This window comes from Streptomyces sp. yr375 (assembly GCF_900110755.1).
Lineage (GTDB): Bacteria > Actinomycetota > Actinomycetes > Streptomycetales > Streptomycetaceae > Streptomyces.
Genome location: NZ_FOFF01000009.1, coordinates 1 through 115,343, shown reverse-complemented (window position 1 = coordinate 115,343; position 115,343 = coordinate 1). Strand labels below are relative to the sequence as shown.

At 70.5% G+C, this 115,343-nt stretch carries 74 protein-coding genes and 4 pseudogenes (1 of these 78 running past the window's edge); 40 read left to right on the top strand and 38 right to left on the bottom strand.

Features of this window, described 5'->3' with window-relative positions:
* The 4 genes and pseudogenes from BMZ82_RS12500 to asnB form a co-directional block, all read left to right on the top strand.
* A protein-coding gene (locus tag BMZ82_RS12500; protein ID WP_256251875.1) for a type I polyketide synthase crosses the window boundary here: on the top strand, nt 1–2,355 show its end. It extends 3,420 nt beyond the left edge of the window; 2,355 of the gene's 5,775 nt are visible here — the last part of the coding sequence; its start codon lies off the left edge, out of view; its stop codon occupies nt 2,353–2,355.
* 114 nt (nt 2,356–2,469) lie between these two features.
* Nucleotides 2,470–9,456 (top strand): annotated as a pseudogene (locus BMZ82_RS41200) (type I polyketide synthase); the annotation flags it as partial.
* Nucleotides 9,457–9,551: 95 nt separating this feature from the next.
* Nucleotides 9,552–10,052, top strand: coding sequence for an SRPBCC family protein (locus BMZ82_RS12490; protein WP_093774852.1), 501 nt, complete (start codon nt 9,552–9,554; stop codon nt 10,050–10,052).
* A 96-nt stretch (nt 10,053–10,148) separates the two neighbouring features.
* Complete coding sequence (gene asnB / locus BMZ82_RS12485; protein ID WP_093774850.1) at nt 10,149–11,972, top strand: asparagine synthase (glutamine-hydrolyzing); 1,824 nt, start codon at nt 10,149–10,151, stop codon at nt 11,970–11,972.
* Nucleotides 11,973–12,041: 69 nt separating this feature from the next.
* On the opposite strand, the gene BMZ82_RS12480 is transcribed toward asnB, so the two are convergent.
* From BMZ82_RS12480 to BMZ82_RS12465, 4 genes are all read right to left on the bottom strand, one after another.
* Nucleotides 12,042–13,364, bottom strand: coding sequence for a phthiocerol/phthiodiolone dimycocerosyl transferase family protein (locus tag BMZ82_RS12480; RefSeq protein ID WP_093774848.1), 1,323 nt, complete (start codon nt 13,362–13,364; stop codon nt 12,042–12,044).
* A 54-nt stretch (nt 13,365–13,418) separates the two neighbouring features.
* The gene (locus BMZ82_RS12475) at nt 13,419–16,457 is read right to left on the bottom strand and encodes an amino acid adenylation domain-containing protein (RefSeq protein WP_093774846.1); all 3,039 of its coding nucleotides are present in this window, start codon (nt 16,455–16,457) and stop codon (nt 13,419–13,421) included.
* Nucleotides 16,458–17,357: 900 nt separating this feature from the next.
* A complete protein-coding gene (locus tag BMZ82_RS12470) occupies nt 17,358–18,182 on the bottom strand; it encodes an SDR family oxidoreductase (RefSeq protein WP_093775049.1) in 825 nt (274 codons plus the stop codon).
* A 32-nt stretch (nt 18,183–18,214) separates the two neighbouring features.
* Nucleotides 18,215–18,922 carry a thioesterase II family protein gene (locus tag BMZ82_RS12465; protein WP_093774844.1) on the bottom strand — a complete coding sequence of 236 codons (708 nt, stop codon included), beginning with the start codon at nt 18,920–18,922 and terminating at the stop codon, nt 18,215–18,217.
* A gap of 432 nt (nt 18,923–19,354) precedes the next feature.
* Between BMZ82_RS12465 and BMZ82_RS42520 the strand changes: the two genes are divergently transcribed.
* From BMZ82_RS42520 to BMZ82_RS12445, 4 genes are read left to right on the top strand one after another with little or no spacing between them, the layout of a single operon-like run.
* The gene (locus BMZ82_RS42520) at nt 19,355–28,261 is read left to right on the top strand and encodes an SDR family NAD(P)-dependent oxidoreductase (RefSeq protein WP_371271200.1); all 8,907 of its coding nucleotides are present in this window, start codon (nt 19,355–19,357) and stop codon (nt 28,259–28,261) included.
* Complete coding sequence (locus BMZ82_RS12455) at nt 28,254–32,144, top strand: type I polyketide synthase (RefSeq protein WP_093774840.1); 3,891 nt, start codon at nt 28,254–28,256, stop codon at nt 32,142–32,144. The genes BMZ82_RS42520 and BMZ82_RS12455 overlap by 8 nt, the downstream gene beginning before the upstream one ends.
* A gap of 11 nt (nt 32,145–32,155) precedes the next feature.
* On the top strand, nt 32,156–32,947 hold the full coding sequence (locus BMZ82_RS12450) for an SDR family oxidoreductase (protein ID WP_093774838.1): 792 nt from the start codon (nt 32,156–32,158) through the stop codon (nt 32,945–32,947).
* Nucleotides 32,948–32,982: 35 nt separating this feature from the next.
* Nucleotides 32,983–33,840, top strand: a complete 858-nt coding sequence (locus BMZ82_RS12445; protein ID WP_093774836.1) for an alpha/beta hydrolase family protein — start codon at nt 32,983–32,985, stop codon at nt 33,838–33,840.
* 107 nt (nt 33,841–33,947) lie between these two features.
* Here BMZ82_RS12445 and BMZ82_RS12440 read toward each other — a convergent pair whose 3' ends face one another.
* Both BMZ82_RS12440 and BMZ82_RS12435 read right to left on the bottom strand, forming a co-directional pair.
* Nucleotides 33,948–34,559 carry a response regulator transcription factor gene (locus BMZ82_RS12440; RefSeq protein ID WP_093774834.1) on the bottom strand — a complete coding sequence of 204 codons (612 nt, stop codon included), beginning with the start codon at nt 34,557–34,559 and terminating at the stop codon, nt 33,948–33,950.
* Nucleotides 34,505–35,839 (bottom strand): sensor histidine kinase, encoded by a 1,335-nt coding sequence (locus BMZ82_RS12435; RefSeq protein WP_143098849.1) that lies wholly within the window; start codon nt 35,837–35,839, stop codon nt 34,505–34,507. The genes BMZ82_RS12440 and BMZ82_RS12435 overlap by 55 nt, the downstream gene beginning before the upstream one ends.
* A gap of 655 nt (nt 35,840–36,494) precedes the next feature.
* Between BMZ82_RS12435 and BMZ82_RS12430 the strand changes: the two genes are divergently transcribed.
* A complete protein-coding gene (locus tag BMZ82_RS12430; RefSeq protein WP_093774830.1) occupies nt 36,495–37,319 on the top strand; it encodes an AfsR/SARP family transcriptional regulator in 825 nt (274 codons plus the stop codon).
* 78 nt (nt 37,320–37,397) lie between these two features.
* Here BMZ82_RS12430 and BMZ82_RS12425 read toward each other — a convergent pair whose 3' ends face one another.
* The 4 genes from BMZ82_RS12425 to ccrA form a co-directional block, all read right to left on the bottom strand.
* Complete coding sequence (locus tag BMZ82_RS12425; protein ID WP_093774828.1) at nt 37,398–38,183, bottom strand: thioesterase II family protein; 786 nt, start codon at nt 38,181–38,183, stop codon at nt 37,398–37,400.
* A 94-nt stretch (nt 38,184–38,277) separates the two neighbouring features.
* Nucleotides 38,278–39,171, bottom strand: coding sequence for a 3-hydroxybutyryl-CoA dehydrogenase (locus tag BMZ82_RS12420; RefSeq protein WP_256251874.1), 894 nt, complete (start codon nt 39,169–39,171; stop codon nt 38,278–38,280).
* Nucleotides 39,168–40,166 (bottom strand): 3-oxoacyl-ACP synthase III family protein, encoded by a 999-nt coding sequence (locus BMZ82_RS12415; RefSeq protein ID WP_093774826.1) that lies wholly within the window; start codon nt 40,164–40,166, stop codon nt 39,168–39,170. The genes BMZ82_RS12420 and BMZ82_RS12415 overlap by 4 nt, the downstream gene beginning before the upstream one ends.
* A 49-nt stretch (nt 40,167–40,215) precedes the next feature.
* Nucleotides 40,216–41,595, bottom strand: coding sequence for a crotonyl-CoA carboxylase/reductase (gene ccrA / locus BMZ82_RS12410; RefSeq protein ID WP_093774824.1), 1,380 nt, complete (start codon nt 41,593–41,595; stop codon nt 40,216–40,218).
* A 268-nt stretch (nt 41,596–41,863) separates the two neighbouring features.
* On the opposite strand from ccrA, the gene BMZ82_RS12405 reads away from it, so the two are divergent.
* Together BMZ82_RS12405 and BMZ82_RS12400 are read left to right on the top strand one after the other, a co-directional pair.
* Nucleotides 41,864–43,420: an NAD(P)/FAD-dependent oxidoreductase gene (locus BMZ82_RS12405; protein WP_093774822.1), complete on the top strand. Its 1,557-nt coding sequence runs from the start codon at nt 41,864–41,866 to the stop codon at nt 43,418–43,420.
* Nucleotides 43,421–43,521: 101 nt separating this feature from the next.
* The gene (locus BMZ82_RS12400) at nt 43,522–44,124 is read left to right on the top strand and encodes an RNA polymerase sigma factor (RefSeq protein ID WP_256251873.1); all 603 of its coding nucleotides are present in this window, start codon (nt 43,522–43,524) and stop codon (nt 44,122–44,124) included.
* 25 nt (nt 44,125–44,149) lie between these two features.
* On the opposite strand, the gene kynU is transcribed toward BMZ82_RS12400, so the two are convergent.
* The 7 genes from kynU to paaA form a co-directional block, all read right to left on the bottom strand.
* Nucleotides 44,150–45,424, bottom strand: a complete 1,275-nt coding sequence (gene kynU, locus BMZ82_RS12395) for a kynureninase (RefSeq protein ID WP_256251872.1) — start codon at nt 45,422–45,424, stop codon at nt 44,150–44,152.
* Entirely contained in the window at nt 45,417–46,262 is an 846-nt protein-coding gene (locus tag BMZ82_RS12390) for a tryptophan 2,3-dioxygenase (protein WP_093774820.1), read from the bottom strand. The genes kynU and BMZ82_RS12390 overlap by 8 nt, the downstream gene beginning before the upstream one ends.
* 85 nt (nt 46,263–46,347) lie before the next feature.
* Nucleotides 46,348–47,415: a 2Fe-2S iron-sulfur cluster-binding protein gene (locus tag BMZ82_RS12385; protein WP_093775041.1), complete on the bottom strand. Its 1,068-nt coding sequence runs from the start codon at nt 47,413–47,415 to the stop codon at nt 46,348–46,350.
* A gap of 8 nt (nt 47,416–47,423) precedes the next feature.
* A complete protein-coding gene (gene paaD / locus BMZ82_RS12380; RefSeq protein ID WP_371271199.1) occupies nt 47,424–47,957 on the bottom strand; it encodes a 1,2-phenylacetyl-CoA epoxidase subunit PaaD in 534 nt (177 codons plus the stop codon).
* On the bottom strand, nt 47,954–48,748 hold the full coding sequence (gene paaC, locus BMZ82_RS12375) for a 1,2-phenylacetyl-CoA epoxidase subunit PaaC (protein ID WP_093774818.1): 795 nt from the start codon (nt 48,746–48,748) through the stop codon (nt 47,954–47,956). The genes paaD and paaC overlap by 4 nt, the downstream gene beginning before the upstream one ends.
* Nucleotides 48,738–49,064, bottom strand: a complete 327-nt coding sequence (gene paaB, locus BMZ82_RS12370; RefSeq protein WP_093774816.1) for a 1,2-phenylacetyl-CoA epoxidase subunit PaaB — start codon at nt 49,062–49,064, stop codon at nt 48,738–48,740. The genes paaC and paaB overlap by 11 nt, the downstream gene beginning before the upstream one ends.
* Nucleotides 49,061–50,032 (bottom strand): 1,2-phenylacetyl-CoA epoxidase subunit PaaA, encoded by a 972-nt coding sequence (gene paaA / locus BMZ82_RS12365; RefSeq protein ID WP_256251881.1) that lies wholly within the window; start codon nt 50,030–50,032, stop codon nt 49,061–49,063. Before paaA ends, paaB begins: the two co-directional genes overlap by 4 nt.
* Nucleotides 50,033–50,403: 371 nt before the next feature.
* Here paaA and BMZ82_RS12360 point away from each other — a divergent pair, with 371 nt between their 5' ends.
* On the top strand, nt 50,404–50,655 hold the full coding sequence (locus BMZ82_RS12360; protein ID WP_093774812.1) for an acyl carrier protein: 252 nt from the start codon (nt 50,404–50,406) through the stop codon (nt 50,653–50,655).
* The gene (locus BMZ82_RS12355) at nt 50,655–52,133 is read left to right on the top strand and encodes a class I adenylate-forming enzyme family protein (protein ID WP_093774810.1); all 1,479 of its coding nucleotides are present in this window, start codon (nt 50,655–50,657) and stop codon (nt 52,131–52,133) included. Before BMZ82_RS12360 ends, BMZ82_RS12355 begins: the two co-directional genes overlap by 1 nt.
* 139 nt (nt 52,134–52,272) lie before the next feature.
* On the opposite strand, the gene BMZ82_RS12350 is transcribed toward BMZ82_RS12355, so the two are convergent.
* A complete protein-coding gene (locus tag BMZ82_RS12350; protein ID WP_256251871.1) occupies nt 52,273–53,661 on the bottom strand; it encodes an aminotransferase family protein in 1,389 nt (462 codons plus the stop codon).
* A gap of 283 nt (nt 53,662–53,944) precedes the next feature.
* Between BMZ82_RS12350 and BMZ82_RS12345 the strand changes: the two genes are divergently transcribed.
* The 4 genes from BMZ82_RS12345 to BMZ82_RS12330 all read left to right on the top strand — a co-directional run bounded on the left by BMZ82_RS12345 (nt 53,945) and on the right by BMZ82_RS12330 (nt 59,010).
* Nucleotides 53,945–55,669: a thiamine pyrophosphate-binding protein gene (locus tag BMZ82_RS12345; RefSeq protein WP_093774808.1), complete on the top strand. Its 1,725-nt coding sequence runs from the start codon at nt 53,945–53,947 to the stop codon at nt 55,667–55,669.
* Nucleotides 55,669–57,222 carry an asparagine synthase-related protein gene (locus BMZ82_RS12340; RefSeq protein WP_093774806.1) on the top strand — a complete coding sequence of 518 codons (1,554 nt, stop codon included), beginning with the start codon at nt 55,669–55,671 and terminating at the stop codon, nt 57,220–57,222. The genes BMZ82_RS12345 and BMZ82_RS12340 overlap by 1 nt, the downstream gene beginning before the upstream one ends.
* A gap of 69 nt (nt 57,223–57,291) precedes the next feature.
* Entirely contained in the window at nt 57,292–58,266 is a 975-nt protein-coding gene (gene cs1 / locus BMZ82_RS12335) for a clavaminate synthase Cs1 (RefSeq protein ID WP_093774804.1), read from the top strand.
* Between the two features lie 204 nt (nt 58,267–58,470).
* On the top strand, nt 58,471–59,010 hold the full coding sequence (locus BMZ82_RS12330; RefSeq protein ID WP_177244468.1) for a hypothetical protein: 540 nt from the start codon (nt 58,471–58,473) through the stop codon (nt 59,008–59,010).
* A 578-nt stretch (nt 59,011–59,588) separates the two neighbouring features.
* Here the strand turns inward: BMZ82_RS12330 and BMZ82_RS12325 are convergent.
* A complete protein-coding gene (locus tag BMZ82_RS12325; RefSeq protein WP_093774802.1) occupies nt 59,589–61,790 on the bottom strand; it encodes a DEAD/DEAH box helicase in 2,202 nt (733 codons plus the stop codon).
* Entirely contained in the window at nt 61,790–63,139 is a 1,350-nt protein-coding gene (gene brxD / locus BMZ82_RS12320; protein WP_093774800.1) for a BREX system ATP-binding protein BrxD, read from the bottom strand. Before brxD ends, BMZ82_RS12325 begins: the two co-directional genes overlap by 1 nt.
* A gap of 182 nt (nt 63,140–63,321) precedes the next feature.
* On the opposite strand from brxD, the gene BMZ82_RS12315 reads away from it, so the two are divergent.
* Nucleotides 63,322–65,139, top strand: coding sequence for a DUF262 domain-containing protein (locus tag BMZ82_RS12315; protein WP_093774798.1), 1,818 nt, complete (start codon nt 63,322–63,324; stop codon nt 65,137–65,139).
* Nucleotides 65,136–66,182 (top strand): CBS domain-containing protein, encoded by a 1,047-nt coding sequence (locus BMZ82_RS12310; protein WP_093774796.1) that lies wholly within the window; start codon nt 65,136–65,138, stop codon nt 66,180–66,182. The genes BMZ82_RS12315 and BMZ82_RS12310 overlap by 4 nt, the downstream gene beginning before the upstream one ends.
* Nucleotides 66,183–66,577: 395 nt before the next feature.
* Here the strand turns inward: BMZ82_RS12310 and BMZ82_RS12305 are convergent, their stop codons facing one another.
* The 3 genes from BMZ82_RS12305 to BMZ82_RS12295 form a co-directional block, all read right to left on the bottom strand.
* Complete coding sequence (locus BMZ82_RS12305; RefSeq protein WP_093774794.1) at nt 66,578–67,888, bottom strand: hypothetical protein; 1,311 nt, start codon at nt 67,886–67,888, stop codon at nt 66,578–66,580.
* A 330-nt stretch (nt 67,889–68,218) separates the two neighbouring features.
* The gene (gene pglZ / locus BMZ82_RS12300; RefSeq protein ID WP_093774792.1) at nt 68,219–71,119 is read right to left on the bottom strand and encodes a BREX-2 system phosphatase PglZ; all 2,901 of its coding nucleotides are present in this window, start codon (nt 71,117–71,119) and stop codon (nt 68,219–68,221) included.
* Entirely contained in the window at nt 71,116–75,006 is a 3,891-nt protein-coding gene (locus BMZ82_RS12295; RefSeq protein ID WP_093774790.1) for a BREX-2 system ATPase PglY, read from the bottom strand. Before BMZ82_RS12295 ends, pglZ begins: the two co-directional genes overlap by 4 nt.
* Nucleotides 75,007–75,352: 346 nt before the next feature.
* Between BMZ82_RS12295 and BMZ82_RS12290 the strand changes: the two genes are divergently transcribed.
* Nucleotides 75,353–75,625, top strand: coding sequence for a type II toxin-antitoxin system Phd/YefM family antitoxin (locus BMZ82_RS12290; RefSeq protein WP_093774788.1), 273 nt, complete (start codon nt 75,353–75,355; stop codon nt 75,623–75,625).
* Nucleotides 75,622–75,879 (top strand): Txe/YoeB family addiction module toxin, encoded by a 258-nt coding sequence (locus BMZ82_RS12285; RefSeq protein WP_093774786.1) that lies wholly within the window; start codon nt 75,622–75,624, stop codon nt 75,877–75,879. Before BMZ82_RS12290 ends, BMZ82_RS12285 begins: the two co-directional genes overlap by 4 nt.
* Nucleotides 75,880–75,914: 35 nt before the next feature.
* Here BMZ82_RS12285 and BMZ82_RS12280 read toward each other — a convergent pair whose 3' ends face one another.
* Nucleotides 75,915–78,044: a tetratricopeptide repeat protein gene (locus tag BMZ82_RS12280; RefSeq protein WP_093774784.1), complete on the bottom strand. Its 2,130-nt coding sequence runs from the start codon at nt 78,042–78,044 to the stop codon at nt 75,915–75,917.
* Nucleotides 78,041–78,451, bottom strand: coding sequence for a hypothetical protein (locus BMZ82_RS12275; RefSeq protein WP_093774782.1), 411 nt, complete (start codon nt 78,449–78,451; stop codon nt 78,041–78,043). Before BMZ82_RS12275 ends, BMZ82_RS12280 begins: the two co-directional genes overlap by 4 nt.
* Nucleotides 78,452–78,679: 228 nt before the next feature.
* Between BMZ82_RS12275 and BMZ82_RS12270 the strand changes: the two genes are divergently transcribed.
* Together BMZ82_RS12270 and BMZ82_RS12265 are read left to right on the top strand one after the other, a co-directional pair.
* The gene (locus tag BMZ82_RS12270) at nt 78,680–78,949 is read left to right on the top strand and encodes a hypothetical protein (RefSeq protein WP_093775035.1); all 270 of its coding nucleotides are present in this window, start codon (nt 78,680–78,682) and stop codon (nt 78,947–78,949) included.
* Entirely contained in the window at nt 78,942–79,580 is a 639-nt protein-coding gene (locus BMZ82_RS12265) for a DUF6879 family protein (RefSeq protein WP_093774780.1), read from the top strand. The genes BMZ82_RS12270 and BMZ82_RS12265 overlap by 8 nt, the downstream gene beginning before the upstream one ends.
* 114 nt (nt 79,581–79,694) lie before the next feature.
* Here the strand turns inward: BMZ82_RS12265 and BMZ82_RS12260 are convergent, their stop codons facing one another.
* From BMZ82_RS12260 to BMZ82_RS12250, 3 genes are all read right to left on the bottom strand, one after another.
* Nucleotides 79,695–80,570 carry a hypothetical protein gene (locus BMZ82_RS12260; protein WP_093774778.1) on the bottom strand — a complete coding sequence of 292 codons (876 nt, stop codon included), beginning with the start codon at nt 80,568–80,570 and terminating at the stop codon, nt 79,695–79,697.
* A gap of 279 nt (nt 80,571–80,849) precedes the next feature.
* Nucleotides 80,850–81,506: a class I SAM-dependent DNA methyltransferase gene (locus BMZ82_RS12255; RefSeq protein ID WP_093774776.1), complete on the bottom strand. Its 657-nt coding sequence runs from the start codon at nt 81,504–81,506 to the stop codon at nt 80,850–80,852.
* Nucleotides 81,507–81,575: 69 nt separating this feature from the next.
* Nucleotides 81,576–82,079: a hypothetical protein gene (locus BMZ82_RS12250; RefSeq protein ID WP_093774774.1), complete on the bottom strand. Its 504-nt coding sequence runs from the start codon at nt 82,077–82,079 to the stop codon at nt 81,576–81,578.
* Here BMZ82_RS12250 and BMZ82_RS12245 point away from each other — a divergent pair.
* From BMZ82_RS12245 to BMZ82_RS12235, 3 pseudogenes are all read left to right on the top strand, one after another.
* Nucleotides 82,080–82,454, top strand: a pseudogene (locus BMZ82_RS12245) (DUF6879 family protein); the annotation flags it as partial.
* A gap of 19 nt (nt 82,455–82,473) precedes the next feature.
* Nucleotides 82,474–83,335, top strand: a pseudogene (locus BMZ82_RS12240) (helix-turn-helix domain-containing protein).
* A gap of 106 nt (nt 83,336–83,441) precedes the next feature.
* Nucleotides 83,442–83,988 (top strand): annotated as a pseudogene (locus tag BMZ82_RS12235) (class IV adenylate cyclase).
* 169 nt (nt 83,989–84,157) lie between these two features.
* Here BMZ82_RS12235 and BMZ82_RS12230 read toward each other — a convergent pair.
* A complete protein-coding gene (locus BMZ82_RS12230) occupies nt 84,158–84,361 on the bottom strand; it encodes a DUF397 domain-containing protein (RefSeq protein ID WP_093774772.1) in 204 nt (67 codons plus the stop codon).
* Nucleotides 84,358–85,188, bottom strand: coding sequence for a helix-turn-helix domain-containing protein (locus BMZ82_RS12225; RefSeq protein ID WP_093774770.1), 831 nt, complete (start codon nt 85,186–85,188; stop codon nt 84,358–84,360). Before BMZ82_RS12225 ends, BMZ82_RS12230 begins: the two co-directional genes overlap by 4 nt.
* A 273-nt stretch (nt 85,189–85,461) precedes the next feature.
* Here BMZ82_RS12225 and istA point away from each other — a divergent pair, with 273 nt between their 5' ends.
* The 3 genes from istA to BMZ82_RS12210 all read left to right on the top strand — a co-directional run bounded on the left by istA (nt 85,462) and on the right by BMZ82_RS12210 (nt 88,601).
* Nucleotides 85,462–86,937 carry an IS21 family transposase gene (gene istA, locus BMZ82_RS12220; protein WP_093774768.1) on the top strand — a complete coding sequence of 492 codons (1,476 nt, stop codon included), beginning with the start codon at nt 85,462–85,464 and terminating at the stop codon, nt 86,935–86,937.
* Between the two features lie 60 nt (nt 86,938–86,997).
* Nucleotides 86,998–87,771, top strand: a complete 774-nt coding sequence (gene istB, locus BMZ82_RS12215; protein WP_093774766.1) for an IS21-like element helper ATPase IstB — start codon at nt 86,998–87,000, stop codon at nt 87,769–87,771.
* 245 nt (nt 87,772–88,016) lie between these two features.
* The gene (locus BMZ82_RS12210; protein ID WP_371271202.1) at nt 88,017–88,601 is read left to right on the top strand and encodes an ATP-binding protein; all 585 of its coding nucleotides are present in this window, start codon (nt 88,017–88,019) and stop codon (nt 88,599–88,601) included.
* On the opposite strand, the gene pglX is transcribed toward BMZ82_RS12210, so the two are convergent.
* Both pglX and pglW read right to left on the bottom strand, forming a co-directional pair.
* Entirely contained in the window at nt 88,528–92,133 is a 3,606-nt protein-coding gene (pglX, locus tag BMZ82_RS12205) for a BREX-2 system adenine-specific DNA-methyltransferase PglX (RefSeq protein WP_093774762.1), read from the bottom strand. The two genes, BMZ82_RS12210 and pglX, sit on opposite strands and share 74 nt — an antisense overlap.
* Complete coding sequence (gene pglW, locus BMZ82_RS12200; protein WP_093774760.1) at nt 92,130–96,845, bottom strand: BREX system serine/threonine kinase PglW; 4,716 nt, start codon at nt 96,843–96,845, stop codon at nt 92,130–92,132. Before pglW ends, pglX begins: the two co-directional genes overlap by 4 nt.
* Nucleotides 96,846–97,238: 393 nt before the next feature.
* On the opposite strand from pglW, the gene BMZ82_RS40655 reads away from it, so the two are divergent.
* The 3 genes from BMZ82_RS40655 (at nt 97,239) to BMZ82_RS41730 (ending at nt 99,487) form a co-directional block, all read left to right on the top strand.
* Complete coding sequence (locus BMZ82_RS40655) at nt 97,239–98,099, top strand: ScoMcrA-related endonuclease (protein ID WP_177244467.1); 861 nt, start codon at nt 97,239–97,241, stop codon at nt 98,097–98,099.
* Nucleotides 98,100–98,360: 261 nt separating this feature from the next.
* Nucleotides 98,361–99,041, top strand: a complete 681-nt coding sequence (locus BMZ82_RS41735) for an HNH endonuclease (protein WP_256251869.1) — start codon at nt 98,361–98,363, stop codon at nt 99,039–99,041.
* A 317-nt stretch (nt 99,042–99,358) separates the two neighbouring features.
* Nucleotides 99,359–99,487: a DUF6408 family protein gene (locus BMZ82_RS41730; protein WP_093774758.1), complete on the top strand. Its 129-nt coding sequence runs from the start codon at nt 99,359–99,361 to the stop codon at nt 99,485–99,487.
* Between the two features lie 53 nt (nt 99,488–99,540).
* Here the strand turns inward: BMZ82_RS41730 and BMZ82_RS12180 are convergent, their stop codons facing one another.
* Both BMZ82_RS12180 and BMZ82_RS12175 read right to left on the bottom strand, forming a co-directional pair.
* On the bottom strand, nt 99,541–101,655 hold the full coding sequence (locus BMZ82_RS12180; protein WP_093775031.1) for a DUF2075 domain-containing protein: 2,115 nt from the start codon (nt 101,653–101,655) through the stop codon (nt 99,541–99,543).
* A gap of 178 nt (nt 101,656–101,833) precedes the next feature.
* The gene (locus tag BMZ82_RS12175; RefSeq protein WP_093774756.1) at nt 101,834–103,744 is read right to left on the bottom strand and encodes a DUF2075 domain-containing protein; all 1,911 of its coding nucleotides are present in this window, start codon (nt 103,742–103,744) and stop codon (nt 101,834–101,836) included.
* A 1,151-nt stretch (nt 103,745–104,895) separates the two neighbouring features.
* Between BMZ82_RS12175 and BMZ82_RS12170 the strand changes: the two genes are divergently transcribed.
* The 5 genes from BMZ82_RS12170 to BMZ82_RS12150 all read left to right on the top strand — a co-directional run bounded on the left by BMZ82_RS12170 (nt 104,896) and on the right by BMZ82_RS12150 (nt 109,086).
* Nucleotides 104,896–106,401, top strand: a complete 1,506-nt coding sequence (locus BMZ82_RS12170; RefSeq protein ID WP_256251868.1) for a transcriptional regulator — start codon at nt 104,896–104,898, stop codon at nt 106,399–106,401.
* Nucleotides 106,383–106,970, top strand: a complete 588-nt coding sequence (locus tag BMZ82_RS12165) for a helix-turn-helix domain-containing protein (RefSeq protein WP_371271197.1) — start codon at nt 106,383–106,385, stop codon at nt 106,968–106,970. Before BMZ82_RS12170 ends, BMZ82_RS12165 begins: the two co-directional genes overlap by 19 nt.
* 180 nt (nt 106,971–107,150) lie before the next feature.
* A complete protein-coding gene (locus tag BMZ82_RS12160; RefSeq protein ID WP_046495955.1) occupies nt 107,151–107,867 on the top strand; it encodes a ParA family protein in 717 nt (238 codons plus the stop codon).
* On the top strand, nt 107,864–108,637 hold the full coding sequence (locus tag BMZ82_RS12155) for a hypothetical protein (RefSeq protein ID WP_093774754.1): 774 nt from the start codon (nt 107,864–107,866) through the stop codon (nt 108,635–108,637). The genes BMZ82_RS12160 and BMZ82_RS12155 overlap by 4 nt, the downstream gene beginning before the upstream one ends.
* Before the next feature lie 122 nt (nt 108,638–108,759).
* Nucleotides 108,760–109,086 (top strand): hypothetical protein, encoded by a 327-nt coding sequence (locus BMZ82_RS12150; protein WP_093774752.1) that lies wholly within the window; start codon nt 108,760–108,762, stop codon nt 109,084–109,086.
* A 65-nt stretch (nt 109,087–109,151) separates the two neighbouring features.
* On the opposite strand, the gene BMZ82_RS12145 is transcribed toward BMZ82_RS12150, so the two are convergent.
* From BMZ82_RS12145 to BMZ82_RS12135, 3 genes are all read right to left on the bottom strand, one after another.
* Nucleotides 109,152–110,273 carry a helix-turn-helix domain-containing protein gene (locus tag BMZ82_RS12145; protein ID WP_177244472.1) on the bottom strand — a complete coding sequence of 374 codons (1,122 nt, stop codon included), beginning with the start codon at nt 110,271–110,273 and terminating at the stop codon, nt 109,152–109,154.
* Nucleotides 110,274–110,341: 68 nt separating this feature from the next.
* On the bottom strand, nt 110,342–111,142 hold the full coding sequence (locus BMZ82_RS12140; RefSeq protein ID WP_093774748.1) for a hypothetical protein: 801 nt from the start codon (nt 111,140–111,142) through the stop codon (nt 110,342–110,344).
* 10 nt (nt 111,143–111,152) lie between these two features.
* Entirely contained in the window at nt 111,153–111,407 is a 255-nt protein-coding gene (locus tag BMZ82_RS12135; RefSeq protein ID WP_143098847.1) for a hypothetical protein, read from the bottom strand.
* Here BMZ82_RS12135 and BMZ82_RS12130 point away from each other — a divergent pair.
* The gene (locus BMZ82_RS12130) at nt 111,391–111,945 is read left to right on the top strand and encodes a hypothetical protein (protein ID WP_143098846.1); all 555 of its coding nucleotides are present in this window, start codon (nt 111,391–111,393) and stop codon (nt 111,943–111,945) included. The genes BMZ82_RS12135 and BMZ82_RS12130 overlap by 17 nt on opposite strands.
* Before the next feature lie 211 nt (nt 111,946–112,156).
* On the opposite strand, the gene BMZ82_RS12125 is transcribed toward BMZ82_RS12130, so the two are convergent.
* A complete protein-coding gene (locus tag BMZ82_RS12125) occupies nt 112,157–112,405 on the bottom strand; it encodes a hypothetical protein (protein ID WP_093774742.1) in 249 nt (82 codons plus the stop codon).
* Between the two features lie 207 nt (nt 112,406–112,612).
* Between BMZ82_RS12125 and BMZ82_RS12120 the strand changes: the two genes are divergently transcribed.
* Nucleotides 112,613–112,951: a CU044_2847 family protein gene (locus tag BMZ82_RS12120; RefSeq protein ID WP_177244465.1), complete on the top strand. Its 339-nt coding sequence runs from the start codon at nt 112,613–112,615 to the stop codon at nt 112,949–112,951.
* On the top strand, nt 112,948–115,343 hold a 2,396-nt coding region (locus tag BMZ82_RS12115), incomplete at its 3' end, for a serine protease (RefSeq protein WP_177244464.1). The genes BMZ82_RS12120 and BMZ82_RS12115, both read left to right, overlap by 4 nt.

The window sequence follows — 115,343 nt, the reverse complement described above, 5'->3', positions numbered from 1 at the left end:
GTCGCCCGCGACGGCTTCGCCTACGGTTCGTCCTTCCAGGGGCTGCGCGCGCTGTGGCGGCTGGGCGACGAGGTGTTCGGCGAGGTGGAGCTGCCGGAACCCTTCCGCGCGGAGGCCGCCGGCTACGGCGTGCACCCCGCGCTGCTGGACGCCGCGCTGCACGCGGGCCTGGTCGGACACACCGGCGAGCAGGTGCGCCTGCCGTTCGCCTGGCAGGGCGTACGACTGCACCGCACCGGCGCGACCACACTGCGGGTGCGCATGTCACCCATCGGCGACGACGCGACACCGGTGCTGGTGACGGACCCGGACGGGACGCCGGTGGTGTCGGTGACGGCGCTGCGGACCCGACCGGTGTCCACGGCACAGTTGCGCGCCGCCGCCCGACACGGACACCCGGACAGCCTCTTCCACGTCACATGGCAGCCGTCGGCCGCCCCCGACACCGAGCCGGTCCGGGACGTCGTCGCCGTGGGCGACGGCACCCTGCCGGACGGCCTGGCGGACGAAACGTTCGCCACCCCGGCGGCGCTGTCGGCAGCCGTGGCGGCGGGCCGGCCGATGCCCGGCGCAGTGCTGTTCGACTGCGCGGCGGTGGTACCCCCCGACGCGGACGTCCCGACGGCGGCCCGTGCCGTCGAGCGGGCGGTACGTTCCCTGCTCGTGTCCTGGGCTGCGGACGAACGACTCACCGGGACAAGGCTGTTCGTGGTGACCCGAGACGCGGTGGCCACGAACGCCGACGACGCCGTAAGGGGCCTGCGCCAGGCCCTGGTATGGGGACTCGTACGCGCCGCCCAGGCCGAACACCCCGACCTATTCACCCTGCTGGACGTGGACGTGGACGAGGACGAAGCGACCGCACAGGACGGGGAGTTGTGGCGTGCAGCACTCGGCTGCACCGAACCACACCTCGCACTACGCGCCGGCACCCTGCTGACGCCCCGCCTCGTACGGACCCGGCTGGCGTCCCCGGACGATCCGGCTCCGGTCGCTGGGCTCGGTCCCGACGGCACAGTCCTCGTCACTGGCGGAACGGGGGCGCTTGGTGGGCTTGTTGCGCGGCGGCTTGTGGTGGAGCACGGGGTGCGGCGGCTGGTGTTGGCGAGTCGGAGCGGGGCGCGGGCCGTCGGGGCCGGGGAACTGGCCGGTGAACTCAGCGAGTTGGGTGCGGAGGTGATCCTGGAGGCGTGTGACGTGGGCGATCGCGACGCGCTGGCGGGCGTACTGGAGCGGATTCCCTCCGCGCACCCGTTGACGGCGGTGATCCACGCGGCGGGTGTCGTCGACGACGGCGTGCTGGCCGCGCCGACCCCCGAGGCCGTGGACGCCGTGGTGCGTCCCAAGCTCGACGCGGCCTGGCATCTGCACGAGCTGACGCGGGAGGCGAACCCGGCGCTCTTCGTCCTGTTCTCGTCCGCGACGGCCACGCTCGGCGCGCCGGGCCAGAGCTCCTACGCCGCCGCCAACGCCTTCCTCGACGCCCTCGCGCAGCACCGCGCGGCCCTCGGTCTGCCGGCCGTCTCGCTGGCCTGGGGCGCCTGGGACGCGGGCATGGCGGCCCGCCTGGACGACACCGCCCTGCGGCGCTGGCGGCGCTCCGGCGTCCTCTCGCTGTCCCCCGAGGACGGACTCGCCCTGTTCGACACGGTTCTGACGGCCCCGGCGGCGGAAGAGCTGTTGCCGCGCACGCTGTTGCCGGTGCGGCTCGATCCGGGCGCGCTGCGCGGCGCGGGCGACTCCGTTCCCGCGCTGCTGCGCGGGCTGGTGCGCCCGTCGGCCCCGACGGCGGTGGCCGGCGCGGCCGGTCGCGAGGACGCCGCCGGTGAACTGCGGCGGCGGCTCGGCGGGGTCGACGCACAGGAGCGGGAGCGGATCGTGCTCGCCCTGGTGCGGCGCACGGTCGCCGAGGTCCTCGGGTACCCCGACGGCTCGGCCGTCGCACCGGGGCGCGCCTTCACCGACCTGGGCTTCGACTCGCTGACGTCCGTGGAACTGCGCAACCGGCTGGGCGCGGTCACCGGGCTGCGGCTGCCCGCGACCCTCGTCTTCGACCATCCGACGACGCAGGCGCTCACCCGCTACGTGGACGGCGCGCTGCCCCGGGACGACGTCCCGTCGGCCGAGCCGGTGCTCGCCGAACTCGACCGGCTGGGGCGGACGTTGGCCGGTGTCGCGGCCGACCACCCGGACCGCGCCCGGATCGCCGCCCGGCTGCGCGCGGTCGTCGCCGACTGGGGTCTGCGACCGGCGGCCGACCCCGAGACCCCGCCGGACGCGGCGACGTCGCACCTCGACTCGGCCGACGACGACGCGGTCTTCGACTACATCACCAACGAACTCGGGATCTCCTGACCCGTGCGGAACCGAGAGGACGGCGCCACCGTGGCGAACAGCGAGACCACCCCGACCACCCCGACCACACAGACCCCTAAAGCCCCTCAGACCCCTCAGACCACTGAGGACAAGCTCCGGTACTTCCTCAAGAAGGTGACGGCCGATCTCCAGCAGACCCGGGAGCGGGTGAGCGAGCTGGAGTCCGCCGGGGGCGAGCCGATCGCCGTCGTCGGCATGTCGTGCCGGTACCCGGGCGGCGTCGAATCGGCCGACGGGCTCTGGCAGTTGGTGCTGGAGGGCCGGGACACGACGGCCCCGTTCCCGACCGACCGGGGCTGGGACGTCGAGGCGCTGTACGACCCGGACCCGGACACGCCGGGGACGACGAACACCCGCGAGGGCGGCTTCCTCGACGGGGCCGACCGCTTCGACGCCGGTTTCTTCGACATCGGCCCGCGCGAGGCCCTCGCCATGGACCCGCAGCAGCGGCTGCTCCTGGAGACCACCTGGGAGGCGTTCGAGCACGCCGGCATCGACCCGGCGTCGCTGCGCGGCAGCCGCACGGGCGTGTTCGTCGGCACCGGCCAGCAGGACTACCGGACCCTCGTGAGCAGCGCCCCGCAGCACGTGGAGGGCTATCAGATCAGCGGCCTCGCCGCGAGCGTCCTCTCGGGCCGGCTGGCCTACTTCTACGGGCTGGAGGGCCCGGCGCTGACCGTCGACACGGCGTGCTCGGCGTCGCTGGCCGCCCTGCACGTGGCCGTCCAGTCGCTGCGGCGCGGCGAGAGCGAACTCGCCCTGGCGGGCGGGGCGACGGTGATGGCCACGCCGTTCATGTTCACCGAGACGGCCCGGCAGCGCGGCGTGTCGTCCGACGGCCGCTGCAAGGCGTTCGCCGCCGACGCGGACGGCACGGGCTTCAGCGAGGGCGCCGGTGTCCTCGTACTGGAGCGGCTGTCGGACGCGCGGCGCAACGGGCACCGGGTGCTGGCCGTCGTGCGCGGCAGCGCCGTCAACCAGGACGGCGCGTCCAACGGCCTGACCGCGCCCAGCGGCCCCGCCCAGCAGCGCGTCATCCGCGACGCGCTCGCCGACGCGCGGCTCGCCCCGGCCGACGTGGACGTGGTGGAAGCGCACGGCACCGGGACCACGCTCGGCGACCCGATCGAGGCGCAGGCGCTGCTCGCGACGTACGGGCAGGACCGTGAAGTGCCGCTGTGGCTGGGCTCGTTGAAGTCCAACATCGGGCATACGCAGGCCGCCGCCGGGGTCGGCGGCATCATCAAGATGATCATGGCGATGCGGCACGGCGTCCTGCCCAGGACCCTGCACGCCGAGACGCCCACCCCGCACGTCGACTGGTCGGCAGGGCGGGTGGAACTGCTCACCGAGCAGCGCGCCTGGCCCACCGTGGACCGCCCCCGCCGCGCCGCCGTCTCCTCCTTCGGCGTCAGCGGCACCAACGCGCACGTGGTGCTGGAACAGGCGCCCGCCGAGGTCTCGGAGACGCCTGAGACGCCTGAAACGCCTGCGACCGACGCGACGGACGCGCCCCTCGCTCCGGTCGTGCCGCTCGCCCTCTCCGCCCGTGACGCCGTCGCGCTCCGCGCCCGGGCCGAGCGGCTGGCGGGCCGCCTCGACGACTTCCCGGACGTCCGCGAGGTGGCGCACGCCCTGCTCTCGCAGCGGGCCGACCTCGACCACCGCGCGGTGGTCCTGGGGGCCGACCGCGACGAACTCCTCGCCGGACTCGACGCCCTGGCCACCGGCGCCGCCGCTCCCGGCGTCGTCACCGGGCAGGGCGCGTACGAGCGTCCGGTGTTCGTGTTCCCCGGCCAGGGCTCGCAGTGGGTCGGCATGGCCACCGAACTCCTCAAGACCTCCGACGTGTTCGCCCGGTCGATCGCCGACTGCGAGGCCGCCCTCGCCCCGTACGTCGACTGGTCCCTCACCGAGGTGCTGTGCAGCGGGGAGACGATCTCCCGCTCCGTCGTCATCCAGCCCGCCCTGTTCTCGGTGATGGTGTCCCTCGCCGCCCTGTGGCGCTCCCTCGGCGTCGAGCCCGCCGCCGTGATCGGCCACTCGCAGGGCGAGATCGCCGCCGCCGTCGTCGCCGGGGCGATCACCCTGGACGACGGGGCCCGGATCGTCGCGCTGCGCAGTCAGGCCCTGCTGGCCGTGACCGGGCAGGGCGGACTGGTCTCCCTGGCGGTGTCCGCGCAGCGGGCGGGCGAGCTGATCGAGCCCTGGCAGGGGCGGATGCACGTGGCCGTCGTCAACGGCCCCGGAGCCACCGTCATCGCCGGTGAGCCGAAGGACCTGGAGGAACTCGTCGCGCTGTGCGAGGAGCGGGAGATCCGCGCCCGCCGCATCGACGCCGACTACGCCTCCCACTCCCCGTACGTCGAACCCGTCAAGGACGAGGTCATCCGGGTCCTGTCGGCCATCACGCCCCGTTCGAGCACGGTGCCGTTCTACTCGACGGTCACCGGCGAGCCCGTCGACACCGCCGGGCTCGACGCCGACTACTGGTACTCGAACCTGCGCAGTCCCGTCCGCCTCACCGACGCGGTCCGCACCGCGTTCGCCGAGGACCACACGGCGTTCATCGAGTGCAGCCCGCACCCCGTGCTCGCCCTCGCCCTGGAGGCCATCGCCGAGGAGGCGGAGCGCGACATCTTCGTCACCGGCACGCTGCGCCGCGACGAGGGCGGCTGGCCGCGGGTCCTCACCTCGGCCGCGCACGCCCACGCGCACGGTCTGGCCGTCGACTGGAGCGGGTTCACGACCCCGCCCGGCCGGGTCCTGGACCTGCCGGCCTACCCCTTCCAGCGCAAGCGCTACTGGGTGGACGTCCAGCAAGGGAGCGTTGCCCCCGCGCAGTCGGGGGCCGTCCCCGCGTTCGCGCCGGCGGGCGACAGCGAGGGTACGGAGCTGGCCCGGCGGCTGGCCGGACTGTCCGAGGACGAACGGCGGCAGGTGGTCCTGGACCTGGTGGTGGACGAGGCCACGGCCGTGCTGGGCCTCGCGGCGCCCGTCGCGCCCGGCCGGACCTTCAACGACCTCGGCTACGCCTCGATGACCGCGGTCGAGCTGCGCAACCGGCTGCGCGCCGCGACCGGCAGCCGGCTGTCGGCGTCCGTCGTCTTCGACTACCCGACGCCGCAGGCCCTCGCCGGTCATCTGCTCGACCGACTCACCGGCACCACGGACCACGCGACGACGGCCCGCGCCGACACGGCCGCTGCCGGGGCCGGGGACGACGACCCGATCGCGATCGTCGCGATGGCCTGCCGCTTCCCCGGCGACGTACGGGGACCGGAGGACCTGTGGCGGCTGGTCGCCGACGGCACGGACGCGATCACGTACTTCCCCGAGGACCGCGGCTGGGACGTCGAGGGCGTCTACGACCCCGACCCGAAGCGGGTCGGCCACACGTACACCCGTGAGGGCGGCTTCCTCGACACCGCCGACCGCTTCGACGCGGCGTTCTTCGGGATCAGCCCGCGCGAGGCGCTCGCCATGGACCCGCAGCAGCGGCTGCTCCTGGAAACCTCCTGGGAGCTGTTCGAGCACGCCGGCATCGACCCGACGACTCTGCGCGGCAGCCGTACCGGCGTCTTCGCGGGCCTGGCCGGGCAGGACTATCCCCAACTCGTCGCGGGGACCTCCGCGCGGGAGGGCGTCGAGGCGTTCCTGCTGACGGGCGGCGCGGCGAGCGTGCTGTCCGGCAGGCTCTCGTACACCTTCGGCCTGGAGGGCCCGGCGGTGACCGTGGACACCGCGTGCTCGTCGTCGCTGGTGACGCTGCATCTGGCGGCGCAGTCGCTGCGGTCGGGCGAGTGCGAGATGGCGCTGGCCGGCGGGGTCACCGTGCTGTCGACGCCGGAGGCGTTCATCGGTTTCAGCCGGACGGGCGGACTGGCCCCGGACGGCCGCTGCAAGCCGTTCTCGGCCGACGCCGACGGGACGAGCTGGGGTGAGGGCGTCGGTCTGGTGCTGCTGGAGCGGCTGTCGGACGCCCGGCGCAAGGGGCACCGGGTGCTGGCCGTCGTCCGCTCCACCGCCACCAACCAGGACGGCGCGAGCAACGGGCTGGCCGCGCCCAACGGCCCCTCCCAGCAGCGCGTCATCCGCCAGGCCCTGGCCAACGCCGGGCTGACCTCCGGGGACGTCGACGCCGTGGAGGCGCACGGCACCGGCACCACGCTCGGCGACCCGATCGAGGCGCAGGCGCTGCTGGAGACCTACGGGCGAGGCCGGCCGGCCGACCGGCCGCTGCTGGTGGGCTCGGTGAAGTCCAACATCGGACACACGGCCGCCGCGGCGGGCGTGGCCGGTGTGATCAAGATGGTGAAGGCGATGGAACACGGCATCCTGCCGCGCATCCTCCACCTGACCGAGCCGACCCCCCACGTGGACTGGTCCGCGGGCGCGGTGGAGCTGCTGTCCGAGACGATCCCGTGGCCGAAGACCGAACACCCGCGCCGCGCCGCGATATCAGGCTTCGGCATCAGCGGCACTAACGCCCACGTGATCCTGGAGCAGCCACCCCAGGAGGACCAGACCGAGGCTCAGCAGCCCGAAGCACCCCCGACGACACCCACGACGGCACCCGAGACCGTACCGGGGAACGTGGCCGAGACCGCGCCGGGGACTGTGCCGGGGACCACGCCCGGGACTGTGCCGTGGCTGCTGTCGGCGCACAGCTCGGCGGCCCTGCGGGCGCAGGCGGAGCGCCTGCACGAGCACCTGCGCGAGCGCCTGTCCACGCGCCCCGGGACTGACCCGGCTCTGTGCCCGGACCAGGAACGGGGCCAGGGCCGAGACCGGGGCGAGGGCCAGGACCAGGACCAGGACCAGGACCCGGGCCAGAGCCCGGCGCCGGGCCTCGATCTTGCGGCCGTCGCCGGGGCGCTTGTTCATGGTCGGGCCGCGCTGCCGTATCGCGCGGTGGTTGTCGGGGCTGATCGGGCGGCTTTCGAGGCGGGGCTCGCGGCGCTGGCGTCGGGTGGGGCGGCTCCCGGGCTGGTGCGGGGTGCGCCTGTCGCCGGTCGGCTCGGGTTTCTGTTTCCCGGTGCGGGGAGTCAATTCCCGGGTATGGGACGGGAGTTGTACGAGCGGTACCCGGTCTTCGCGCGGGCGTTGGACGAGCTGTGCGGGACGCTGGACCGCGAGTTGAACCCTGAGGGCGACGCGGGCCGGCCCGCTCTGCGCGAGGTGCTGTTCGCCGCGGCGGGCACCCCGGAGGCGGCGCTGCTGGACGACACCGGGTACGCCGAGGCCGGTCTGTTCGCCGTCGGCGCCGCGTCCTTCTGGCTGCTCCAGTCCTGGGACGTCGTCCCCGACGTGCTGGCCGGTCACGCGGTCGGCGAGCTGACCGCCGTATACGCGGCGGGCGTGCTGTCGGCCGAGGACGCCTGCCGACTGGTGGCGGCGCGCGGCCGGCTGAGCTCCCCTGAGGAGTTCGGCCGGGTCGCGGGTGCCTTGAACTTCCAGCCGTCGCGCATCGCGCTGCTGCCCGACCGCACCGCCGACGAGATGTGCACGCCCGCGTACTGGGTGCGCCATCTGCGCGAGGCCGCCGACGCCCACGGCACCGTGAGCGCGCTGCTGGACGCCGGGGTCGCGACCGTGGTCGAGCCCGGTGCGGGCGGTGTGCTGACGGCGCTCGTGCGGGACGCGGCGGCCGAGCGGCCGGGCCCCGCCGTCGAGGCGGTGCCGCTGCTGCGGCGCGACCGGCCCGAGCAGCAGAGCGCGCTGGAGGCGCTGGCCCGACTGCACGTGCGCGGGACGCGGGTCGACTGGTCCGCCGTCCAGGACCTCCCGGCCGGTGCCCATGTCGACCTGCCCACGTACGCGTTCCAGAGCCGCCGTTTCTGGCCGGACGGCACGCTCCCGGCGACGGCCCGCAACACTGGTGCCGGAGGCGGGGAGCCGGCGGCCGGGGACGCGGCGGCGCTGCTGCGCGAGCGGCTGGCCCCGCTCACGGCCGGTGCCCGCGAGGACGCCCTGCGCGCCCTGATCGCCCGGCAGGTCGCGACGGCCCTCGGGCACGCCGACACCACGGAGGTCGAGGAGGCGCTGAGCCTCCCGGAGTTGGGCATCGAGTCCGTCATGGCCGCTGAGATCCGCGGCCACCTCCAGACGGCCACCGGCGCGCAACTCCCCACCACCGCCCTCTTCGAGCACCCCACCCTCGACGGCTTCGCCGCCCACCTCCACACGCTGCTGGTCACCGCGTCGCTGCTGCCCGCACCGGGCGACCAGCCCGGGGACGCCCCCGCTCCCGCGGCCGAACCGGCGTCCACCGGTGCGGGCGTCCTCGCCGCGCTGGCCGCGCGCACCGCGCGGGAGGGGCGCTTCCCGGAGTTCCTCACGTTCCTGGAGGACGCCGCCCGGTTCCGGGAGACGTTCGACGTGGCGGACGTCGAGGCCGGGACGGTACGGCGGCCCGCGCCGGTGCGGCTGACACGCGGCGGCGACGGACCGGCGCTCGTGTGCTTCCCGTCGTTCGCCGGCAAGTCCGGCGCCCACCAGTACGCGCGGCTCGCCGCAGGCGCGCGCGGCGTCCAGGACGTGTGGGTGCTGCCCGCGCCCGGCTTCGTCGCGGGCGAGGCCCTGCCCGCCGACCTCGACGCACTGGTGCGGCTGCACGCCGACGACGTCGAACGGTGCACGGACGGCGCGCCGTTCGCGCTCCTCGGGCACTCCGCCGGCGGCTGGCTGGCGAGCGCGGTCGCCGCGGAGCTGGTGCGCCGGGGCGGGCGTCCGGCGGCCCTGGTCCTGCTGGACAGCTACGCGCCCGGCAGCCCCGTACTGCCGCGCATCGGGCAGTACATCGGCCGCTCGCTGACCGACGCCCCCACCGACGGGGCCGCCGTCCTCCTGGACGACACCGTGCTGACCGCGATGGGCGGCTACGGCCGGGTCTTCGCGGGCTGGCAGCCGGCAGGCCTCGACCTCCCGGCCCTCCAGGTCCGGGCGAGCGAGCCGGTGCCGGAGCCCGGGTTCCCCGAGTCCGGCTGGCAGGCGCGCTGGCCCGCCGAGCCCGCGCCCGTCGAGGCGGACGCGCCCGGCGACCACTTCACGATGATCACCGAGCACGCCGCGACCACCCTCGACGCGGTCCGCGCCCACCTCACGTCCCTGACCCGACACCCCTGATCCAACTCCCCCTCCCCACCCAACCGTTCCGGAAGGACCACCCCCCGATGACAACTCGCTGGTACCCGGTCGAAGAGTGCGACGACTCGCTCCTCACCTCCGCCTCCGTCTACCTGACCCGCACCGTCGACGTCCCCTACCCGGCCGAGGAGACCTGGGCGGCCCTGACCGACGACTCCGGCCCGGCGCACTGGACGAAGGGCGTGAAGCGGCTGACCTGGACCTCGCCCCGCCCGTTCGGGGTCGGCACGACCCGGGAGGTGGAGACCGTCGGCGGCTTCGCGCTGCGCGAGCGCTTCTACCGCTGGGACGAGGGACACCGCAAGACGTTCACGGTCGTCGGCAGCACCCACAACGTCTTCAAGCGCCTCGTGGAGGACTACGTCGTCGAGTCCACCCCGGAGGGTTCCCGGCTCACCTGGCAGTGGGCCGGCGATCTGCACCGCCCGTGGTCGTTCATGAAGCCGGTGCTGAAGAAGCTCGTCCTGGAGCCGACGGCCGAGTCCCACATCGGCGGCCTGCCGGCCCACATGGCGTCCACCCACTGACCCTCGTACGGCCCCGGCCCCGGACAGAACACCGGACAGAACGACCGGACAGAACGACCGAACAGCACATCAGCACATCAGCAGGAGAGGACGCACATGTGTGGGATCGTCGGCTGGATCGCCTTCCGGCACGACCTGGAGAGGGAACGCCCCACCCTTGACGCGATGACCGCCACCATGGTCTGCCGCGGCCCGGACGCCGGCGGCACCTGGGTGTCCCCGCACGCCGCCCTGGGACACCGCCGGCTGTCGATCATCGACCTGGCGGGCGGTGTCCAGCCCATGACGGTGGACACCCCGGACGGCCCGGTGGTGCTGACGTACAGCGGTGAGGCGTACAACTTCCGCGAGCTGCGCGACGAACTGCGCCGCCGTGGGCACGAGTTCCGCACCTCCAGCGACACCGAGGTCGTGCTGCGCGGCTATCTGGAGTGGGGCGAGGAGGTCGCCGACCGGCTCCTCGGCATGTTCGCGCTGGGCATCTGGGACGGCCGCACCGACCGCCTGGTCCTGCTGCGCGACCAGCTCGGCATCAAGCCGCTGTACGTGTACGAGACCGAGGACGGCGTCCTGTTCGGCTCCGAGGCCAAGGCGATCCTCGCGCACCCGGCCGTGCAGGCCGTGGTCGACGCGGACGGCTTCCGGGAAATGATGGGGTACGTCAAGACGCCCGGCGGGGCCGTCTGGAAGGGCATGCGGGAGGTCAGGCCCGGCACCATGCTGATCGTCGACCGCAGCGGCGTGCGCGAGCGCGTCTACTGGCGGCTGGAGGTCGAGGAGCACCACGACGACACGGAGACGACGGTACGCCGGATCCGCGAGCTGCTGGAGGACAGCGTCAGCCGGCAGCTCGTCGCGGACGTGCCGGTGTGCCTGCTGCTCTCCGGCGGACTGGACTCCAGCGCCCTGACGGCGCTGGCCGCCCGCAGACTGGCCGAGGACGGGCAGCGGGCCAGGACGTTCACGGTCGACTTCGAGCAGCCGGACCACTTCCACGCGGACGCGCTGCGCGGCTCGCCGGACGCCCCGTTCGCCCGCGAGGTCGTGGACCACGTCGGCACGCTGCACAGCGACATCCGGCTGGACCACCAGAAGCTCGCCGACCCCGAGATACGCCGGGCGGTGATCGCGGCCCGCGACATGCCGTTCGGCTTCGGCGAGGGCGACAACTCCCTCTACCTGCTGTTCAAGGCGATCCGCGAGCACTCGACGGTGGCCCTGTCCGGCGAGGGCGCCGACGAGATGTTCGGCGGCTACCCCTGGTTCCACGTCCCGGAGGTGCAGCAGGCCGCGACGTTCCCCTGGGTGGCGCCCCTGGTGCCCACCCGGCTCTACGAGCAGACCCTGATGCACGACACCCTGGACCTGCCCGGCTACCTGGCGCAGCGCTGGTCCGACACGGTCGCCCAACTCCCGCCGCTGCCCGGCGAGAACGCGCACGAACGCCGGATGCGCGAGTTCTGCTACGTCCATGTGACCAGCGCCCTCGGCACGTTGCTGGACCGCAAGGACCGGATGAGCATGGCGGTCGGCCTGGAGGTGCGGGTGCCGATCTGCGACCACCGGCTCGTGCAGTACGTGTTCAACACGCCGTGGTCGATGAAGACGTTCGACGGCCGGGAGAAGAGCCTGCTGCGCGCCGCCGTACGCGACACGCTGCCCGCCTCGGTGGCGGACCGGGTCAAGGCCGGCTACCCGCTGACGCAGGAGCTGAGCTACGTCCGGGAGGTGCAGGGCCAGGTCGGCGAGCTGCTGTCCGACGACCACCGCGCGGTGGAGTTCTTCGACCGGGCGGCGCTCACCGAGGCCGTGCGCGGGAAGCCGGAGGCCGTGGCGCGCGATGTGCGCGACGCGTTCGAGCGGGTCCTCGACCTGGCCGTCTGGTTCGACCTCTACCGTCCCGCCGTCAAACTGTCCTGACACCCCGACGGCCCCGGCCCTACCCACCATGACGTGGGTACGGCCGGGGCCGTGGACGTTCCGGTTCCGTCAGGACCCGGCGAGGGCGAGCAGGGTCGCGTGCACCTCGTCGGCCAACTCCCGCATGAACAGGCGGCTGTAGCAGGCGGTGTGGTGCGGGAACTCGATGGCGAGGCGGCCGTCGAACGTCGTGACGCAGGCCAGGATCGGGCTGCGGCCGAGCTGCGGGAAGTAGTGCTCACGGCCGGGCACGAGCCGTACGTCGGTGACGCGCGTGCCCGCCGGGAGGCGCGGGCCGGACACGGCGCCCATGTTGGTCACGATGACCGTGCCGAGGTGCAGCGTCGGATACCGGCGGGCCGACGGCATGATCCGCATCTCCCGGAAGTGGTCGCCCCGGTCGAGGAACTCCCGCAGCCCGTCGCCCACTTGACGCGCCAGGTCCAGTATGTCGGTCTCCTTGCCGACGGGCAGGGTCTGGAGGTTCATGGAGACCGCGGGGATCATCAGGGCGGCGGACACCGGCGGCGTCAGCCGCGAGCGCAGGTCGACCGGTGACGTGCAGCCCAGGAGGCGCGGTTCGGCGCCGTCCATGCGGCGGCGGGCGGCGAGCAGCAGGGCGGCGCTGATCAGGGCGTGCACGGACACGCCCTCCGTACGCGCCCTCGCGCGCAGTCCGGCGGTCGGCGCGGTGTCGAGCCGCAGCCGCTGGACCTCGATGCGGTGCGGTTCCTCGGGTTCTTCCTCCGTCGGCTTCACGTCGTAGGGGACGAGTTCGACCGGATGGCGGGCGACGTCCCCGGCTCGCTGGTCGCGGTGGTTCGCCGTGTCGGCCGGGTCCGCGGGGGGCAGCAGGGTGCTGATGGGCTCGGCGAACGCGGCCACCGGCGGGCGGGCGGCCTCTGCGCCCTCGGTTCCCTCTGTTCCCTCGGTTCCCTCGACCAGCTCGCGGTAGCGGTCCCAGAGGGTGTTGAGGAGGGTGATCCCGCTGTGTCCGTCGGTGACGACGTGGTCGACGGACAGGACCAGGGTGTGGCGCCGCGCGTCGCAGTCCGGGTCGGTCACCAGGACCGCCCGGGTCAGCGGACCGCCCACCGTCAGCGGGGTGTTGGCCTCCTCCAGGTAGGCCTCCTCGCCCCCGGTGCGGGTCAGCAGCCGGGGCCACTCGGCCTCCGGGAGCGGTTCGAGGGCATGGCCGCCACTGTCACCGCCGCCATCGCCGTCGCCGTCCGGGACGATGCGCGTCCGGAGCTGCGGCTGCTCCGCCGTGACCGCGTCGAACGCGGCGGACAGGGCCGCCCGGTCGACGGGGCCGTCCAGGACACAGGAGAGGACCGCCCTGCTTCGCTGGGCTACGTAAAGGTTTTCCACGGGGCACAGCACGCGTCGCATGCGAACGGCCTTTCTCTTGGCGGCAGGGCCTGACGGGTCGGAGCGGTCACGCGGTCACCGTTCCAGCAGTGCGGCGATCGCCCTCGGGGTGGGGTTGCGGTACATGTCGCGGGTCTGGAGGGGCGGCAGGCCCTTCTCCCGGAAGGCGGCCGACAGCCGGGTGGCGAGCAGCGAGTTCCCGCCGATGCCGAAGAAGTCGTGGTCGGGCGCGACGGTGAACCCGAACACCTCGCTCCAGGTCGCACACACCTGCGCGAGCAGCCCGGACTGCTCCTCCGGCGCGGATCCGGAGGTCTCGGATGCGTCGGATGTGGAGGTCTCGGGTCCGGAACCCTCGTCGGCGGGGCGGGCGTTGCCGGGCATCGCGGGGCGCGGGGCCGGGAGTCTGGCGACGTCCAGTTTTCCGTTGATCGTGCGGGGGGTCTCGGAGATCGGCGTCCAGGTGCTGGGCAGCATGTACTGCGGCAGGACCTTGGCGGCGCGGTCGCGCACCTCCGCCGTGCCGTACGCCGTTCCCGCGCCCTCCTGGAAGATCAGATAGGCGTCGAGCCGCAGACCGCCGGCGTTGTCGGGGCCGGGGATCACGACGGCGTCGGACAGGGCCGGGTCTTCCAGCAGGACGGCCCGCACCTCGTCCGTCTCGATGCGGTAGCCGCGTATCTTGACCTGGTTGTCCAGTCGGCCCAGGTGCTCGATACGGCCGTCGGGCAGCAGCCTGCCGCCGTCGCCGCTGCGATACCGGAGGCCGCCGGTGACGGGGTCGGCGAGGAAGCGCTCGCCGGTGAGTTCGGGGCGGCCGAGGTAGCCGAGGGCCACTCCGGCCCCGCCGACGTGGATCTCGCCCCGTACGCCGCGCGGGAGCAGCCGGCCCTGCCGGTCGCGGATGGTGACGCTCCAGCCGGGCAGCGGGCGGCCCACCGAGCGGTCGCCGTGCAGTATCTCGGTCCGGGTCACGGTCTGGGCCGTGACGTGCACCGTGGTCTCGGTGATGCCGAACATGTTGACGAAACGGCACCGCGACCAGCCGGGCGCGTCCAGGCAGGGCCGCAGGACGCGGGGGTCCAGCGCCTCGCCGCCGAAGACGAGCAGCCGGACCGACACCGCCGCGTTCTCCTGGTCCGCGCTGTGTTCCACGCTCTGTTCCGCGCTGTGTTCCGTGCTGCGGACGAGTTCGCCGAACGCCGAGGGCGTCTGGTTGAGGACGGTCACCCGCTCCGACACCAGCAGTTCGAGGAACGACTCCGGTGACCTGGCCGCGAAGTACGGGACGAGCACCAGCCGGCCGCCGGTCAGCAGGCAGCCCCAGATCTCCCACACGGAGAAGTCGAACGCGACGGAGTGGAACTGCGACCACACGTCGTCGGCCGAGAACGCGAAGTCCGCGCGGGTGGCGTCGACGAGCGCGGTGACGTTCCGGTGCGGGACGACCACTCCCTTGGGGTGACCGGTGGTACCGGAGGTGTAGATGACGTACGCCGGCTGGCCGGGGTCGGACGGGTCGGTTCCGTCGGTCACCGGGGTGTCCGGCTGCGGCTCGGCGCTCAGGGCCAGGTCGGCGACGGACACCGTACGGACGTCGGGGATGCCCGGATCGGACGTGTCGTCGGGGCCGATCACGAGCCGCAGACCGGCGTCCTTCGCCGTGTAGGCGAGCCGCTCCAGGGGATAGCCGACGTCCATGGGGACGTACGCCGCGCCGCTCTTCAGCACGGCCAGGAGCACCACCACCAGCTCGGTGGAGCGTTCCATGCAGACCCCGACCCGGTCGCCGTGCTCCACGCCGAGGGAGCGCAGCGCGTGGGCGAAGCGGTTGGCCCGGGTGTCCAACTGCCGGTAGGTGAGCGCCTCCTGCTTGTGGGTGACCGCGACGGCCTCCGGCTGGGCGGCGGCGACCTCCTCGAAGGCACGGTGGACGCAGCGGGGTCGGGTGTCGAGCGGACCGCCGTCCGCCAGTTCCCGGAGCGCGGCCTCCTCGGCGTCGTCCAGGATCCGCAGGCGGTCCACGGGCGTCGCGGGCGGCAGGTCGAGGAGCTGCCCGAGGACGGCTGCCAGGTGCCGGCAGAACTGCTCGACCAGGTCCCTGCCGTAGCGGCTCTCGTCGAAGAGACACACCGCTTCCAGTCCGTCGGCGCCTTCGCCGAGCCAGTGCACGACGAGCGGCGAGCCGGGCCAAGTGCCGGGAAAGTAAGACTCGTTGGAGCCACTGTCGGGGCTGCTCTCCTCGTCGAACGCCACGGCGATCCGCGAAGCCGCGCGCTCGTGACCACCCCGGGCCTGATCCTGGTCACCCGCGGACCCGGCCAGGTCGTCGAGGGCGTCCCCCGCCTGCGCGAGCAGCCCGCCCGTCGTGTCGGCCCCGGCCAGGGTCACCGGCACGGCTTCTTCCGACGCCCCCAGGATCGCGGCGCTCCGGTGACGGCGCCGCACGACGCCCACGGTCGCATCGGTACGGTCCAGGTAGCGCGCCGCCGTGTAAGCGACGGCGGCCAACTGGGCGACGCGGAGCGCGTGCCGGTCGCCCGGGGCGGTAGGGGCCGTGGGGGCAGTGAACCGGTGCGCCGCGCGGCGGCCGGAACCACCGCCCGCGACCGCGCCCGCGCCCGCGTCCGGTCCCGTGGCCGGAAGGTCCCACCACAGCCGGGGCACCGGGCTGTCGGGGCCGCCGGTCACGGCCCGGGCGACCGAGGTGAGGGACGCCCGGTCGAGACACCGGCGGGCCGCGCTGAACACGAGCCGGTCGCCGTCCTCGCAGCGCAGCACCACGAGACGCACCGGCGCGGGGCCGAACCGGGGTACCGGCCGCAGCAGTTCCCGGTGCAGCGTCCGCACCGCCCGGGGGTCGTCCGCCGGGTACGGCACCGTCTCCAGCCACACCGCCCGGGGTTCCTCGACACCGTCCCGCAGCACCGAGCAGAGGTCCCGCTCATCGGGCACGGGGCACCCGGCGACGACGTCCCGCAGGCGCTCGGCAAGGGCCTGCGGGTCCACGCGCGGACCGCCGGAGAGGACGATCGCGTGGTGGTCCAGGTTCCTGGAACGCTCGGTGGGCGAAAGGCCGTTGTATGACTCGTAGGCGGTCAGGACCGCTGACATCTTGGCTCCCTGTCTGATGTGCGGGCTTACTGCTACCGCTGCACGAGCCCGTGGCTGCCGCCGCGAACTCGGTACTACCGCTGCGCGAGCTGCTGGCTGACGCCGTGCTCGGAACTACCGGTGCACGAACTCGTGGCTGCCGCCGCGAACTCGGTACTACCGCTGGGCAAGCCCGTGGCTGCCGCCGCGAGCCCGGTACTGCCGCTGCACGAGCTTCAGGCTGCCGCCGCGCAAGCTCGGAACTACCGCTGCGCGAGCCCGTGACTGCCGCCGCGAGCCCGGTACTGCCACTGCGCGAGCTTGAGGCTGGTGCCGCGAGCTCGGAACTGCCGGTACGGGTTTGAGACTGCCGGTGTGCGGTTTTGAGGCCGGCACCGCGAACTCGGTCTGGCCCTGCGTAAGTTCGAGGTCGTCGCCGCGAACTCGGGTCCACCCTGTGCGGGTTCGGAGCCGGTAATGCGAACTCAAATTGGCCTTCTTCGGGTTCGAAGCCGCTGCTGCAACTCAGGTCAGACCTGTCCGGGTTTGACACCGCCGCCGCGAACTCGGACCGAACCCATGCGAGTTCGAGGCCGCTGGCGCTGCCGCAAACTCAGGCCGAACCCATGCGAGTCCGTTGCCCTCGCCGCGACCCCAGGCCGGACCCATGCGAGTCCGTGGCCGCTACCGCGAACTCAGGCCGAACCCATGCGAGTCCGTTGCCCTCGCCGCGACCCCAGGCCGGACCCATGCGAGTCCGTGGCCGCTACCGCGAACTCAGGCCAGACCTGTCCGGGTTTGACACCGCCGCCGCGAACTCGGACCGAACCCACGCGAGTCCGTGGCCGCCGCCGCGAACCCAAGCCGGCCCCACCCGTGAGTCCGTTGCCGTCGCCACGCAAGCTGGATCGAAGTCGGCGTCTACTTGGCGGTGAAGCCGCCGTCGACGGTGACGACGCTGCCGGTGACGCCTCGGGAGGCGTCGCTGACCAGCCAAAGCACCGCTTCTGCGACGTCGCCCGCCTCCACCAGTTCGTTCGTCGGCTGGGACTGCACGAAGAGTTCCTCGTGTTCGGCGACGGGTACGTCCAGGGACTTGGCTATCTCGGAGAGCATGCGGCCCTCGAGTACCGGGTCGTCCCGTACCGACCCCGGGCAGACCGCGTTCACGCGTACCTTGAGCGGTGCGTAGTCGAGGGCGGCGGCGCGGGTCAGGCCGATCAGGCCGTGTTTGGCCGTGACGTAGGCGGCGAAGTTGCGGTAGCCGACCAGTCCGGCGGTGGAGGAGATGTTGACGATGCTGCCGGAGCGCTGCCGTGCCATCACCTCGCCGACCGCCCGCGTCATGCGCCACGCGCCGAAGAGGTCGACGTCGAGCATGACGGTCCACTCGTCCTCGCCGATCTCGTGGACCGCCTTGCCCGAGGGCGCGGCGATACCGGCGTTGTTCACCACCGCGTCGACGCGTCCGAAGCGCTGGACGGCCGTGGCGACCGCCGCCTCGACCGCACGGAGGTCACGGACGTCGGCCGGGCAGGAGAGGACGGTGGCGCCATGTGCCCGGCACAGCTTCTCCGTGTGGGCCAACTGGCCCTCGGTGCCGAGCGGGTAGGGGACGAGAGGGAGATCGTCGGCGATGTCGACCAGCACCAGGTCGGCGCCGGCGGCGGCGAGGCGTTCGGCGCAGGCACGGCCGACACCGCGCGCCGCGCCCGTCACGATCACCGTCTTTCCCCGCAGACTCATGCCGTTCGTGCTGCTCGTGCCACTCATGCCACTCATGCCCACGCCTTGAGTTCGTCGTCGACGAGCTTCAGCAGCGGGCCCGGGTACTCGGTCAAGTACATGTGGCCGCCGGGCAGTTCGTCGAGCCGAAAGCCGGACCGGGTAACCGTCTCCCACTGCCGTGCCTGCTCGGTCGAGACCAGTTCGTCGTCCAGACCGCGCAGGGACGTGATCGGCGCGTCGAGCGGGTCGTCCGCGGTCGAGACGTACGCCTCGTGCGTCTCGACGTCCGCGCGCAGGGTCGGCAGCAGGAGTTCCAGCAACTCCGGGTCCTGCATGGTCGGATGGTCGTATCCGGCGAACTCCCGTACCCGGGCGAGGAATTCGTCGTCCGGGAGCCCGGTGGCACCGGCCTCCCGCCTGGTCCTGGGGCCGGCCGAGCCGCTGACGAACAGGTGGGCGACCGGTATCCCCTTCTTCTCGCTCAGGTGACGCGCCATCTCGTAGGCGAGCACCGCGCCGAAGCTGTGGCCGAAGAGGGCCACCGGTCCGCTCGACAGGTCGGCCTCGGCGATGAGTTCGTCGGCCATCGACTCGACGGCGGTGAAGACGTCCGGATAGGGCGGATCGTCAAGTCGCCTTTCCCGGCCGGGGAGTTGGACCGGGTGGACGCGGGTGGCCTTGAGGTCGTAGCGCTGCCACGGGGTGAAGAAACTCGCGCCTGCTCCGGCGAAGGGGAAGCACAACAGCGGGACGGTCATGGTGGGCACGGCTCCTGTCAGTCGCCTGTACAGGCTGTCGGTCGGGGGGATGTTCGCGGGCAGGTGCGGCGGCGTGCCTGCGGTGCGCGCGAGGCGGACCGACTGTGCCACGGGTGCGCTTGAGCCGCCCTGGAGACGACCTCGAGGTGTTCCGGCCGGGTGCGGGCCCGCCGCCTCGCCGGGCCTACACCACTTCTTGAGCAGCGCTCAAGCCGCAGTCCCGAAGCTGACTGCCCGTACACCCGGCACGCCCGTACGCCAGTTACGCCCGTACACCCCCTATACCCGTTACACCCGCGGTCTGCCGGGCCAGGCCGACCGCCAGGCCGACCGCCGAGCCGACCGCCGGGCCGGCCAGGGCCCCGTGCCATCGCTCCACGGCGTGCGAGTCCGCGCAGGCCGTTGTCCATTTGTCTGACGAGGATGATGACCGTGCTCCAACACGCAGACGGATCCGACGCTTCCGTGCCGCTGGGCCTGACCGGAGCGCAGGGCGGCATCTGGTACGGGCAGCAACTCGACCCGCGGAGCCCGGCGTTCAACACGGGCGAGTACCTGGAGATCCACGGAGCGGTCGACGCCGGCCTGTTCGAGACGGCGCTGCGCCGTACCGTCGTCGAGGCGGAAGCGCTCGGGCTGCGCTTCACCGACACCGCCGAGGGGCCGCGCTGTCTGCCCGCGCCGCCCGCCGGCCGGGTGCTGCACGTGCTGGACGTGAGTGCCGCGGCGGATCCCACGGCGGCGGCCGAGGAGTGGATGCGCGCCGACCTGGCGACCGCCACGCCGCTGAGCGAGGGCCCGCTGTTCACACATGCCCTCTTCAAGGCGGCCGACGACCGCTACCTGTGGTTCATGAGGGCCCATCACATTCTTCTGGACGGCTACGGCTACGTGCTCGTCCTGCGCAGGACCGCCGAGATCTACAGCGCGCTGGCGGCCGGGCAGGAGGTGCCCGACGCGTCGTTCGCCCCCGCCCGGACCCTGCTGGACGAGGAGACCGCCTACCGGGGCTCGGACCGGTTCGAGCGGGACCGCGCCTACTGGACCGGGCTGTTCGGCGGCCGGTCCGGGGCCGTCTCGCTCGTCGACGGCACCGCGCCGCCGTCGCCGGCTTCCATGCGGCGGACGGCGGACGTGTCCGCGGCCACCGCCGACCGGCTGTCGGCCGCCGCGTCCGAGGCGGGTGCGAGCCGGGCCGAGCTGCTGCTCGCGGCCGTCGCCGCGTACACGCACCGGGTGACGGGCGCCGAGGACGTCGTCCTCGGCGTGACCACCATGAGCCGGCTGGGCTCCGCCGCCCTGCGGACCCCGGGCACGGTGTCGAACAACCTTCCGATGCGGCTGTCGGTGCGGCCGGACACCGCCGTGGCCGAGCTGGTCGCCGCGGCGGCCGGCGAGGTGCGCGCCATCCGCAGGCACCAGCAGTACCGGGGCGAGGACCTGCGCCGGGATCTCAAGCTCCTCGGCGGTGACCGGCGGCTGTTCGGGCCGCTCGTCAACCTGGTCCCCTTCTCCCACCAGGTGCGGTTCGGCGAGCACTCCGCGACGCCGCACCACCTGTCGGGCGGCGCGATCGACGACCTGGTGATCACCGTGCGGCCGGGCACCGGCGGCGCGGGCCTGGGCGTCACCTTCGACGCCAACCCGGCGCTCTACACCGAGGACGCGCTCGCCGGTCACCTGGACCGGTTCCTGGCCCTGCTGGACCGGCTGGCCGACGCCGAACCGGGGCTCACGGTCGGCGCGCCGGACCTGCTGCTGCCGGGCGAGGACCCCGCCTACGCGACCCCCGAGCCGACGTCCGCCGCAGCGGACGCCACCGTGCCCGCCCGCTTCGAGGCGCAGGCCGCCCGCGCTCCCGAGGCGACGGCCGTCACCCACGACGGCCAGGCCCTGAGCTACGCCGAACTGAACGCCCGCGCCAACCGGCTGGCCCGGCTGCTGATCGCGCGCGGCGCGGGCCCCGGCCAGACCGTGGCGCTGGCGCTGCCCCGCTCGACGGACCTGGTCACCGGGCAGTTGGCAGTGCTGAAGTCCGGCGCCCGCTGCCTGCCGCTGGACCCGGCGCACCCCGCCGAGGGCCTGCGCGCGCAGGCCGAGGCCGCCGCGACCGCACTGCTGCTGACCGACGCGAGCGCGGCCGGCACGCTGTTCGACGCCGACCTGCCCGCCGTCGTGCTGGGCGACCCCGCCACCGACGCCGAACTGACCGCGCTCTCCGACGCGGACCTCTCCGACGCCGACCGCGGCGCACCGCTCACCCCGGACGCCGTGGCCTACGTCCTGCCCGCCCCGGACGCCGCCGGAAGCCCGCGGGGCGTGCTCGTCGCGCACGGCGACCTCACCGGGCTCGTCGAGGCGGCCGCCGCGCACGTGCCGTCCGGCCTGGACGACGTGTGGGCGCTGTTCCACTCGTGCGCGTCCGCCGTCGCCGTCTGGGAGGTCTGGGGGGCGCTGCTGAACGGCGGCCGGCTGGTCGTCGTCGGACACGACGCCACCCGGTCGCCCGACGAGCTGCTGGACCTGCTGCGGAGCGAGCGCGTCACCGTCCTCAACCAGCCGTCCGCCGCGCTGCCCGCGCTGGCCGCGGCCGACCGGGCGGCCACCCCCGCCTCGCCCCCGCTCGCGCTGCGGCACCTCGTCGTCGCGTGCGAGACACCGGAACCGGCCGACCTGGGCCCCTGGCTGGAGCAGATCGAGCGGTCCGGTGCCGACGCCCCCGCCCTGGTCACCGTGTACGGCGACGCCGAGACGACCGGGCCGGTCGCCTTCCGGCGGGTGGACCGCGAACTGCTCGGGCAGGGCCGCCGCGTCCTGGGCGTGCCGCTGCCGGACACCCGGCTGTACGTGCTCGACGGCGACCTGCGGCCGGTGCCGTCCGGCTGGGTGGGCGCGCTGCATGTGGCCGGGGCCCGCCTGGCCCGTACGGCGGAGCCGGCCGACGAGCGGTTCGTCGCCGATCCGTTCGGGCAGCCGGGGCAGCGGATGTACCGCACCGGCGACCTCGTCCGCCGGTGCGCGGACGGCGAGTTGGAGTACGTCGGGCGGAGTGACGAGCAGGTGCGGACCGGGGGGTTCCGGGTCGCGCCCGGCGGGGTCGAGGCCGCCCTCGTCCGTCATCCGGCCGTCGCCGGGGCCGCCGTCGTCGCCCGGGAGCGGCCCGGCACCGGCGGCCGGGCCCTCGTCGCCTTCGCCGTGCCCGGAGCGGGCCGCCGCCCGACCCGCGCGGAACTGCTCGGGCACCTCGCCCAGATGCTGCCGGAACACCTCGTGCCCGGGGCCTGTGTGCTGGTGGACGCCCTTCCGCTGACCGCCGACGGCACCCTGGACCGTGCGGCGCTGCCCGCCGCCGACGCCGAGGTCACCGGCGGCGGCGCGGCGACCGGGGTCGAGGCCCAGGTCCGCCGCCTCTTCGAGGAGCTGCTCGGGCTGCCCACCGGCGCGGTCGGTGCGGACGACGACTTCTTCGACCTCGGCGGGCAGTCCCTGCTCGCGTCCCGGCTACGGGCCCGGCTGCGGGCCGTCACCGGTGCCGAGGTGCCCCTGCGGACGATCTTCACCGGGCCGACCCCCGCCCGGATCGCCGCCCGGCTGGCGGTGCCGTCCGCCACGGCCGCCCCCACCCGGCCGGCCCTCGTGCCCGCCGAGCGGCCGGAGCGGATCGCGCTGTCCTCGGCCCAGCAGGGCATGTGGTTCCTCAACCAGCTCGACACCACCGCCGCGACCTACAACATGCCGCTGGTCGTACGGCTGGACCGGCCCGTCGACGACGACGCCCTGCGGGCCGCCCTGGCGGACGTCGTCGACCGGCACGAGAGCCTGCGCACCCTCCTGCCGCAGGCCGACGGCACCCCGTACCAGGACATCCGCGCCCCGGGAACCCTGCGGCCGGACCTGGACGTGGTGGACTGCCCCGCCCAGGAGGTGGCGGCGTACGTCGCCACCGCGCTGCGCCGCCCGTTCGACCTGACGCGGGACCTCCCGCTGTGGGCGGGGCTGTACGGCCCCCGGGACGGCACCCGTGCGCTGGTGCTCGTCCTGCATCACAGCGCGGCCGACGGGTGGTCGCTGGTGCCGTTCGCCAAGGACCTGTCGACGGCGTACGCGGCCCGCTTGGCGGGCGGGGCGCCGGACGAGGCCGCGCCCGTGCTCCAGTACGCCGACTACACGCTGTGGCAGGAGCGGCTGCTCGCCGGGCTCCGCGATCCCGCCGCCCTGCTGGGCGGGCAGCTCGCGTACTGGAAGACGGCCCTGGCCGGGCTGCCGGAGGAGATCCCGCTGCCCGCCGACCGGCCTCGGCCCGCGGTGCCCAGCCGGCGCGGCCGGGGCCTGACGGTCGGCATCGGCGCCGACCTCCACCGCGACCTGCTGCGGCTGGCCGACACCGCCGGGGCCAGCCTGTTCATGGTCCTGCAGAGCGCCCTCGCCGCACTCCTCACCCGCTGCGGCTCGGGTGTCGACATCCCCATCGGCACCCCGGTCGCGGGCCGCACCGAAACGGCCCTGGACGATCTGGTCGGCGTCGTCACCAACACCCTCGTCACCCGCACCGACACCTCGGGCGACCCCGCGTTCCGCGAGCTGCTGGCCCGGGTGCGCGCCTTCGACCTGGCCGCCTACGACCATCAGGACCTGCCGTTCGACCGGCTGGTGGAGGAGCTGAACCCGGCCCGCACGGCCGCCCGGCACCCCCTGTTCCAGGTGCTGCTGGCGCTCCAGAACAACGCCGAGGCGGTGGTGCGGCTCGGCGACAACGAGGCCCCGCTGCACCCCACGTCGACCGGCACCGCGAAGTTCGACCTGTTCGTCGAGTTCGTCGAGGTCACGGAGCGCCACGGCGTCGACCCGGCACCCGGCGGCCTCACGCTGCACGTCGAGTACGGCACCGACCTCTTCGACGAGGCCACGGTGCGGCGGCTGGCCTGCGGCCTGCACCGCACCCTCGCCGCCGTGGCCGCCGACCCCGACCTGCGGCTCAGCGCACTGCCCGACCCCGGCCCGCGCCCGGCGACCGCCACGGCGGCCCACGAACCGTTCGACGCGCGGGCGCTGGAACGCTCGGTGCTCGCGGCGGGCGGCATCCGGGAGTGCCTGGCGCTGCCGCCGCGAGACGGCGACGACGGCCGGCCGACGGTCCTGGCCGTGCCCACCCGGGCGAACGCGGCCGCCCAGGCGGAGCAGGCGCTGCGGCGTACGGCCCCGGCCCCGGACCGCGCGCCGCGCGTCGTGGCCGTCTCCGACCTGCCCCGCACCCCGGACGGCGCCCTCGACACCGCCGCGCTGCCGGACCTCGTACGGATCGGCACGGAGCAGGCCGAGCGGTGGCAGCGGGCGCTGGCCGAGGTGCCCGGCGTGGACGCCGTCACCGTCGAACTGGAGGAAGACACAGAGCAGTTGGGCCTGCTGCACGCGGGCCCTGCCGCCTCCGGGCCGGCCGAGCACACCGGCGCGGCGGCCGACGGGTCCGGGGCGACGGCGTCCGACGCCCCCGTGCGGGAGACGGTCCTCTCGATCAGCGAGGGGCCCGCGCTGGTCGAACCGCCCGTACAGACCTGGGCGGACGCGCTGCGCCGGGCGGCGGCCGGCGGACCGCACGCCGAGGTGGTGCACGTACGGGCCGACGGCACCACCGTGCGCCGCAGTTACGCGAGCCTCGCCGAGGAGGCGTCCCGGGTCCTGGGCGGACTGCGCGGGCTCGGACTGCGCCCCGGCGACCAGGTGATCCTCCAGTGCGACGACACCGAGGACTTCCTCGCGGCCCTGTGGGGCTGCATCCTCGGCGGGATCGTCACCGTGCCGCTGACCGTCCCGTCCACCTACGCGGAGGACTCCGCCGCGGTGAACAAACTCGACGGCGTCTGGCGGATGCTGGGCCGCCCGTGGCTCATCACCTCGGGCGGTCACGAGGACGGGCTGCGCGACCTCGCCGACCGGCGTGCCTGGGAGGAGCCGCGGCTCACCACGGTGGACGCGCTGCGCTCCGCACCCGCCGACACCGAATGGCATCCGGCGCGGCCCGTCGACCTGATCCTGATGCTGCTCACCTCCGGCAGCACCGGCCTGCCCAAGGCCGTCGAGCTGAACCACCGCAACGTCCTGACCCGTTCCGCCGCCGCCGCTCAGGTCAACGGCCTGACGGAACACGACGTGTCGTTGAACTGGATCCCGCTCGACCATGTCACCGGCGTCGTGATGTTCCACCTCAGGGACGTGCTCCTGGGCGCCCGGCAGGTCCACGCGCCCACGTCCTGGATCCTCCAGGACCCGCTGCGCTGGATGGACCTGGCGGACGAGCACCGGGTCACCGTCACCTGGGCGCCGAACTTCGCCTTCGGGCTGCCCGCCGAGCACGCGCACCGGATGGGCGACCGCCGGTGGGACCTGTCGCCGATGCGCATGGTGATGAACTGCGGCGAGGTCGTGGTGGCCGCCACCGCGCGCCGCTTCCTGGAGGTGCTCGCGCCGTTCGGGATGCCGCCGACGGTCGTGCACCCCGGCTGGGGGATGTCCGAGACCTGCTCGGTGGTGACGGACACGGTGCTGGCTGCCGAACCGGCGGCGGGCGAGGACACCTTCGTCAGTTGCGGACTGCCCTACCCCGAGTTCGCCATGCGGGTCGTGGACGACGAGGGCGAGGTCGTCCCGGAGGGCAGGGTCGGGCACTTCCAGGTCCGCGGCACCTCGGTGACCTCCGGCTACCACGACAACCCGGCCAAGAACGCCGAGTCGTTCACCGCCGACGGCTGGTTCGACACCGGCGACCTGGCCTTCCTGCGCTCGGGCGAGCTGTACATCACCGGCCGGGCCAAGGACGTCATCATCATCAACGGCGTCAACCACTACAGCCACGAGATCGAGGCGTGCGTCGAGGAACTCCCGTTCGTGGAGCGGTCGTTCACCGCCGCCTGCGCGGTGCGGCCGGACCCGGCGGCGGACACCGACGCCCTGGCCCTGTTCCTGCACCTGCTCCCCGGCACCGACCCGGCCGACGCGCTGCGCGCGGTGCGCGGCAAGGTGACCCGCGAGATCGGCATCACCCCCGCCTACCTGGTGCCGGTCGAGCAGGCGACCATCCCCAAGACCGAGATCGGCAAGATCCAGCGCACCCAGTTGCGGGCGCGTTTCGAGACGGGCGAGTTCGACGAGGACGTACGGCGCACCGAGGTGCTGCTCGGCACCGCCGCCACCGTGCCGGACTGGTTCCTGCGCCCGGTGTGGCAGCGCGCGCAGCGCCCGGAGCCGGCCGAGACCCCGGACCCCACCGCGCCCGTCGCACGGCACACGCTGGTGCTCGCGGGGCGCGACGCGCTGGGCGCGCGGGTCGCCGAGGCGGTGGCCGGGGAGCTGTGGCGGGGCGGTGCCCGGTGCACGGTCGTCACCGCTGCGGACGCGTTCCGCCGCGTCGACATGGCCCGCTACGAGGTCCGCGTCGACCGGCCCGAGGACTACGAGGCGCTGCTCGCGGGCCTGGCCTCGGACGCCCGTCCGGTGGACGCGGTGCTCCACCTGGGGTCGCTGACCGCAGGCCGCGCCGAGCCCGGGTGCGTGGACGACCTCCTGGAGGCGCAGCGGGACGGCGTCGACAGCCTGGTGTGCCTGGCCGGGGCCCTGTCGTCGGGCGGCGCTCCGGACCACCCCGTCAGCCTCCACCTGGTGACCGGCGGGACCCAGGACGTGCTGCCCGAGGACCGCCCTTCCGCCCTCCACGCCGCCGCCGGCGGCCTTCTCAAGAGCCTCCGCGAGGAACTCCCCTGGCTGGCCGCCGGCCGCCTGGACCTCCCGGTCACGGACGACACCGAGGCCGACGACACGGAGGCCGACTACGCGGAGACCGCCCGGCTGATCCTCGCCGAGGTGGGCGGCGGCCCGGTGACCGACGCCGAGGTGGCCTACCGGGACGGACAGCGCTGGGTGCGCCGGCTGGCGCCGCTGCCCGACCCGCTGCCCCGCAGGGCGCCGGCCCCGGTCGACGGTTTCCTCCTGGTGAGCGGCGGGCTCGGCGGCGTGGCCGCCCTGGTCGCCGGGCACCTGCTCAGGACGCCGGGCACCCGGCTGCTGCTGGTCGGCCGTACGGAACTGCCGCCCGAGCACACCTGGGACGCCCTGGCCGGACAGGACGACGAGGCGGCCCGCCGGGTCGAGGCGTACCGCGGGCTGCGCGCGCTGGGCGACGTGCGCTACGAGTGCGCCGACATCGCCGATCCCGCGCAGGTGCGGGCCGTCGTGGACAAGGCCGCCGCCGCGTGGTCCGCGTCCCTGGCCGGGGTGGTGCACGCGGCGGGCGCGTTCGACCAGCGGCCCGTCGCCGAGTACGACCTCGTACGGTGGCGTGCCGCGCTCGCCGCGAAGGTCACCGGCGGCTGGGTGCTGCACCAACTGGCCGAGGAGTGCGCGGCGGCGTCGTTCGTGTCGTTCTCGTCGGTCAACGGCTTCTTCGGCGGCTCCATGACCGGCGCGTACGCCGCCGGCAACGCCTTCCTCGACGCGCTCGCGGTGCACCAGCACCGCCAGGGCCGGATGGCCGCGCACAGTCTGGCCTGGAGCATGTGGGACGACATCGGCATGAGCCGGGGCTACGGGCTGCGGGCGCTGACCGAGGCGCGCGGCTACCGGGTCCTGGCGCACACCGCCGGGCTGCGCTCCTTCGACCTCGCCCGGAGCCTGGCCGAGCCGCACGTCCTGATCGGCGTCGACCGCGGCGCGCCCTGGGTGCGCGGCCATCTCCTGGGCCCGGCGCGCCCGGTGCACCGGCTGGCGGCCCGGGTGGCGCTGCGCGACGGCGCGGACCTCGGGGCGCTGCACGGGGCCGCATCGGACGGCGCCCGGCTGGCGGGGGCCGCCGACCGGTGGGTGCTGCGCGCGGCCGGTACGTCCACCGGTACGTCCACCGGCGCGGTGCCCGGCGGTTCCGCCGGCCGGCCCGCCGACCCGGACGCCGACCGGCGCCGGGCGCTGGAGGACAGCCTGTGCGGTGTCTGGCGCCGGGTCCTGGACCGGGACCAGGTGGGGGTCGACGACAGCTTCTTCGACCTCGGCGGCACGTCCCTGCTGCTGGTCCGCGCGATGACCGCGGTCAACCAGGAACTGGGCTGCGACCTCACCGTCGTCGACCTGTTCAGCCACCCCACGGTCAAGGCCCTGGCCCGCCACCTCGCCGACCGGACACCGGCCCCCGCGACCACGGACGGCCCACCCGCCGGTGACAGCACCCCTACGGCGACCGGCGTGCCCGGCGAGACCCGGGCCCGCGCCCGGCAGCAGGCCCAGCGGCAGCGCGCCGCACGGAACAGGACCATCCGGCACACCAAGCAGAACAAGGGGACCGACGGCGATGACTGACACGCCGGAGAACGAGAACGAGAACGGGCACAACGGATCCGACGGGTTCTCGGACAACGACATCGCCGTCATCGGCCTCGCGGGGCGCTTCCCCGGGGCCGACACGGTGGAGGAGTTCTGGGAGAACGTCGCCGCCGGCAAGGAGTCGGTGCGCGCGGTGAGCGAGGAGGAGTTCCTCGCCGCCGGCGGTGACCCGGCGGACCTCGCGGACCCCTCCCTGGTGCGCAGGGCCTCGGTCATCGAGGGCATCGACCTGTTCGACGCGGGCTTCTTCGGCTACAGCCCCGCCGAGGCCGCGATCGTGGACCCGCAGCAGCGGCTGCTGCTGGAGTGCGCCTACCTCGCGCTGGAGGCCGCCGGGTACGCGGCCGACCGGGAGGGCCGCACGATCGGCGTCTACGCGGGCGCCGGGGACAGCCGCTACTACGCGTCCCACGTGTACCCGAGGTTCGCGGGGCAGCCCGGCTCGGTGGAGCTGGTCCACACCACCGCCGCGAACTCGCTCGGCACCCTGGCCACCAGAATCTCGTACGAACTCGGCCTGACCGGCCCGAGTCTGTCGCTGCAGACGGCGTGCTCCACCGGGCTGGTGGCGGTCCACACCGCCTGCCAGGACCTGCTGAACTTCGCCTGTGACATCGCGCTGGCCGGGGCGGTCTCGGTCAACCCGTCGGCGAAGCTCGGCTACCGCCACGTCACGGGCGGCGTGTTCTCCCCGGACGGCCGCTGCCGGGCCTTCGACGCGCAGGCCGCGGGCACCGTGCCGGGCGACGGCGTGGGCGCGGTGGTCCTCAAGCGGCTGGCGGACGCGCTGGCGGACGGCGACCGGATCCGGGCCGTGATCAAGGGCTCGGCGGTCAACAACGACGGCCGGCGGAAGGTGAGTTTCAGCGCGCCCAGCACCGAGGGGCAGTGCGAGGCGATCCTCATGGCCCAGACGCTGGCCGGTGTCGACGCCGACTCCATCGGCTACCTGGAGGCCCACGGCACGGGCACGAACCTCGGCGACCCCATCGAGGTGGAGGCGCTGACCCGGGTGTTCCGGGAGACCACCGACCGCACGCAGTACTGCGCCCTCGGGTCGGTCAAGCCCAACATCGGCCACCTCGGGGCCGCCGCCGGCATCGCGGGCTTCATCAAGGCCGTCCTGGTCCTGGAGCACCGACTGATCCCGCCGGTCGCCCACTTCGACCGCCCGAACCCGCTGATCGACCTGGCCGCGAGCCCGTTCCGGGTGCCGTCGGGACCGGAGGAGTGGCCGTCCGGCGGCGGCCCGCGCCGCGCGGGCGTCAGCGCCTTCGGCATCGGCGGCACGAACGCGCACGTCATCCTCGAGGAAGCACCGGCGGCCCCGGAGCCGGACCCGCCCATCGCTCCGGACGACGCCCCCGCCGCCCGGTGGCAGATCCTGCCGCTGTCCGCCCGGACCCCCGGGGCGCTGCCCGGCCAGGGCGACGCGCTCGCCCGGCACCTGTCGGACCACCCCGGCGCGGACCTGGCCAAGGTGTCCCACACCCTGCGCACCCGCCGCCCCGCGATGCCCCACCGGGCCGCGGTCGTCGCCGGGAGCGCCCGGGACGCCGTGGAACTGCTCGGCCGTCCGCTGTCCGACACGCCCGCGCAGGGCGCGGACCGGCCGCCGCGCGTGGCGTTCCTGCTGCCCGGCGGCGGCGCGCAGTACTCCGGCATGGGCGCGGAGCTGTACGACGGCTGCGCCCCGTACCGGGACGTCGTCGACCACTGCGCCGGGATCCTGCGGCCCGTGCTGGGCCGGGACCTGCGCGACACCCTGTTCGGCGCCGGCAGCACCGACCCCGGCGTGCTGGGGCTGCTGTCGGTGGTCGTCACCGAATACGCCCTGGCCACCGTGCTGATGGAGCGCGGGGCCCGGCCGGACGCGCTGCTCGGCCACTCCATCGGCGAGTACACGGCGGCCTGTCTCGCCGGGGTCATGGATCTGGAGGACATGCTGCCGCTGGTGGCGGAGCGCGCGCGGCTGATGGTCGCGGCGGGCGGCGCCACCGTCAGCGTCGTCCTGGGCGAGGAGGAGCTGCGCCGCAGGCTGACCGGCGGCCTCTCGCTCAGCGTGGTGAACGGACCGGACGCCTGCACGGTCGCGGGCGGCGAGGAGGCGGTGGCCGCGCTGGAACGGCGGCTGACGGCCGAGGAGATCCCGCACCGCCGACTGACGCTGTCCCTCGCGGCCCACTCGCACATGCTCGACCCGATCCTCGGCGACTTCACCGAGGCCGTGCGCGGCGTCACCCTGCGCCCGCCCCGCATCCCCTACGTCACCAACACCACCGGCACCTGGGTCACCGACGAACAGGCCACCAGCGTCCAGCACTGGGTGGACCAGCTCCGTGGGACGGTGCGGTTCGCCGACGGCGTCGCGGCCCTGTGGCGGCGCGGCGAACCGCTGCTGGTGGAGGTCGGCCCCGGCGACACGCTGTCGAAGCTGACCCGGGCGTGTCTGCCGGAGGCGGGACCGGTCACGGTCGGCACCATGCGCCACGCCAAGTCCACGCGCTCCGACGTCGAGGTGTTCTCCGAGGCGCTCGCCCGGCTGTGGACGGCCGGCGTACCGGCCGACCTCGCCCCGCTCGGCGCACCCCGGGACGAAGACCACGCCCCGGCCACCCCGCTCCCCGGCTACGCCTTCGACCGCCGCAGCCACTGGATCGACCCACCACGACACACCACCCGCCCCACGAACGCCGAGGAAACGGCGACAGAGACCGGGACGGAGACGGAGCCCACGGCCGCCACCACGACGCCCGGACCGTCGGCCCGCTCCCTGTCCCCCCGCCCCTACCTGCGGACCTCGTACGTCGCCCCGCGCGGCGACCTCGAACGCGCGGTCGCCGAGCAGTGGCAGGAGGTCCTGGGCGTGGAGCCGATCGGCGTCCACGACAACTTCTTCGACCTGGGCGGCGACTCCATGCGCGGGGTGATCCTCGCCGGCCGGCTGCGCAAGGCGGGCGTCCTCGACGTGCCGGGCTCGGCGGTGCTGGCCTCCCCGACCGTCGCGGAGCTCCTGGACCGCGCGGGCCGCCGCGGCGGCGGCCGGGACGCCTTCGCCCCGGTCCTCCCGCTGCGCACGGCGGGCGATCAGCGTCCGCTGTTCTGCCTGCACCCCGGCGGCGGCATCGGCTGGCGCTACGCCGGACTCCTCGCCCACCTGGGCGAACAGCAGCCGGTCTACGCCATCCAGGCGCGCGGACTGGACGGCGTCGCACCCCCCGCCGCCGACCCGAAGGACATGGTCGAGTTCTACCTGGGGCTGCTGCGCGAGATCCAGCCGGCCGGCCCCTACCGGCTCCTCGGCTGGTCCTACGGCGGCATGGTGGCCCACGCCATGGCCACCGCGCTCCAAAACGCGGGCGAGCGGGTGGAGCTGCTGGTCATGCTGGACTCCCCGCTGCTGAACCTCCACCCGCCGTCCCCGGAGGTGGCCGAGCGGCAGGTGGCGGCCCTGATCTCCCGGCTGACCGGCGTCCACCTGCCGGACGGCGCGCCGGCCGACGTCGCCGCCCTGCTGCGGCTGCTCGACGCCGACGGCCCGGCGGCGGGCTCGGAGGTGACCGCCGAGGAGGCCGCCGACATCGCCCGGGTGATGCGCAACAACCTGCGCGTGGCGCCCGAGTTCAGCCTCGACGTGTTCGACGGCGACGTCCTGTTCTTCAGCGCCGTGGGCGCGGCGGCCGACTCGGACGACCCGTCGGACGCCCAGGACAAGGCGCAGGAGTGGCGCGCGTACGTCGACGGCGTGGTCGAGAACCACGAAGTGCCGTGCGGCCACTACGAGATGACCGAGCCGGAACCGATCGCACGGATCGGCGAGCTGGTGGCGACGGCCCTGCAACGCACCGACAACGCCTGATGTGAACCCTGATGACAACGACTGAGGAGAACACCGTGGGAAAGCTTTCGGGCCGGACGGCGCTGGTGACGGGCGGCAGCCGGGGCATCGGCAAGGCCGTCTCGATGCGGCTGGCGGCCGAGGGCGCGCTGGTCGGGGTGCACTACGGCCATGACGCGGTGTCGGCCAAGGAGACGGTCGAGGAGATCGTCGCGGCGGGCGGGCAGGCGTTCCCCGTCCACGCGGAACTCGGTGTGCCGGGCGACGCCGACACGCTGTGGGCGGCGTTCGACGAGGGGCTGGCCGGGCTCGGCGCGGCGCCCGGGCTGGACATTCTGGTCAACAACGCGGGCATCACCCTCCCCGTGGAGATCTCGAAGGTGACGGAGGCCCAGTACGACGAGGTGTTCGCGGTCAACACCAAGGCTCCCTTCTTCCTCATCCAGCGGGCGCTCGGCCGCATGCGGGACGGCGGCCGGATCGTCAACATCTCCTCGCTGGCGACCCGCGTCGCGTTCTCCTGGATCGTCGCCTACTCGATGTCGAAGGGCGCGATCGACGTGCTCACCCGCACGCTGGCGAAGGAACTCGGCCCGCGCGGGATCACCGTGAACGCGGTGTCCCCGGGTGTCACGGAGACGGGCATCAACCCGACCCTGAAGCAGCCCGAGGTGCGGGCGCGCTACGAGTCGGCGTCGGTGTTCAACCGGCTGGGCAACCCGGAGGACATCGCGGACGTGGTGGCGTTCCTGGCGAGCGACGACGCACGCTGGGTGACGGGCCAGTGCGTGGACGCGAGCGGCGGCCTGCTGCTGGGTATCTGACCCGTGCGGACCCACTTCGAGAAAGGCAGGACTTCATGAGGGAGATCTCGGCCTTCGCAGCCGAGGAGGAGCGGCGCGTCCTGAGCCTGCGCCCGGTCCTCGCGCCGGTGCACGGGAAGTACGGCGACCATCCCCACCAGACCTACGACGCCTGGCCCGCCGAGGACCCGCAGGCGCCGCTGGTGCTGTTGCTGCACGGCGGGTACTGGCGCTACGACCGGATGCACCTGACGCCGTTCGCCGCCTGGCTGGCGACTCAGGGCTTCTCCGTGCTGCTGCCGGGCTTCCGCAGGTCCGGGGGCGCGGGCGGCTATCCGGAGACGTTCGACGACGTCGCCCGGATCGTGGACACGCTGCCGCAGGGCCGGCCGTACGTCCTGGCCGGCCACTGCTCCGGCGGCCACCTCGCCCTGTGGTGCGCGGCCCGCGCCCTCCTGCCGGCCGACTCGCCCTGGCACACGACGACCCTGCCACCCGCCGTACTGGCCCTGGCCCCCCTGACCGACCTGGAGGCCACCCGCCGCGACGGCCTCAGCAACGACGCGGCCCTCCAACTCCTGGGCGGCCCCGACCAGTTCGCACAGCGCCTGCCGCACACCGACCCCCTGACCCTCCTGAAGAGCGCAGGCACCACGGGCGTCCGCACCGTACTGCTGCACGGCGCGGCCGACGAGGAGGTCCCCCTGACCCAGTTCAAGGACTACGCGGCCACCCACACCGACCTGGAAACCCTCACCCTCCCCAACACAGGCCACTACACCCTGATCGAACCCGACTCCCCAGCAGCAAGAGAGGTATCAAACACCCTGCACAGCCTGTTTTCAGCACCGGCCGGGAATCCAGCCCGTCTGGGGGTACCCCCTCTGGGGGAGTTTGAGGACGAGGCCCCTTAAGGGCCGATAGGGGGGCCTGGGGGCACAGCCCCCAGAACAGGGCAACGCTGTAGCCCCGCTCCACCCCACCTCAAGCCCCGCAGGGCATGCTCTGCTTCGCAGCCGACTCAGGTCAACCACCCCTGGTCGTAAGCGATCCGCACCGCATCGAGCCGATTACGCGCACCGAGCTTGGTGACGACGGAGGTCAGATAGTTCCGCACGGTCCCTTTGGACAGGCACAGGTTGTTCGCGATCTCGCAGACGTCGGCCCCCCGGGCAGCCTGCCGCAGAACCTCCGTCTCGCGCGCGGAGAGAAGGTTCTCCTGACAGTTCCACGCGTCCAGCAGCAGCTCGGGGTCGATGGCGCGCTGCCCGGCGGCGACCGCCCGCACCGACTTGGCGAGCTGGCTCGGCGGCGCGCCCTTGAGCAGGTACCCCGGCACCTGCGCGGCCAGCGCCCGCCGCAGCAGGTTGGGGGCGCCGAACGAGGTGAGGATCAGGGTGCGGCAGCTCGGGACCTTGCGGTGGAGTTCGGCCGCCGCGGTGAGCCCGTCCGTGCCGGGCATGTCGATGTCGAGCACCGCGACGTCGGGCAGGGTCTGGAGAGCGGTCGGCACGATGTCGTCCCCCCGGCTCACCGAGGCCACCACGGTCAGATCCGCTTCCAGCTCCAGCAGGGCGATCAGTGCCCCGCGGACCATATGGACATCCTCGGCGAGCAGGATTCTGGTGTGCATGGTCCTTTACTTTCGTTCCGTGCGTTCCGGCCCCGCGCCGGCGCGATTTCCCTGACTCCCGTGGCCTCGGCGGCGGCCGCCGGGCCGTTCGGAGGCCGCGGTGGCACCTCCGCGACGAGCCGGAAGCGGCCGTCGTCCAGGACGCCCGCCTCCGTCCGGCCGCCGAACTCCGCCAGACGGGCGTCGAGATTGGCCAGCCCGTGGCCGTCGGCAAGGCCGGCGGCGGACGGGACGACACCGTCGTTCACCATGACGAGCCGCACGGCCCCGGCGGCCACGGTGAGCGTGACGTGGCAGTGCCTGGCCCTGCTGTGCTTGAGGATGTTGGTCGTTCCCTCCCGCAGCACGATCGCCAGGACGGCGTCGAGCGCCGGGTCCAGCCGGTCGTGGTCGGTCATCATGGTCACGCCCACGCCGGCCGTGGTCAGGACCGACCGCACCGCGTCCTGCTCGGCCGCGAGCGACATGGGGTACCGGTAGCCCTTGGCCACCGCGCGCAGGTCGGTGAGGGCCTGGCGCGAGATCTCCAGCATCGCCGCGATCTCCTGACGGGCGCGGCTCTCCCCCGCCGGAACCAGTCGATGGGCCAGTTCCCCCTTCAGGATGACGGCGGAGAGGCTGCCCCCCAACAGGTCGTGCAGGTCGCGCGAGAAGCGCAGCCGCTCCCGCGCGACCGCCGCCCTGGCCAGCTCGCCCCGCTCGGCGTGCACCTCGACGAGGCGGCCGGCGATTCTACTGAACCCCCAGATCATCCAGCCCGCCAGCACCGTGTCCACGGCGTACGAGACGGCCGTGAGGAACGATTCCTGCCCCCATACGATGCCCAGCGCGCTGGCGACGATCAGCGAGCAGACGAGCCAGGCGCCGGGCAGGCCGACCAGGAGGACCGACGCGGCCAGCGGCCCCGTCATACGGACCCAGGAGGTGCCGTAGCAGAGGACGGGCAGATAGGTCAGCACGGCCTGCGCGCAGAGGATCGCCAGGAGCCGGCCGCTCGTACGGAACCGCGCCCGCACCCTCACGACGGCCAGTTGAGTGGCGAACGCGAGCGCGAAGACCACGAGGAGGCCGATGACGGGTGCGGGTCGGGTCTGCCGGGCCAGCGCGCCGAGGACGCACTGCGAGACGATCAACGCGAGCGGGACGACGGTGAGGATCCGGGTCAGCCAGTACGTGGGGATGCCGTGGTCCAGCAACCGGCCCAGCCGGTCCCGTCCGTCCAGTCCACCCAGTCCGTCCCGGCACCGCTCCTCCAGCGCTCCGGGGGACGTCCTACGCAAGGCGTTTACGCGCCTTCCACTGCCCCGGGCACCCACGTTCTCGTCTCCTCACACGCACCGGCCGTTCGCGGTGCGGCAGTTGCCCAACCTTGAACGTGCCGCGCACGGCTGGAGTTCCCCGCCGTCGTGACTGACCGAACGTCAGGATTACCGTCGCCCGACCCCACCGAATGTCGCATTCACGCCACACGGTTGCCGTTTGATTTTCACGTGGGAATGAAATAATTAGGGCAAAACAAAAACACCGCGACACCGCGACATTCCGCCCATTACACAAGTTTCGAGCCCCACGGGTCCCGCCGTCCACCGCCCGGGCGAGGAATAACCGCTCCCGATTCCGCGATGTGCCGTGCGGAGAAAATTCCGGCGCGGAACTAATGGGGGGGATGAGTGGGGGGATGCTCATGGAGCCATGATGGCTTCCTTTGAAGCCTCCATGCAAGATCTTGAAACTTAAATGTCAGGCTTCAGGCTTCCCTGGCCGAGATGCCCAACAGGTTGACTCCTGCGGCTGGTTGACCACCGAGCCGCCCCCGGCCACTTGAGTCTTGACGTGACATATTCACGTCCAGACTCGTGACTGGGGCACTGGGCCGCACGGCACGACCCTGCAAGTCTTCAAGGACGTTCCGCAAGACAGCAGAGGACTCGGATGATGGACATCACCGTTCTCGGGCCGTTCACAGCCGCCTATCGACAGTCGTCGTTCGTCCCCAGTGCCACCAAACCCCGCCAGGTCCTGGCCCTCCTGGCGCTACAGGCCGATCACGTCGTCACCGTACCGACCCTGATGGAGGAGATCTGGGGCGAGGAACTGCCCCGCAGCGCCGCCACCACCCTGCAGACCTACATTCTGCAGTTGCGCCGCAAGCTCTCCGCCGCCCTGGAGGGCGACGGCGTGGACGCGAAGGACGTCCTGGTGACCCGGCACGGCGGGTATCTCCTGCGGACCCAGCCCGGCTGGGTGGACGCACAGGAGTTCGAGAAGCTGGCCGCGTCGGGCGGCAGAGCCCTCGAGGCGGGTGACGACCGCACGGCCTCCACCGTCCTCGGCCAGGCCCTCGGGCTCTGGTTCGGGCCCGCCCTGGTGGATGTGAAGGTGGGCCGGGTGCTGGAGCTGGACGTCATCCGCCTGGAGGAGCGGCGGATGGCCGTCCTGGAGCAGCGGATCGACGCCGACCTCAGACTGGGCTGCCATGGCGAACTGGTCCCGGAACTCTCCGTGTTGGCCGCCCGGCACCCCATGCACGAGACGTTCTGCGCGCAGCTCATGACGGCTCTGTACCGGTCCGGCGGCACCTGGCGGGCCCTGGAGGTCTACCAGCGGTTGCGCTCGGCCCTGGTCAAGGAACTGGGCCTGGAGCCCTCGGAACGGCTGACGCGGCTGCACCAGGCGGTGCTCTCCGGCGAGGAGATCACCGACCACCGCCGCCTCGCCGTGTCCCACAGCCGCAGCACGGCCCGGCCGACCGCCGCCTGACGGCCGGTCCCCCACCGCGCTGTGCCGCGCCCGCCCGGCAGGTCGCCACCCCCATGGGCGATCTGCCGGGCGTCGGACTCACCGCCCGCAGGCCGTGGCCCGGGCCCCGGCATCCCATGCGGGTGGCGCGAGTTGGCCGAGCCGGGCCGCCAGGGCCGTGCGGAACTCCGGCTCGTCGAGGAAGAAGTGCCCGCCGCGCACCGGCGTCAGGTCGAAGGGCCGTACGGTCTGCTCGGCCCAGGCGGCCATGCCCGCCGGGTCGGTCAGCCGGTCCTCGAGCCCCACGAAGGCGGCGATCGGCACGTCCAGCGGCTCGCGGTGCCGGTGCGCGTAGGTCTCGACCATCTCCAGGTCGGCGCGGAGCGACGGCAGGAACACCCTCAGCACCTTCGGCTGCGCGAGCAGGACCTGCGGGATGCCGCCCATCCGGCTCACCCCGGCGGTGAACAACGGATCCTCGAGCGCGTGCAGCGGCTCGTGGGACAGCGGCCACACGGGGCTGTTGCGCGCGGAGACGAGCAGCAGTTCGGGCGGTGTGCCCGACTCCCGCAGCCGCCGCGTGGTCTCGTACCCGACGAGCGCGCCGAAACTGTGCCCGAACAGGGCGAAGGGCCGCCCCCGCCCCTCGCCCTCGACCTCTCCCTCGAACTCGCCCATCAGGCGGATCACTTCGGTCACCACCTGCCCCAGGTCCCGCAGCGGGCGCTCGCGCAACCGCCGTCCGTGGCCGGGCAGTTCGAGCGGGACCACCCGCACTCCCGCCGGCACCGCGCTCTCCAGACGGGCGTACGGCTGTGCGCTGCCGCCGGCGTGCGGCAGGCAGTACAGGGTCAGCCAGGTCTCGGGGACGGAGACCCGCGTCATGGTGTGTCTCCCTTCCGGCGGCACGGGACGCCCCGTGCCGCGTCGGTTCTGTTCCAGTGGGTCCCGGTCGACCGGGTCGTCCGGGTCGTCCGGGTCATGCGTAACGGTAGAACCCTCGTCCGCTCTTCTTGCCCAGGACCCCGCCTTCGACCATGCGGGTCAGCAGCGGCGGCGGGGCGTAGAGGGGCTCCTTGAACTCGTCGTAGAGGGCGCGGGCCACCGAGTGCAGGACGTCCAGGCCGATCAGGTCGGCGAGCTTGAGCGGGCCCAGGGGGTGCGAGCAGCCCAGCACCATGCCGCGGTCGATGTTCTCGGCGGTCGCGACGCCCGACTCGACCATCCGGACCGACGCCAGCAGATACGGCACCAGCAGCGCGTTCACCACGAAACCGGTGCGGTCCACCGACCGGACGGCCTGCTTGCCGAGGCCGACGGTCACGAACTCCTCGGCCCGGGCCAGCACCGCGTCGTCCGTGTGCAGGGACGGGATGAGTTCTACGAGCGGGATGCGCTGCGCCGGGCTGAAGAAGTGCATGCCCAGGACCTGGCCGGGGCGGCCGGTGGCGCTCGCCATGGCCGTGATGGACAGCGAGGAGGTGTTGGAGGCCAGGATCGCCGCCGGGTCCTCCAGCGTCTTGTCGAGCAGGGCGAACAGTTCGACCTTGGCGGTCTTGTCCTCGGCGATGGTCTCGATCGCCAGGTGACGGTCCGCCAGGTCGATCAGGTCGGTGGTGAAGGAGATCCGGGACAGCGCGGCGTCCCGCTCGTCCGCGCCGATCCGCTCCGCGCGCACCGCCCGGTCGAGGGAGGTGAAGACGCGGTCGCGGCCGGTCACGAGCGAGCGCGGCGAGGAGACCGCGACCCGGACGTCGTACCCGGCCAGCGCCGCCAGTTCGGCGATGCCCGAGCCCATCAGTCCGCAGCCGACGATGCCGACCCGTTCCACCCGGCCGGGCGCTTCCTCGTGGTGTGACGTCGTCGGTGTCACGCGGCGACCCCCCAGCGCAGGTAGGCGGCCGCCATGGACATGCCGCCGCCGAAGCTGCCCAGCATGACCAGGTCGCCGGGGCGCAGGTGGCCCGCGCGGGAGGCGTCGTCCAGGGTGACGGCGACCGAGGCGCTGCCGGTGTTGCCGTAGCGCTCCAGGGTGCGGTGGGTGTGGGCGTGTGCCAGGCCGCTGACCTCGACGAGCTGGGAGAGCAGGACGCCGTTGGGCTGGTGCGGGACGAAGTGCCGGACCTCGCCGAGCGGCAGGCCCGTCCGGTCGGCCAGGCGCTGCGCGAAGGGCGGGAAGTTCGCCATGACGAAGTCGCGCACCCCGCGCCCGTCCATGCGGAAGAAGTGGTCGCCGCGGGCGACGGTCCCGGCGTCCGCCGGGAGCCGGCTGCCGCCCGCGTCGACCCGGATGAGCCGCTGGGCGTCACCGCGGCTGGCGAGTTCGAAGTCGACGAACCCGGAGCCGTCCTGGGTGCGGCCGACGAGCGCGGCCCCGGCGCCGTCGCCGAGCAGCACCGCCGTGCGGCGGTCGGAGAAGTCCAGGGACCGGGAGTACAGGTCGGCGGCGACCACGAGGGCCAGGCTCTCCGGCCGCTGGGCGACCAGGGCGCGGGCGAGCGCGAGGGCGTAGACGAAGCCGCTGCACACCACGTTGATGTCGAAGCAGGCGGCCCGGGTGGCGCCCACGATGTGCTGGACGAGGCAGGCGGTGGGGGGTTGCGGCGAGTCGCCCGTCGAGGTGGAGACGATGAGGTAGTCGACGTCCTCGGGCCGCACGCCGGCGCGTTCCAGGGCGTCGGCCGCCGCGTGGGCGGCCAGGTCGGACGTGGCCTCGTCGGGGGCCGCGAACCGCCGGCTCCTGATCTGCGTCCTGCGCTCGATCCATTCGGTTTCCACGCCGACGCGTTCGGCCACCTCGGCGTTGCTCACCTCCTGCTTCGGGAAATACGAACTCGTACTCAGGATTCCTATGGCGTGGGGAACCATGGGGCAGTGTCTCCTTGGGACGGGATTACGGGACCGTTTCGATTCCGGGTCAGGCCGTACTCCCGGTGGGGGCGGAAGTCGGGGTGGAAGTCGGGGTGGCCTGGGCGCGATTCCGCAACGGGTTGAGCCGCTTCTCGCCGATCCTCACCCGCAGTTCCGGATCGGTTACGCCCAGTCCCTCTTTCGGGGCCAGGCAGAGCACTCCGACCTTTCCGACGTGCCGGTTCTGCTGGACCTGGCGTATCGCCGTACCGGCTTCCTCGAGGGGATGGACGTCGGACAGTGCCGGCATGAGTTTCCCGAGGGTGAGGAGACGGTTGCACTCCGCCATCTCCTGGAGGTTCGCGGCATGGCTGCCGACAATGCGCTTGAGATTCATCCACAGATAGCGGTTGTCGTACTCGTGCCGATAGCCGGTGCTCGATCCGCAGGTGACGACGGTGCCGCCGCGCCGGACCACGAAGACCGAGATACCGAACGTCGCCCGGCCGACGAAGTCGAAGACGACGTGCGGGTCCTCGCCGGTCTCCCGGCGGATGATCCGGCCCAGCCGCTTGCCCAGGGCGATCGGGTCGTCGGGCGTGGTGTCGCCGTCCAGACCGATCTCCGCGCGGTTGATCACCACGTCGCAGCCGAGGTCGCGGACCAGTCGCGCCTTCTCCTCCGAGCCGACCACGCCGACCGGGATACCGCCCGCGTTCTTGACCAGTTGGACGGCGTAGGCGCCGAGGCCGCCGGCCGCGCCCCAGATCAGGACGACGTCGCCGAGCTTGATCCGGGCCGCCCGGTCGCTGATCAGCATCCGGTAGGCGGTGCCCGCGGTCAGCAGGTTGACGGCCGCCTCCTCCCACGTCAGATGGCCCGGCTTGGGCAGGAGCTGGCTCGCCCTGACCACCGCGTAGTGCGCCAGGCCGCCGAAGTTGGTCTCGAAGCCCCAGGCCCGCTGCCCGGCGCCGAGCACGCCGTCGGCGTGGGTCATCGGCTCCTGGTCGTCGACCTGCAGGGGGCTGACCACGACGTGGTCGCCCACCTGCCAGCGGCGGGTGCCGGAGCCCACCCGGACGATGACGCCGGCGGCGTCGGAACCGATGACGTGATAGGGCTGGTCGTGCCGGGCGGAATAGCCGCCCTCCCTGCCGAAGCGTTCCAGGAAATTGAAGGTCGGAATCGGCTCGAACATCGCCGACCAGACGCTGTTGTAATTCACGGAACTGGCCATCACGGCCACCAGCACCTCGTCCGGGGCCAGTTCCGGCATGGGCACCGTACCGACGTGGACCGATTTCCGGACGTCCTTGTCCTCGACCCCCGCGAACATACCCACGTCTTCCTTGCGGAGGTGGGCGGCAAGGTATTCGTGCGGCACTTTCTCCCGTTGCAGTTCCGCCGCGTCCGCGCCGGCCAGTACCGCCTCGGTCAGGGAAAACATAAAAAATCCTCCGATGCGACTCAGATCAACATGATGGATTCCCGCGAGGTGACCTCTGCGGCCTCGAACGCCTCGTACCGCGGCGGTTTTTCGAGCATCGCGGACACCTCCTCCCGACCGGGAACACGGGGGCCCAAACCGGATCACAGCACTGCCGGGTCGCACTTCGGCGGATATCCACTTGAGGCCGACCGCAGCCGGTTCGGCGGGTTCGCCGGTTCAGCCGGGGCTCGAGGCGGATTCCAGCAGGGCTGGCCAGGCTCGCGGCATGAGAAATCCCGAGGCCCGAGCCGACCCGGCGTTCGACGTCGCGGTGCTCGGCGGCCGGCTCTCGGCCGGCCTGCTGGCGGCGGTGCTGGCCAGGCAGGGCGTCCGGGTTCTGCTGGTGAACCCGCCGGGTGATCTCCACGCGCCCGCGGGCGAGACGACGGTGCCGTACACCGCCGAGGTGTTCCGGCTGCTGGCCCGCCGCTTCGAGGTGCCCGAGATCGCCGCCTTCGGCCGGTTCCCCGAACTGCCCGCACGGCTGCGCGGCACCAGCGGCGTGAACCGCGGCCCCGGCTACCTCTACCACCGTCCGGGCCGACGGCAGCGCCCCCGGGAGTGCGTGCGGTTCGCGGTCCCCGACGAACACGCCGCGTGGCATCCCTTCCTCCCGAACGCCGACCGCTACGCCCTCGACCTCGCCGCCGTGCACGGCGCGGCGGTGTCCGTCGCCCTGCTCGAGGACGCCGGGAGCGACGAGGACCACGCGTGGGTGCGCGCCGCGGACGGGCGGCTGCACCGGGCGCGCTTCGTGGTGGACGCGGTCGGCCCCGGCTCGCCGCTGGTGGCGCGCAACGGCGGTGACGATCCGACGGCGCGGCTGCGGCACCGGTCACGGGTGCTGGCCACCCGGATGCGGGACGTCGTCCCGTTCGAGGACCTCGCCCCGCGCGGGCGCCACCGGCGGTTCGGGCCGTGGTCGCAGGGCACCGTCAACCACCTCTTCGACGGCGGCTGGGTGCAGCTCGTCGGCTTCGGCAACCACGCCGAGAGCCGCCATCCGCAGACCTGCGTCACCCTCAGCGTCGACCCGGACCGCTTCGACGGCCTCCCGGCCGATCCGGACCAGGCGTTCCACGCCGTCATCGGCCGATTCCCCGACCTGGCACGGCAGTTCGGCGGCGCCACGGCGGTCGTGCCGTGGACCGACGCCCCGCGCTGGCAGCGCACCGCCGCCCGCACCCGGGGGCCGCGATGGTTCGCGATGGAGCCGTCGGCGAGCCGCAACGACCCGTTCCTGGCCCGCGAGATCACCACGCACGCGGAGATCGTCCACGCGCTGGCCGCCGCCCTGATCCACGCCGTCCGCGCCGGCGACTGGTCCGCCGAACCGTTCGTACGGGTCGCCCGCCTCCAGGAGGAGCTGTCCCGGCACGGTGACCGGCTGCTGTGCGCGGCGCGCACCGCGTGCCAGGACGTCCGGCTGTGGAGCGCCTTCTGCCGGGTGTGGCTGGTGTGGCAGCAGCTCGCGCATCTGTCGCTGCGCCGGGCCCGCCTCGCCGCCGAGGCCGCGCCGGACGGCGACTGGTCGCCGGTCGAGCGGTACGAGCTGGGCTGGATGTGGTTCCACGCCCCGGCGGGGCTGCGGGAACTGGTGGCGCGTTCGCTGGACGCCGTCGACGACGTACGGGCCGGGTCACGGACGCCCGGCCAGGCCGCGGATCTGATCTTCCGGGGGCTGAAGGACGGGGCGTTCCTGCCCTCGCCGGCCGTCCTCGGGAGCCACCGGCCCCGGCTCCGCCCCTGCCCGTGGCGCGAGCGGCTGCGCCTGCTCCGGTAACCGCGCACGACGCCACGCCCGACACCGCGCACAACGCCGTGCACCCCAAGCCGCCGACCGTCTGGCCAGGCCGCCCGCCCGCCGCACTCGTGGGAGCCCCCATGTCCAGCACCCTCATGTCCAGCGCCGTCACGTCGAGCGCCGTCACGTCGGGCACCGTCCCGCCCGAGAGCGACGTCGTCGCCCTGCGCGACCGCCAGGTCCCGGAGGTGAGCGTCCTGTTGCCGCGCGCCCAGGCCGGCGACCGGCAGGCGATGAACGACCTGTTGCAGCACGTCGCCCCACTGGTCGTACGGCTGTGTCAGCGCGTCACCCGGCGGCACGGACCGGACGCCGCGCAGGAGGCGATGGTCGCGATCTACCGCGGCCTGCGCGGTCTGCGCGAGCCGGGCGCGTTCTACGCCTGGGTCCGCGCGGTCGCCGTCCGCGAAGCCGTCCGCACCCACCAGCGGCTGGGCGACTTCGCGGCCGAGGATCTGCCCGACCTGGTCCAGGACGCCAACCCGATGGCCGCCGTCCACATCAGCGACGTCCTGGACCGGCTGCCGGACCACCATCGCGAGGTGCTCACCCTGCGCGTGGTCTACGGCCTGGACGAGCAGGAGATGGCGACCGCGCTCGCCCTGCCGCTCGGCACGGTCCGCTCCCGGCTGTACCGGGCGCGGCGCAACTTCCACGACGCCTGGCACCAGCAGCCCGCCTGACACCCCGTCACCGGCCGGTCAGGTGTCAGGTGACGGCGGCACGCTGCCGGAACCGCGGGTCCTGGTACTCCCCCAGGGTCACCGCCTCCGCCAGGTGCCGTACGGCCGTCAGCATGTCGTGGTGGGAGACGTACAGGGCGTTGACGCCGAACCGCAGCAGGTCGGGGGCGCGCATGTCGCCGATGACACCGCGGGCGGCGAGCGCGGCCACCAGCGGATACGCCTCCGGGTGCCGCAGCGCCACCTGACTGCCGCGCCGGTGCGGTTCCCGTGGGGTGACCACGGAGAAGCCGAGACCGTCCAGCAGGGTGTCGACGCAGTCGATGAAGAACCCGGTCAGCGACAGGCTCTTGGCCCGGACCCGCTCCATGCCGGCCCCGTCGAACGCGGTGAGGGCGGCCTCCAGCGCGAGCAGCGAGAGGATCGGCGGCGTGCCGATCCGGGCCCGCTCCACGCCCGCGGCGGGGGTGTAGTCGCCGCTGAGTCCGAAGGGGTCCGCGTGCCCGTTCCAGCCGGTGAGCGGCTGGTCGAAGGCGGCCTGGTGACGCCGGGCGATGTAGACGAAGGCCGGGGCGCCCGGTCCGCCGGACAGGAACTTGTAGCCGCAGCCCACCGCCAGGTCGACGTCCAGCTCGTCCAGTTGGACGGGCAGCGCGCCGGCCGCGTGGCACAGGTCCCACAGCATCAGCCCCCCGGCCACCTGTACGTCGCGGGTGACGGCGGCCATGTCGTGGAGCTCGCCGGTGCGGTAGTCGACCGGGGAGTAGCCGGCCACCGCCACCTCGTCGCCCCGTTCGGCCAGGAACCGCGGCAGGCCGTCCACCGCGACCCGGCAGACCTCCATGCCGAGCATCCTGGCCACCGAGTCGGCGATGTACTGGTCGGTGGGGAAGTGCCCCGGGTCGGTCAGCAGCACCCGCCGCCCGGGACGCAGCCGCGCCGCCGCCGTCAGGCAGTTGAACAACTGCACGGTGGTGGAGTCGCCCGCCGCGGTCTGCCCCGGCGCCGCGCCCAGCAGCCGTCCGATCGCGTCGCCCACCCGCAGCGGCGCCTGCCACCACTCGTGCTCGTTCCAGGACCGGATCAGGCCGGTGCCCCACTGCCGGTGCACGGCGTCCGCGAGCGCCGCCGGCACCGCGGCCGGCAGCGCGCCGAGCGAGTTGCCGTCCAGATAGACGGTGCCCTCGGGCAGGACGAAGCGCTCCCGCAGGCCCGCCAGCGGGTCCGCGGCGTCGAGCGCGGACGCCCGCACCCGCAGTTCCTCGAGGGCGGGCGCGGCTTCAAGGGTCTGCCTAGACAAGGCCACGCACCGTCCACAGCTCGGGGAACACGGAGCGGGTGTTCCGCTCTTCCAGCCAGGCGACGCCGGAGGAGCCGCCGCTGCCCGACTTGGCGCCCATCGCCCGGCGGGTGGCGAGGAGATGGTCGCCGCGCCAGCGCAGCACCAGCTCGGCGATGTCGGTGAGCGCCTCGCCCAGGGCGAGCAGCGGGGCGTTCTGCGGCCCGGCGTAGACGCTTCGCCAGGCCTCCTCGACGTCCGGGTCGGCCTCGTAGGCGACGGTCAGGTCGCGTTCGAGGACGCGCTCCGGGACGGGCAGGCCCTGGCGGTGCAGGTAGGCCAGCGCCGCGTCGTACAGCGACGGCTGGTGCAGCAGCTCCTCCAGCGCGGCGTAGGCGCGGGGGTCCGCCCGCTGCGGGTTCATCAGCGACCGGGACTTGTCGCCGAGCAGGAACTCCATGTGCCGGTACATCGCCGACTGGAAGCCGGACGCCTGGCCGAACGCCTCGCGGAAGCTGTTGAACTGGGCCGGCGTCATCTTCGCGATCGGCCCGATGGACTCGTTGAGGGCGTGATGGGCGCTGATGCTGCGGCGCAGGGCGTCCATGGCGCCCTCGTGGTCGTCCTTGGCCAGCGCGTCCCGGGCGGCCTTCCACTCGTGGACGACGAGCGTCAGCCACAGCTCCATCACCTGGGTCGTGACCAGGAACGTCATCTCGTTCGGGGACTGGGTCAGGGGCTGCTGGAGGGAGGACAGCACCGACGCGTGGACGTACTCGTCGTAGGGGGTCTTGCCCTCGAAGGTCACCAGCGGTTCGTCCGTCCCCGGGTCGCAGGGCAGTGACGTGGTGTCGGTCATCGCGTCTCCGTAAGTGTCGGGTGGCCCGATGGGGCCGGATAAAGCTGATGGTTGACGGCGGATGGTTGACGGCTGACGGCGTCGCTCAGAGGTCGAAGTCGAGCGCCGTGTCGTCGGACTCCGGGCGGGCGCGGCAGGCGAGGGTGTATCCCGCCGCGAGTTCGGCGGGCCCCAGCACGTGCTGGCGGCCGGTCGTGACGGTGCCGTGGGTCACCCTGGCGCGGCAGCTTCCGCACAGGCCCTCGCGGCAGGAGTACGGGGTGTCCGGTCTGACCCGCAGCAGGGCGTCGAGCGCCGTGCGGTCCTGCTCCTCCATGACGGCCACGGCCGTCCGGCCGCCGAGCGAGGCGGTGATCCGCACGGTACGGCCGTGGCGTTCGGGCTCCGGCGGTGGCGGATCCTGGGGGCCGAGGGAGAAGAGCTCGGCGTGGGTACGGGCCGGGTCGGCGCCCCACCGGGTCAGCGCCTCGCTCACCGACGTGACCATCCCCCACGGCCCGCAGAGATAGAAGTGCGCGTCGCCGCCCGGCTCGGCGCCGACCGCGCGGAGCAGTCCCGGCAGCCTCGCGGTGTCGACGTACCCGGAGAGCAGCTCGGCCTCGCGGGTCTCCCGGGTCAGCAGGTAAAGGGGGAGGAAGCGATCGACGTAGGCGTCCTTGAGGTCGGCCAGCTCGTCGGCGAGCAGCACGGACCGGGCCGTGCGGTTGGTGTAGAGCAGCGACACCCGGCACCGCGGGTCGTCGCGCAGCGCCTCCGCGGCCATGCTCAGCAGCGGGGTGATGCCGCTGCCGGCGGCCACCATCACATGGTGCGCGCCGGGCTCGGCCGCGAGCCCGAAACCGCCGGTCGGCGGCGCGACGTCCAGGGTGTCTCCGGCGGCCAGCACGGTCGTGGCGTACTCCCCGAAGCCACCCGGCCCGAGCCGCTTGACCACCAGCCGCAGTTCGCGCCGCGCGGAGGGCGGCGGGCAGATCGAGTAACTGCGGCGGATCTCCGTCCCGCCGAGCACATGCCGAACGGTGACATGCTGCCCGGGCCGGTAGGCAAAGGCGTCGGCGTCGGCGTCAGGGAGGTCGAGGCTGAGGGCCACGGCGTCCTCGGTGAGCGGCCGTACCCGCGCCACCCGCAGCCGGTGCCATCCGGTCGTCGTCATGGCCACCGTCACACCGCCTTCATGTGGGGGAAGGACTCCTGGCAGGCGGTGCACACCAGGATCGTCTGGCAGCCGGTCTGCCCGAACGGGCCGAGCGGCCGGGTCGCCACGGACCCGCAGTGCGGACAGGGCCGCCCGAGACCGAGCCGGACCGGCAAGGGCGCGCCGGCGTCACCGGGCGGCACGATGCCGTGATCGGCGAGCTTGCGCCGCCCCGCCTCACTGATCCACTCGGTACTCCACGCAGGCGAAAGCGCCCACGTCACCCGCCCATCGCCCCGCCCGCACTCCGCCAGCACACCCAGCAGATCGGCCTCGATCACGGAAAGCGCCGGACACCCGAGATAGGTCGGCGTGACGACGACCTCGACGACACCGTCCGCGTCCTCCCGCACCGCCCGGACCACGCCCAGGTCGCCGAGGGTGATCATCGGCAACTCGGGGTCGGGCAGGGCACCGACTCGGGCGGCGATGTGGTCGAGGTCCGACGGGGGATCCGACGGCGAGGGCGACCGGAGGTCCGGTCGGAGTGCCGCGTTCACCAGGTGCCTCCGGGGTACTGGCGGAAGACCGACTGGAATTCGGCCAGTAGGGGGGCGAAGACCTCGGTGTGGAGGCCTGACCGGCCGCCGGTCGCCTGCCAGGACGGTGCCGGGGCGGTGAGTTCCGCTTCCGCCAGGACCTCGGCGACGTCCCGTTCCCAGGCGGCGCGCAGGCGGGCCGGGGCGACCGCGGTGCCGTCGGTGTCGAGCCGGGCCGTCAGGTCGTCCGCCTCGAACAGCTCGGCCGCGTACGGCCAGACCTGCTCCAGCCCCGCCTGCATCCGCCGCCGGCTCTCCGCGGTGCCCAGACCCAGCCGTACGGTCCACTGCGAGGCGTGCAGCCGGTGGTACTCCGCCTCCTTGACCGCGCGGGCGGCGAACGACGCCAGCCCCTCGTCGGCCGCTGCCGCCAGTTCCGCGTACAGCAGGCACATGTAGTGCGTGTACGCCAACTGCCGGGCGACGGTGACCGCGAAGTCGCCGCCCGGCAGCTCCAGCAGCAGCGCGTTGCGGAACTCCCGCTCGGTCCTGCGGTAGGCGAGGTCGTCGTCGGTGCGGTCCGTCCCGTCCGTACGGCCGCTGAGGCTCAGCAGGGTGCGGGCGTGGCCGAGCAGGTCCACGGCGATGTTCGACAGGGCCAGGTCTTCTTCGATGGTGGGGGCGTTGGTCACCCACGCGCACAGTCGCTGACAGAGGATCAGCGCGTCGTCACCGAGCCGGAGGGCGTACTCGGCGACATCGCGATCCCGTGCCCCGGAAACCGCGACGGCGGCGGCGAGTTCACTCGTCATGGTGGCCTGCCTCGTTCACGTCGTCCGCCTCGTTGAGCGGCACGTACACCTGCGGATACCGGTAGGGCTTGTCCGCTCCGTTGCTGAAGAAGGGGTCCTTCTCGCCGGGCGACGAGGCCCGCACCCCGTCCGAGCGCACCACCCAGATCGACACCGGGTCCCCCCGCCGGGTGTAGAGGTCCCGCGCGTTGCCGATGGCCATGTCGGCGTCCGCGCCGTGGACCGACCCGACGTGCTGGTGGGAGAGGCCACGGCGCGGCCTGATGAACACCTCCCAGGGCGTCTGCGCCCCGGTGACCTCGCGTTCCCGGCTCACTGTTCCCGTCCCTCGGTCGTCCGGCGTGCCGCATAGGCGTCGGCCGCCGCGCGCACCCACTCCCCGTTCTCATGGGCCGCCACCCGGTGCGCCAGCCGCTGCCGGCCGCACTGCGCGCCGGCGGCCAGGGCGGTGCGGTACACGTGCCAGTCCACCGGGGTGAAGTCGTGGTGCCCGCGCTCCTCGTTCCAGCGGATCGCCGGGTCGGGCAGGGTCACCCCGAGCCGCTCCGCCTGCGGGACGACGGTGTCCACGAAGCGCTGCCGCAGCTCGTCGTTGGTGTGGCGTTTGATGCCCCAGGCCATCGACCGGCGGCTGACGGCGGCGCCCAGGGCCGCGGCCCGCGCGTCCCCGCCGCCGTCGACCGTGTCGGGCGGGCCGAACATCAGGGCCACCGCGGGCAGCCACCACCGGTCGACGGCGTCCTGCGCCATCTCGTGCTGCTCCCGCGTGCCCCGGCACAGCGACCAGAGCAGGTCGTACCCCTGCCGGACGTGGAAGGTCTCCTCCTGGCACACCCGCTGCATGGCCCGCGCGTAGGGCCCGTAGGAGGTGCGGCACAGCGGGGCCTGGTTGATCACGGCCGCGCCGTCCGTCAGCCAGGCGATCGCCCCGGTGTCGGCCCAGGTCAGGGCGGGGTGGTTGAACGTGTCCGCGGACCGCTGGTGGCCGCGGTGCAGCGCGTCGAGGAGTTCGGCCCGGGTGACGCCGAGGGTCTCCGCCGCCGCGTACAGGTACAGGCCGTGTCCGGCCTCGTCCTGCACCTTGGCGAGCAGCGCCGCCTTGCGTTGCAGGGACGGCGCCCGGGTCAGCCAGGACCCCTCCGGCTGCATTCCGATGATCTCCGAGTGCGCGTGCTGGGCGACCTGCCGGATCACCATCCGGCGGTAGCCGTCGGGCAGCCAGTCCCGGGGTTCTATCCGCTCGTCGGCCGCGACGAGCGCCTCGAAGTACTCGTCGTGGTCCACGAGTCTGTCGACACGCCCGTCGCCGTCCGCGGCGACGGCCGTGGAACCTGCCTCGGTGGTCACCTGGAACCTCCGCTCCCTCTACTGCGCCGCTGTACCGGACCGTGTGAAGCACTCCCGTGCCGGGTGTCACGTGACGGGTCTCCCGTGGCGGGTCCCGTGGCGGGGGCTTCACATACGGAGGAGTGCCGGAGGGCCCGCCTCAATCCCTCCACCCCTCACCAAACCGCTGTGATCAACACCACACCACCGGCAGGGATTGCCGACGCCTTCCCGCCCCTCCTTACCGATCCGAGGGACCGGTCCGCATGACCGGTCCGAGAGACCGGCTCGGCACCCGGCCCGGCCTGGCCCTGTGAAAGGTGGACCCCATGAGCACCGTCCGAGAGCTACTCACCGAACTGACCGGGACGTCGGAGTACGCCGAGAAACTCAGCGACGAGACCGAGTTGGCCGCCAGCGGCATCGACTCGGGGGACCTCGTACGGCTGGTCCTGCTCATCGAGCAGCGCGTGGGGGTGGAGATCACCGCCGACGACATGGAGAAGCTGTCCACGATCGCGGACTACGAGCGGTTCCTCGGCGAACACGCCGCCACGGCCCCGCAGCCGGACGGTGCGTGATGTGGCTGACCCAGTTGCTGGAGCGCAACCGCCAGTGCTTCCCCGAGCGGACGGCACTGGTGGACGCGCACCGCTCGGTCACCTGGGCCGACTTCCACGACCGGGTGGCCCGGCTCGCCCACGGTCTCGCCGGGCGCGGCATCGGCGGCGGCGACCGGGTGGCCGTCCTCTCGCTGGACCGTGTCGAGGTGATGGAGACGTACTTCGCGCTGGCCCGGCTGGGAGCGCTGTTCGTCCCGCTCAACCACAGCCTCACCCCCGCCGAGGTGATCGGGATCGCGGAGCGCTGCACCCCGGTGGCGGTGATCGGTGAGTCGGCCCTGCTGGACCGGCACCCGGACCTGCCGGTACGGCTGCGCATACCGCTGGACGACGCGGAGTTCGCCGCGATGTGCGAGAAGGACCCGGCCGGGAACGCGGGCGACCTGCCCGACGTCCCGGACGACGCTCTGGCGGCGATCCTGCACACCTCGGCGACCACCGGCCGGGCCAAGGGCGTCGCCGTCGACCACGCCTCGTTCCGGGCGATCGCCCTCGGCTGGCTCACCCAGGCCCGGCCCACAAACGACATAGTGCTGGTCAACTGCTGCCCGCTGTACCACGGCAGCATGGTGATCTCCCTGACCTACATGGCCGCGGGCGCCACCGTGGTGCTCATGCCGGGCTTCCAGCCGCAGCGGGCGCTGGCCGCGATCGAGGACAACCGGGCCACGCACATCTGGCTGGTGCCGCAGATGCTCCGGTTCCTGATGCAGTCGAAGTCGCTCCGGCGAACGGACCTGTCCGGCCTGCGCGAGGTGCTCTACGGCGCCGCGCCGATGCCGCCGGAGGTCTACGCCGAGGCCGTGGAGAAACTCGGCTGCGGCTTCCGCCAGGTCTACGGCATGACCGAGGTGGGCGGCCCGTACATCACCCTCGGCCCGGACGAGCACCCGGCGCCCGGCACCACCGACGTGATCCCGGCCGGCCGGGTGATCCCCGGCATGTCGGTGAAGGCCCTGGACGAGAAGGACCAGGAGGCGGCCCCCGGCGTCATCGGGGAGATCTGCGCACGCGGCCCCGGAGTGATGCGCGGCTACTGGAACGACGAGCAGGCCACGGCCGAGATCACCACGAACGGCTGGACCCGCACCGGCGACCTCGGCTTCATCGACGGCGACGGCCGCGTGCACCTGATCGACCGCTGCAAGGACCTGATCATCCGGGCGGGCCAGAACGTCTACCCCCGAGAGATAGAACAGGCCCTACGCACCCACCCCGCCGTACACGACGCCGCAGTGGTCGGCGTGAACGACCCCGACTACGGCGAAGTCCCCCTGGCCTTCGTGGTGGCCGACCCCGACACCACCCCGGACGAGATCCAGTCCCACCTGACCCCCCGCCTGGCCACCTACAAACGCCCCCGCCACATCCGCTTCATCAAAGAGATCCCCAGAAACCCCGCAGGAAAAATCCTCAAGAAAAACCTCCCCACCTGACCCCCGCCAGACTGGTGCCGCGGCGGCGTTCCCGCCCCTGGCGGCGGGAACGCGCCGGAACGCGGGAGCGCGCCTGAGCAGAGTGCGCGGGCCGTTACCGGAGCTATCGGTGTTGTCGGAGTTACCGGCGTTACCGGCGTTACCGGAGCAGGCCGTCCGGTGTCATCCGGCCGAGGACGTCACGCAGCGCGTGGACCGCCTCGTCGGCCTCCTCGCGGGTCAGCACCAGCGGGGGCACCATCATGAATCCGCTGCGCATGCCGCGTACCAACAGGCCATGTTGGTCGCGCAGTTCGTCGGTGAGAGCGGTCGTGCCGTGCGCCAGCGGCGCCAGCGTGCCTTCCTCGGCCGTCAGCTCGACACAGACCATCAGCCCGATCTGGCGCACCTGACCGACCACCGGCAGCTCCAGCAGCCCGCGCAGCCCGTCGCCGAGGTGGGCGCCGATCTCGACGGCGTTGCCGAGCAGGTTCTCCTTGGCGATGATGTCGAGGTTGGCGAGCGCCACCGCGCAGGCGGTGGGGTGCCCGCTGTAGCTGAAATCGACCGGGAACCCGTCGCCGCCGGCGACCGCCTCGGCGATCGCGTCCTTCACCAGGACCGCGCCGTGCGGCATGTACCCCGAGGTGATGCCCTTGGCGGTGACCAGGATGTCCGGTGTCACGCCGGTGCGTTCGGCGGCGAACCAGTGGCCGAGGCGGCCGTACGCGGTCACGATCTCGTCGGAGATCAGCAGGATCCCGTACGAGTGCAGCAACTCGGCGACCCGGGGCCAGTAGTCGTCGGGCGGGACGATCATTCCGCCGGGGCCGAGGACCGGCTCGCCGATCATGGCGGTGATGCGGTCCGGCCCGATCTCCTCGATGGTCGCCCGCAGTTCGCGCAGGCAGAAGTCGGTGACGTCGGTCTCGCCGAACGCCGTGCCGTGGACGGCGTCCGGCGTCGTGAGGAAACGGACGTGCGGGAGCATCGGCCCGAACCCGGTGTGCGCCTCCGCGCCCCCCGACATGCTGCTGGCGCCGTAGGTGATGCCGTGGAAGCCCTTGTCGAGGGCGAGGATCCAGGTCCGGTCCGGCTGGCCGGTGCGGTGCCGGTAGAACCGGGCCAGCCGTAGCGCCATCTCGTTGCCCTCGGCGCCGCCGCTGGTGAAGTGGACGTTGTTCAGCCCCTCGGGGGCCAGTTCCACCAGCCGGGCCGCCAGTTCGACGGCGCGGTCGTTGGTGAAGCCCCACCGGGTGTGGAAGTACTCCAGTTTCGCCATCTGAGCCGCGGCCACCTCGCCGAGCTCCCGTCGGCCGTGGCCGACCTGGGACAGCGCGAGCCCCGCGGTGGCGTCCAGATAGCGCCGGCCCTTCGTGTCCCACAGCCGGCACCCCTCGGCCCGGACGATCACGATCCGGTGCGGGTCGTCCCCCCGGACCATCGTGTGCATGACATGGCGGTCGGCGACCACCAGCCGGTCGTGCTCGGCCTGGGTGAGGGGGGCCGTGTCGGTTCGGGGGACTGTGTCCGTTCGGGGGGAAGACACCTCGGAACTCCTCTGTCCGTCCAGCAGGTCGACAGGATGCTCTCAGCGACCCCTTGCAGCCCGTTGGACGACCTTTGCAGCCCGCTGGACGACCTTTCGACGTCGCTCGGCGTCGGCTCGGCGTCGGCTCGACGTCGGCCGGACCCGGCGCCCGGCCCGGTGCAGGCACCTGCAAGCGGAACGTCCATGCCCGTGCAAGCCGCCCGTGGACAGTGGAGGACGTACCGCCCCGCATCCCCACAGCCCGCAGGCCATGGCCCGCAGGTAACAGAAGGAGTGCTCCATGTCGCGTGTTCCGACGCTGCCGAATTCCACCTCCACCACTGCCCACGCCCTCCTGCGACGACTGCACGAGCACGGCGTGCGCAAGGTGTTCGGGGTGGTCGGCCGGGAGGCCGCGTCGATCCTCTTCGACGAGGTGGACGGGATCGAGTTCGTGCTGACCCGGCACGAGTTCACCGCCGCGGTCGCCGCGGACGTACTGGCGCGGATCAGCGGACGGCCGCAGGCCTGCTGGGCCACGCTCGGCCCGGGCATGACCAATCTGACGACCGGTGTCGCCACCTCGGTACTGGACCGCTCCGCGGTCATCGCGCTGGCCGCGCAGTCCGAGTCGTACGACATCTTCCCCAACGACACCCACCAGTGCCTCGACGCCGTGTCGGTGATGCGGCCGATGACGAAGTACGCGGCCGAGCTGCAACGGCCCGACGACATCACGGACCTGGTCGACTCGGCGGTGACCGCCGCGATGACCGAGCCGGTCGGGCCGAGTTTCCTCTCCATCCCGGTGGACCTTCTGGGCAGCGCGGCCGAGGCCGGCGCCGAGAGCGAGGCCAGGATCCCGGCCAGGACCCCGGCCAAGCCCCTGGCCGCCGTGAGCGACGACTGGCAGGAGCGGGCGGCGCAGGCCGCCGAACTGCTCGCGTCCGCCGAGCACCCGGTGCTCGTGGTGGGCGCCTCGGCCATCCGCTCGGGCGCGGTACAGGAGATCCGCGCGCTGGCCGAGCGGCTCCGGCTGCCCGTGATCACCACCTACATAGCCAAGGGCGTCCTGCCCCAGGAGCACGACCTCAACTACGGTGCGGTCACCGGCTACATGGACGGCATCCTGTCGTTCCCGGCCCTGGACACCCTCTTCGGCCCCGCCGACCTGATCCTGACCCTGGGCTACGACTACGCGGAGGACCTGCGGCCGTCCATGTGGCAGCGCGGGGCCGACAAGACGACGGTCCGTGTCGCGCCCGTCGCCAACCCGGTGCCCCGGGTCTACCGGCCGGACGTCGACGTCGTCACCGACGTACGGGCCTTCGTGACGCGTCTCGACGCGCTCACCTCGGACGTGGCGCCCAAGCAGCCGCACGACATCGCCCCGCTGCGGACCCGGATCGCGGAGTTCCTCGCCGACCCCGAGGAGTACTCCGACGGCATGCGCGTCCAGCAGGTCATCGACTGCATGAACACCGTCATGGACGAGAACACCGGGGCCGGCGAGGGCACCATCGTCTCCGACATCGGCTTCTTCCGGCACTACGGAGTGCTCTTCGCCCGCGCCGACCAGCCCTTCGGATTCCTCACCTCGGCCGGCTGCTCCAGCTTCGGCTACGGCCTGCCCGCCGCGATGGGCGCGCAGATGGCCCGCCCGGGACAGCCGACCTTCCTCATCGCCGGAGACGGCGGCTTCCACTCCAACAGCGCCGACCTGGAGACGATCGCCCGGCTCAACCTGCCCATCGTCACCGTCGTCGTCAACAACGACACCAACGGGCTGATCGAGCTCTACCAGAACATCGGCCACCGGCGTTCGCACGACCCGGCCATCAAGTTCACCGGAGTCGACTTCACCGAACTCGCCCACGCCAACGGTGTGGAGGCGGTGCGGGCCGGATCCCGGGAGGAACTGCTGGCCGCGCTGCGCAAGGGCGCCGGCCTCGGCCGTCCCTTCCTCATCGAGGTCCCGGTGAACTACGACTTCCGCGCCGGCGGCTTCGAAGCGCTGAGCATCTGATGGTGGCCCGGACGCTTCCCCCGGCGACCGGCTTCCTCACGCTCGTGGAGGAGGGCGGCGGGCCCGGTCGGCTCCCCGCGAACCCCTTCGCCGCCCGCGGCACCGTGACCGACCTGCGCGACGGCACCGCCGCCCAGCCCCTGCTGGTACGGCTGCTGCACTCCGGAGCCCCGGACGGTGCGCTGGCCCACCGCGACGGCCTGACGGTGCTGCTCGCAGGGGAGCTGTACAACCGGGATGAGCTGCTGTCCCTGCTCCCCGAAGGACCGCCGTCGGACACGAAACCCGACACGGACACGGACGCGGACGCGGCGGTGGTGGCGGCGCTCTTCGAGCGTTACGACACTCACGCCTTCCGGCTCCTGAACGGCCGTTTCGCCGCCCTCGTGGTGGCCGACGGCCGGGCCGTGCTGGCCACCGACCACGCCGGTTCGGTGCCCCTGTACGTGAAGGTCACGGCCGGCCGGCTGCTCGCCGCCACCGAGGCGAAGGCACTGCGGACCCCGTTCCTCGGCCGGCCCGTCACCGGCGCCCGGCCCGTCCGGGGCCTGCCCGGCGTCCATCAGGTGGCGGCCGGCACGGTACTGGACGTCACCCTCGGCACGGGTGCCTGTGCCGCGGACCACACCTGGCAGCCGCCCCGTGCACGCCGGATCCTCCCCGAGGACGAGGCGGTGGACACCGTACGGATCGCTCTCGAACGGGCCGTGCGCACCCGCCTGGACACGACCACACCCCTGGTGGTCATCTCGGGCGGCCTGGACTCGTCCAGCGTCGCGGCCCTCGCGGCCCGCGCACTCGGCCACAAGATCGACACCGTGTCGATGGGCACCCCCGAAGCGAACGAGTTCCCACAGGCGCACACGGTCGCGGAACACATCGGATCCGTCCACCAGGACATCACGATCACCACGGACGAGCTGCTCGCCACCCTGCCCCACACGGTGTGGGCGGCGGAGTCGCTCGACCCCGACATCATCGAGTACCTGCTGCCGCTGACCGCGCTCTACCTCCGCGTCGGCGGCACGGGCAGGCGCATCCTCACCGGCTACGGCGCGGACATCCCGCTGGGCGGCATGCACCGCGAAGGGCGGCTGGCGCCCCTGGACGACGCCATCGCCCACGACATGGCCACCTTCGACGGCCTCAACGAGATGACCCCGACGCTCTCGGCGATCGCGGGTCACTGGACCACCCACCCCTACTGGGACCGTGACGTGCTCGACGTCCTGGTCCCGCTGGAGGCGGGCCTGAAGAGCCGGTACGGGCAGGACAAGTGGGTGCTGCGCGCGGCCATGGGCGACATCCTGCCGCGCGAGACCGTCCTGCGACCCAAGCTCGGCGTCCACGAGGGCGCCGGCGTCACCTCCGCCTTCAGCCGGCTGCTGACGGACCACGGCGTACCGCACGAGCACCTGCACGACGCCAAGCAGACGTACGTGAACGAGCTGTTCGACCAGGTCGTGGCTGGCGGAGCACACCCCGACACGGTCGACGTGACGGCGCACGCCGAGCGGATAAGCAAGCTGGCGCGCTCGAAGGCCATCCGATGACCGCAGTCGTGCAGGACGCCCACCGGTACGCACGGGCCGCGGCGCGAGAACGCGAGAAAGGGAAAGCGCATGACTCACATCGACTGCTCGGAGTTCTCCCCGGAGCTGCTCCGGCTCTTCACCCGACTGCCGCGAACACCACGCCGTGATCTGTACGCCTTCCTCGACACGGCCCACCAACTCGCGACCGAACTCCCGGCCCCCCTGGCAGCCGCCCTGGACGACTTCCGCTCCGAGGGCAGCACGGACGGCTACCTGCTGCTGCGCAACCTGCCGGTCGAACCGGACGACGAACTGCCGCGCACCCCGGAGAGCACCCCGGCGCCGCTCGACCGCCCGCTGCTGAACCTGGAAGCGGCGCTCGCCGTGACCGGACGCCGCCTAGGACTGCACACCGGCTATCAGGAACTGCGCGCCGGCACGGTCTACCACGACGTGTACCCGTCCCCCGGAGCCCACCACCTGTCCTCCGAGACCTCGGAGACACTGCTGGAGTTCCACACGGAGATGGCGTACCACGTGCTCCAGCCCAACTACGTGATGCTCGCGTGCTCCCGAGCCGACCACGAGCGCAGGGCCGCGACACTGGTCGGCTCCATCCGCAAGGCCGTCCCCCTGATGCCCGAACCCACCGCCCGCCACCTCTTCGAACAGCCGATACCGTGCTGCGTCGACGTCGCCTTCAGGGGCGGGGTGGAGGACCCCGGCGCCATCGCCACGATCAAACCGCTGTACGGCGACCCGTCGGATCCCTTCCTCGCATACGACCGGGAGCTGATCGCGCCGCACGACCCCCAGGACGTCCACGCCGTGGCCGAACTCTCCAAGGCGCTCGACGAGGTGACCGAAGCGGTGTACCTCGTCCCCGGCGACGTCCTGATCATCGACAACTTCCGCACCACGCACGCACGGACACCCTTCCTGCCACGCTGGGACGGCAAGGACCGCTGGCTGCACCGCGTCTACATCCGCACCGACCGCAACGCCCAACTCATCGGCGGCGAACGCGCCGGAGACGTCGTGGAGTTCACACCACGCGACTGACGGCGCCCGGGCCGCAGAGGCGTGTTGTCGCCTATGTGGCGAAACCGGTAACACGGGCGACCGGGCTGCGGAACCGTCGTCTCCCATACCCCCCCGTCCAGGGCGCAAGCAGTTGGAGGGGTGCCATGAGGATGGGCAGGCGGAAGACATGGAAGACGATGGAAGACGGAGGAGTTCGGCTCCTCGCACGAGGGCGCGGTCGGTGTGCTCCTGGCCGACGGCACCGTTCCGCGCCCCGTGTACTTCGACACCGGATCCGGTGCGGGCGGGCCGTCGGTCTCGGAGCAAAGCGTCCAAGACGGCCGATTCACCCACGTACCGCGGGCGGCGCTCCTGCCCGCGGTGTGCTCCTGCGGCTGGACCGGCACGAAGCACCGGTTGGACTGGGCCGAGATCGGCGAACAGGAACTGGCCGAGGCAGGCATGGACACGGCGGACTCCTGCGTACGGGACTGGGACACGCACACCACGGAGGTGGAGCGGTCGGCCGCTCCCCTGCCGGAGACGTTCACCGCCCCGCTGACCCAACTGGAGTCGGAGATCGAGAAGTTGGCCAAGTCCTCACCCCTGGCGCCAGTCCCCGCAGCCCGCCGCCTGGAGGTGACCGCCGCAGAGGCCGGATACTGGCCGGCCCACAACGCCGGCCGAAACACACCCCTGACCCAGGCCGCCGCCCTCGGCCTGAACGAGGAAGCCGCCCGAAAACTCCTGTCCCGCTTCGGCCGCTGGAGCCCCTACCGCTGAACACCGCCCGGGCGTCGGAGACGAACGCCGGCGGGGGCGAGGGCAACGGGGCTGAGACTCCTCCGCGCCTCGCCCACTCCTCCGGCACAGGCCAGAGGCTCCTTCGCAAGCAAAGCCGCAGGTAACGGCAGACGAGTCGGGCTGTACGCCGGGGAGAATCACCGCGGCCCTATGAGCTGGGCAAACATGCAAGGAAGGCTCTTGCGTGGCTACCTTGGTGGCTACGTAGGTCGAAAACCCGCCCTGGAGCGGCGCGGACGGGGTCTTCGTCGCTATTGTCAGACGGTCTGCTCGATGCCCTGGAAGACGTCCGAGTCCGTCTCCATGCGGCTGCCTTCGATACTGCGGGTGAACCCGACGGTGGTCAGGTAGACCGCGAGCCCATCGACGGCTGGACGGTGCGACGCCTGCGCGGTGTCGGGAGGCGGGACGCCATCAGGTCCCGCCTCGCCGCACGCGGTCTCAAGGCCACCACGACTTCGGTCGCCAAGACACCTCCGCCTTGCAGTGGTGACGGAGCAGTCGGGGCTGGCATAACCCCAACCGTCCGATTGAAGCGGCCATGGAGGGTTTGCGTTTCAGTCGTCGTACTGAAAGCGCGTCGGCTCACCGAGCACCAAGCCGGCGTTCTCGAAGTCGGCCAAGCGGGCCGCCACCGTGGCCACGGCGAGGCGTTCCGGGAGGGCGGCGGAGAACTTCAGGCCGCGTACGGCCCGGCGATCCACGTCAGGCAGGACGAGGTTCTCACCGACGTTGTCACAGGCCGCACGCCAGTCGGCCGGGGTGAGGTTCTCGCGCAGGCGCAGCCAGCTGTCGGTGGGGCGCTGCAGAGGGTCGGTGACCGACTGGAGGGTGGCTGCCAGGGTGGCGTTGGCGCGGTATCCGGCCCAGGTCCACCAACGGACATCGGAGCCGACGCGCGTGATCAGTGTGCCGCCCGGGTGGACGGTTCCGGGTGCGTCGGTCTCGCGCTGTTCGGCCAGGCATGCCGCTGCCCGCCGGGTGAGGGAGACGGGCGGGTTCGTACCGAGCAGCACCTCGCGCATGGCACGCGTCAGCGCGTACGAGAGTCCGACGACGCCGCCGTTCATCCACTTGGCGATTCCGCCGCCGTCGGCCGGCTCGACGAAGACGCGTTTGCGCAGCCAGTCGATGTACGTGACCTGCCAACTGCGTCCACCGAGCAGCAACCGCCTGGGGCCGGGGCGTTCCTCGGTGAGCACGCTCGGGTCGGTGCGGCCGATCTCCGTGCGTCCGGACAGGACGGTGAACTGCGGAGGGGCGGTGAAGGAGGCGGTGAGTTCGATGAAGTGCCGTTTCCCGAAGTGGCGTTCCGCCTCGGGACCGATGAACAACATCCCACCGTCACTGTCGAGGTAGCCCTCTTCGGTGAGGAACCGCAGGATGGGAGCAGCCGACTTGTCGAAGGGGGCGAGGCCGTTCCACTGCCGGTCCCACAACTGGTCGCCGAGCTTGTGCTGTTGCAGGGTGACGGCGAGCAGTTGCTGTGCCACCAGGTGGCGCGGCTCCGGCGGGGGGACGACCCGTTCCACCCAGCCGCGCGACCACAGCAGCAGCAGACCCGCCGCTTGCAGCAGTGTGTCCTTGCGAGTGGTCAGGAACAGACAGTTGCGCACAGTGCCGGAACGCCGGCCGGTGCGGCCGATGCGCTGCAGGAACGAGGCGACGGAGGCCGGTGAGTCGATCTGGATGACGCGGTCCAGGTCACCGACGTCAATGCCGAGTTCGAGGGTTGACGTGGAGACGATGACGCAGTCACGGGCCTCCGCGAACGCCTGCTCGGAACGGGTGCGTTCATCGACGGAGAGAGAGGCGTGGGACAGGAAGACGGTCACCTCGCGCGCGCGGAGCGCCGCGCCCAACTCCTCGACCTGGCGGCGCGAGTCGCAGAAGACGAGCCGCTTCTCTCCTCTGTGCAGCGCCGCGATGAGTTTGGCGGCGTTGTCGAGGGAGCCGACGTAGTCGAGTTCTACTTCGCCCGCAGGTCTGCTGGACGGCTCGGGACTCGCTTTGGCGCCGTGTCCGGCGCTGTCGTCGGTGGCCGGCAGGTGCACTCCAGGGGCGACGACCTGACCGGTGCGGCTGCCGACGCCCGCGCCCTGCAGCCAGTGCAGCAGCTCGGCCGGGTTGCCGACGGTCGCTGAGAGTCCAACGCGCTGGATAGGCCGTCCGGTGACCCGCTCCAACCGTTCGAGCACGGCGAGCAGGTGCCATCCCCGGTCGTCCCCTGCGAACGCGTGCACTTCGTCGACGACGACGGCTCGCACACTCCCCAGAAGGCGGGCGTGGTCGGTCTTGACGCCGATCAGCATCGCTTCGAGCGATTCGGGCGTGGTCAGCAGGATGTCCGGTGCCTCGGCGCGGATGCGCCGGCGTTGCGATTCCTTGGTGTCGCCGTGCCAGAGTGCGGCCCGTCGCCCCAGCCACTGGGCGTAGGAGTCGACGCGGACGACCAGATTGTTGAGAAGTGCCTTGAGCGGACACAGGTACAGCACGGATGTGCCGGTCCACTTCTGCTCGGTCATCGCCGACAGCAGGGGGAAGCAGGCCGCCTCGGTCTTGCCCCCCGCCGTCGGAGCCAGCAGTACGGCGTCCTCTCCCTCCATGAGCGGGGGGATGGCCGCCCGCTGCAGGGGGCGCAGATCGGGCCAGCCGAGAGTGTTGACGATGTGATGGAGCACGACCGGGTCGAGCCGGTCCAGTACGTCGGGGTCCCCGTCACCCGGTTCTTTCCCGGCCGGGAGTCCCGCGTCCGCCATCACAGCTCCAGGTCGATGTCATCAGCCGACGCGGAGTCTCCGGATACCGTGGCTGCCAGGTTTCGCTCGACGTCGGTGAGTTCGCTGCCTGCGACGGTGAGCCGGTAGTGCTGCCGGGGGTCGAAGTCGTCGAACTGGTCCACGCGGTCGAGTACGTCCCCGACAAGTTTCTTCAGGAACAGCCGGGGAGCCACTCCGACCTTTCCGCCCAGCGCCCCGCCGACGGCCACCGCGAGGTCCGCGACATACACGTCGTCGACGACCTTCCGCACACGGTCGGGTGCTTCTACGGCATCGGCGTACAGGTCACGGATGGTGAGACCGAGTCCGACCAGGGACTCCTGGTTGAAGCCTGGAAGCCTGATCTGCACAGCGCGAGGGTTGTCGAAGCGCGGGTCGGTGGTGAAGTCGGTGGCCAGCCGCTGAGCGAGCGGTGCCAGACGCTGCACGCCCTGCTGACCGTCGTAGAAGGCCGGGGTGCCCGTGATGACCAGGTAGAGGCCGGGGAAGCGGCCCGAGTGCACCTCGTCGATGAGCTGCCGCAGCGCGTTGAGCGCCTTGTCGCGGGCGTCCGACCGGACCCGCTGCAGCGTCTCCACCTCGTCGAGGACGACGAACAGCCCGGTGTGTCCTGAGTCGCGCAGCACGGTGAGGAGGCCCTGCAGGAACCCGAGCGCGCCGAAGTGGTCGAGGTCGCCCCGCACCCCGGCGGATCGGCGGGCGGAGGCGGCGACGTGCGGCTGGCCGCCGAGCCAAGCCAGGACGGCCGCGGCGGTGGCCTCGTCGCCGTCCGCGAGGGCGGTCCGGTAGCCGCGCAGGGCGGTGGCGAAGGCCGGGGCGTGCCGGGACACCTCGGCGAGCCGGGCGACGAGGAGCTTCTCCACCTCGCCGGGCAGTTCGTCCTCGGTGGCTCCGGCCGCGAGGGCGTCCTCCTCCAGGGCGTAGAACCAGGCATCGACGACGGGTCGGAGGGCGCTCGCAGGGAAGCTGGAGGTGGTGAGGCGCTCGGTGAGCCGCCGGTAGACCGTCTCAAGTCTGTGCAGCGGTGTCTCGTTCTCCGAGATCTGGATCTCTGCCACGGCGAAGTTGTGACGCTTGGCCCGCTCCCCCAGCCAGCGGGTGAAGAACGTCTTGCCGGACCCGTACTCGCCCCGTACGGCCTTGAAAACGGACCCGCCCGACGCCACCGAGTCCAGTTCCGCGTCCAGGGCCGCTTCGAACCGGTCGAGGCCGGTAGCCAGCAGGTCGAGGCCGCTGTCGGGCACGGCACCGCGTCGCAGCGCGTCGATGACGGTACGGCGGCGGGCGGCGCTCACCTGTGCGGGGCGCTGGGATCCGGTGCTGCTCACAGCAGCCAGTCTTCCATTTCCTCGGGCACGTCCGTACGGGGACAGCAAGGCGGCCGTCGGTCGGTCCGCCTTCCCCGCGGCACCGTGGCGGGGCGCCTACTTCGTTGAATCGGTTGACGGTCACCCGGATACGCTGCTGGAATCACTCTCCGTACATTCGGCAGGGTGGGAGTGGGACGAACGTGGCGGCACTCGACAATGTGAAGCTCAAGGACGTACTCGCGGATGTGGCGTCGGGCTCCTTACAGTTGCCCGACTTCCAGCGGAACTGGAAGTGGGACGACGATCGGATCCGCGCGATCATCGCGACGGTGACCTTGGACTATCCGCTCGGCGTGGTGATGACTCTGCAGACCGGCGGCGCCACTCGATTCCGTTCCCGAACGCTCACCGGAGCACGCCCGGACGGGGATCCGGCCGCGGACCTCCTCCTGCTCGACGGTCAGCAGCGTCTCACCTCTCTCTTCCAGGCCCTGTGGTTGGACGCCCCGGTGGAGACGGCGGACGCCCGTAACAAGCCCATCGAGCGGTGGTACTACGTCGACATCGAGAAGGCCGTGGGCCCGGGCGCGGATCGCGACGAAGCCATCCTGTCCGTCCCGGCGGACAAGGTTCTCCGCACCGACTTCAACCGTACGGTGGTGCTGGATCTGAGCACCACGGAGAACGAGTGCGCGGCCGGTCTCTTCCCTCTGCATCTCGTTTTCGACGCCCAGCGTGTGAACCAGTGGATGATGTCGTACGTCAAGGCGGACGAGGGCCGGAACTGGAACTTGTGGGGTCAGTTCGACGAGTTGGTCCTCCAGCAGGTCCGCGCCTTTCAGGTCCCGATGATCCGGCTGGCCGCCACCACGTCTATGGACGCCGTGTGCGCGGTCTTCGAGCGGGTCAATACGGGCGGCGTGCCTCTCAACGTCTTCGAACTGCTCACCGCGACCTACGCCGGGGACCGCGACTACGTGGACCAGACCGGGGACTACTACCAACTCCCCCAAGTATGGCGGGAGATCAAGCAGGGCCTGGCGGCCAAGTACCCGGTCTTCGGCCGTCTGGACGGCGGCCTCGAGAACGGGCTGAGCAGCATCGACTTCCTGCAGGCCATCGCCCTGGTACGCACCTGGGAACGGAAGCAATCGGGCAGGGGGGCGACGGTGTCGTGCAAGCGCCGGGACCTACTGGACCTTCCGCTGGCCGACTTCGTCCGGCTGGCACCGAAAATCGCTGACGCCTTCGCCTGGGTGGGCGACTTCCTGGAACGGCAGTGCATCGTCCGCCCGGGCGACCTGCCGTACAAGACGCAGCTCGTCCCGCTCGCGGCCGTCCGCGCCATCCTCGACACGGCGCTGGACGGACTGGGAGCGGAGGAGAAGACCGAGCAGTGGTACTGGTGCGGAGTCCTGGGCGAGATGTACGGCGGCTCCACCGAGACCCGCTTCACCCGTGACGTCGAGCAGCTCGTCCCCTGGATCGCGCGGGACGACCGGGCGCCCGACACCGTAACGGACGCGTTCTTCTTCACCGACCGCCTCGACAGTCTCACCACCCGCAACAGTGCCGCCTACAAGGGCATCTACGCCCTGCTGGTCAAGCAGGGGGCGGTGGACTGGCACTACACGGACAGCCCGCTCAAGCCCGGCAGGCTGGACGAGTACAGCGTGGACGTCCGGCAGATCTTCCCCAAGACCTGGTTCCGGCGGGGCAACAGCCAGAACCTGCCCACGAACTCCATCGTGAACAAGACCCCGCTGTCCTACCGCGCGGCGATGGACATGACCGGGGCGCCGGCGTCCTACCTGTCCACGATGGTCGCCGCCTCCGACATGCGCCCCGAGTGGTTCGACGATGTGCTCGCCACCCACCTCATCGATCCGGAAGCACTCCGCGACAACGACTACGAACGGTTCTACCACGACCGTTCCAAGCAGTTGCAGGATCTCGTGCACTCCGCCATGGGCAAGAGGACCATGCTCCGTGACCTCGCGGAGGGCGACGCCCGATGACGACCGCACCGAGCGGGCAGGACCTCGCCGCGCTCAAGGGCAGGACCGTGCCCGTGCAGGACATTCTGGACCTTTTTCAGGTCAGGGTCCGCGACCACCGTACGGTGCACCGCATCTCGCAGGCACTCACGGACGCCGGGCTGACGACGCTGCCGGACTTCGCCGTCTGCGGTCAGCGCAGCAACGTCGAAGTGGTGCCGCTCGCGTCCGTCCCCGCGCAGGCCGCCCCCGCGGGCGTGGAGGAGGACGAGACGGACGAGTCCCTGCCCTCGGCCGCCCTGCCGCAGCGTCTGCTGCTCGGAGACATCCCGTCGGCGCGGCGCGGTCTGGTGTCTGTCGGTCCCGGTACGCCCCTGGCGCAGACCACGTTCCTGATGCGCACGAAGGGCCTCGCACAAGTCCCGGTGACCACCGGTATGGCGCAGATCCACGGGGTGGTCACCTGGGGGTCCGTCGCCAAGATGTACGAAGCGGGCAAGCAGCCGACTCTGGACAACGCGATGGAGAAGGACTCCCTTCCGGTCGCCGACACCCGCCAGGAGTTCTTCTCCGCCCTGCCGATCATCCGCGAACACGGCTACCTCCTTGTCCGGGGCGACGACGGCTGTCTCTCCGGCATCGTCAGCGCAGCGGACGTCACGGACCGCTTCGAGGGTGCGGCACGGCCCTTCTTCATCGTCGGCGAGATCGAGTCCCTGCTGCGCCGTTGCCTGGGCGCGGCACTGGACGAGGAGACCATCAAGGCCGTCCAGACGAACAAGAAGGCCGAGCACCGCACGGGCCAGGTCTCCGACCTCATGTTCGGCGACTATCTGAAGCTTCTGGACGGCGACCAGACGAAGACATCGCTGGCCGAAGCCGCCGACGCCAACTGGGAAGCCCTGAAGTGGCCCAACATGCCCAGGGAGCAGTTCATCGGCCGTCTGAAGCAGGTGAAGGACATCCGCAACCGGATCGCGCACTTCGACGAGAAGCCGCTTCCGCAGGAGCTTCTCGACGAGCTGACGACGTTCGCGAAGCTGCTGCGGGCGTTCGTGTCCTGAGGCGGTGGGTGGCGGTCTCGGGAAGTGAGCGTCAGGTTGGACCGGCAAGAGGTGACAGGTGGCCGTCTCATCCAGGACTTGTCCGGCCGATCATGTCGCGGAGGTTTGGCGGTTACAGCAGGGAATGACGATCAGCCGAAGATGACTGAGGTCGTCGGATCTCTTTGCCTGGTCCGACGGCTGAGGTGTCGCGGCATCACGGCCTCCCACCCGCCTGTGCTCGCCGTGGCCGTCACTCTGGTGGGATTAGAGCCAGGCAGGTGGACTGGCTGGCCATCACTCCAGATGCGCCGTCTCCTCTCACGATCCCTTCCCTGAGCCTGAGCGCCCTTGGCCCAACGACCTCCGGTACGCCGGCGCTGTGTGGGGCCGGATCGGCAAAATGCCCGGCCCGGTCAGCCGACGAGCTCGACCATGACGGTCGCCGTGCCGGACACATGCGTGTCGTCGCCCGTGTAGGTGACCGTGTACTGGGGATATGTCATCCAGTCAGGCGGGGTGTCACTGAAGTGGAAGGTGCCGTCCCGTGCGACCTGCACATCCGGCAGCTCCACGCCGTTCCGCGTCACCGTGACCGCTCTGTCCTCGGGGAAGGAGATCAGGGAGGTCATTTTCCCCGTCACGGTGACCGGCGCGCCGACGGGGTTCGTCGGCGGGGCGGACAGAGTGATCGTGCTGGATGCCTTGGCGACGTCGGTGACGATGTCGAGGATGAACTCGCCCGAGTAGGGGAAGCGGGTGGCGAACAGCCGGTTGCCGTCGGGTGCCCAGGCCACGCCCCGGTTAAGCAGATCCATGGACGGCCACGACAACGCGACCGTGCGGTATGCGGTGGTCTCTCCCGGGCGGTAGAGGTAGAGGTCCCAGTCCCCTCCCGCCACGATCCCCGCGGCGACCGTGCCGTGGGAGTCGACAGCGACGGAGTTGGGGTAGGCGCCCGTGTCGTACTGGGCCTCCTCCGTCAGGTCCGACAGGCGCCACCGCTGGTGGTAGTAGTTGGAGCCGTTCGCGGTGATCACACTGCTGCCGTCCGGCGTCACCGCCACGTCCTCGACATCGCCGACGGCGTCGCTGTAGGCGGTCTCCTGAAGCGTGCCGGAGCCCACGTCGTACACACGCATGCCCGCCGTGCCCTGGCTCTCCGCGGCGACGAGCCGGTCGGGCGCGCCCGACGACGAGGCGAGCCGCGGCTTGCCGTACCAGACGGGGTTGTCGTCCAGGCGGACGGTCGGGCTCGCCTCGGCGATGGCGACCGACCCGATGCCTGCGTCGAAGACGGTGGCCTGGTAGCCGAAGAAGAGCCGGTCGCCGGCGAGGGCGACGCTCTCCGGTTCGGTGTCGGTCCCGGTGGAGATGCGCCGCGTCTCGGTCAAGGTCGCGGTGTCGATGACGGAGATCGCGTCAGCGTCCGGGAGCGCCACGTACAGGGTGGACTCGTCGGCCGACTCGGCCATGCCCCGCGCCCCGTCGAGACCCTCCACCTTCTTCACGACCTGCCCGTCGTGGTCGGTGGCCAGCACAGCGTCGTCGCCGGGCGAGCTGACATACACATGGCGGCTGTCGGCGAGGGTCTGCCAGTGCGACCGCACGGGCAGGACGATGCTGCCCCGGGGCTGTGCCGCTGCCGTGCCGGGGGCACCGAGCAGATTGAACGAGGCGGCCGCTAAGACCAGCGCGGCACCTGCCGCACGTCTTCGTATAGGCACCTTAGGAGCTCCTTCGAGAACGGATCCGGCCGCACGGGCGCGGCCGGCGGAACAACTGTAATGATCCGCACCGACATTGGGCCCGCAGGATGACCGCGTGCGCAGCACATGGCAGGCCACGGGCTCGCTGCAGCCCAGCAGCTCCAGAGGCACGAGTGGCGCCGACTGCGTCGAGATCGTCGTCGCACCCGGCACCATTCATGCCCGGGACTCGAAGCCGTGTTCACCACCTGCGCGCGTGAGCCTTCTGCCTGGCAACAGCGATCCGCGAGCAGCGAACGCACAGCTCGGGATGCCTTCAGGTGAACGTCAGAGGCACCCCGACCGCTGTCAGTGCACCCCGAGGGCGAACTGCTCGCGGAGCAGCCCCTCATGGAGCCGTAGCGTGCGCCCGTCCGGCAGGGTCTCCAGCACCTGTACGCCGTCGTAGTTGAGGAGTTGCCGAAGGACCGCGGCGAAGCCGTCGCCCCGGGTGGTGGGCATGCCCGCCCGCTGGGCGAGCGCGGTCACGGGCAGGGTGCCACCCGCGTCGAGCAGGGCGGCGAGGGCCTTGTGGACCTGCTCCTGCTGCGGCTTGCGGGCCAGACCCTCGAGTTGCACCTGATAGGTCTCCGAGTCGAGCAGCGCCTTGACGAGCGCTTCGGTCCGGGAGACGAGGGTCGGTGTGAGCAGCGCGTCGTCTCCCCCGGCGGTCAGCGCCACGTCGAACAGCGCGTCGGGCAGTGTCCCGGGTTCGGGGTGCTTCTTCCGGGGTTTCGCCGTCCCCTTCTTCGGGGCCGCGCCGGCCGACTGACCCGAACGCTCGCCCGACACCGGCCTGCCCGCCTCCTTCGAAGCCCACCAGGGTGGCCGCTGATCCCCCAACTCCCGCCACCCCTTGGGGGGTTCCGCCCCGAACGGCAGGAAGGCGAGCACCGGAATGGTGAACTCGGCGAGGGAGACCCCGCCGTGGTAGCCGGCCTTGAGGGCGGTGTAGCGGGAGTCCGCGTCCCAGAGCGCGACGATTGACGCGCCGGGCTCGGGCCAGACCACACGCGGTCCGGTCAGAGCGATCTCCCGTTCGCCGATGGGGCCGCCGGCCAGGCGGTGGCGCGCGGATGCGGGCTCGGTGGCCGCGTCGGCCTTCGTTCCGTGCCGGTCTACGACGTGACCGTGGTCGCTGGTGACGATGACGGCCATGCCCTGGGCCGCCGCCACCCGGAGCAGGTCGCGCAGGCCGGGTACGTCGTCGACCCGCCAGGCTCCGTCGCCGAGTTTCTGTTCCTTGGCGAGCCGGTCGTCGATGGCGTTGAGGACGACGGCGACATGGGTCCTGCTGTCGGTGAGCGCTTCCGTGAGGGCGGGGCCGAAGGTGTCGCCCGCGGTCTCGGTGCGCAGGTCGTCCTTGTGGAAGACGGCGGCCGGTGCCCCGCTCCACAGTTTCAGCGCGGGGAAGAGCCGCTTCTCGTCAGCCTGGGTGCCCTTCATCAGGGTGCCTGCGAAGAGCGAGGTCCGGGACACGGCCGTCACGGTGGGGAGGGCGGCGGCCATTGCCCGCCGACGCGGGGTGTCCTCGGCCAGCGGGTCGAACTCCGCCCAGGAGCGGCGCAGTTCCTCGCCGAGTTCGTTCGCTATGGCCGCGCTCATGCCGTCGAGCACGAGCAGCAGCACCCGCCGCTCCTCCCCGCGCCGGACGACGGGTCCGGCCACCCGGTCGAGGAAGGTCTCGACGGTGAGCATGCCGCCGGGCCGGGTGCCGTCCCGCGTCCAGCCGGAGAGCGAGCGCGCGAAGGACGCGTCGATCTGCCGCCGCCGGTCCCTGACGCGCGTGCCGAGTGTGTCGTAGGCGGCCTTGAGGACGGGATCCGGGTCGCCGCCGGCCTCGATGTGCTCCAGGGCGAGGTCGGCCCAGCCGGTCTCGGCCACGTGCCGCTGTATGGCGTCGGCGACGCTGGGGGCATCGGCCGACGGGTCGGTGGCCAGCCAGAGGGCGAGGCGCTGCCCCATGCGGGCGCGTTCGATGCGGGCGGACTCCTCCGGGTCGGTGGCGAGCCGGTGGTCCGCGAGCAGTCGGACGGCCTCCGTGACCGCGGCCGTGTCGCCCGCCGCGAGGGCCTGGCCGACGGCGGTGAACCGGGCTTCCAGTCCGCCGCGCAGGACGGGGCTCGCCGCGACGGCCGCCTGCGCGCCGAACTGGCGGGCCAGCGCGGCAGCCCGGTCGAGCACGATGCCACTGGTGCGGCGCGCCTCGCGGGCCTGGTCGGCGTCGGCGCCGCCCCGGTGACCGGCCGTCAGCAGCGTGCCCACGTACTCCTCGGCAGACCGGCCGAAGACGCCCACCAGGGCGTCGAGTTGTTCGCCGACGGCTGGGGGCTGGTCGCCGAAGTAGCGTTCGGCACGGCCCCGGGCCTGATACGTCTCGGGGGCGGGCTCGGCGTGCTGCCACAGGGCCTCGCATACGAGGCCGAAGGCGGCGGCGTCCGCGCCGCGCTCGGCGTCGACGAGAGCGAGCAGTGCGCGTCCGGCGAGACCGGCCTGGTCCTCCTCGCCGAGGAAGGCGGCCAGCCCGGCGCGCTCGGGACCCCGCAGGCCCAGCAGCCGCTCGGGGGCTCCGGGCCCGGTCGACCAGTGCAGCAGGGTCTGCGCGTCGAGCCGGTCCTCGCCGGGGCGTCGCGTGCCGCCCTCGGTGTCGTAACGGCCGAGGCGCAGGCGGCGCTGGGCGAGTGAGGTGAGGGCGTACTGCCGGGACAGCCAGCCGCCGGGCACCGGCGGCCAGCCGCCGGGCGGGGTGGCGTCGAGCAGGGCTTCGGCGGCCCAGTTGACGTCCTTCAGGCGCGGGTCGATCTGCCGGGCGCCGAACGCCTCCCGCACGACGTCCCAGCTGTCGACCATGTCGATGTGTTTCTTGTGGACGCGTGCGCTGATCGCCGGGTCGAGTTCGTTCTGCTCACGGTCGGTGAGGACGACCAGGACGGCGGGGCCGGGGCGCCGGCCCGCCAGGTGGTCGAGGACGAGTTCGTGGACGGCGAGCGGTGAGGGCGCCACCGCGACCCCGGCCGTCCGGCCCTCGCCCCAGACTGGTTCGGCGGGCCCCTCCCACTGGGGCGCGGACCGCAGCAGCACGACCCGACGCCTGCCCCCGCCTTCTCCGGTCAGGGAGGCGGCGAGGGAGGTCTGCGAGGACAGGTACTGGGTGACGGTCGCGGTGTTCAGCCGGACGGCGCCTGGAGCAGCGGCGACGGTGTCCGTCATTCGACGACCTTCCAGGTGATCTCGATGGTCGCGTCGGGGTGGCGGGCGGCCAGTTCGGACAGTTCCGCCTGGAGGTCGGCGGCGGCGCGTGCCACGGTCGTACGGCGGCCACCGGCCGTTCGCGCGGAGCCGCTGCCGGAGGAGGCAGGTGTGGGTGTCTCCGGCGGGGTGAAGGGGATCCGCGGATCGCTCGTCGGCCTGCCCAGGTCCAGGTCGTCGGCCGTGGGCGGCGGCGTGACGGGAGGGGGCGGCGGCGTGGCGGAGGCCTGGCTGCGCTTCAGCAGGGCCACGACCTCGCGCTGGGTGCGGGCGAGCGCGTCGCGCAGGTCGGCGGTGCGCTGGTCGTCGCGGGCGATGTTGCGCAGCGAGTCGAGCAGTGCCGCGCCCTCGGGGCCCAGTCCGGCGGCGAGTTCGAGCGTGCTCCAGGGCGCGGAGGCGACGGCCTCCGCGACGCTGCGGGCCTGCTTGATGGAGGTCCCGTACCGGTCGGCGCTGGTCTCGCCCAGGTCGAAGGAGGCGAGGGCTTCCACGGTCTTCTTCGCCCCGGCCGCGCCCTTGCCGGCTTCCGCTGTGAGCGCGTCCAGGAGTTGCAGGGAGCGGCGGGCGAGGGCGAGCCGTCCGGTGTCGGCGGTCTGGTCGAGGCCGAGGAAGGAGGCATGGGCCTCCAACTGGTGCACCAGGTCCGCCGCGTGGTCCCGGTGGGCGCGGGCGCCTTCGATGATCTGGCGGGCGAACTGGTTGATCATGCGACCGCGCCACAGGGTGGGCGGCTTGGCGCCGAAGATCGTCTCGAAACGCTGGCGTGCGGTGTCCCAGTCGGTTTCGGCGGGCCGTGGCTGGTTGCGCAGCGCGTCGAGGTCCTTGATCGCGGACAGTTCGGGCGCGGGGTCGAGTACGGTGCCGCCGCGCACCCACACCCGGTCGTCCATCTCGGCGAAGGCGGCGACGACGAGCCGGGCGAGGAAGTCGGGCAGGCCGCGCGGGTCGGGCTTGTCCGTCCAGTCGGTCAGGGTGATCAGGGTCAGGTCCCCGGTGACGCCCTGTGCGCTGGCCAACTGGCGGAAGTGGTCGGCCCAGTAGCGGGACAGCTCGAAGTACGCCTCCTTCTGCTGCCCGAGGCGCAGGGGGCCGGCGATCCGCTGCATGAGCTTGCGGTCGGCGGCCGGGACCTCCACCCGCCCGTCACGCGCTTCCGCGGCGGACCGGACGTGGGTGAACACCTTCTTGGTGTCGATCGACTTGACGGCGGTGCCGGTGCCTTCGGGGTCGAGGTCGGGGTGCGCCGGGTACTGGTGGACGAGCAGCTTGCCCGCGACATGCCGGATGCCGTCGTGCAGGCTCTGCCCGAAGGACAGGGTGAGGCCGTCGACATCGGGCAACGGGACCAGGTGGTCGTCGAAGTCGGGCACGACGTCGGCGGCCTGCTTCTGGGCGAGCCCGTACGCCTGCTTGAAGGCGCCCTTGACCTGCTTGAGCAGAGCCTCGCGCTGGGTTTCGAGAAGGCCCCTGGCGCGGCTGCGGTTGTCGGCGTTGAGGTGACCGGCGTACTGGGTGTCGAAACGGTGCTCGTCGGCGAGGGCCTTGTCGATGACGACGAGACGCCGGAAGTCGGCGAAGCGCTGCGCGGACAGGTGTGCGGGCAGCCAGGCGACGATACGGGACCGCTCGCCCTGCTGCCGCTCCCGCAGCCGCCGGATGCGGTTGACGTCCTCGACCGGGCCCCACTCGCCCTCGTCGAAGGGGAGGTCTATGGCGATACGCCAGCGACCGTCCTCCTGGGGCATGAGGTCGTGGTCGGGCAGTTCGTCCTCGTCGGCGACGTTGCCGAACACGATCTCGGCGGTGCGGGAGGTACCGCGCCACACGAAGCCGAGCTGGTCGCTCAACTGCCCGTGCTCGACGCCCAGTTCCTCGGACAGCAGCCGCCGGGCGAGGGCGACCCGGTTGCCGGGGTTGTCGTTGACCTGGGCGTTGGCGATGACGGAGTCCACGTCGACGCCGGACAGCTCCAGCCGTACGCCGGGGTTGGCGTCGGTGCCGGTCTCCTTGATCTCGGGGAACCGGGCCGACCACTCGGCGACCTTGTTCTTGATGATGCCGACCTCGGCGCCCGGGATGGGCGCGAGGACCGACCCGTGGTTGAGCGCGCCGAGCCGCCGGATGGTCAGTTCGGCCAGGGAGGGCACGCTGGGCGCGAGCGCGGACAACAGCAGGGTGCACACGAGCCGGTTGTCGCCGACGAACAGCCGGCAGCGGTTGGCTCGCTGCGGGTCGGTGATGGCCTCGGGCCGGTTGACGTACTGCTCGACGTCGTCCTCGGTGATGTCGTACGAACTGAGCAGGTAGGGCCGCAGCTTGGTCTTGTAGAGCTTGTCGGCGGCCTCGAAGACGACCTTCAGGCTGTCGGTGAACGGCTTGTCGCCGCCCTTGGCGATCACCGGGTAGAGGTCGCCGACGGGGATGAGCTGCCCGAGCCGGATTTCGCCTCGGTGGTCGGCGAGAAGTTCGCCCATCAGCTTCAGACCGGTACGGGAGCGCTGCAGCGCGGACGAGATGTGGACGAGGGTGTCCATGAACGCCGGGGAGAACGGGTACGTCAGCCGGAACGACTCCGCGTCCGCGCCGGTCGTGCCCTTCTCGGAGCCGAGGAGGGTGTCCCAGACCTGGGTCCCGACCCGCTTGGTCTGTTCGAAGGCCGCGTCGATGAGCCGTTCCGCCTCGGCGTCCTTCGCCTTGAGGATGCGCGCGTGAGCGATCTGCGGGAGGTTGCGGTCCTCCAGGGTGATCTTGTCGAAGCGGCCGGAGGCCAGGTTCAGGGTGTCCTGGATGGAGGCTTCCGCCGCGCCGGACACCTCTTCGCCGACGAGTTCGCGCAGGTCGCGCTGACGGGCGATGAACGACACGACGGGGATGGCGCGGCGGGCGTCACCGCCCTCCACGAAGTTCGTGATCTTGCTGGCCTCGCGGGCCACGAACTTCTGCTCGTGGATGAGGGTCGCGAGCCAGAGGATCAACTCGTCCAGGAACAGGATCAGGCCGTCGTAGCCGAGCGACTTGGCGTGCTCGGCGATGACGGACAGTCCGGCGTCCAGGGAGATGAAGCCGTGCTCGTTCTCGACGGCGTTCTTGGCGAAGCCGGGGAAGAGGTTGGTGCTGGCGTCGTTGACCAGTTTCGCGCGCAACTCGGCCGGGGTGGAGGGGTTACGGAGGTTGAGCGGGGTGCCCCCCTCGTGGTTCTCCTCGGCGGCGAGGGCGGTGTCGAGGAGCTGCGGGGTCCAGGCGAAGCCCTCACCCCACTCGTCCGTTTCGCCGTCGCCCGCGTCGCCGCCGCCCAGGCCACGGACGACCGCCTCGTCACCGTAGGTGGCACGGTTGGCGCGGATGTCGGCGAAGAGGGAGTCGGTCCGGTACACCTGCGGGGTCGGGGCGTCCGGGTGCAGCTTCTTGACGTGCGTGACGTACCCGCCGAGCACCCGCTGTTCGAGGGCCTTCGCGCCGAGCATGTGGTACGGCACGAGCAGGAACCTCTTGCCGTCCGTGGTCAGCCACTCGTGCTTGGTCAGCACCGGGTCGAACTCGGTACGGGCACGGGCGGCCGGGTCGCCACTGAGCAGCGCGTACAGCACGGCCATGAAGTGCGACTTACCGGAACCGAACGAGCCGTGCAGGTAGGCCGCTTTGGAACGGTGCCCGTCGAGCGAGGACTTGATGAGCGCCAGCGCCTCGTCGAAGTTCTCCAGCAGCCGCTCGGTGACGACGTAGTCCCTGAGCGCGTTCTGTGCGCCCTCTGGTGTCGTCGCCTCGGCGAGGGACAACACGAAGTCCGAGGTGGAGATGTTCTCTTTGATGTCGATGACATCGCGGAGGAGGGGCGGCTGCTGAGCCATTACCGGTCACGCTCTCCATCTGGTGGTCTCCGCCACCGCTCGTCCTCGATCGTGCGGGATGTCCGCTGCCTGTTCGGCCGACCAACGGGGACAGCGAAGCCGGCCGACCACAGCGAAGGCGGGCCACTGCCCACCCGCACCGGAAGCGTCCGGCCGCCGGGCAGGCGCTTACTCCCCCTTGCGCTGTATACCCGCCTTCATACCGATCGATCAACCGGCGACCCTCGCACCCCTGGCCACCGGAATCGAATCGGGACTACTGAAGACATCTCGCTCCGCAACCCGTACCAGAACGTCGTACCATGGCAGTACCATTTTCCAGTACCATCAGGAGAGGGCACCGCAGATGACCATAAGCGCCAGCGAGGCCCGCAAGGACCTCTTCCCGCTCATCAAGCGCGTCAACGACGACCACACCCCCGTGCGCATCAGCTCCAAGAACGGCGACGCGGTGCTGATGTCCGCCCAGGACTACGACTCCTGGCAGGAGACGGTCTACCTGTTGCGCTCTCCCGCCAACGCGCGGAGCCTCATGGAAGCCATCGCACGGGACCGGTCCGGCGAGACCGTGATCACCAGGACCATGGCTGAGCTGGAAGAGCTGGCTGGTGACGGGTGAGAAGCGTCCACTTCGACCCGGCCGGATGGGAGGACTTCCTGTTCTGGCTCAGCTCGGACCGCGCCATGGCCCGCAGGATCACCCGGTTGATCGCCGAGATCCAGCGCACCCCCTTCACAGGCATCGGCAAGCCGGAGCCTCTGAAGGGCGACCTGTCCGGCTACTGGTCACGCCGGATCGACGACGAGCACCGGCTCGTCTACCGGGTGGACGAGAAGGAAGTCAAGATCCTCAAGGCCCGCTACCACTACTGAGGCCACCGCTCCCCGTTGCGGCACGCTCCGTCACGTCATCGGCCCGATCGGTACGTGTCCAGGAGCCGCCGTCCCGCGACCGTGAAGGGGTGATCGGGGCCCAGGCCGCGTTCCCGTCGTGCGACGACGTCGGTCATCAGCTCGATCGCCTCCTCCACATGGCCGAGCGCGGCCCGGGTCCGGGAGAGGAGTTGCCGGGCGGCGAGCACGACCGGGTACTCGGGCCCGAAGCGCCGCACATACGTCTCGGCGACCTGCCGGATCTCACGGTCGGCCTCGTCGAAGCGACCCAGGAGGTACAGCGCCCACGCCTGGTTGTGCCGGGCGCCCAGTGTCACGGTGTGATCGGGGCCGAGGGACCGATCGCATTCCGACGGCAGCGTGAGCAGTGTGCCGCCTTCCTCGGTGACCACTTCGGCGGCGGGCAGCATCTCCAGCAGGCTGGCGCGGGCCCGCAGGGTCAGCGGATGCGTGGGGCCCAGCGCCGAGCGCCGCCCGGCGACGGTGTCGCGGAGCAGCGCGACGGATTCCTCGCGTCTGCCGAGGTTCGCCAGCACGAGCTGGAGGCCATAGCCGCTGTCCGTGGTGTCGGGGTCGTCGGCGCCGAACAGGCGCTCCTGGGCGTCCCGGACCGCGCGGAGCGCCGCTTCGGCTTCGGCGTACCTGCCCAGCCGGAACAGTGCCCGCCCTGCCCTGGAGCGGGCGGCGAGGACCGTACGGTGGTCCGCGCCGAGGAGTCGCTGGGCGAGGTCCGCCGCGCTGCGGGCGGTCTCCCAGGCGGAGAGGTAGTCACCGGTCCGGTGCAGGGCGACCGACAGCCTCGTCGCGACGGCCAGGGCGTCGGCGGCGGACGGCCCGCCGACGTGGCTCAGCAGGGCCAGCGCGTGAGGTACCAGCAGGCGCAGTCGCGGATCGTACGGCCCCGCGTCGGGTACGCCGGGCACGGCCGCGTCGAGCAGCCGGACGGCTGTCGTGTCGAGGGCGGGCACCAGGTCCGCGGGGGTCGCCGCCGAGACGCTGTCGAGCAGGATGCCGTGACTCTGTACGCAGCGCACGCCGGCGGCGTCGACCAGTTCGGACAGCGACTGGTCGAGGAGGGCCCTGAGGGCTGTCTCGGTTCGGGCACGAGGCAGTACGGCGCCGATGTCGGCGTGGTTGAGCAGAGTCAGCGGCAGTGGCTCGGCGGCGAACCGGGCCAGCAGTCTGAGCAGGGCCGCTGCTTCGGGCAGCCCGCGCACGTCGAACGCGTCAAGGGTCAACTGCCAGGTCAGGCCGACCAGATGCCGGGGGTCCGCTTCGGACAGCGCGTCGGCTCCCCGGTCGATCAGCCGGACCCGTTCGTCTCCGTCGAGCTGGTCCCCGTAGGCGTCCATCGTCCAGGGGTCGATGACCTGGTGGGAGAGGAAGCCGCCCGCCAGGGTGAGGGCGAGGGGCAGCCGCCCGAGCCGGTCCGCGACCCGCGCCGCCTGCTCCGTCGTACCGCTGTGCGGTGCGAGATCGCGCAGCACGAGCGCGGCGTCCTCTCGGGGCAGTACGCCGATGTACTGCAACTCGGCACCGGGCCACCACCGGGCCGCCGCTCGCCGTGTGGTCACCAGGACGGTGCCGCGCGGGCTGGTGCGCAGCCAGTTGCCGTCCCGCAGGATCTCCGGCTCGTCGGTGTTGTCCAGGACCAGTAACCAGGGTTCGGCGGAACGGTCGAGATACGTCCAGACGAGATCGGCGGCAGGTCTGAGGCCGTTGCGTGCGGCAAGCAGTTCGCCGTCGCTCGCCCCTCGGTCGGCGGCCACGGCGAGCATGCCGGCGCGCAGGCTCGCACGGTCGGAGGCGTTGACCCACAGGCCGGCCCGGCCCTGTTCGCCGGTGACCTCCTGGAACAGGGCGCAGGCGACCGCCGTCTTGCCCGAGCCGCCCATGCCGTACAGCACGTAGACCTGGCCGCCGCGCTCCGCCTCGACGCTCGCCCGCAGGTGTTCCATCACCTCACTGCGGTCGCGGAGCGCGACGGGGGGCCGGCCGACCGCCGGGCGTCGCACCGAGTCCGGTCCGCCGTGCTCCGGCCCGTCACCGCCGTAGTGGTGGTGGTGTTCGTTGATGTGCTGGTCGCCCCGCGACTGGTAGACACGTCCCTGGTCCTCGGCGTGGCCGTCCGTCCCACCCGTCATCGCTCGACGATGTGCTGGTCGCGTCCCGCTTGGTACACCCGGCCCTGACCGGACGCCGTGGCGTGCTGGGTGGTCTGCCGGGCGGCCGAGCCACCGGGATCGAGTTGGTCCAGCAGTGCGCGCAGTTCCTCGACGGCGGCGGGCCGGGCCACGAGCAACCGCCGCACCAACCCCTGCCACTGAAGGCGTAGTTCGTCCAGGGTCTCCTGGTCGTCCGTCGCCACGGCGGCCAGCACGTCCTCACGACCGGCCTCCAACTCGGCGGCGACGGTCTCCGTGCGCTCGGGTTGCGTCCGGCGCCAGAGCTGTGTGATCCCGTCACGCACACGGTGCCAGGCATCGGTCGCCATCAACGCGACCAAGGTGGTCCCCGCGCTCTGTGCGAGCAAGGCCACTTCTGGGTCCACAGCCGCCCCTCCGTTCACGTGATTTTCCGATAGCGCAGCAGAAAAGCATCGCCCGCCAGGCGTTGACATGATTTTCTTCCCGATCAATATCATTCCACCCTTGAGCGACATGAGACAAGGAGGAATCAATCCTCGCCATTACCCCTGCAGGCCGGGTCTAACACATGGTCAGACAGGCCCGTAGCACGCTACAGTGAAGCATCTCGACCGATCGAGGGGGCGATGGAAATAGCCAGGCCATGGGAAGCAGATCCGGACACAAGTTTCAAACAGCGACTGGGAAAGACGCCCCAGGAGTTAGGAAACACAACCGGAACTCCTGACTGCCCGGACATCTGGGAACTCACCAATGGCGACATCGCCGTCATCGGCCGGGACCTCACCCAGTCACTCGGCAGGAACCTGCCTGACGGGGTCTCGATCGGGTCGGACGAACGCCTCGTGGTCATCCCCAGGAACATGCTCATCGCAGCGAAACCGGACATCCCCAGTGTTTGACTCCTTCCCCGGCGGCACCTCTCAACGCCTGGACCGCCCCACGTACCACGCGGACTTGGGCCGGGTCTACACCAGCAGGATCGACTTCCTCAACAAGCTCGAGCGCGGCCAGCACTTCAAGGAGCGCGGCTTCCCGAGCTGGGAGGCCTTCGCCGACGGCGACTGGGCGAGGGCTCTGTCCCTGGCCGAGGAGAGGCGCGAGGACTACGCCCAGGAACTCCGGCGGGCGTCGCAGCTGGGCATCACGCACCGCCGCCTTCGCGTCGTGGAATTCCCGATCACGCCGTATGTGCAGTGGGAGTTGTTCGTCCTGCGCGTACGTGTGGACCTGGGCGACGACATCAAGGTTCTAGACGCTCGCGATATTTCGAACATCGAGCGCACTCGCCCGGTTCCAGAAGTAGTGATTCTCGGCGATGCGGCCATGTATGAGGTCGTGTACGACGAGGACGGAAATGCGGCCGGAGCCAACCGTTATACTGACCGCTCACTGATCCGGGAGACGAACGCCGGATTCGATGCGCTTTATGAGCGTGGTGAGGGATTCCACGCATTCTTCGACCGGGAGATCCTCACGCTGGCCCCGCCCAGGGTGTCCGGTGCTCCGACCGGTCTTCGCGGTTCGCGGTGATCAGCACGACGGGATGACGAGCGAGCCCTCCCATCAAGAGATCACCGCCCCGGCGATGACGAGAACGCCCGCCGGATCGGCCACCCTTCGGCACTCAGGTGTGCGCCTGCGGCATCAAGGCTGAGGTTCCTCCAGCTCGACGTCAGTGGCCTCTATGCCGTGCTGTTCAGCACGTGGGGTGGGGAAGGGCACCTGGTCTTCAACGACTTCGCCGTCCACGACTTCCCCCTCCATCACCCGGTGCGTCGGCTTCGCCAGTTCCGAGTCGGAGAGGTGCTTCTTCAGCCGCTTGGCCATGGGGAGGTAGGTCGCGAAGGTGAGCCCGCCGGAGACAGCGGCCCCGATGAGAGGGATGGCCTTCGAGACGCTCTTCGCGAAGGTCTGCTTCGTCATCTGCACACCGATGTAGGCCGCGACCTTCTTCACGATGGGGTAGATCACGCCTTTGGTGAGCGCCTTCTGGGGCAGCTTCTTGGCGACCTGCTTCGCCATCATCTCGGCGACCTTGCCCACAGCGGCGTTCGCCGACTGGGTACCGAACATCACGCCGAAGAACAGCGTGAGCACCCCCATGGTCGCGTCGTCGACCTCGTCGCCGTCCTCGGAGAACAGATCAGGCCAGCTGTAGAGGTAGGCGAGCTTCTGCGCGATACGCAGCATGTGGCCGAAGTACTGGGCCATGTCGGCGGGCACGGTGGCGGGCAGGGCGAGAACACCGGGTATCCCGGCAGCCGCGGAGAGGGCACTGACCTTGGCCGTCTCATAGCGGATGGACTCGTTGGCCAGCTTGTCGAGAACCTCGACAGGGATGCCCGCCGCAGCGGGGGTCTCTTCTATCGCCCGTCTGATGTCGTCCTCGGAACAGCGACGAGCCAGCGCACTTCGCAGGTACGCCTCCCTGTTGATACGCACACCCGGGAGTTTCGCTGCCGCGAGCAGCAACGCGAAGAAACGCGACTCGGGGTTCTCGACCTCTTTACCCTGCTTCATGGCAGGAACTTACAGTAACTCCGCGTCCCAAGGGCCCTACTATGTTGGCTCTGTTGGGGCCTCGTTATTGAGTGACCGTAATGTGCGGGCTGGGTCCATCACACTGACGACCGTCACCCGGGAGGGCAAACGCCCTCGCGAACCGACCGCCTCTGGGCGGACGTTGATCGTCGTGGGAGCCAGCGTCGGCGCGTCACCCGATGAGGAAGGCACTCAGGGCTGCTGAAGGTGACCAGCTGTCGCAGATCGAAGCACGGAGACGCTCCTGACCGGGGTCCGTCACGGAGCGACCGCGCGAACGAGGAGCGTCCCGATGTGCCCGGGGTGAGGCGCGTCGAGGACCTGCGCGTCGGCCGTGGCGAACCCGGCCCTGGTGAGCAGGCGCTCCCAGACGGCCGGACGGTAGCTGTAGCGGTAGCTGAACATCGCCTTTCCGGCGAAGCCTCCCTTGTACATGCCCTGCGGGCCGTACGCGCCGGGGATGGCCGGCGGCTGCGAGAACGCGAAGACACCGCCGCGCCTGAGCCTCTGGCGGACCAGGGGGAAGAGACGACCCGGGTCGGTGAACCAAGCGGCACCGAAGATCGAGTAGACGGCGTCGTACACCTCCGCGTGCTCGCTCAGGTACTCCAGCACCTCGGAGCACACGAACTCCGCGCCGGTAGTGGCCCACTTCTCCGTGGTCTTCTTGACCATGACGGGAGAGAGGTCGACGCCCCGGGCGGCGATGCCGCGCTGAGCGAAGCAGGCGAGGGCGCGGCCGGTGCCACAGCCGATCTCCAGGACCGAACGCGGGTTGCCGAGCAGTTCCGGACCGGGTCCGTGACCGGCGTACTGCGTCCAGCAGAAGCTCGGCTCCGCGTCGCCCTTGAAGGCGGAGGCGGCAAAGGTGTCCCACAGCTCCGTCTCGGCGGCGATGTCGTGTTGTGCGGGCAAGTCGGTTCCTCTTCGCAGGGCTGGCCCCTCTCCTCCGGGGGACGGAGGGCAGGGGCCAGGGTAGGGCGTTCAGTGGCTGTCGGGGACCTTGTTGTCGCACGGCGAGCAGTCCGTGCCGTCGATCACCCACAACTCCTCGTCGACGTCGAAGCCGATGGACGTCAGGAAGTCCGCCGTACGCAGGCACAGACCGTCGCGACGGCGCTCGATGAACGGGGCATGGTGCTTGTAGAGGCCCTCGTTGTACACGTCGCACAGGGCCCACCACACCGGGGTGTCGAGGATGAGCTGGTGAACGCCGATGTCGACGAGCTTCCCGACGCCCAGGTGGACCTCGGGGTGTTCCATGCAGCCGATGGTGTACATGACGGCGTTGCCGAGGACGCGTTCGGCCATGTCGCGGACCATCGTGTGGTCGCGCAGCAGCAGGGCCACCTCGCGGTCCCAGAGGGTCATGCCGCTGTCCAGCACGTTGATCGTCAGGTGCTTGACGCGGGGCTGGACGGCGTTGAGGAGTTCCTTCGGGTCCCGCGTACGGGTGCTCGTGGGTCGGTCGACTGGGACGAAACGCATTCGGAGTGGTGTGCCAACCGTCGCGAACAGACTGCGCTCGGCAAGCGCATCGAGCGTGTCCGTATCGTCGACAACCCGCCGACGGCAGGTCAGTTGTACCTGCTCGACAACGCACGTCGTAACAGCACCGTGGGCGAGAGGATCACGAGCCTCTGGCGCGCGGAAGCCGACCGGCTCAACCTGCCCTCCGAGGACTTCTGGCTCTTCGATTCACGCATGGTCGCGTTGCTCAAGTTCGACGCCGACAACCTGGTGGGCGTCGAACTGATCACGGAGCCCGCCGAGGTGGTGCGGTACTCCATGGCGCGCGACGCGGCCACGCATCACGCCGTCCCTTACGAGGAGTTCGCGGCCGGCCTGGCCGTGAAGGAGTAACAGAAACGGGTGTGTACCGGTGAGCACGGACTACCAGAAGGCGCGCGAAGCCCTCGGCATACGACTCCGGGAGCTTCGGCTGTCGGCCGCTGGCGGTCGTCTCACCGGTACCGAACTCGCCGACAGGTGCGGATGGCACAAGTCGAAGGTCAGCAAGTTGGAAAACGGCCGGACGACGCCCACACCGGATGACCTTCGAAAGTGGGCGGAAAACACCAGTCGGCCAGAGACGCGCGACGAGTTGCTTGCCAGGCTCCGAGGCTTCGAGGCTTCGAGGCTTCGAGGCACACATTCGGTCATGGCGTCGGCAACTCGCCGCGGGACACAAGCCCGTACAGGACGCACGCAACGCCGAACACGCAAGGACACGCACTTTTCGCGTCTGGCAGGGCTCCATGATCGTCGGAGTTCTTCAGACACCGGACCACGCCCGGTCGATCTTCACACGCTTCACGGAGCTGCATCAGTCGCCTCGCGACATCGAAGAGGCAGTGGCCTCGCGTATGAGACGGCAAGAGTCCCTGTACGACACGACGAAGCGGTACCACATTCTCATGTGGGAAGCCGCCCTGCACGCCAGGATCTGCCCTACGCCGGTGCTCGCCGCCCAACTCGACCGCCTCACCGGAGTCATCGGCCTCTCCACGGTCGAGCTGGGGATCATCCCGCTCTCCGCCACCCTCAAAATCCCTCCGGCCACCGCCTTCTGGATCTACGACGACCGCCAAGTGATCGTCGAGAACTGGCACGCGGAGTTGTGGATCGACGACGAAGCGAGCGTCGACACCTACGCGCGGACCTGGAGAACGCTCCGCGAGTCCGCTGTGTACGGAGCTGACGCGCAGAGCCTCATCAGTGCGGCACGGCGGGCGTTGCACTGACCGGTCGGGACGACAGACCACTCTTCAGGGGACCGCCGCCCATGACAGAGCGGGAACAGGAATTCCACGACCTGACAGCTCAGACCGTCGCTTGAGAAGGAGAACCGTGGCTCAGAACGAATACGAAGCGAAGTTCCTGGAGATCGACGTGGAGGCCACCCTGGACGCTCTGCGCACCGCCGGCGCGGAACAGGTCTTCGCCAAGACCATGTTCACCCGCCTGATCTTCGAGAACGACGCCGTGCAGGGCGAGCAGTGGCTGCGGTTGCGCGACGAGGGCGGCAAGACGACGCTCACCCTGAAGCAGGTGACCGACGCGTCGCACATCCACGGGACCACCGAGATCGAGATCGAGGTCGACGACCTGGCCAAGACGGCAGAGCTCCTCGCGGCGCTCGGCCTGCGGCAGGTCCGCTACCAGCAAAACTACCGCGAAGAATGGCAACTGGACGGTGTGACCGCCGACTTCGACACCTGGCCGGACCTGCCCACCTTCCTGGAAGATCGAAGGCTCTTCCGAGGCGGCCGTGCAGGAGGCGGTGGCGGGGCTCGGCCTGGACTACGACCAGGCCCGCTTCGGCAGCATCGATCTGATCTACAAGAGCGAAGTGGGGCGGGACATCCTCGCGGAACCCACGCTTCTCTTCGCCTGATCGCGCCTGCACCTCGGCGGTGCGCCTGCGACAGCGGCCTGGACGTCCGGCGTCACTGCGTCAGAGCTGGCTGGGGCGATCACATGCCCCGGTCCAAGTTCGGAGTGCCGAGAATGGGACACACGCAGGGCCCTCGGCAAGGACACGCCTGCCGAGGGCCCTGCCCTTGTCACAGTGCCGCGAAGTCGACGAACGCGGTCCAGGCCGTGGGTTGTACGGACAGTGCGGTACGGGTTGTGTCCTTTGAGTCTCGGACATGGACCCTGGCGGGGCGGACAGCGACCTCGACGCATTCGCCGCCATTACCAGCGCTGTAACTGCTCTTGAACCAGACCGTTTCATCCAGGCCGAGCCTGGCCTTTTCCCCGCTCATCTCTCTCCCAACAGCTTCTCGATCAACGCACGTGATTCTGCCGGAGTGTGTGCCTGCGCGCGCAGAGTTCCGTACGTACGTTCAAGCTCCCGGACCCTCTGGCGCTCAGTGTGCACACGGCTGTCGCCTTGTGCCTCCGCGTAGGCGATCCTGCGCCCATCCTTCATCTCCATCAAGGTGAACGGACCAGCCAATCCCGCATGTTCCTGACGGGAGAGCGGCATGACCTGGATCTCCACGTTCCGCTTCTCCTCGATGAGCAGAAGCTGCTCCAACTGCCCCCGCCATACCGCCGCACCCCCGAGCGGACGCAGAAGTACGGCCTCCTCGATCACGAAGCTCAGATGCGGAGCGGGCCGCCGGCCGAAGATCCCCTGTCGTGCCAGGCGGGCGGCCAACCGCTGCTCGATGACCTCTTCTTCCAACTGCGGGCGCCACATGGCGAACACCGCCCGCGCATACTCCTCGGTCTGCAAGAGTCCTGGCACCGCTTGGGTGGCGTATACGTGTAGTACCACCGCCTCGGCCTCCAACCGTGCCGCATCCCGAAAGAACGCCGGATACTGAGCCCGAGCCACCTCCTCCTTGCTCGCGCTCAACACCCCACCCGCGTCCAGCACTTCATCGGCGCGGTCGATGAACTTTGGCGGAGGAACACGTCTCCCCTGCTCGAACGACGCGATCGTCGAAGCCGAGTAGCCGGTCAGCGACCCGAGCTGCGCCCGGTCCATCCCTGCGCGCTCCCGGAACAGCTTCAACTGTCGCCCGAACACGCACAGAATGCCCGTCCCGACCTCGTACTCCGGCTGCTGAACCTCGTCGTCCACGCCGCAACTCCTCCCGTACGACCGACACAGTCACCGGACGCCGTCCACCCAACGCACAGCCCGGAAACCTGACGGCGGCCGTGGCAAAGTCCAGATGTGCGGCCAGCCGAGTCCAGGCTGATGGCCACCGGATTTCCAGGTGGATGGCCGTCTGACCAGTGGTGTTCCTGATCACTTCCATAACTGGAGGAGACCCCTCCGCCCGTTTGCTGGTGTTTGCACGCATCAGCTACCGGCCGGAGAGGTCCTGTGACGAAGTCTGACACGGAGATTATGGAAATCCTTGAGGCGTACGACCTGACGGGGACGGTCTGGTCGGCGGCGACCTTGACGGGGCACGACCCGAAGACGGTCAAGCGGTATGTCGAGGCCCGCAACGGCGGGCGCAATCCCTATGAGCGAGAGCCGCGGCCGAAGATGATCGACGCGTTCCTGGAGAAGGTCGAGGAGTGGGTCGAGCAGTCGAAGGCGACGATCCGCGCCGATGTGGTCCACGAGAAGCTCGTGAAGATGGGCTACCGGGGCAGCGAACGCTCGACGAGACGGGCGGTGAACGCGGCAAAAGCGGCGTGGAAGGCGGGCAAGCGCCGGACGTACCGGCCGTGGATTCCCGAGCCGGGCCGGTGGCTGCAGTTCGACTGGGGCGAGGGTCCGCGCATCGCGGGGCGTCGGACCTGGCTGTTCTGCGCGTGGCTGTCCTGGTCGCGGTTCCGGGTGGTGATCCCGGTCTGGGACTGCACGTTGGGCACTTTGGTGGCCTGCCTGGACACCACGCTCAGGCGGATCGGCGGGGCGCCGACGTATGTGCTGACCGACAACGCGAAGACGGTGACCGTCGAGCACATCGCCGGGATCCCGGTGCGGCATCCGCAGATGGTCGCCGCGGGTCGGCATTACGGCTGCCAGGTGGTCAGTTGCGTGCCCTACGACCCGGAATCGAAGGGTGGCGCGGAAGCGACGGTTCGTATCGCGAAAGCCGATCTGGTACCTACCAACGCGAATCTGTTGTCCGACTACGACACCTTCGCCGAGCTCGCGGATGCCTGCCTGACCTGGTGCGATGCGGTGAACTCGCGCCGTCACCGGGCGACCGGGCAGATACCCGCCAACCGTCTGGACATCGAACGCACCACGCTGCACGTTCTGCCCCTCGAGCCGCTCGCGCTCGCACTGGGCGAGGAGAGGCTGGTCGGCTCGGACCGCACGATCAGCTTCAACTCGGTGCGCTACTCGACCCCGCCGGGTTATACCGGCGCCAGGGTGTGGTGCCGGGTTGTCGGCGAGGAACTGTCCATCACCGCCCGCACCAACTCCGGTGACCTGTCGGAGATTTGGCGCCACCAGCTCTCCACCCCGGGTGTTCCTCAGATCATCGACGAGCACTACCCCGACCATCCCGACGGCCGCAGCATCCACCAGCCCAGGCTGCAGCCCCGCTCGGAAGCGGAGATCGCGTTCGTGGGCATCGGCCCCGGCGCCGGGCGCTGGCTCAAGGAAGCCGGACCCGCCGGCGCCACCCGCATCCGCGCCAAGATGGCCCGCGCGGTCGAGCTGGCCACCGTCCTGGGCAACGACCACGTCGACCAGGCCCTGGGACTTGCGGCCACGGCCGGGCGCTTCGCCGACGACGACCTGCTCTCGATCCTGGGACACATCGCCGACAGCAAGCCCGCCGGCGAGGTCGTCCGCGCGGACGAGGCCCACTCCGTCCAGAACGGAACCATCGGCTGGCAGGCCCTGGGCTCCTGAGCCAACACACCGGCCACCACAGCAATCTGACTGCACGTCACCCAAGAGAACGGCACCCCCATGAGCTTTCCCAACCCGCCCGCGATCCCCGAGGAACTCGACAAGCTCATGCGCCGCATGCGTCTGCCCTATATGCGCAAGGCGGCCCCGGACGTGTTGGCCACCGCCCGCGCTCAACGCTGGGATCCCGCCGAGGTTCTGCGGCTGCTGATAGCCGAGGAGGTCACCGGCCGCGACGCGGCCACCCGGCGCCTGCGGCGCCACTCGGCGAACTTCCCCACCGGCAAGACCCTGGGCTCCTGGCGGGCCGAGGACTCCACCATCCCTGAGCCCACCCAGAACTCCCTGACCACCCTGGAATGGATCGGCCGCGCCGAGAACTTGGTGATCGCCGGCCCGTCGGGGACGGGCAAGAGCCACTTCACCGAGGGCCTGGCCCAGGCCGCGATCGAGAAGGACATGCGGGTGTCCTGGTTCACCCTGGAGACGCTGAGCGCCGCGATCGGCAAGTCGAAGGTCGACGGGTCCACCGCACGGACCGTCGCCCGGATCTGCCGGGCCGATCTGATTGTCATTGATGACATTGGCCTGCTGCCCGTCGGCGAGGACGCCGCCGAGGCGTTCTACCGGATCATCGACGCCGCTTATGAGCGTCGGTCCATCGCGGTCACCAGCAACATCCACCCTTCGGGCTTCGACACGATCATGCCGAAGACTCTCGCGGGCGCGAGCACCGATCGCCTCATGCATCACGCTCACCTCGTGACCACCACCGGTGACTCGCACCGCCTCGCCGAGGCCCTCGCCGGGAAGGGAGTGGTCCCCTTGAACTGACCCCCACCCCGGGAACACCACCGGCCACACGCCTGGGTTTCTGATGGCCACCAGCCTGGGCCTCCAACGGCCACCTACCTGGGCATCTCAATGACCGTTGACAAAACCGGTCACGCCCGACACCACGTACAAGCGCACTGCCCACGTGTACAACCCACACCCGTCAGCGCATCGCTCCTGGCCAACGCTACGCAGAGTCCACGACCCTTGACCGCATGAAGTCAGCAACTCCCCCGAACGGGCATATGCCACAGCGTCCCGCGTCCGAACGCGAGTTCACCATGCGCTTCACGTCGACGCCACGCGGCGCCCGCCTTGCCCGCCGACTCGTCTCGCACCGCCTGAACGACTGGGGTCACCCCTACACGACCCCGGTCAACGAGACGCTCACCCTCATCACAGCGGAACTCACCGCCAACGCCGTACGGCACGGCCACGTCCCCGGCCGGGACTTCCATCTCCAACTCACCCTGACCGAAGCCACGTTCCGCATCGAGGTGACCGACACCCGAGCCGAGAAACAGCCCCCGTCCACTCCCCCGACCCCCGACTCCGCGTCCGAGTCCGGTCGCGGCCTGCTCCTCGTTGCCGCCCTCGCGGACGACTGGGGCGTCATCCCTCGCCCGGCCGCCCCCGGCAAGACGGTATGGGCGCAGCTGCGCGTACCGACCGGAGGCCGCCCGCACACGCACCCGGCGGCCCCTCGTCCGACTGACTCGGTATCGGCGTACCGGCACTACACCGAGTCGTTTCCGGCTACTTCTTCACTGCGGCGCGACGGCCTCGGGTCGCGGCCTGGGGCTGCCAGTTACGGAGATCGTCGTCCGTGAGTCCGTGCTCGCCCTGCTTCTGCTGGCGATAACCGGCGAAGAAGTCCGCCGGGGAGCCGCTGTAGAGCATGTCGAACTCGTTGTGCCACTGAGACAGCCACGGCTGGAGTTCCAGCAGGCCGGCGAGGAACGGCGTGATCTCCTCGGTGGACAGCGCGGTGTTTGTGAAGTACGTGGCGAGCGCCTGCGCCTGCTCCCGCTGGTCCCAGCCGGCCCACCCGTACAGCTCGGGGGTGGCGGCGTTGGTCTGCCCGTAGGAGATGAACCGCTCCTTGGGCACGTCGAGCTTGCCGCGCGCCTTCCAGTAGGAGGCGCGGAGGAAGTCTGCCGAGGTGTACTTCGGCGGCACGGGGATGGAGTCCCGGACCTTCCGCTTGGCGGGCTCGTCCGGGGCGGCGTCCTCCTTGCGCTGGAGGTCCCACACCTCTTCCCAGTCGGCGCGCTTCTTCAGCCCGGAGGGCTTGTAGCGCAGGGCGGAGAGGAACGGCACGTGCTCGTCGCTGATCAGCTCGGCGACGACCTTCGCGAGTTCCTTGCGGGGCGCGTAGAGCTTGGCGACGGAGACGAAGTCCTCGTCACGCGAGAGCGCGTCGGTGAGCCGGGCCAGGGTGAGGATGGTGGGCTGCCCATTCTCGTCGAACCAGAGGTCACGGTTCTCCACACGGTCGAGCAGCCAGGAACGCAGGGACTTCTCCTGGAACGCGTCCCAGCCCTCAGTGGCCCAACGGCGCTTGTACTCGGGGCGCTCGACCATGCCGATGGCGCGGTTCGACTCGATTGCGTCGATCCGCTTCTGCACGATCTCGCGGTAGGGGGCTGGCCAGTGGGCGGGGATCTCCGTGATGGGCGTGGAGTTGTGCCGCTTGAACCACTCGCCGCTGGCCTCGCCTGCGGCTACGCGGCGCGCGAGCACGATCTCGAAGGCACGCTCGCCGAGGGCAAGTTCGGGGACGTTGGGGTCGTCGGGGTCCTCGGAGACGCGGAGGTCTTCCGAGTGGAGGTTGTAGAGGGAGTAGACCTGCCAGTCCAGCTCTTCTTGGAGGGCAATCATGCGCGAACGGATGGACTCCCAGTGGAGCTTGGCCTCGCGAAGCCCTCCGGCTGCAGGAATGCTCTCGGCGACGATGGCTGCGGAACTGGTAGCTGCGAGTTGCCGAGCAAGGGTATCGAGAGCGACAGCAAGACGGGACGGGTAAACGACTGGAAGAGGAAACTCCTGAAGCTTCGTTCCGGTGAACTCGTAGAATTGCTCCCACGCCTCAGTTTTAATTCCAGACTGATGCCCTTCAGTTCCCTTGCTGTGACTAACCATCTTTAGCCAGAAACACGCAGTGGAACTATTTAGCACGCCAAGCAAATGTTTCGAATTTACTCTGGAATTTTTATCTAGAATTACTACGGTCGCAGCCTGCGAGTACACTTCGGTAGAGTTTCGGATCAAAAAGTGAGGGTGGGTCGCGACAAGCGTAAAGACGAGAGACTCTTCAGCAGTGTAGCGACCAGGCGAAAAGGAAGAGTAGCCGTACCAGGGGAGGCCACGCTCTTCTTGAGTCCCCGATAGGGACTTCCTCGCGTTCAGCAGTACTCTCGACTTCCAAAGAAGCTTGAGTTCACCTTCCTTGAGGTCTCGAAATTCCCCCCGCCCATCATACGGGAAGATGATTTCCGCATATTTTTGACAGAACCAGTCTCGAATATCCGATCCCTCAACCAGGCGACGGGTGAGATTTTTAGAAATTCCAACTCGACCGGCAGCACCTCTTGTAATGTAGGCATCGTCTTCACGGGTATTAAGCATGTTCCCCCAGTCGTCAACGACGCTTTTCAAGGGGATAGAGTCCTGCGTGTTTTCAAGCTGGTCGCGGAGATCAGACGCTCCACCGCCCGACAGGCTCCACGGATGTCTTGCAAGCTTTGCTCGAGGCGTATCCCCGCTACTTACCCATTCAGTTTCCGATCCCGGCCTATCCACCTGATTAACAATCGCACGCCATACAAGCCCATTCGAAGGTTCTTCAGGCACCTCGGGCTCGCCGCGCACTCCAAGCACTGTCCTGATGGTTGCAGCCCTATCGCGAGCCTTCCTTCTACCCACGAGAATTACAGTAGGCGTTCCGTGTCCTGGGATATAGGCTCCGGAAGTATCAATAACCTCAGAAAGCTCTACCTTATACGCAAAATACTCCTCGATAAGCTTCTTTCCGAACTCGCGCTTCATGAAACCATTGGAAAAAATCTGCCCAACAATTCCATACCCGTGACCGTCCTCCGAGCCCACCTTGGCCAGCTCAAAGAAGCGCTCCGCAAAGGGGACGGTTAGCTGGAATTGCCTCGCAGAGGACTTATAGAGCTCCTTATAAAGAAGTTTGAGGCTACTGTCTTTCACTGTGATATAGGGTGGGTTGCCCACTACGACGTGGTACTGCCCCTGCTGTAGAATTCCTGGGTGCTCGTGCACATCTTCCGTGGCGTATGCAAACGAGGCCAGTGGGTCATCCTGGCCGTACTCGTCCCCTCCCAGCGTCAACTCCAGTTGCCGAGCCTTGATGAGCGAGTCACCCACCGCCAGGTGAATCGGCAAGTCAAGCTTCGCCGCCTTCGCCAGCGTCCGCACACCGCTTGCCGCCATAGCCGCAACCAACAACCGGAATCGAGCAATAGCCACCGCGAACGGGTTGATATCCACACCGTGCACAGAGTCCAGCGCAGCCCGCACCCGCTCATGCACATCACGCCCAGGCTGCCCCTCAGCCCACAGCCGCACCAGCCGCCGAAACGCCCCAAGAACAAAGTGCCCCGACCCACACGTAGGGTCGATCATCTTCAGTTCCTCGTACCCGAACTCCCGCACCGCCGGGTTCATCGTCCGGTCGAGGATGAACTCCTCCACGAACTCCGGTGTCTGCAGCAGCGCGTACGTCTTCCGGGCGGCCTCGCTCAGGTCCTGGTACAGGTCCCCCAGGAACCGCGTGTCCCACCCCTCCGTGCCGTCCTCGTTCAGCGGGTCGGTGAAGTCATGGACGAGGACGCCCGCCTCATCCCTCCCGCGCCAGAACTCGACCAGGTCCCGCGCACCGTCATGCGACAGCGGAACCTGGTACAGCGGATTGTGCCGCTTGTCGAAAAGCAGCCGCCCCGCCTGCCCCCGCCCCAGCTCCTCGAACGCCTTCTCCAGCCACCCCCGGTACGTAGGATCCTCGTCCGACTCCACATACGCGTCGTACCGCGACTCCGCCAGCTCCCGCCGGTCACCTTCCGGCCCCGTCAGGTACGGCTCCGGGATCAGCCGGTTGTCCTCGCAGAACCGTACGAAGACAGTCCCCAACACCCACGCCACCGCGACCTGCGTGACCCGCTCGTCCAGCCACGAGGTCCACGTCGCCGCCGTACGGCCCAGCTTGCGCGCCTGGTCGTACTCGGCCCTCAGCCGCGCGCCGACATCCCCCAGCGCCTTCACCTGGCGCCCAAGGTCGGTCTCGACCGCCTTGACCTGCTGCTTCAGGTCGTTCAACAGAGCCTTGCGGTCGATCACTTGACGTCTCCCTCGACACCACTGGCACTCGCACTTGCCGCACCCTCGCCGGACCCCCGATGGGCGTTGCCCACCCACGTGTCCGGAAGCTGAATCCACTCCCCCAAGCCGGCCTGGTACGGCACGGCCACCTGCCCCAGCCGGGGCTCGCGCGACGGGTCGCTCTGCGGGACCAGGAGCCAAAGCCCCCGCCCGCCCCGCCGCGCCGCCGACGCCAGTCGGTCCAGGACGCCCATCGCGTCGTACCGCGCGAACACCCCGGCCTCCGTCAGCAGCACAGGCCCGACAGGACCAGCCCCGCCGCCCCCACCACCGTCACCCAGCAGCGCCGCGATCCGGGGCTCCACCGCCCCCCACGCCGTACGCGTGTACTCCGCGAACCGCACCGCACCCTTCGAACCCGGCTCGGCGGCGTCCGCCTTGAGCAAGGTCTCCCAGGTCGGCTTGGTGCCCGGCGTGACCTGCGCATGCAGGGCCTCCAGGAACAGCTCCGTCACCGACACCGCAGCCGTGCCCAGCCGCTCAGCACCGAGCTCCCGTACCGCGTCCCGCACCAACTGCTGCCGTACGGTCAGCACCCGGTACCCATCCCGGCGGGCCGACGCGACCAGCCGTTCCTCCGCGCGTACCGCCCCCGCGAGTTGCGGGTCGTCGGCGTACCGCGTCACCGCGCCCGTACGTGTCGACTGCCGCCACGCACCCGTCGTCAGGTAGCTCGACGCGTCGTCCACCCGCGTCGGCAAGTAGCGCAGCACGCCCTCCCGTTCGTGCATGTTGAGCGATAGGTCGAAACCGGCGTCGCGCAACGCCTTGGTGAGCGGGCCGCCGGTCGGCAGTTCGTGGTGCGTGCCGCCACGCCCGTCAGGAACGACCATCTCCGGGAAGCGAGCCCGGACCCTCTCGTGCACGGCCTCACCGGTCAGGCCCGGCTGCTGCCCCTCCGGCATACCCGGGATCCAGCGGACGAGTCCGGCCTGCGTGAGGCGCAACGCCCGGACCAGCGACAGATCACGCGGATAAATCTCCAGGCGCGGAGTAGCCGCAGCATTCACCGACGCCGCAGCCGCCAGCTCCACCATCCGCCGCTCGTCCCAGTCCACCGTGCCAGGCGGCACCGTCAGCCCGCCCAGCTCGGCCAGTACAGTCGCCGCCGTCGGCAGGGTGTCCAGCTTGGCCAGCCGGTCCGCCGTACGACCAAGACGGGTCGCGTATTCCAGTAGGCCGGGGGCCGTCGGCGTGTCCGGGCCATCGTTCTCCCGTACGTCGAGGGCGAGCAGGCCGGCGCCCAGGGACTCGTCCGTCGCCTTGCGGTTCGGCTGGTGCTGGAACTCGGCTTCCTGCGGGGCCAGTTGCTCGACCTCGACCACGGCCCGTACGGCCGCCAGTGCCATCGCCCGTCGCTGCTCGCGCCCCGCGAGATGCGTGCCGCGCCGGACCGCCAGGGCATCCGCGATCTCCACCGCCGAGGCGACGCGCCCCATGCCCTCCAGCAGGTCGATGATCTCCTCGCGCAGTGCCTGGACGGCGGGCTCCGCCTTCCACCGCTTGCGCTCGTCCTTGAGCATCTGCGGGATACGGCCGTGGCTCAGCCCAAGGCCATCCGCGACGTCCTTCTGCTTCGGCCAGACGCCGATGTCCGGCAGGACGCCGTGCTCGTCAGGCAGACGCAGCAACAGCCGTACCATCTCCGCTTTGTTGCGGTTGGAGCCGTTGTTGTTGACGGCGGGTACGAAGACGGTGGCGAGGGTGTCGAGGCTGACCGAGCGCAGCGTGCGGGCGGGCAGCGTGCCCGCCGACTCGCCCGTCGCGAGGTGGCCCACCAGGGCCGACTCGGCGGCGGTGAGCTGCTCCAGCTCCTCCTTGGCCTCCGCGCGGCCCTTGGGCGTGAGCGGCGAGACGGGGATCTCGCGCAGCCGCTCGCCCCACTCGCGCTGCCGCTGCTGGACCTCGTTGCGCGTCTTGGCGCCCAGTCCGGGGGCGTTGACGAGTTTGCGGCGGCTGTAGTCGAGCAGTTCACCGACCGTGGTGATGCCCAGGCCGTACAAGAACGACTGTGCAGCGGGCGTAAGGCCGGAGACCGTCAGCGGAGTATCCCGCGTGACCTCGGCGGCGAGGCGGTCGCGCTGCTGATCAGCGGTCTCCGGCTCGGCGTCCGCGATCGCCACGGCGGCGGCCTCGGTCGGTGTCCCCTCCCCTGCAGTCGCGGGGGCCGGGTGGCGGGAACGGTGGCTCGACGGGACCGTCTGCGAGGCGTCGAGGAAGACCTTGCGCCAAGCGTCCCGCATTGGCTTCAGCTCGGGGAACCGCCGGCCGGCGTCGCGGTGCAGTGCCTTCTGGAAGAAGGCGACGAGACCGTCCCGTACCGCCGGGTCGAAGGCCTCTGCCGCGATGGTCGGGTACGGCCACTCCTTCGCGTCGGTCATACGGGGCAGGACGCTGCCGTCGCTCCACTTGGGCAGTTCGCCGGAGGCCATCTGGTGCAGGGTGACGGCGACGGCGTAACGCTCCGCGTGCGAGTCGTAGGAGCCGCGGGTGATGACGTCGACGAAGGGGTCGAGGTAGCCGTCGGTGCCCGCGTTGGTGCTCTTCGCCGGGTAGCCGGCGAGGGAGAAGTCGATGAGGACGAGTTCGCGGGTGCGGTTGGGGCGGATGCGGATGGCGATGTTGTCGGGCTTGATGTCGCGGTGCCAGACGCCCTCGCCCTCCAGGAAGTCGACGGCTCCGAAGAGGTAGTCGCCGTACGCCTCCAACTGGTCGACCTGGAGGCGGCCGTTGTCGCGGAGCTGGCGGGCGACGGTCTCCTCGCGGCGGCGCGGGCGGCTCCCGCCCTCGGTGCCCTGCCCGGCGTCGTCGCGCTCGTCGCCGACGTACTCCAGCGCCAGGACCGTACGGCCGCCGATGTGCAGCGGCTCGGGTTCGACGAGGCGGATGATGCCGGAGTGCGGGCGCAGGCGTCCCATGGCCTCGGCCTCGCGGGCGAGGATCTCGCTACGGCTGTCGGAGAGGGCGACCTTCAGCACGGCCAGCGGGCGGGTCCTGCGGGCCTCGGCCTGGAGGTCGCGGACGAGGAAGGCGCGGCTGGTGGAGCCGGTACCGAGGCGGCGGCGGATCTCCCACCGGCCGGCGAACACGTCTCCGGCGACGGCCTCCAGGGGGTCCTTGTCTGCGGCGGTTTCGTCGTCCTCGTCGGCCGGCCCCTCTGCAGGGGTGGCCGCTTGGGCGGGGGCGGTGAGGGAGTCCTCGACGATCTCCAGCAGTTCCAGGAACTCGTCGACGCTGGAGAGGCGCTGGCCGGGCCGGTAGGCGGTGGCGGCCTGCACCAGGTCGTCCACGTCCTCCGACAGGCCGTCCACCAGGGAGCTGGGGCGCAGGCCCTCCCCCGCCTCCAGGCGGGCCAGCAGCTCGGCCTGGCTGGCGGCCGGGGCCTTGCCGGTGACCAGGAGGTAGGTGAGGACGCCGAGGCCGTAGACGTCGAGGTGCACCGGGTCGGGGTTGAGGGCGGTGAGTTCGGGGGCGAGGTAGGCGTCGGCGTCGTCGGCCAGGTGCATCGCGGACAGGGCGGTCGGCGCGAAGCGGGTCATGCCCTGGCCCTGGGAGGAGTCGCCGCTGCGCTGGGTGGCGATCTGCCAGTCGGAGATCTGGAGGTGCGGGGTGAGCCATGCGGCCTCCTCCCCCACCGCCTGGCCCTTCCTGCCGCGCGACCGGGGGACGACGAGTACGGAGCGGGCGGCAAGGGCCCGGTGGTGGATGCGGCTGGAGTGGGCGGAGCGCATGGTCTCGGCGAGCTGGCGGACCAGCGCCATGCGGCCGAGGATGTCCAGCTTCTCGCCGTACTGGACCAGGTACTCGTCCAGCTTCAGGGTGTCCGGGTGGTAGTCGAAGATCAGCGCGGGGCCGGCCGCGTGCCCGGACGGGAAGTACTGCTTGAGCTCGACCGCACCCGGGTGCTTGAAACGGCCCAGCACCGCGGCCTCGCGACGGGCGGCGTTCTCGACGGACTGGCGCAGGGAGGCGTCCGAGCCGCGCTCGCTCAGGTAGATGCGTACGCGGGCGACCTCGGGAAGGTCGCTGTGGCGGGCGAGGTAGTCCGCCCAGGTGGGGCCGGAGTCGAAGGACTTCCGCTGCAGCTCGTACGGGCCGACCTTGTACTGCGCGTCGCTCTTGCGGATGCCGATGGTCTTGAGAGCCGTCTCGATCTCGCGCGAGCCGATCGCCGTGATGCGGCGCCGCTCGTCACGCGGGGGCTCCTTCAGCATCTCGACCAGCTGGTGGACGGTGTGGACACCGTTCTGGTCATGGGCGGGCAGGCGTACGCGCAGGCTGTTGTCCGTGAAGCACACGGCCTCCGCGACCCAGACCCGCTTGTTGCCGGGCAGCGCGAGCAGGCCGGCCAGTTCCTTGGCCTTGCGGTTGACCAGGTGTAGCGGATTGCCGTGCGTACGTCGGCGGCCGCCGGGCGTGGTCTGCACCCAGGTGCCGTTCTCGGACGTGACCGAGCCGTGCCAGTCCTTCAGCTCGATCATGCAGACGCCACCGGGGGCGACGACCAGCAGGTCCACCTCACGGACGTGACCGGTGTTCGCGGTGAAGGTGAAGTTCGACCAGGCACGCCAGGGGTCGGAGTCCGGCAGCTTCTCCCGGATCGCCTCCAGGCCGCGGCGTTCGTGATCGAACTCGGACTCGGTGACCGTGACCCACCGGCCTTCCCGCATGCCTGTTCCCCGCTCCTCGTATTCCGCAGGGGCGACCGTTCCCCATGGTCAGACCCCTGAAGCAGATCCTAGTGGGTGCCAGTGGCGTGAGAAGGGGTCGTGAAGGACAGGGCTACAGGACATTCGCCTCACATGGCGAAATACTGCGGTTCAATTTGCCCTTCTCGCCCCGATAAAGTAGTTCACGAGAGAAAAGTGATGGCCTCGGCCCAGGCATTCAGCGGCACCGCGAGCCGAGCCACCCTTACGGCCTCCGGCACTCCGGAATCGCTCAAGGCACTCGTGATGGCGCTCACCTCCACCACACTCCACCCAGGAGCAACGGTGTAGGCGACCAGGCAACGAGTCGACACGCGGCAGCACTTGTCATACCTACCTACTAATGTCCTGAGCATGGGACTCGGGGATATCACGCGTGCAGGCGTGCTGGCTGCGGTCGCGGAGTGTCAGCGCCTGGGACGCGAAACGTTTCGCCGTCGATACGGCTTCGGCCGGGCATTGACATACGTCTTGGTCGTGGACGGGGACAGCTACGACTCGAAGGCCATAGCCGGCGTAGCCCATCTGTACTCAGTCGGCTCTCTGCTGTCGGCTGACGACTTCAGCGGAGGTGCACGCACAGTGGCACACCGTCTGCGAGCACTCGGCTTCGACGTGGAGGACGGAACCACCGCCTCGGACCGCTCGCAGCAGGCGGAGCCGCAGATACTTCTCCAGCCTCGCGGCGGGGCTCGGCTTCGAGGGGCACAGAACTTCGCCAAGTCGGTACACAAGGGCATCCAGATCGCGGACATCCAGGATGTGCTCGGTGACCAGGCGACCACACTGAATTCCCTGTATCCAGACGGAATCGCTCGCTTGTGGGGTGCCACTCCCACCGCGCAAGTCAATAACGAAAAAGCACGAGCCCTGCGAGATCGTCGTGTCGGTGACGACGTGTATTTCTACACGGCGAACCATTTCTTCGCTCGCGCATGCATTCTCCACCTGTTCACCAGCTCTCCTGTGGCACGGAGGGTCTGGGGAGCTGACGATGACGACGCCACCTGGGAACACATCATGGCGCTGGGAGACGTCGAGGAATTTCCCACTCCTGTCCTCGCAGCGCCCGTGCTGCACCAACTGAGCGTTACGGCACCTCTGTGGAGCCTTACGCTGCGGTCCCCCGAGAGCCCACAGCGTTCTCCCACTTCTACCGGCGAAGAGCCAGCCGAAAGTTTCCCCACCGCCGGCGTCGCCTTCAGCCACATCTGACCAGCTCACCGCGGAGGGTCTGCTGGAGCGACTGGGCTCCCTCCACACTCATCGTCAACCAGGAAGCAAAACGCCGAGCCGCCACCAGCCACTGGCTCTGCTGTGGGCGATATCCCGGATTTCCGCGGACAGGCCACGCCTGACACCGTGGGCCCTCTTCCGGGCGGAGGTGAGTCCGCTCCTCGCCGAGTTCGGGCTCCCCGGTTCCAAAGTCACCCCGAGTACCCCTTCTGGCACCTGCGTGGCAGTGGTCTCTGGGAGGTGCACGGGACAGAGCGTGACGCCGGTTCTGCGCCGGGAGCAGGCACCCTCGACACGATCCAGCCCGTCGCCGGCCTCACCCACACGAGCGCTGAGCTGCTGAGGGACCCCCTCATCCGTCTGCAGGCCGTGATCAAGGTGTGCAGCACGTACTTCGACGGCGTCGACCGGCGTGAGTTGCTCAACCGGGTAGGCCTCGCCGGATACGCCACGGCTGATGGCCTGCTTGACGGGGACGAGGGCGCTGACGACCAGGAGGGTGCCGCTGCGACCGAGCGAGCGGCCGGTCCGGCTGCACGACGGACGCGCACCTCCTCACAGCTTGTTCGCGATGCCGCGATCGCCACACGGGTCAAGGAACTGCATGGCCACGCTTGTCAGGTCTGCGGAACACGCCTGCAGTACAAGCGCAGACCGTACAGCGAGGCCGCTCACATACGCGGGCTCGGGAACCCTCACAACGGTCCGGACGAGCTGCCGAACCTGCTCTGTCTGTGCCCCAACCACCACGTTCTCTTCGACGGGCTCGAAATCTTCGTCGATGTCGACGGCATCGTGAAGCATACGCACGGGGGCGAGTCAGTGGGACGGCTTCGTCAGCACAACGGTCATCACACCGACGAAGCACACCTGGACTACCACCGGACTCTTTGCGATCTCAACAGGATCACACGGAGCTGAGCCAGGTCATTCCGATCCAACCGTCGTCCCGCGACCGGCGACGCCCTGTCCAGGTGCCATCGCGTCCGGTCGCGTCGCGTCCGGCAGCCGGGGGAAGGCACTGCGACATCCTAAATCGGTCTGCGTCAACTGGCGCGTGCACTAACGTGGTTACCCGCTGCGCACCTTCCCGGAGGGTACGTCGGCGGTGTTCCAGGTGCCTGTCCTCGGCGATGAGCGACGAGTGGTCTCCATCGCGTGTCTCACGCGGTGTGACTGCGGATGCCCGGTAGGGCGATCCCTGCCATTCCCAGCTCACGCTCAGGAGTGGAAAACCGATGAACCCCGTTGAGTACAAGCTTGCACGTCGTGACCGGATTCGTCAGATTCTGGTCGACGTCGCGGTGGGAGTCGTCATCAACCTGTTGATGGCGGCCCTGACCGCGGCAGCACGCCTGGTCTTCTGACCGGCAGGTGGCGGGCCCGGGAGAGCCCGCCACTCCACATGCTGGTCCCCTTGTCAGAAGAGACGCAGCTCTCCGGGCGGGGTGTCCTTCTGCCGCTTCCTGCGGCGGCGCCGTCCTCGGCCGGGGCGGGGCAGGTGTGGCTGTCGCGCCGGCTCCGGCAGGTTCTCCCAGGTGGGTCGCAGACCGTGTATCTGGACGTCGCCGACAAGCCCCTTCAGGTACTCCCGGGTCTCCTCGTCCGTCGAGTAGAGCACGGTCGCCCGGCTCGCCCGGGTCATCAGCACGTGGTACGCGTGCCGGACGAGGCGGCCGAACTCGTCATCTTCGACGCTGTTCGGTTTCACCTTGGGATCGAACGACCCGGGAACGGCCACCCGCTTGACGCCCGCCTCCTTGTCCGCCCTCTCCTTGCCCCGGCGGAACACCCAGCGGTCGCCCCGGCGCACCATGTCGTCGCCCATGATCACCCCGCACCAGTCCCACTCAAGGCCCTGCGCGGTGTACACACAGCCGATCTGACCGAGACCGTTCTCGTGCACGGACCAGATCTTGGAAGGCGGGACGGTCTTGTTCTCGCAGAAGGAGTCGCTGTCCGCGTTCCAGGGCCGGTGCCAGTCACCGATCCGGACGTCGGGTTCGAGCCGCTTCTCCTCGCCCAGGGGTTTCGTCCAGGGCCAGCAGTATCCGGCGACCATGCGCGCGGAGGCTCCCGCCCCTGCCTCGGAACGGATGATTCGCTCGAGTTCCTCCGGGCTGTCCACCACCTCGACATGCATCAGCCCGTCCGGGGTCCACAGCTCCGGCTCCGCGTCCGACACCCCCAGCGCGCCCTTCACCCAACGGATGTAGGCGTCGCTGCCGCCGCACCGGAACTGTTCCCGCAGACGGCTACGGACGAGGTGGGCGTCGTAGCGCCGTGCCGCGTCCTCCACGAGAGCGGCGGTGCCGACCTCCTGCGGGCGCACGGACTGACCCTCGTCGAGGAAGAACACCGTCAACCGGGAGGCGTCGAGGAGCTCGTCCACCTGAGGCTTGGTGCCCCAGTCCTCGGGTTTCCAGAAGCGGTTGGTGGAGCGGTCGCGCAGGCGGTGGGCCTCGTCGCAGATCAGCACGTCCAGCGGCGGGTCGGGCGGCCTGACGAAGTTGCTGAAGTACGTGAAGGACTCTTTGAACTCCCGGTCGCCGAAGCCGACATGCTCCTGCAGTGCGCCGTTGAAGGCCCTGCTGCCGCTCGCGTACTTGACCGTGCGGCCCTCCGCCTCCAGTTCAGCCTTGAGCTGGAGGCCGATGGCGCTCTTGCCCGTGCCGGCACCGCCCGTGACGAGGAACACCACCCGTCGCTCGTCGGGAAGGAGCGCGGGCCGCCGGGGATCGGGAAGCACCTTGGCGGCCCTCTCGAGGATCTCGTCCGCGACCTTCTTCTGGCGGCCGCGCAGGGTGAAGACCGTGTCCTCGCCGCTGGAGCGGATCATGGCGTCGAGCAACGGGGTGTTGCGCAGGCCCAGGCTCTGCAAAAGGATCTCGGCCGCCGAGGCGGCACCGTCGGCGGCGAAGCTGCTCCGCAGGTCCGACAGCAGTTGGGCGCGGCGGTCGCTGGTGTAGACACGGGCGTAGGAACCGGTCGGCGCGTCCACGCCGACCAGTGGGAGCACTGCGGCGTCGGTGGCGTTGTGCAGATAGGCGAAGCCGCCGCACTCGTAGTCCAGTCCGTGCAGCGGTCCTCTTTCACCCGTGAACGCCTCGTAGTATTCGCGCAGTTGCAGCGCCGGATGCTTCTTCTCCCCCATACCAGGGACGTGCACCAGTTCGGCGGTGGCTCGCTCCACCCGGGTCACCGTCGACCAACGCTTCAGCTCGACGAGTTGGACGGACAGCCCGTTCTCTTCGGGATGATGGCCCACGAGGACTACGTCGATGAGCTGCGGCCCCCCGACGCGGTCGATCTCGTCGAGCGTGGCCGCGCACTCGACGACCATCTCGACGTTCCCACGGTCGGCGGCGACCAGATCTTCGGCAAGATGAACCAGGCTCTCTGCCCAGGCGGAACGTTCAGGCAACGAAGCGTCGGTGCTCAGGAAGTGCTTCCACCTCGCGGCGAGGTGGGGCACCATCCGGCGTCTTGAGTTCAGGTTCAGCAGATCCCGCGCTGCCAGTTTCAGCAGGAGCATGGACACGAGGTGGATCCCCCAGGGCACGAGTGACTCTCGTGCGGATGGGGGCGTGTCCACGTAGGGAAGCCCGTCGGGCCGCAATGACGTCTGGGATCTTAGGGAAGTGACCACATTCCCAGCGCATATGACACCTCGGTCGGCTGGAAGCACCGAGATCATGGCCGGATATACGCGCTCACCGCCGTAGAAGGGGCTCCTCGATCGCGGCAGGCCGTGACTCCGATCGGCCTGACACCAGTTCCCGCAGCTTCTCCCGGGTCTCCGGATCAGTCGAGTACACGATCGTGCCGACCATCCCCCGCGTCAGCAGCACCTTGTACGTGTTCCGAATGAGACGGTCCACATCGGTGTCCGGTGTGGCCTTCTTGAACACCGGATCCTTGGACGCGGTGCGGTCGGTGACCCAGCGGTCACCTCGCCAGACCAGGTCCGGACCGATGATGACGCCGGACCAGTCGTACTCGAACCCCTGGGCTGTGTAGACGCAGCCGATCTGCGCGAAGCCCGCAGGGTCGGTGGCCCACAGCGCGGACGGGGGCGCGCCGGAGACCGACCGGTCCCCGCGCAGGTTCCAAGGCCGGGCCCAGCCCCCGATGACGACGTCGGGAGGGAGTGGATCGCCGGGCTTGGGCTCGGGGGACCACCGCCAGCAGTAGCCCGCGGACATCCGGGCACCGTACTTCTCGGCGCGGCGGGCGTCGAGGAACGCCTCCAGTTCTCCAGGGCTGTCCGCGACCAGCAACTGCATGCGGTCGTCGGGCTGCCACACGACCGGTCCGCCGGGCTCGAGACCGAGGAGCCGGACCACCCAACGCAGGTAGGCGTCGCTGCCTCCGCAGCGGAACTGACTTTCCAGGAGCACGACATGGCAGTCGATGCCCCGTCTGGCCGTGGCCGCACGGATCTCGTCCACGGTGCCCATCTCACCGGGACGCACCACTTGATGCTCGTCGAGGAAGAAGACCGGTACCTGGGCGACATCGATGAGCTCGTCGATCTGTGCCCTGCCGGTCCGCAGGGCCGCGCGGGTGTAGCGGTTGGCGGAGGTCTCCCGGATGCGGTGCGCCTCGTCACAGATCAGAGCACCCAGACTGTTCTTCTCCGTGGTCATAAAGCTGTTGAAGTACTTGAAAAGATCCTGGACTTCTCGTTTCCGGGAGCCGGCCACCTTGCGCATCGTCTTGGTGAACGACTGCGAGCCGGTCGCGTGGACCGCGGCCACGCCCCTCCGGTAGAGCTCGCCGAGCAGTTGGAGCGCGATCACGCTCTTCCCGGTACCGGGGCCGCCGGTGACGACGACGACTTCCTTGTGGTCGGCGCGCTTCGCCCTCTCCACCGCGTTGAGCACCATGCGGTAGGCGACCTGCTGCTCGTCGAGGAGGACGAACTGCTGTCGCTCCCGCACTTCCTGGGCGGCCACGGACATCAACTGCTTCGACGGCACGGTGGCGCCCGCCAGCAGTTCGTCCGCCGCATGGACACCGGACTGCGTGTCGCTCAGCTTCGACCGGAGGTGGTCCAGGAACGCGCCACGGCGCTGCCCTGTGAAGAGCAGTGCCTGCCCGTCGCGCTCGATCTCCCGCAGCCCCGCCACCCCGAGCTCGGTGGCGTTGTGCAGGAAGGCCACTCCGTGGATCCGCTCGCCGTGCTCGGCCACCGCGCCGTTGAAGTTGACCAGGTAGTCGCAGTACCGCCGCACCTGCTCGACCGGGTTGAGCACGGGGTGCGCGTAGGCGTCGACATGGCACAGGGTGGGGTCGTCCTCGTGCGGAGCCGCCTGGCTCCACTGCTTCAGCTCCACCACGACATAGGACGGTTCCTGCGTGACCGGGTGCAGGCCGGCGAGGACGACGTCGGCACGCTTGCTGTTCAGCGGTAGCGCGTATTCCAGCATGACCTCGACGTCGCCCAGGCCGGCCTCGTTGAGCGCGGCGGTCAGAAGCGGGATGCTGCGCTCCCAGGAACGCGCCTCCGAGGTTCCGGGCTGATAGCCGTGCATGTGGACGAACCGGTCGTTGAGGTGCAGGAACAGTGAACCGTCGAGTGCCATGACGGCGACCGTTTTCGCGGACGCGCGGAACAGCAAGGACTTCCCCCAGGCAGCACGAAGAGACTCGTGCGGGTGGGGGCATGTCCTTCGAGACTCCACCGGGGTGGAGCGGAAGCCCGTCGGGCCGCGTTGACGATGTGTTTGAGGGTACCTGGCGGTACTCGCAGTCGTACGGGTGATCGCCGGCGGCGGCAGCGGACGCCGTGCCCGGTTTCCCGATGCCCGGATACCGGAGCGCCTGGCCTCCATCCTCTGGTGCCCATACGGTCAGCCTTGGTGTCGTCCGCGTCATCCCAGCCGCTGCGGCCGGTGGCGGGGCTTACAGGCCGCAAGCAAGCCTGGCCAAACGAACGGCGACCAGGCCCCTGCCGTCCCCTTACACCGCCCGACTTGGACATCGGACCACAACTTCACGTGGTCGAACCATCGCGTGGCGCCCGCCTCATCCTGCCTGCTCAGCGGGCCCTCCGAACGATACGAGGAGAGCCCATCTCAAGGGATCAAGAACCCTCTGCCGGCATCAGGAAGCCCTCCGACTCGACCAATTCCCCGGAATCACTGCAGCCCAGCGATCAGGACGAGTGCCCGAAGTAGCCGCGTGGGTGGCTACCTTCATGGCTACCTTGGTGGCTACGTTCATAGCCGCGAGGTCCGGTTTGAACTGGTACGCACCGCGGTTCGACTAGACCCGCCAATCCGGCACAAAAGGGCCCCTGACCAGTATTTTCGCTGGTCAGGGCCCCTTGGCGGCAGACGAGTCGGGCTGTACGCCGGGTATTCCTGAGCACCCTTGTGACCTGCGCTTTTGCGAGCCGTATCGGTTGTGACCTGCTAGGACGGGTTGCAGAGGTGATCGGAGGCAGTCAGAGGAAACCGCTCTGATTCGACCCGGGTTCGACCCGAGCTGCTCGGAGCCAGTCAGAGGCAATCGCCCTCTGCTTGGCCCCGAATCAGCCGAGGTCAGGACCGTGTCGAACCGGTGAGGACTCCTCGGGCGGCCCTCCGAGTCGTTCTCGGTCGAGCCGCGATGGGGACGCCTGCCTCTGATGCGGGGCCAGGCATACGAAGGCCTCCAGGACGGCAATCCTGGAGGCTTCGCTTGGCACCGATTGGAGGTCGGTTCCGGACACCACCCGTGGTTTTAGCGGGCCTGAGTGGCGTCCACGTCCTTGCGAGACGACCCCACAGTGCCACACAGCACCCACCAGACAGGTTCTTCCCGACGGCCATTTCACCCAGGCGAGCGACTGGGCCCTCACCAGCTGCCTACGGCCGCAGCCGATCTCATTCTGCTCGGCGACCTCACCGGCCGCTATGCGGCGGGCAGTTACAGCAAGCTCGCCTCCGACGGCCAAACCCTGGTCCTGCGCGCGGACCGTCAGGGCGCGGCCGAACACGGGCACCGAATCACGGCGGCCATCGCCTGCCATGTCGCTCGCGCCGGCGGCACCGTCGACCAGCTGACGCGGCTGCTGCTGCATCCCGACCACGAGGGCGGACGGCACGCTCGGCACATCGTGCTGCGCTCTGGGCAGGCACGCGCCTTGGACTACATCCGCCGGGTATGGACCAGCGCCTCGGCCGCGGTCAGCAGCACGAGACTCATGGAGTCGCGCCAGCACACGTACGAAGTTCTTTCCGCGCTACGTGACCGGATTGAGACGACGCCCTGGCGCGGGGAACGTGGGCGGACCGCGCTGCGGGTACTGCGTGCGCATCTGAACTTCGCCGAGATCGCAGGCGGCCCTCTGCACCACGCCAGCGAGCGGCAGACGGCAGAAGAGGCAGGCATCTCCCGCACGACCCTCCGGGTCGTCTACGAGACCGTCCTCAAACCGCGAGGCTGGCTGCGACGTCTGCGAGTCGGCCAAGGCCGCGAGGGCTCGACCTGGTACCTCGCCGAAGGCAAGGCCGACCACCACAGCATCCCCGCTCCCCAATCTCGTTTCCGGACCACTCAGTACCCCCCCGACCCGGCACTTGAGGAGTGGCCCACCCCTGAGACGGGCACGACGGCCGACCTCGACTCCACCGTCATCAGCCGGCTAATGGGCCACGACGCCTTCGCCCACCACGGTCTGGGCAGCGCCGCACTGGTGATCATCGCTGCACTGCACGCCCGTGCGGCGCAGACGGTCGCCGAGCTTGTCGGTTCGTCCTCCGTCTCCCGCGCCACCCTCTACCGCGCTTTGCGGCGCCTGGCCGACCACGGCCTTGTCCACCACAGCGGTGAGACCTGGACCCTGGCACCTCATGCTCTGGAGGGCTTCGGTGACCTCCCTCCGGAGGCTGCGGCCGAAGAGATCGCCGAGCCGGCCCGCGGCTGGGACGCAGTCGCGACGCGGCACGGGACCGCGGGCGTCGCGTCCCGGCGCAAGGCGGTGCATGCCGCCGAGCGCGCGGCGTACCAACGGGCGCTGGAGCTGCTGTCGGAGCACCGCAGCAAGGCCGTGGTTCTCGTCCGCGACGGACGCCAGGTCGTGGTTCCCGCGCCACGCCCCGACGAGGTTCCCACCGCGTGGCACGCCCCGGACGGCTGTGTCCTCGATCCGGTCACCGGCCGCGCCGCTCCCGACTGGCGGATCGCCACCGATGGACGGCTGATCCTCATCACCCCTGCCGACCAGCGCAGTTACGACGAGCTGGCCGCCGCCCATGCCGAAGCCCGCAGCGAATGGGAGTCCGCAGCGTGAACCCACCCCCTCCACCCAAGGCCGATCACGACGATCAGGACACCGCGCAAGCACTTCGGGAGCAGTACGAGTCCGGTTCCACCGTGGACCAACTCGTGGCGAGCAGTGGCCTGTCCTATGGCACGGTCCTCAATCGGCTACACGAGGCCAGCACCATGATGCGCACGTCGTGGCAAACACGTCGGATGCATCAGGACCCGCAGGCACGCAAACGCCTCGCGGCCCATCTGCGGACCCTGTACGAGCAGCACGGCGCGACCCTCACCGAGCTCTCCACGGTTGCGGGAGAGACGAGGCGTGCTGCCCGACGTCTGCTGATCGAGGCCGGCGGCACCGTGCGCACCACGCAGCAGACGCTGCGGATGCGCTCCGCAGCACAGAACGCCGAGCGGCAGAGGCTTGCGATGTCCCTGCGGGCGCGCTACGAGGCCGGGACCACGGTTCCGGAACTCGCCAAGGAGTGCAGTTACTCCGTCGCCACCGTCTACCGGCTCCTGCACCAAGCCGGCACCCGCATGCGGCCCCAGCACAACCACGGACCGGCCCGCACCCCGAAAAGGCGGTCATGAGCACCCCCGCGCGGTTCCCCGGCCAGGCCCGGCAGATTGCGGGACCGAGGGCATGCCATCTCGGATCCCGCCCTGCAGCACGAGCCCCTCCTCCGACCGCACCCGTCCCCCTGGACGGCGGCCTTCTGGCTGGCGCGCCCAAGTCAACGCACCTTTCCCGATTCAGGAGATCAACAACACGTGAGTGAGAACACCCGTACCAAGACCCTGGCCGCAGCCACAGCCAGCGCCTGGGACGCCTTCGTCATCGTCGTCGGCATGCTCAAGGGCGGCACCGGCAAGACCACCTCCGCCTGGTTCATCGCGCTCTACTACGCCGTCGTCCTCGACCTACCGACCCTTCTGCTGGACGCCGACGCGACCAGCCAGTCCGCCTACGACTGGTTCAAGGTCGCCCAGGCCGCCGGCTTCGAGATCCCCGCCAACCTGGTGGTCGAGCGGTACCCGTTCGACGACATCGCTGAGTACATCCGTACCAAGCGGGCCGAGTTCGGCGCGATCGTGGTCGACGCCGGCGGCGGCAGCGCCCGGATCTTCCACGAGGCTGTTACCGAGGCGAACCTGCTGCTCGTACCGGTCGCCCCCACCAAGATCGAGCGCCGCAAGCTCGTGGCCACCTTCGACGAGGCCGAGCGCGCCGCCGCCCGCAACGAGCAGGGCGTCACCGCCCACGTGGTCATGGTCAAGGCCGACGACCGCACCAGCCTGCCCAGCCGGGCGAAGGGCCAGCTGCTGGAGCCCGCCGAGGGCGAGGGCATCGGCCCGGGCCGCGATGAAGCGTTCCCGCTCGCCGAGACCACCATCCACTCCTGGGTGCACTACATGGAGGCCTTCGGCGAGATCCCGACGGAGCTGAGCGAGTACGCCGAGCTGGTGAAGGAGCTGACCGAGGCATGAGCGAGAAGAACGAGAGGCAGAGGCCTCCGGCCCGTCGCACCAGCGGGCGGGCCCTGGGCGGGGCCAAGAAGACGACCCCGCCGCCCCCTCCGCCAGCTGCCGAGCTCACGCCAGAGCAGTTCGCCGCTGAACAGGCCACCGACCAGGGCGAAGTGGTTGCTGCTGGCGCACCGCGGGTTCAGCACGCTCCTGCTGCGGCTGCCTTCGAGGCACAGGCTCAGGATCTGGCACAAACCGTCGATACTGCCGAGGTGGGGACGGAATCCGCCGACGGCCTGGCCGAGCGGCAGCCACCGCCGGTGGCCTCGGCTCCCCAGTCTGGAGCGCTTGGGAGCCAGCCCGATCAGTCAGCCGAACTCGATGGGCTGCACAGCTCGTTCCATGCCGCGTCCGCAGTTTCGGGCACGGCGCCGACCGCCGAGGTCGCCGTCCGCCAGGCGGTCCCTCCGGCGGCGGCCAGTACGGCGTTCCCGTTCAGGACCCACGCTCCTGCACCCCAACAGGCACAGGACACTCGACCGCAGGAGGCGCCCAGCGAGGGGGCACCCTACGCCCACGGTCCTGGCCGTCCCGAAAACATCCCCGAGGCCGCCGTCGTCCTCAACCAGCGCATCATCACACGCGAGAGTCTCGACTCGTCGGTCCCCGCCGCGTTGAAGCTGAAGAAGCGGATCAAACGCTTCGCGCTGGACAACGAACTCGACCACCTGCCCATCGGCGACATCGTTTCTGTCGCGCTGGACGAGTGGCTCACCGCTCGCGGGTTCTAAACCCGACCGCAGTACACAAGGCGGCCGCCCCCGTGTCGGGGTGCGGCCGCCCCTGCCGACTATTCCAATAGCCCAATAGGCGGATAGCTATCCGTCTAGCCAGACCGACTGGAGCAGCTCTCGTGCCTGATCGCTCCCCCTACGCCGCCCGACTACGTGAAATCGCGGACGCCCTCGACGCCGAGTTCCAGCCGCGCGACGACGTCCTCACGCCGCACGCCGACACCATGGACATCATCAGTAACCGGCACACAAAACGCGGACAGCTCAACTACGCCGTCCCCAAGGTCCTCCAGTTCCAACGCCGCATCCGCCGCTGTAACGCCGACACCGACATCCCCCACGGCGACATCGTCGCGCTCGCCCTTGACAGCTGGCTGCGCGCCAAGGGCTATCCGCCCGATTCGAAGGACGAAAGACGTACGGGGCTGGACGTCAGTGGCCAGTGACGATCAGGTTGCTCCAGCTGCCTTCCACATGCGGACTGGTGGCACTTTTGTGCGGTTTCGTGGAGTTAGGGGCGCCCTCTGTGCTCCAGTAGGGAGATCACTCGCCCGCTCGCTTGCTGGCGGCTGCCTGGCGACGGTGCCAGGGTAGGCGATTCGCTGTCCGGCGTCCGGGCCGTCACCGTGCGGAACAGCTCCGTCGGCATGCGGCACTGCGTCACCAGTTGAGACTCGTCGATGCCTTCTTGCGTCAGCAACTCCACGGCTCTTGGCAAGAGGGACGGCTGCTCGATAGCGCTGATCAAGCCCGGCTCGTTCCGGCGCCAACCACGGGCCGAGATGGTCGTCATAGCGTTGCGGTAGGACGTGTCGCTGAGTCTGCCGAGCCATCGCGCACGGTACAGAAGTGCCTGGATGCTGACGCCCCACTGCTCTTTGAGCCGGGCCAGTGTCTGCCAGGCAGCGCCGCCCATGGTGGCGGGAAGCAGGTCTCGGATCTGGTCGGCCGGCATGAGCAACTCGGCGGCGAAGCGATGGGCTTGGGCCTCAACGATGCGCCCGCCCGGCTCTGCGTCGCTGTGCATCATCAGGTGTCCCAGCTCATGCGCGACGTCGAAGCGCTGCCGGTAGTAGTCCCGCTTGATGGGGTTGAGGACGACCACAGGGCGCAGTTTGCTGTCGAACGAGTAGGCGTCGACCGACGCTGTCTGCGGTGGGCTGAAGACCACGAGCACACCGTGGTTTTCCAGCATCCTGACGATGTGTCCGGCAGGCCCGTCCCCCATCGCCCACTCCTGGCGGAGGAGTTGAGCGGCACGTTCCGGGCCGTCGCCGTCTGGGTCGTCCAGTGCCACGGGATAGCTGGGAACGGCAGGATCCGGGAACTCGACGTGCCGTTCGAGGCTGTTCGTGATGTCCACGGCGAGCTGGCCGTAAGCGTAGGCCTGGTCCCGGGCCAGCTGGCTGGTGGAGCGGAGCGAGCGGAAGTGGGGTGCCGTGCAGAGGGCGGCGACGTCCTCTGCACGGATCGCGAAGAAGCCGGGGTCGACTGACAGACTCAGGGCCAGTTGCGCCACCGTGGCGGCTGTGGGCCGTTTGGCTCCGGACTCCCAGGCCGCCACCGCCGTTGGGCTTTTGTCGACTAGAGCGGCTAGATCGCTTTTGCGCAGGCCCGCCAGGTGCCTCGCCATTTTGAGGCGGGCACTGTCGAAGAGCGCGGCGACCTCCGCCGCTCGGTCGAGCGTAGACGTACGAGAACTCACCCTTCACCACTAGCACGGTTGCCTGGGCGTTCTTCCATGGGCCGGCGCAGGCGAACGGGTGCATCCGGCACGGTGTTCGGCCCAGTCGGCAGCGGCGTGTCATCCGTGCGGCGTCCGCCGTCGGACGGCGGTGTGCTGAGGATGTCGTGCCGCCAGTGCCATGCCTGTCCCCCGCCGGTATTGAGGCGGGGACGCCCGAGAACCAGTTCAGTCCGTCCGCTGAGAGGGTCGAGGGTGTGGGCCACGACGTACGTTTCGAGGTCCAGTTCCGGCTCTGTCGCCAGCATCTCCAGGCCTCCGAACTCCTCTGCCTCCAAGCCTTCAAACAGTGAGGGCTGCGGTGGCTCGGGGCTGCGCTGCCTCGCTACCTGCTGCTTGGTCGGGCTCTTCCGGGGCCATGGCAGCCGGTCAAGTTCTCCGAAGTCACATGAGGCGAGCAGGAATCGGCGCTCGCTGTGCGCCCAGCCGGGGCTGCCGTTGAGGTCGGCTCGTCGCACCAGCCCCGCATCCAGCTGCGGCATGGTGTCGATGTCCCGTTCGGACAGCTGGTCGTACAGCAGGTCGAGGTCGGCGTCGTCGTTGCCGGAACGCACCGCGTAACGCTCGCAGGCGAACACACGGTCGAGGCGATCACGGAACAACGTGTACCTGAGACTGCCGAGCAAGGCCGCGTCGTGACCGTCGGCCTCGGAGTACGTCTCCAGAGCCCGAGCGGTAGCCGCCAGATACGCCCAGCGCACGCCAGCCAGGAGACCGGCGTCGCCGAACTCCGCGATGACATCCCGGTGTTCACTCACGATGAGGAAGTTACACCATGGCCAGTATTTTGTGCGCCAGAGTGAACCGTTCCGGCGTGTTGAGGGGAGCGATACGCACCGATCTGCCCATCCAGCCGGCGATTCGGCGGCTCTCGGACCAAGTGATGCTGAAGCCCGCAGCTGTCGGTGCGACGACCTGGGCGTGGTAGAAATCGATCGCCCCGGCGTACACCACGTCCGGTAACAACGCCGGGACTACATTCGGAGTACCCGTGCTTGACCCTTGGATGAAGACGATGCTCATCGCGGTGATTACCGCGATGGTGACCACGTTCGCCCTGTCGCGGTTCGCTCCACGCCTTGAGGCCAGGTCAGTCCGGATCAAGGCGGCCTGGGCCGCGCGGGATGCCTTCTCGGGACACCTCCTGACGATCCTTTCCGCCACAGCCCGGCTGGAGAACGTGAACCCCGACGAGACAGACGAACCACTGCGCGGCCGGATGCAAGGCGAGTGCGACCGCTGGGCGTCGCAGGTGGAGGAGTCAACTCGCTATCTCATCGACCACGCCGAGCAATACGTCTTGACCTACCCCTCGCGGCCACTGGACCTGCATGGGCTGATGACAGGGTTCGTTGTGGCCGCACGTGGCGTGTGGCTATCCGAGCTGCCGCTCCAAGAGCGAGCCCGGCGCGTCGGAGCGCTCGCTGCGCCGGTGCAAGGAATCTTCTTCACGAAGAAGTCGTACCGCGTACTTCACCTCGCCGACGACCGCCAGCGCCTGCGGGAACTGCTGCGGGCCGTGAACGAACCCACCCCGCCCCTGGCCCCCGCTGCGGACTGAGTCTGCTCCAAGGGACGGCTCGGGCACCGCGCCGCTGCTGACACCCGTCTCGCCCCTTTCCCCGGCCCGTTGCGCGATACCCTCCTTTCTCATGGCGGACCCGTTCCTCGCAACCCTCGACGAGGCCACTCGAACCGTCATCGCGCGCGTCCGAGGTGAACTCCTTGCTACGACCATGAGTACCGCGATCGCCCGCACCTACTGTTGGGTCCTAAACTGGAGTCTGCGCGTACTCAACCGATATCGACGGTCGCCCCAACTCCACTGATTCCAGGCGGTCGTGCATGCACCCGATGCTGATCATCAAACCGCTCGGGCGGAAGATATGCCGCCCCGCCTGGTCGCACGCAGAGACCTCCTCCAGGTCACGCAACGACTCCAGCGCATCGTTCGCGTCGTGACGCGACGTTCCGATCTGCAACGGGCCGACACCAACGGGCGGATCGAGCTCGAACCCCATACCCCGCATGCTGCCATGCAGCCCCTACAACATCATGCCCCGGGAAGAGCTACTCCCATCCACTCTCGCGTCACGGGGGGGGACGGGTCCGTTGGCCGCCCGGTAGCTCTCTTGTGGTGGCCAGTGCTGGTCGCGAGGTCGCGCTGCGCTGGAGTGGCGGATGCGGGTACCGTCTATGCCCTCAGCAGGGGCGATGAGGGGGGACGCGTGACATCTCACGTGGTGTCGTATGCACTGGATGCCGACACGTTGGTCCAGTTCGAAATTGAGTCAACGGAGGACTGGCAGCAGGTCAGTGTCGATCAGGTCGTGAGCCGTGTGGATGAGGCTGCACGGCCAGCGGTGGAGGCAGCGCAGCTGATTTTGGCGCAGATCGCTGCGCTGCGTCCGGCCGAGGTAGAGGTGTCCTTCGGCATCAAGGTCAACGGTACGGCCAACTGGCTGGTGGCCAAGGCCGCGTCGGAGGCGAACTTTGGGGTAAAGCTCACCTGGCGTCCGAGTGCCGGTGGGAGCGAGGGCGAGGGCGAGGGCGGCGCGTCGGCATGACCGGGCAGCGCCGGCCGGGCGTGCGCCCGCCGTCGGATGTGTGGGTGACGGCCATTCACCAGGCGGCAAATGCCGCGCTTCCGCTGGGCTCAGGGTTCCTCATCGACACGCGGCGGGTACTCACCTGCGCTCATGTCGTCCATGACAAGGGCGACGTGCGTAGTGATTTGTGGGTGACCTTTCCTAAGGCGGATGAGCTGATGCATCTGCGGGTGCCGGTCGAGCAGGTGGTGGCTCCGCCGACGGATCAGCAGGACGTCCAGGACGTGGCGGTCTTGGTGCTGAGGGAAGAGATCGCGCCGGAGTATGTCGCGCGGCTGAGGCGCCCGGCGGCCGGTGACCTGGTGGACCGGTCGTGGTGGTCGTTTGGCTTTCCCGATGGGGTCTTGGGCAACTCTGCCGATGGCAGTGTCGGTGAGGCGCTCGGATTTGGCTGGGTGCGCCTGGACACTACCTCGCGCTATCCGGTCCGGCCGGGCTATAGCGGTGCTGCGTTGTGGTCGGCCGACTACGACGCTGTGGTGGGCTTGGTGGGGCAGGCACGCCGCGATTCGGGGGATGCGCGGGCGTTAACGCTCAAGACGGTTGACTTGGTTCTGCCGGAACAAAAGCTTCGCTTGTTGACGGACTGGTCGGTGGAGGCGGCCGGGGATGCGGCGCTCTCGGCGTGGGGGTGGACGCTGGCTGGGGATGCGGAGTCGGGCCGGCATTGGCGTCCACGGGCGCGGGGGGTCAGCACGGATGCTGAGCGCGGCTTTCGCTTCCGCGGCCGCGGTGCGGCGTTGACGGCGGTCGTCGAGTGGATGACGACGCGGGAGCGAGATCGACGCCAGGTGTTGGTGGTGACCGGCTCTCCCGGAGTGGGCAAATCCGCGGTGTTGGGTCGGGTAGTGACGACCGCTGACGCCCAGATCGCAGCAACCTTACCCGCGGAGGATTGGGGCGTGCGGGCGCCGGTGGGGTCGGTGGCGTGCGCCGTTCATGCCCGCGATAAGACGGCGGTGGAGGTGGCGCGTGAGATCGCTACCGCGGCCTCTGCTCGCTTGCCTGAGCAGGTCAAGGAGTTGCCGGATCTGCTGCGCGAGGCGTTGGGAAAAGATGACCGCGGGAGTTTTTGCGTGGTGATTGACGCCTTAGATGAGGCGACTACACCCCAGAATGCGCGTGTGATCTTGCAGACGGCGATCTCTTTGGCGGAGACCTGCGCGGATTTGGGTGTGCGGGTGGTGGTGGGCAGTCGCCGTGTGGATGATGCGGGAGATCTCCTGGCGCCGTTCGCAGGTGCGCTGAAGATCATTGATCTGGATGGGCCGGAATTCTTTGCACCAGATGATCTTGTTGCTTATGCGTTGGCGACGCTGCAGTTGGTGGGTGACGAGCGGGTCAACAGCCCGTATCAGGACGATCAGGTCGCGGCGGCAGTGGCGCAGCGTATTGCTGAGATGGCGCAGGGAAACTTCCTGATCGCTGGGCTGGTGGCCCGTTCGCATGGCATGCATGACCAAGAGGCGATCGCGGTAGAGCAGCTGCGTTACACCTCGACGGTGGAAGCGGCGCTGCGGGACTATCTCTCCCGGCTGCCTGCCCTGCAGGGGGTTCCGGCGCAGGATTTGTTGACCGCGTTGGCGTATGCAGAGTCTCCCGGGCTCACGCTGTCTTTGTGGCGGCGGGTCGTGCAGGCCATGACGGGGCAGGCGGTGGACGAGGGCGCACTGTTTGGCTTCGCGCGGTCGGCGGCTGCCAACTTCCTGGTGGAATCGAGTGATAGTGCGACTCGCTCGGGCAGTTTCCGGCTCTTCCATCAGGCCCTGAATGAGGCCCTGTTGGCGCCCCGTGCTGCGGCAGCGTTGTTGGTCCACGATGAGCGCACTATCGCGCGTGCCTTGATGGATACCGCCGGCGGCTCTTCGTGGGCGACGGTGCCTGGTTACGTGTTGCGTTCGTTGCCGGGGCATGCGGCACGCGGCGGCATCATCGATGAGTTGCTACAAAATGATGCCTATGCGCTCTATGCCGACTTGCGGCGGCTGGTGCCGGCAGCGAAGGCGTCTCTTTCGCCCGCCGGGCGGGCCAGAGCTCGGCTGTTGCGTAAGACGCCGCAGGCGTTGGAGGCGGGCCCTCGAGAGCGGATGGCGCTGTTCACCGTCACCGAGGCGCGCGAGCAACTGGGACGGTCCTTTCGCGATCGGCGGGCGTCTGCTCCCTATCGGGCGGTGTGGGCGGTGGGGGCGCCGCATGCTGAGGACATCGTGTTGGAGGGGCACACCGCCTGGATTAACGCTCTCTGTCCGGTGCCCGTGGGCTCCAGGATGCTGCTGGCTAGTGCCAGCAACGATCACACTATCCGCCTGTGGGATGCCGATACCGGGGAAACGGTGCGGATACTGACCGG

Coding starts and splice junctions, on each gene's coding strand:
- BMZ82_RS12480 (WP_093774848.1), bottom strand. CDS start 13,364: ATGCGACGCGTGCTGTGCCCCGTGGAAAACCTTTACGTAGCCCAGCGA.
- BMZ82_RS12405 (WP_093774822.1), top strand. CDS start 41,864: ATGAGAAATCCCGAGGCCCGAGCCGACCCGGCGTTCGACGTCGCGGTG.
- BMZ82_RS12210 (WP_371271202.1), top strand. CDS start 88,017: ATGCCACAGCGTCCCGCGTCCGAACGCGAGTTCACCATGCGCTTCACG.
- BMZ82_RS12470 (WP_093775049.1), bottom strand. CDS start 18,182: ATGAGTCTGCGGGGAAAGACGGTGATCGTGACGGGCGCGGCGCGCGGT.
- BMZ82_RS12390 (WP_093774820.1), bottom strand. CDS start 46,262: ATGACCGACACCACGTCACTGCCCTGCGACCCGGGGACGGACGAACCG.
- BMZ82_RS12295 (WP_093774790.1), bottom strand. CDS start 75,006: ATGGCTCAGCAGCCGCCCCTCCTCCGCGATGTCATCGACATCAAAGAG.
- BMZ82_RS12490 (WP_093774852.1), top strand. CDS start 9,552: ATGACAACTCGCTGGTACCCGGTCGAAGAGTGCGACGACTCGCTCCTC.
- BMZ82_RS12425 (WP_093774828.1), bottom strand. CDS start 38,183: ATGACGCGGGTCTCCGTCCCCGAGACCTGGCTGACCCTGTACTGCCTG.
- istB (WP_093774766.1), top strand. CDS start 86,998: ATGAGCTTTCCCAACCCGCCCGCGATCCCCGAGGAACTCGACAAGCTC.
- BMZ82_RS12325 (WP_093774802.1), bottom strand. CDS start 61,790: ATGGCGGACGCGGGACTCCCGGCCGGGAAAGAACCGGGTGACGGGGAC.
- pglZ (WP_093774792.1), bottom strand. CDS start 71,119: ATGACGGACACCGTCGCCGCTGCTCCAGGCGCCGTCCGGCTGAACACC.
- BMZ82_RS12360 (WP_093774812.1), top strand. CDS start 50,404: ATGAGCACCGTCCGAGAGCTACTCACCGAACTGACCGGGACGTCGGAG.
- BMZ82_RS12280 (WP_093774784.1), bottom strand. CDS start 78,044: ATGACGGGTGGGACGGACGGCCACGCCGAGGACCAGGGACGTGTCTAC.
- BMZ82_RS12445 (WP_093774836.1), top strand. CDS start 32,983: ATGAGGGAGATCTCGGCCTTCGCAGCCGAGGAGGAGCGGCGCGTCCTG.
- istA (WP_093774768.1), top strand. CDS start 85,462: ATGGAAATCCTTGAGGCGTACGACCTGACGGGGACGGTCTGGTCGGCG.
- asnB (WP_093774850.1), top strand. CDS start 10,149: ATGTGTGGGATCGTCGGCTGGATCGCCTTCCGGCACGACCTGGAGAGG.
- BMZ82_RS12355 (WP_093774810.1), top strand. CDS start 50,655: ATGTGGCTGACCCAGTTGCTGGAGCGCAACCGCCAGTGCTTCCCCGAG.
- pglW (WP_093774760.1), bottom strand. CDS start 96,845: ATGCGGGAAGGCCGGTGGGTCACGGTCACCGAGTCCGAGTTCGATCAC.
- BMZ82_RS12455 (WP_093774840.1), top strand. CDS start 28,254: ATGACTGACACGCCGGAGAACGAGAACGAGAACGGGCACAACGGATCC.
- BMZ82_RS12125 (WP_093774742.1), bottom strand. CDS start 112,405: ATGGGGTTCGAGCTCGATCCGCCCGTTGGTGTCGGCCCGTTGCAGATC.
- BMZ82_RS12290 (WP_093774788.1), top strand. CDS start 75,353: ATGACCATAAGCGCCAGCGAGGCCCGCAAGGACCTCTTCCCGCTCATC.
- BMZ82_RS12345 (WP_093774808.1), top strand. CDS start 53,945: ATGTCGCGTGTTCCGACGCTGCCGAATTCCACCTCCACCACTGCCCAC.
- BMZ82_RS12310 (WP_093774796.1), top strand. CDS start 65,136: ATGACGACCGCACCGAGCGGGCAGGACCTCGCCGCGCTCAAGGGCAGG.
- BMZ82_RS12250 (WP_093774774.1), bottom strand. CDS start 82,079: ATGCGTTTCGTCCCAGTCGACCGACCCACGAGCACCCGTACGCGGGAC.
- BMZ82_RS12130 (WP_143098846.1), top strand. CDS start 111,391: ATGAAGACGATGCTCATCGCGGTGATTACCGCGATGGTGACCACGTTC.
- BMZ82_RS12400 (WP_256251873.1), top strand. CDS start 43,522: ATGTCCAGCACCCTCATGTCCAGCGCCGTCACGTCGAGCGCCGTCACG.
- BMZ82_RS12475 (WP_093774846.1), bottom strand. CDS start 16,457: ATGTCAGCGGTCCTGACCGCCTACGAGTCATACAACGGCCTTTCGCCC.
- BMZ82_RS12340 (WP_093774806.1), top strand. CDS start 55,669: ATGGTGGCCCGGACGCTTCCCCCGGCGACCGGCTTCCTCACGCTCGTG.
- BMZ82_RS12450 (WP_093774838.1), top strand. CDS start 32,156: ATGACAACGACTGAGGAGAACACCGTGGGAAAGCTTTCGGGCCGGACG.
- BMZ82_RS12415 (WP_093774826.1), bottom strand. CDS start 40,166: ATGGTTCCCCACGCCATAGGAATCCTGAGTACGAGTTCGTATTTCCCG.
- BMZ82_RS12230 (WP_093774772.1), bottom strand. CDS start 84,361: ATGAGCGGGGAAAAGGCCAGGCTCGGCCTGGATGAAACGGTCTGGTTC.
- BMZ82_RS41730 (WP_093774758.1), top strand. CDS start 99,359: ATGAACCCCGTTGAGTACAAGCTTGCACGTCGTGACCGGATTCGTCAG.
- cs1 (WP_093774804.1), top strand. CDS start 57,292: ATGACTCACATCGACTGCTCGGAGTTCTCCCCGGAGCTGCTCCGGCTC.
- BMZ82_RS12145 (WP_177244472.1), bottom strand. CDS start 110,273: ATGGCGAGGCACCTGGCGGGCCTGCGCAAAAGCGATCTAGCCGCTCTA.
- paaC (WP_093774818.1), bottom strand. CDS start 48,748: ATGACGAGTGAACTCGCCGCCGCCGTCGCGGTTTCCGGGGCACGGGAT.
- BMZ82_RS12135 (WP_143098847.1), bottom strand. CDS start 111,407: ATGAGCATCGTCTTCATCCAAGGGTCAAGCACGGGTACTCCGAATGTA.
- BMZ82_RS12180 (WP_093775031.1), bottom strand. CDS start 101,655: ATGCTCCTGCTGAAACTGGCAGCGCGGGATCTGCTGAACCTGAACTCA.
- ccrA (WP_093774824.1), bottom strand. CDS start 41,595: ATGTTTTCCCTGACCGAGGCGGTACTGGCCGGCGCGGACGCGGCGGAA.
- BMZ82_RS12440 (WP_093774834.1), bottom strand. CDS start 34,559: ATGCACACCAGAATCCTGCTCGCCGAGGATGTCCATATGGTCCGCGGG.
- BMZ82_RS12165 (WP_371271197.1), top strand. CDS start 106,383: ATGGGAGTCCGCAGCGTGAACCCACCCCCTCCACCCAAGGCCGATCAC.
- BMZ82_RS12430 (WP_093774830.1), top strand. CDS start 36,495: ATGGACATCACCGTTCTCGGGCCGTTCACAGCCGCCTATCGACAGTCG.
- BMZ82_RS12260 (WP_093774778.1), bottom strand. CDS start 80,570: ATGAAGCAGGGTAAAGAGGTCGAGAACCCCGAGTCGCGTTTCTTCGCG.
- BMZ82_RS40655 (WP_177244467.1), top strand. CDS start 97,239: ATGGGACTCGGGGATATCACGCGTGCAGGCGTGCTGGCTGCGGTCGCG.
- BMZ82_RS12155 (WP_093774754.1), top strand. CDS start 107,864: ATGAGCGAGAAGAACGAGAGGCAGAGGCCTCCGGCCCGTCGCACCAGC.
- BMZ82_RS12465 (WP_093774844.1), bottom strand. CDS start 18,922: ATGACCGTCCCGCTGTTGTGCTTCCCCTTCGCCGGAGCAGGCGCGAGT.
- BMZ82_RS12385 (WP_093775041.1), bottom strand. CDS start 47,415: ATGACGACGACCGGATGGCACCGGCTGCGGGTGGCGCGGGTACGGCCG.